This is a genomic window from Chitinophaga japonensis (assembly GCF_007830125.1).
Taxonomy (GTDB): domain Bacteria; phylum Bacteroidota; class Bacteroidia; order Chitinophagales; family Chitinophagaceae; genus Chitinophaga; species Chitinophaga japonensis.
Window position 1 is genome coordinate 654,496 of record NZ_VLLG01000003.1, and the last position, 115,343, is coordinate 769,838.

General features: G+C 54.6%; 92 protein-coding genes (2 of these 92 only partly in view). 77 read left to right on the forward strand and 15 right to left on the reverse strand.

What is annotated here, in order from left to right:
• On the forward strand, positions 1-2,137 hold the 3' portion of the coding sequence (locus LX66_RS11730) for a glycoside hydrolase family 2 TIM barrel-domain containing protein (RefSeq protein ID WP_145713398.1). The gene continues 245 nt to the left of window position 1, outside the view; only the last 2,137 of its 2,382 coding nucleotides appear in the window; the start codon falls outside the window, past its left edge; the stop codon is at positions 2,135-2,137.
• A 1-nt stretch (position 2,138) separates the two neighbouring features.
• Here LX66_RS11730 and LX66_RS11735 read toward each other — a convergent pair whose 3' ends face one another.
• Both LX66_RS11735 and LX66_RS11740 read right to left on the reverse strand, forming a co-directional pair.
• Positions 2,139-4,475 carry a DUF5703 domain-containing protein gene (locus LX66_RS11735; protein WP_244620377.1) on the reverse strand — a complete coding sequence of 779 codons (2,337 nt, stop codon included), beginning with the start codon at positions 4,473-4,475 and terminating at the stop codon, positions 2,139-2,141.
• A 15-nt stretch (positions 4,476-4,490) separates the two neighbouring features.
• Positions 4,491-7,484 carry a glycosyl hydrolase gene (locus LX66_RS11740; protein WP_145713400.1) on the reverse strand — a complete coding sequence of 998 codons (2,994 nt, stop codon included), beginning with the start codon at positions 7,482-7,484 and terminating at the stop codon, positions 4,491-4,493.
• Between the two features lie 267 nt (positions 7,485-7,751).
• Between LX66_RS11740 and LX66_RS11745 the strand changes: the two genes are divergently transcribed.
• From LX66_RS11745 to LX66_RS11795, 11 genes are all read left to right on the forward strand, one after another.
• Positions 7,752-8,747 carry a pectinesterase family protein gene (locus LX66_RS11745; RefSeq protein WP_145713402.1) on the forward strand — a complete coding sequence of 332 codons (996 nt, stop codon included), beginning with the start codon at positions 7,752-7,754 and terminating at the stop codon, positions 8,745-8,747.
• A 59-nt stretch (positions 8,748-8,806) separates the two neighbouring features.
• Positions 8,807-10,798 (forward strand): acetylxylan esterase, encoded by a 1,992-nt coding sequence (locus tag LX66_RS11750; protein WP_158642611.1) that lies wholly within the window; start codon positions 8,807-8,809, stop codon positions 10,796-10,798.
• Between the two features lie 113 nt (positions 10,799-10,911).
• Positions 10,912-12,693: a family 16 glycoside hydrolase gene (locus tag LX66_RS11755; protein WP_158642612.1), complete on the forward strand. Its 1,782-nt coding sequence runs from the start codon at positions 10,912-10,914 to the stop codon at positions 12,691-12,693.
• A gap of 50 nt (positions 12,694-12,743) precedes the next feature.
• Positions 12,744-14,687 carry a plastocyanin/azurin family copper-binding protein gene (locus LX66_RS11760; protein WP_211366186.1) on the forward strand — a complete coding sequence of 648 codons (1,944 nt, stop codon included), beginning with the start codon at positions 12,744-12,746 and terminating at the stop codon, positions 14,685-14,687.
• A 64-nt stretch (positions 14,688-14,751) separates the two neighbouring features.
• Complete coding sequence (locus LX66_RS28470; protein ID WP_145713412.1) at positions 14,752-18,585, forward strand: glycosyl hydrolase family 95 catalytic domain-containing protein; 3,834 nt, start codon at positions 14,752-14,754, stop codon at positions 18,583-18,585.
• 10 nt (positions 18,586-18,595) lie between these two features.
• A complete protein-coding gene (locus LX66_RS11770; protein ID WP_145713415.1) occupies positions 18,596-19,339 on the forward strand; it encodes a 3-keto-disaccharide hydrolase in 744 nt (247 codons plus the stop codon).
• 65 nt (positions 19,340-19,404) lie between these two features.
• Positions 19,405-19,953 (forward strand): RNA polymerase sigma factor, encoded by a 549-nt coding sequence (locus LX66_RS11775; protein WP_158642613.1) that lies wholly within the window; start codon positions 19,405-19,407, stop codon positions 19,951-19,953.
• Positions 19,954-20,049: 96 nt separating this feature from the next.
• On the forward strand, positions 20,050-21,183 hold the full coding sequence (locus LX66_RS11780; RefSeq protein WP_158642614.1) for a FecR family protein: 1,134 nt from the start codon (positions 20,050-20,052) through the stop codon (positions 21,181-21,183).
• Between the two features lie 130 nt (positions 21,184-21,313).
• A complete protein-coding gene (locus LX66_RS11785; RefSeq protein WP_145713422.1) occupies positions 21,314-24,682 on the forward strand; it encodes a SusC/RagA family TonB-linked outer membrane protein in 3,369 nt (1,122 codons plus the stop codon).
• 103 nt (positions 24,683-24,785) lie between these two features.
• The gene (locus tag LX66_RS11790; RefSeq protein ID WP_145713425.1) at positions 24,786-26,267 is read left to right on the forward strand and encodes a RagB/SusD family nutrient uptake outer membrane protein; all 1,482 of its coding nucleotides are present in this window, start codon (positions 24,786-24,788) and stop codon (positions 26,265-26,267) included.
• A 61-nt stretch (positions 26,268-26,328) separates the two neighbouring features.
• Positions 26,329-29,187, forward strand: a complete 2,859-nt coding sequence (locus tag LX66_RS11795) for a glycosyl hydrolase (protein WP_145713427.1) — start codon at positions 26,329-26,331, stop codon at positions 29,185-29,187.
• On the opposite strand, the gene LX66_RS11800 is transcribed toward LX66_RS11795, so the two are convergent.
• From LX66_RS11800 to LX66_RS11820, 5 genes are all read right to left on the reverse strand, one after another.
• A complete protein-coding gene (locus LX66_RS11800) occupies positions 29,184-29,726 on the reverse strand; it encodes an RNA polymerase sigma factor (RefSeq protein ID WP_145713430.1) in 543 nt (180 codons plus the stop codon). The genes LX66_RS11795 and LX66_RS11800 overlap by 4 nt on opposite strands.
• A 192-nt stretch (positions 29,727-29,918) precedes the next feature.
• Complete coding sequence (locus LX66_RS11805; protein ID WP_145713433.1) at positions 29,919-30,404, reverse strand: SRPBCC domain-containing protein; 486 nt, start codon at positions 30,402-30,404, stop codon at positions 29,919-29,921.
• A gap of 20 nt (positions 30,405-30,424) precedes the next feature.
• Positions 30,425-30,760, reverse strand: coding sequence for an ArsR/SmtB family transcription factor (locus tag LX66_RS11810; protein ID WP_145713436.1), 336 nt, complete (start codon positions 30,758-30,760; stop codon positions 30,425-30,427).
• Between the two features lie 132 nt (positions 30,761-30,892).
• Positions 30,893-32,077: a FecR family protein gene (locus LX66_RS11815; protein WP_145713439.1), complete on the reverse strand. Its 1,185-nt coding sequence runs from the start codon at positions 32,075-32,077 to the stop codon at positions 30,893-30,895.
• Between the two features lie 94 nt (positions 32,078-32,171).
• On the reverse strand, positions 32,172-32,471 hold the full coding sequence (locus tag LX66_RS11820; RefSeq protein ID WP_145713442.1) for a hypothetical protein: 300 nt from the start codon (positions 32,469-32,471) through the stop codon (positions 32,172-32,174).
• Between the two features lie 403 nt (positions 32,472-32,874).
• Here LX66_RS11820 and LX66_RS11825 point away from each other — a divergent pair, with 403 nt between their 5' ends.
• The 25 genes from LX66_RS11825 to LX66_RS28530 all read left to right on the forward strand — a co-directional run bounded on the left by LX66_RS11825 (position 32,875) and on the right by LX66_RS28530 (position 65,270).
• Complete coding sequence (locus tag LX66_RS11825; protein ID WP_145713445.1) at positions 32,875-35,961, forward strand: SusC/RagA family TonB-linked outer membrane protein; 3,087 nt, start codon at positions 32,875-32,877, stop codon at positions 35,959-35,961.
• A 20-nt stretch (positions 35,962-35,981) separates the two neighbouring features.
• A complete protein-coding gene (locus LX66_RS11830; RefSeq protein ID WP_145713448.1) occupies positions 35,982-37,511 on the forward strand; it encodes a RagB/SusD family nutrient uptake outer membrane protein in 1,530 nt (509 codons plus the stop codon).
• A 25-nt stretch (positions 37,512-37,536) separates the two neighbouring features.
• Positions 37,537-39,615 carry a glycoside hydrolase family 2 TIM barrel-domain containing protein gene (locus tag LX66_RS11835; protein ID WP_145713451.1) on the forward strand — a complete coding sequence of 693 codons (2,079 nt, stop codon included), beginning with the start codon at positions 37,537-37,539 and terminating at the stop codon, positions 39,613-39,615.
• 143 nt (positions 39,616-39,758) lie between these two features.
• Positions 39,759-42,164 carry a TonB-dependent receptor gene (locus LX66_RS11840; RefSeq protein WP_145713454.1) on the forward strand — a complete coding sequence of 802 codons (2,406 nt, stop codon included), beginning with the start codon at positions 39,759-39,761 and terminating at the stop codon, positions 42,162-42,164.
• A 39-nt stretch (positions 42,165-42,203) separates the two neighbouring features.
• A complete protein-coding gene (locus LX66_RS11845) occupies positions 42,204-43,370 on the forward strand; it encodes a PepSY-associated TM helix domain-containing protein (protein WP_145713457.1) in 1,167 nt (388 codons plus the stop codon).
• A gap of 145 nt (positions 43,371-43,515) precedes the next feature.
• Positions 43,516-45,789, forward strand: coding sequence for a beta-glucosidase BglX (bglX, locus tag LX66_RS11850; protein ID WP_145713459.1), 2,274 nt, complete (start codon positions 43,516-43,518; stop codon positions 45,787-45,789).
• Positions 45,790-45,988: 199 nt separating this feature from the next.
• The gene (hisG, locus tag LX66_RS11855; RefSeq protein WP_145713462.1) at positions 45,989-46,843 is read left to right on the forward strand and encodes an ATP phosphoribosyltransferase; all 855 of its coding nucleotides are present in this window, start codon (positions 45,989-45,991) and stop codon (positions 46,841-46,843) included.
• Between the two features lie 65 nt (positions 46,844-46,908).
• The gene (gene hisD / locus LX66_RS11860; RefSeq protein WP_145713465.1) at positions 46,909-48,192 is read left to right on the forward strand and encodes a histidinol dehydrogenase; all 1,284 of its coding nucleotides are present in this window, start codon (positions 46,909-46,911) and stop codon (positions 48,190-48,192) included.
• Positions 48,193-48,285: 93 nt separating this feature from the next.
• Positions 48,286-49,344, forward strand: coding sequence for a histidinol-phosphate transaminase (gene hisC / locus LX66_RS11865; RefSeq protein WP_145713468.1), 1,059 nt, complete (start codon positions 48,286-48,288; stop codon positions 49,342-49,344).
• Entirely contained in the window at positions 49,344-50,480 is a 1,137-nt protein-coding gene (gene hisB / locus LX66_RS11870) for a bifunctional histidinol-phosphatase/imidazoleglycerol-phosphate dehydratase HisB (RefSeq protein ID WP_145713471.1), read from the forward strand. Before hisC ends, hisB begins: the two co-directional genes overlap by 1 nt.
• Before the next feature lie 319 nt (positions 50,481-50,799).
• A complete protein-coding gene (locus LX66_RS11875) occupies positions 50,800-52,209 on the forward strand; it encodes an anthranilate synthase component I family protein (protein WP_145713474.1) in 1,410 nt (469 codons plus the stop codon).
• Between the two features lie 2 nt (positions 52,210-52,211).
• Positions 52,212-52,784 (forward strand): anthranilate synthase component II, encoded by a 573-nt coding sequence (locus LX66_RS11880; RefSeq protein ID WP_145713477.1) that lies wholly within the window; start codon positions 52,212-52,214, stop codon positions 52,782-52,784.
• A 44-nt stretch (positions 52,785-52,828) separates the two neighbouring features.
• Positions 52,829-53,827 (forward strand): anthranilate phosphoribosyltransferase, encoded by a 999-nt coding sequence (gene trpD, locus LX66_RS11885; protein WP_145713481.1) that lies wholly within the window; start codon positions 52,829-52,831, stop codon positions 53,825-53,827.
• Between the two features lie 42 nt (positions 53,828-53,869).
• Positions 53,870-54,673: an indole-3-glycerol phosphate synthase TrpC gene (trpC, locus tag LX66_RS11890; RefSeq protein ID WP_145713483.1), complete on the forward strand. Its 804-nt coding sequence runs from the start codon at positions 53,870-53,872 to the stop codon at positions 54,671-54,673.
• A 134-nt stretch (positions 54,674-54,807) separates the two neighbouring features.
• On the forward strand, positions 54,808-55,437 hold the full coding sequence (locus LX66_RS11895; RefSeq protein ID WP_145713485.1) for a phosphoribosylanthranilate isomerase: 630 nt from the start codon (positions 54,808-54,810) through the stop codon (positions 55,435-55,437).
• Between the two features lie 26 nt (positions 55,438-55,463).
• Positions 55,464-56,684, forward strand: a complete 1,221-nt coding sequence (gene trpB / locus LX66_RS11900; protein ID WP_145713488.1) for a tryptophan synthase subunit beta — start codon at positions 55,464-55,466, stop codon at positions 56,682-56,684.
• An 18-nt stretch (positions 56,685-56,702) separates the two neighbouring features.
• Entirely contained in the window at positions 56,703-57,470 is a 768-nt protein-coding gene (gene trpA / locus LX66_RS11905) for a tryptophan synthase subunit alpha (RefSeq protein ID WP_145713491.1), read from the forward strand.
• Between the two features lie 23 nt (positions 57,471-57,493).
• Positions 57,494-58,087, forward strand: coding sequence for an imidazole glycerol phosphate synthase subunit HisH (gene hisH, locus LX66_RS11910; RefSeq protein WP_145713494.1), 594 nt, complete (start codon positions 57,494-57,496; stop codon positions 58,085-58,087).
• A gap of 2 nt (positions 58,088-58,089) precedes the next feature.
• Positions 58,090-59,247, forward strand: a complete 1,158-nt coding sequence (gene hisA / locus LX66_RS11915; protein WP_145713497.1) for a 1-(5-phosphoribosyl)-5-[(5-phosphoribosylamino)methylideneamino]imidazole-4-carboxamide isomerase — start codon at positions 58,090-58,092, stop codon at positions 59,245-59,247.
• 103 nt (positions 59,248-59,350) lie between these two features.
• Positions 59,351-60,106, forward strand: coding sequence for an imidazole glycerol phosphate synthase subunit HisF (gene hisF / locus LX66_RS11920; protein WP_145713500.1), 756 nt, complete (start codon positions 59,351-59,353; stop codon positions 60,104-60,106).
• A gap of 40 nt (positions 60,107-60,146) precedes the next feature.
• Positions 60,147-60,740, forward strand: a complete 594-nt coding sequence (gene hisIE / locus LX66_RS11925; protein ID WP_145713503.1) for a bifunctional phosphoribosyl-AMP cyclohydrolase/phosphoribosyl-ATP diphosphatase HisIE — start codon at positions 60,147-60,149, stop codon at positions 60,738-60,740.
• 22 nt (positions 60,741-60,762) lie between these two features.
• Positions 60,763-61,848 (forward strand): TlpA disulfide reductase family protein, encoded by a 1,086-nt coding sequence (locus LX66_RS11930; protein WP_145713506.1) that lies wholly within the window; start codon positions 60,763-60,765, stop codon positions 61,846-61,848.
• Positions 61,849-61,954: 106 nt separating this feature from the next.
• Positions 61,955-63,082, forward strand: a complete 1,128-nt coding sequence (locus LX66_RS11935) for a TlpA disulfide reductase family protein (RefSeq protein ID WP_145713509.1) — start codon at positions 61,955-61,957, stop codon at positions 63,080-63,082.
• 129 nt (positions 63,083-63,211) lie between these two features.
• Positions 63,212-63,574, forward strand: coding sequence for a BlaI/MecI/CopY family transcriptional regulator (locus tag LX66_RS11940; RefSeq protein WP_145713512.1), 363 nt, complete (start codon positions 63,212-63,214; stop codon positions 63,572-63,574).
• A gap of 1 nt (position 63,575) precedes the next feature.
• Entirely contained in the window at positions 63,576-65,270 is a 1,695-nt protein-coding gene (locus LX66_RS28530) for a M56 family metallopeptidase (protein ID WP_145713515.1), read from the forward strand.
• A 7-nt stretch (positions 65,271-65,277) separates the two neighbouring features.
• Here the strand turns inward: LX66_RS28530 and LX66_RS11950 are convergent, their stop codons facing one another.
• The gene (locus tag LX66_RS11950) at positions 65,278-66,333 is read right to left on the reverse strand and encodes a formylglycine-generating enzyme family protein (protein ID WP_145713518.1); all 1,056 of its coding nucleotides are present in this window, start codon (positions 66,331-66,333) and stop codon (positions 65,278-65,280) included.
• A gap of 125 nt (positions 66,334-66,458) precedes the next feature.
• Between LX66_RS11950 and LX66_RS11955 the strand changes: the two genes are divergently transcribed.
• A complete protein-coding gene (locus LX66_RS11955; protein WP_145715674.1) occupies positions 66,459-67,811 on the forward strand; it encodes a GH1 family beta-glucosidase in 1,353 nt (450 codons plus the stop codon).
• Positions 67,812-67,832: 21 nt separating this feature from the next.
• On the opposite strand, the gene LX66_RS11960 is transcribed toward LX66_RS11955, so the two are convergent.
• Both LX66_RS11960 and LX66_RS11965 read right to left on the reverse strand, forming a co-directional pair.
• Positions 67,833-69,068 carry a hypothetical protein gene (locus LX66_RS11960; RefSeq protein WP_145713521.1) on the reverse strand — a complete coding sequence of 412 codons (1,236 nt, stop codon included), beginning with the start codon at positions 69,066-69,068 and terminating at the stop codon, positions 67,833-67,835.
• Between the two features lie 40 nt (positions 69,069-69,108).
• The gene (locus tag LX66_RS11965) at positions 69,109-70,452 is read right to left on the reverse strand and encodes a DUF4270 family protein (RefSeq protein WP_145713524.1); all 1,344 of its coding nucleotides are present in this window, start codon (positions 70,450-70,452) and stop codon (positions 69,109-69,111) included.
• 250 nt (positions 70,453-70,702) lie between these two features.
• Between LX66_RS11965 and LX66_RS11970 the strand changes: the two genes are divergently transcribed.
• From LX66_RS11970 to LX66_RS11985, 4 genes are all read left to right on the forward strand, one after another.
• The gene (locus LX66_RS11970; RefSeq protein ID WP_158642615.1) at positions 70,703-71,719 is read left to right on the forward strand and encodes a Kelch repeat-containing protein; all 1,017 of its coding nucleotides are present in this window, start codon (positions 70,703-70,705) and stop codon (positions 71,717-71,719) included.
• Positions 71,712-72,071 (forward strand): DUF4907 domain-containing protein, encoded by a 360-nt coding sequence (locus LX66_RS11975; protein ID WP_158642616.1) that lies wholly within the window; start codon positions 71,712-71,714, stop codon positions 72,069-72,071. Before LX66_RS11970 ends, LX66_RS11975 begins: the two co-directional genes overlap by 8 nt.
• Before the next feature lie 74 nt (positions 72,072-72,145).
• Positions 72,146-73,462 carry a sensor histidine kinase gene (locus LX66_RS11980; protein ID WP_145713532.1) on the forward strand — a complete coding sequence of 439 codons (1,317 nt, stop codon included), beginning with the start codon at positions 72,146-72,148 and terminating at the stop codon, positions 73,460-73,462.
• A complete protein-coding gene (locus tag LX66_RS11985; RefSeq protein ID WP_145713535.1) occupies positions 73,455-74,159 on the forward strand; it encodes a LytR/AlgR family response regulator transcription factor in 705 nt (234 codons plus the stop codon). Before LX66_RS11980 ends, LX66_RS11985 begins: the two co-directional genes overlap by 8 nt.
• Here the strand turns inward: LX66_RS11985 and LX66_RS11990 are convergent, their stop codons facing one another.
• The 4 genes from LX66_RS11990 to glmM all read right to left on the reverse strand — a co-directional run bounded on the left by LX66_RS11990 (position 74,160) and on the right by glmM (position 79,284).
• Positions 74,160-75,224 carry an SO2930 family diheme c-type cytochrome gene (locus LX66_RS11990; protein WP_145713538.1) on the reverse strand — a complete coding sequence of 355 codons (1,065 nt, stop codon included), beginning with the start codon at positions 75,222-75,224 and terminating at the stop codon, positions 74,160-74,162.
• Between the two features lie 14 nt (positions 75,225-75,238).
• Complete coding sequence (locus LX66_RS11995; protein ID WP_145713541.1) at positions 75,239-76,447, reverse strand: parallel beta-helix domain-containing protein; 1,209 nt, start codon at positions 76,445-76,447, stop codon at positions 75,239-75,241.
• Between the two features lie 130 nt (positions 76,448-76,577).
• Positions 76,578-77,705: a cysteine desulfurase family protein gene (locus tag LX66_RS12000; RefSeq protein WP_145713544.1), complete on the reverse strand. Its 1,128-nt coding sequence runs from the start codon at positions 77,703-77,705 to the stop codon at positions 76,578-76,580.
• A 193-nt stretch (positions 77,706-77,898) separates the two neighbouring features.
• Complete coding sequence (gene glmM / locus LX66_RS12005; protein WP_145713547.1) at positions 77,899-79,284, reverse strand: phosphoglucosamine mutase; 1,386 nt, start codon at positions 79,282-79,284, stop codon at positions 77,899-77,901.
• Positions 79,285-79,516: 232 nt separating this feature from the next.
• On the opposite strand from glmM, the gene LX66_RS12010 reads away from it, so the two are divergent.
• The 32 genes from LX66_RS12010 to LX66_RS28625 all read left to right on the forward strand — a co-directional run bounded on the left by LX66_RS12010 (position 79,517) and on the right by LX66_RS28625 (position 111,474).
• Positions 79,517-81,529 (forward strand): LTA synthase family protein, encoded by a 2,013-nt coding sequence (locus LX66_RS12010; protein ID WP_145713550.1) that lies wholly within the window; start codon positions 79,517-79,519, stop codon positions 81,527-81,529.
• A gap of 43 nt (positions 81,530-81,572) precedes the next feature.
• Positions 81,573-82,325, forward strand: coding sequence for a class I SAM-dependent methyltransferase (locus LX66_RS12015; RefSeq protein WP_145713553.1), 753 nt, complete (start codon positions 81,573-81,575; stop codon positions 82,323-82,325).
• Between the two features lie 7 nt (positions 82,326-82,332).
• Positions 82,333-82,911, forward strand: a complete 579-nt coding sequence (locus LX66_RS12020) for a phosphatase PAP2 family protein (RefSeq protein ID WP_145713556.1) — start codon at positions 82,333-82,335, stop codon at positions 82,909-82,911.
• Positions 82,908-83,645, forward strand: coding sequence for a ZIP family metal transporter (locus LX66_RS12025; RefSeq protein WP_145713558.1), 738 nt, complete (start codon positions 82,908-82,910; stop codon positions 83,643-83,645). Before LX66_RS12020 ends, LX66_RS12025 begins: the two co-directional genes overlap by 4 nt.
• Before the next feature lie 24 nt (positions 83,646-83,669).
• On the forward strand, positions 83,670-84,965 hold the full coding sequence (locus tag LX66_RS12030) for a hemolysin family protein (RefSeq protein WP_145713561.1): 1,296 nt from the start codon (positions 83,670-83,672) through the stop codon (positions 84,963-84,965).
• A gap of 83 nt (positions 84,966-85,048) precedes the next feature.
• Entirely contained in the window at positions 85,049-86,584 is a 1,536-nt protein-coding gene (locus LX66_RS12035) for an HAL/PAL/TAL family ammonia-lyase (RefSeq protein WP_145713564.1), read from the forward strand.
• Positions 86,585-86,665: 81 nt separating this feature from the next.
• The gene (fabG, locus tag LX66_RS12040) at positions 86,666-87,394 is read left to right on the forward strand and encodes a 3-oxoacyl-ACP reductase FabG (RefSeq protein ID WP_145713567.1); all 729 of its coding nucleotides are present in this window, start codon (positions 86,666-86,668) and stop codon (positions 87,392-87,394) included.
• Positions 87,395-87,415: 21 nt separating this feature from the next.
• Entirely contained in the window at positions 87,416-88,642 is a 1,227-nt protein-coding gene (locus LX66_RS12045; protein WP_145713569.1) for a beta-ketoacyl-[acyl-carrier-protein] synthase family protein, read from the forward strand.
• 195 nt (positions 88,643-88,837) lie between these two features.
• Positions 88,838-89,095 (forward strand): acyl carrier protein, encoded by a 258-nt coding sequence (locus LX66_RS12050; RefSeq protein ID WP_145713571.1) that lies wholly within the window; start codon positions 88,838-88,840, stop codon positions 89,093-89,095.
• A 209-nt stretch (positions 89,096-89,304) separates the two neighbouring features.
• A complete protein-coding gene (locus LX66_RS12055; protein ID WP_244620380.1) occupies positions 89,305-89,970 on the forward strand; it encodes an LpxL/LpxP family acyltransferase in 666 nt (221 codons plus the stop codon).
• 1 nt (position 89,971) lies between these two features.
• Positions 89,972-90,391: a 3-hydroxyacyl-ACP dehydratase gene (locus LX66_RS12060; RefSeq protein WP_145713576.1), complete on the forward strand. Its 420-nt coding sequence runs from the start codon at positions 89,972-89,974 to the stop codon at positions 90,389-90,391.
• 12 nt (positions 90,392-90,403) lie between these two features.
• Positions 90,404-91,048: a hypothetical protein gene (locus tag LX66_RS12065; protein ID WP_145713579.1), complete on the forward strand. Its 645-nt coding sequence runs from the start codon at positions 90,404-90,406 to the stop codon at positions 91,046-91,048.
• Positions 91,048-91,467 (forward strand): acyl-CoA thioesterase, encoded by a 420-nt coding sequence (locus tag LX66_RS12070; RefSeq protein ID WP_145713582.1) that lies wholly within the window; start codon positions 91,048-91,050, stop codon positions 91,465-91,467. The genes LX66_RS12065 and LX66_RS12070 overlap by 1 nt, the downstream gene beginning before the upstream one ends.
• 90 nt (positions 91,468-91,557) lie before the next feature.
• The gene (locus tag LX66_RS12075; protein WP_145713584.1) at positions 91,558-92,703 is read left to right on the forward strand and encodes a beta-ketoacyl-[acyl-carrier-protein] synthase family protein; all 1,146 of its coding nucleotides are present in this window, start codon (positions 91,558-91,560) and stop codon (positions 92,701-92,703) included.
• A 24-nt stretch (positions 92,704-92,727) separates the two neighbouring features.
• Positions 92,728-93,795 (forward strand): class I SAM-dependent methyltransferase, encoded by a 1,068-nt coding sequence (locus tag LX66_RS12080; protein WP_145713586.1) that lies wholly within the window; start codon positions 92,728-92,730, stop codon positions 93,793-93,795.
• Positions 93,796-93,879: 84 nt separating this feature from the next.
• Complete coding sequence (locus LX66_RS12085; RefSeq protein ID WP_145713589.1) at positions 93,880-95,127, forward strand: NAD(P)/FAD-dependent oxidoreductase; 1,248 nt, start codon at positions 93,880-93,882, stop codon at positions 95,125-95,127.
• A complete protein-coding gene (locus LX66_RS12090; protein ID WP_145713592.1) occupies positions 95,124-95,753 on the forward strand; it encodes a hypothetical protein in 630 nt (209 codons plus the stop codon). Before LX66_RS12085 ends, LX66_RS12090 begins: the two co-directional genes overlap by 4 nt.
• A gap of 44 nt (positions 95,754-95,797) precedes the next feature.
• The gene (locus tag LX66_RS12095) at positions 95,798-96,061 is read left to right on the forward strand and encodes a phosphopantetheine-binding protein (RefSeq protein WP_145713595.1); all 264 of its coding nucleotides are present in this window, start codon (positions 95,798-95,800) and stop codon (positions 96,059-96,061) included.
• Positions 96,058-97,260 (forward strand): beta-ketoacyl-[acyl-carrier-protein] synthase family protein, encoded by a 1,203-nt coding sequence (locus tag LX66_RS12100; protein ID WP_145713598.1) that lies wholly within the window; start codon positions 96,058-96,060, stop codon positions 97,258-97,260. The genes LX66_RS12095 and LX66_RS12100 overlap by 4 nt, the downstream gene beginning before the upstream one ends.
• Positions 97,261-97,384: 124 nt before the next feature.
• Positions 97,385-98,449 carry a beta-ketoacyl synthase chain length factor gene (locus LX66_RS12105; protein WP_244620381.1) on the forward strand — a complete coding sequence of 355 codons (1,065 nt, stop codon included), beginning with the start codon at positions 97,385-97,387 and terminating at the stop codon, positions 98,447-98,449.
• Positions 98,446-99,219: a polysaccharide deacetylase family protein gene (locus tag LX66_RS12110; protein ID WP_145713601.1), complete on the forward strand. Its 774-nt coding sequence runs from the start codon at positions 98,446-98,448 to the stop codon at positions 99,217-99,219. Before LX66_RS12105 ends, LX66_RS12110 begins: the two co-directional genes overlap by 4 nt.
• Positions 99,212-99,844, forward strand: coding sequence for an outer membrane lipoprotein carrier protein LolA (locus LX66_RS12115; RefSeq protein WP_145713603.1), 633 nt, complete (start codon positions 99,212-99,214; stop codon positions 99,842-99,844). Before LX66_RS12110 ends, LX66_RS12115 begins: the two co-directional genes overlap by 8 nt.
• Before the next feature lie 19 nt (positions 99,845-99,863).
• Positions 99,864-100,454, forward strand: coding sequence for a hypothetical protein (locus tag LX66_RS12120; RefSeq protein WP_145713605.1), 591 nt, complete (start codon positions 99,864-99,866; stop codon positions 100,452-100,454).
• Positions 100,451-100,825, forward strand: coding sequence for a hotdog family protein (locus LX66_RS12125; protein ID WP_145713608.1), 375 nt, complete (start codon positions 100,451-100,453; stop codon positions 100,823-100,825). Before LX66_RS12120 ends, LX66_RS12125 begins: the two co-directional genes overlap by 4 nt.
• A gap of 27 nt (positions 100,826-100,852) precedes the next feature.
• Positions 100,853-102,022, forward strand: a complete 1,170-nt coding sequence (locus tag LX66_RS12130) for a DUF2062 domain-containing protein (RefSeq protein WP_145713611.1) — start codon at positions 100,853-100,855, stop codon at positions 102,020-102,022.
• Positions 102,015-105,881 (forward strand): trifunctional MMPL family transporter/lysophospholipid acyltransferase/class I SAM-dependent methyltransferase, encoded by a 3,867-nt coding sequence (locus tag LX66_RS12135; RefSeq protein WP_145713614.1) that lies wholly within the window; start codon positions 102,015-102,017, stop codon positions 105,879-105,881. Before LX66_RS12130 ends, LX66_RS12135 begins: the two co-directional genes overlap by 8 nt.
• A gap of 73 nt (positions 105,882-105,954) precedes the next feature.
• Positions 105,955-107,460, forward strand: a complete 1,506-nt coding sequence (locus LX66_RS12140) for a phytoene desaturase family protein (protein ID WP_145713617.1) — start codon at positions 105,955-105,957, stop codon at positions 107,458-107,460.
• Positions 107,461-107,551: 91 nt separating this feature from the next.
• Complete coding sequence (locus LX66_RS12145; protein ID WP_244620382.1) at positions 107,552-109,219, forward strand: C45 family peptidase; 1,668 nt, start codon at positions 107,552-107,554, stop codon at positions 109,217-109,219.
• The gene (gene acpS / locus LX66_RS12150) at positions 109,204-109,593 is read left to right on the forward strand and encodes a holo-ACP synthase (protein WP_244620383.1); all 390 of its coding nucleotides are present in this window, start codon (positions 109,204-109,206) and stop codon (positions 109,591-109,593) included. Before LX66_RS12145 ends, acpS begins: the two co-directional genes overlap by 16 nt.
• A 7-nt stretch (positions 109,594-109,600) precedes the next feature.
• Entirely contained in the window at positions 109,601-110,905 is a 1,305-nt protein-coding gene (locus tag LX66_RS12155; RefSeq protein WP_145713621.1) for a phenylacetate--CoA ligase family protein, read from the forward strand.
• Positions 110,906-110,978: 73 nt separating this feature from the next.
• Positions 110,979-111,161: a hypothetical protein gene (locus LX66_RS12160; protein WP_145713624.1), complete on the forward strand. Its 183-nt coding sequence runs from the start codon at positions 110,979-110,981 to the stop codon at positions 111,159-111,161.
• Positions 111,162-111,273: 112 nt separating this feature from the next.
• Complete coding sequence (locus LX66_RS28625; protein ID WP_407643595.1) at positions 111,274-111,474, forward strand: type II toxin-antitoxin system RelE/ParE family toxin; 201 nt, start codon at positions 111,274-111,276, stop codon at positions 111,472-111,474.
• 3 nt (positions 111,475-111,477) lie between these two features.
• Here LX66_RS28625 and LX66_RS12170 read toward each other — a convergent pair whose 3' ends face one another.
• A complete protein-coding gene (locus LX66_RS12170) occupies positions 111,478-111,969 on the reverse strand; it encodes a DUF6702 family protein (protein WP_145713627.1) in 492 nt (163 codons plus the stop codon).
• A gap of 68 nt (positions 111,970-112,037) precedes the next feature.
• Here LX66_RS12170 and LX66_RS12175 point away from each other — a divergent pair, with 68 nt between their 5' ends.
• The 3 genes from LX66_RS12175 to LX66_RS12185 all read left to right on the forward strand — a co-directional run.
• The gene (locus LX66_RS12175; protein ID WP_145713630.1) at positions 112,038-112,631 is read left to right on the forward strand and encodes a HupE/UreJ family protein; all 594 of its coding nucleotides are present in this window, start codon (positions 112,038-112,040) and stop codon (positions 112,629-112,631) included.
• Positions 112,632-112,686: 55 nt separating this feature from the next.
• The gene (locus tag LX66_RS12180; RefSeq protein ID WP_145713633.1) at positions 112,687-115,026 is read left to right on the forward strand and encodes a M1 family metallopeptidase; all 2,340 of its coding nucleotides are present in this window, start codon (positions 112,687-112,689) and stop codon (positions 115,024-115,026) included.
• 128 nt (positions 115,027-115,154) lie between these two features.
• Positions 115,155-115,343: the beginning of an alpha/beta hydrolase gene (locus LX66_RS12185; RefSeq protein WP_145713636.1), read on the forward strand. Its footprint extends 660 nt past the window's final position; only the first 189 of its 849 coding nucleotides appear in the window; the start codon lies at positions 115,155-115,157; its stop codon lies off the right edge, out of view.

Below are 115,343 nucleotides of genomic sequence, written 5' to 3' on the forward strand. Positions count from 1 at the left end.
TTTTACCACCGGCGGCACCGGCTGGTACCGCAAAACCTTTACCATACCGGCTGCAGACAAAGGAAAGCGCATACAGGTGCAGTTTGACGGCGTGTATATGAATGCCGAAGTGTACATCAACGGCAAGCGCATGGGCAAGCACCCCTACGGTTACACGTCTTTCTGGTATGATATCACCGACCGCATCAGGTTCGGGGAGAAAAATGTGCTGGCCGTAAAGGTCCGGAATGAAGGAGAGAACAGCCGCTGGTACGCCGGCTCCGGCATCTACCGTCATGTGTGGCTCAAGGTCCTGCACCCGCTGCATGTAGCGCAATGGGGCACGTTTGTCACTACCCCTGTTGTAAGCAAAGCCGCTGCAAAGGTGCAGGTGCAGGCAAAAATAAAGAACGAAACGCGCGACGCGGCTACAGTAAAAGTAGTGACCCGCATCGTGGATGCCGCAGGCAAGGCAGTAGCGGCTACCGAAACCACGCAGAAGATGGATTCCCTGGCTACCGGCCAATGGAACCAGGATATGACCGTGCGGGATCCTGCATTATGGTCAGTAGATGCACCGGTGTTGTACACCGTCATCACCGAAGTATACCAGGGCGCGCAGTTGACGGATAAAATGAGCACACCCTTTGGCATACGTACCATCAGCGCGGATGCGGTAAACGGCTTCCGCCTGAATGGGCAGCCACTGGAGCTGAAAGGCGGCTGCGTGCATCACGATAACGGGCCGCTGGGCGCAAAAGCCTTTGACAGGGCTGAGGAGCGCCGTGTGGCCCTGCTGAAAGCCAGCGGCTACAATGCCATCCGCTGCTCGCACAACCCGCCTTCTCCCGCTTTCCTGGATGCCTGCGACCGGCTGGGCATGCTGGTGATAGACGAGGCGTTTGATATCTGGGGCGATGGTAAAAACCCGGATGACTATCACCGTTACTTTAATGAATGGTGGCAGCGCGACCTGGAAAGTATGTTATACCGCGACCGCAACCATCCCTCCGTCATTATGTGGAGCACCGGTAACGAGATCCCCCACCGCGAAAAGCCGGAAGTAGCCCGCGTGGCCAAAATGCTCAGCGACTTTATCCGTACCGTAGATACCACCCGCTTTATTACCTGCGGCGTGAACGGTATTGCGCCGGATAAAGACGCGTTCCTGTCCACGCTGGATATAGCGGGCTACAACTACGCCCGCGACAAGTATGTAGTGAGTCATGAGCGTAAGCCTGAGCGCGTAATCATCGCTACCGAATCCTTCCCGCTGGAAGCCTTTGAATACTGGACCGCCGTGGAGGATCACCCCTGGGTGGTGGGCGATTTTGTATGGACCGCTTTCGATTACATTGGAGAGGCCAGCATCGGCTGGCTGGGCTACTGGCAGGCGCAGTGGTTCTATCCCTGGAACCTGGCTTACTGCGGTGATATAGATATTTGCGGATGGAAGCGCCCGCAATCTTATTACCGCGATGCCCTCTGGAAAGAGGATCAGCTAGCCGTTTTTGTGAAACCGCCGCAACCTTCCTTCCCCATCAATCACGATAAGGTGGACTGGAGCCACTGGGAATGGCACGATGTAGTGGCGGACTGGAACTGGCCCGGACATGAAAACAAACCCCTGGAGGTGAATGTATATTCTTCCTGCGAGCAGGTGGAGCTTTTCCTGGACGGCCGCTCCCTGGGAAAGAAAGCCACCAGCCGCTCCAATAAATTTACCGCCGTATGGCAGGTGCCTTATAAGGCCGGCACTTTAAAAGCCATTGGCTACACCCGTGGCAGGGAAGTCAATAATGCCGTGTTACGCACGGCCGCTTCACCGGTGCAGTTGGAACTCAATGCCGACCGTACCACTATTCATGCAGACGGGCAGGACCTGAGCTACATTACCGTAACGCTGCAGGATGCAGACGGCGTGCGCCATCCCAAAGCGGAAGACGAGATACAGTTTACAATAACCGGCCCGGGTACTATTGCAGGCGTAGGCAATGCCAATCCCCGCAGCGTGGAAAGTTACCAGCGCCCACAGCGCAAAGCCTGGCAGGGCCGCTGCCTGGTGATTGTCAGGTCCACCGGGCAGGCAGGAGAGATCGTGGTGAAAGCTGCTGCGGATGGGTTAAAAGCAGGGGAGGTGAGGATAAAGGCGGAGTAAGCTACTGCAGCATTACCTGCACATCCTTCCTTCTTTCCGCCGGTGTTACCTGCAGCATGGTTACTTTCCCATCCTGCAGCACGCCCTCCACTGTGGTGTTATAAGGCGCATGTAGTTTGAAGCGCACATTCCAGGTAGCCGGCCAGGCGGGGAAGAGATAAATATGCCGGTCGTCCGTTTGCATCAGCATTTCCTGCAGCCCGATCATGCCCGCGCCGCCCTGGTTATGATCCGGTGTCCAGTCAAAGCCGGGGCCCCAGAAAGCCGGGAAACGGGGCCGGGCATCCTTCAGTTTTTCCAGCGTATACCGGGCAGCCGTATCCGTTAGTCCCAGGCGGGCGCAGAAGATGTTATCCTGTTTCCAGCCCACGTAACCGCGATGCTGAACAGCCGTCGTATCATACAGCCAGGTATTTACTGCCGTGTCCAGGCCGGCCTTTCCGATACCGAACATCCCGTAAGGGAATACCGGGTATAGCTGCGGCGTTTCTACATTATTGATCCGCTCCCAGGATTGGGCCGGCGCAATGGTAGTATGCCCCTGCATGTTACGGAATGAGAGCGGCGGTATGCGTTGCAGCAGGGCCTGCAGCTTTTGGCGTCGGGCAGCGGAAAGATATTTGTCCGGCAGCGCCAGCATGCGGCTGGTAACGGTGTGCAGCCCGGCAATAGTGGTGGTGGAATTGTACGTCATTTTGTACGTTTCGCAGGCAGAGCCGGGGTACAGCACCAGGTGGCCGTTACCGTCCAGCGCCTGCGCCCCGCGGCGCCTGGCCAGGTACTGGTAATGTTCGTCAAAGAAAGTAAGGCAGCTTTCTACCAGCGGCAGGTAACGGGAAATATCCTGCCCGGTAAAGCGCTGCATGTCCAGTATCATCAGGCAGAATTCCAGCGCCGTATCCCATTCATATTCCAGCCAGCGGTTGTACTCCACACCGGCATCAAAATAAGCGGGCCGTTTCCAGCCATACTCGCTTGCTGCGGGCAGTCCGAAGGTCTCCATTTGTTCCGTAAAGCAGGCCCCTGCATGGTTCCAGTAAAACCGGGTCCTGGCTTCCGCGTTGTGCAACGCACGCAGGTAGAAATCAAACTGCGCCTTCATCATATCAAAGTCGCCGTTCTTCAGCATGGGCCAGTATACCAGGCGCTGGTTCTGCGCGGTAAAGGTGCCGCCGCCCCAGTTGCGGTGATCCGGTGTGAAAGGGTATTTTTCATTCACAAAAACAGGATCGTAGGTAAACAGGCCGCCATTGAACTTGGTGGGATAGGCGCCATAGGCGTTACAGCCCAGCATATAGCGGAACAACTGGTAGTTCCTGCCGGCCTGCCATTCCGTGGAAGCGGTATCATTGTTAATGAAGATATAGCTGCGCTGCCAGTACTGCCGCCACCAGTTCCGGGTTTCCCGGGAAGCAGTTTTATCCGCAACTTTCACTTTTTTTATTTGTTGCTGCAGCCCTTTGTACCAGTCTGCATACGCCGGCGCCTGTGCTGCGTGCAGCAGTACATGGATGCGGTGCGACCGGGCAGGCTTTGTGCTGTGCAGTTGCCAGGCGGTATAAGGAGTATTCACGTATTGCCCGCTGTCAATGCCCGCGGGTTCCATGCGCGCGCCCCACATCAGGCCGCCGAAGGTCAGCCCCTGCAGGGGATTCCAGAGCTGTTGCTGTATGCCGGCCAGTCCTTGTTGCCGTACGGTGAGGTTAAATATCGAAGCACTGTCGCGGTTGCGGTGATAGAACAGCACGGCATTATGGTCAAAGTCCACTTCATCATGCCTGGCGGTCACCGTTCCTTTGTAGCCCTTGTAGCCGGCGCAGGCCAGCAGCTCGCCTTTCGCCAGCGTGCGGTCCTGTGTTCTCCAGTTCTCGTAGCGCGCAGTAGCGGTGACAGGTGTATTGCTGTTGACCTCCACATGCACCACCGGGCGGAATACGTCTACCCATACACGGATGTTGGCGGTATGCCTGCCTTTACCGCCGCTGATATCAATGCGCCCTTCCTGCAGTTGGAGTGTTTGCCGGAAACTGGTGCCGTTCTCAAAGGGATTGGGTGTAAGCTTTATCCTGATCCGGCCTGCTTTCAGCAGGGTGTTGTTTTCATCAAACCAGCCGCTTTGCGAGAGGTAGCACAGCAGCTCGCCATTTTCTACCCATACATTGAGGCCGATATCGCCGCCGCCGCAGGGCATGGATTCGCCCGCATGCCGGCTCTGCGTGCGCCAGGTGATATTGTAATCATCCAGTAACGGATGCTGTGCAAATGCAGCAGGCGTGCAGATCAGTACCGTGTATAGAAAGAAAATGAATTTTTTGTAAGACATATGTATCGCTTCCATCCGTGAGGGAGAAAATTAATCATTCCCGCGCGTTTCTTCAACAGTGATCTTTACAGGTCCCAGCAGGCCGGATGGCAGCAAGGCGGCGTCTTTCTTTAAAACGATGTTGGTATGCGTGAGCCGTTCGCCGGCGGGCAGGGTAGCGTCATGGATCAAACGGTTGGGCCAGAGGTTGATCACTTCCACTTCCAGCAGGTTGTTTTTCCCGCGGGCCGCTTTGGTAATATTCACCCGCCAGGGAGCTGTCCATACAATGCCCAGGTCCTGCCCGTTCAGTTTTACGGAGGCGATGTTCTTTACTATGCCCAGGTCCAGGAATACGGTGGCGTCGGCACCGGGCATGGTATCCATATCAAACTGTTTAATGTAATGCGCCGCGCCGGAATAATACCGGATGCCTGCTTCCGGCCGCTGCGTCCAGTCGGTCAGCGTGGGAAATACAACGGAAGCAGGGCCGCCCCATGCAGGGTCAAAGCGCAGTTCCCAACTGCCGCTGATCTCCTGCAGGTCACTCACTGCCGGAAAATTTACGCCTGTACGCTTTTGTAAAGCGCCGGAGAAAATAATGAACATGGACTGGAAAGGTGCGAATGACAGCGAAACAGCAGTGCCGCCATTGGCAGCCGCGCCCGCTGCCAGCAGTCTTTTTTCACCGCTCACCGGGTCCCACAGCTCCGGTTGTTTGTTCCTCACCCGGAAAACGGCCTCCACTTTTTCCGGGCGGTTGTTCCGGTTGGCTACAAAATAAATATCCGTATCGCCATCGCGGCGGTGAATAAAATCAATGAACGCATCCGGGCTGTCATACACGAAGTCCGGCTGTACGCCCTGCTGCTGCAGTACTTCGCGGATGCTCCGCTTAGTGTGCACCCGTTTGCTGCGCCATACGGCTGCTGCAATTTGCCGTACCTCCGCATCGCAGTGCGGGTAGTTATGCAATCCCGGGTCCTGTTCGGGCTGCGGGCCAATAACGGTGGCGCCTGCTTTTACCAGTTCGCTTATTTTCCGTATAACGGGAACCGGCATACGTTTGTCGTCCGGCAGTACCAGCACGCGGTAGCTCATACCATCCGGCAGCACAATGCGCCCGTTCTTTACAGACAGCCGGGTGAGCAGTATTTCCTCGTTGCATACATCATAATCGTATCCTTTGCCCAGGGCGGGATCGGTATGTTTGGGCGCCACGATGTTGGGCGCTACATCGCCGTTGTAGTACAGCACATCCGCCACAAAAAGCCCCTGCTGCAACAGGTACTGGCAGCGCCCCAGGTAGGCCAGGAAAGGGCCGCACTGGCTCCACCAGGTTACATTCGGGTTGAAGTGGGTGCCGGCGCCGTACTCATAGCCGGGTTTCCCGTCTTCCGGGCGGGTGCAGGTAGTGGAGTGGATCAGGAAATGATTGATGCCTTCACAGAAAGCGCGGTCCGCGGCCTGTTTCATATTGCCGGGATAATCCAGCCAGTGGCGGAAAGAGGTAAAGGCTTCCGCAGAAGCGGTTTGCTTTCCATACAGGTGCGCTGCGGAAGCCACCATCTTGGTGACCTTGTTCTGCCCGCCTTCCAGCCGGGTAATGCCATAGGATTGCTTTTCATCCAGCCCGCCCGGTTCATCGTGGCGCAGGCCCAGCCAGAATTCGCCGGTAGGGCGGTCGCTGCGGCCCAGGTTCTTCAGCCCGTCCATGCACATGGTGCCGGAGCGGCTGGGGCCTGCAGATTCGTTGCGTACCTGTAGTCCCTGTTCATGGCAGCGTTTCGCAAAATGGCCGTAATGCTCATCCGCCATGCAGTCCGCCACGGTTTTGCGGTAATCATGCAGGAAACGGTCTGACAGGGCGGCGCTGCCCGCTATGTAACCATGCAGCACTGGCAGGTAGGGGCGGGGATCGTACCGGCGGTAATGTTCAAAATGTTCCAGGATGCGCTGCGTCCAGTTAGGGAAGCCGTCCTCGAAGCTGTCATCGCCCAGGTACTGCAGGGTAGTGCCTTTCAGGGGACCGGCGTCCCCGATGATGTATTTCCCGAGATGCGCAAACTGCAGGTCCACCGCCTGGCTGCTCAGCCAGTCTACGGACAGGCCGTTGGCTTCCGGCTGCGCGATCATCAGTTTGGAGCCGGTCATGCGATGCCCCGTGCGCAGGATGATCCAGTGGCCGGCCGGTACTTCCCATTCCAGGTAGCCATCAGCATTCACTTTACCTGTAAGGTCAATCACGTCCTCCACCGCAATGGGCTGGTCGCCTGCCTGTGGCTGCCAGGGCTCCAGCACAGGCCCCATCACATCTTTTGATTTTATAAAATTGCTGGCGTCCTTGCGGTTGGTTTTGGCGGGCAGCAGCTTTTTCCGTGCATCATCCAGGCGGGCGCTTTCTTCATCGGCTACACGAAAAGCTACAATGGCGCTATCACGGTAATCCAGTTGTTCCAGCGGCAGGTCAATGTATGATTTGAAGCCCGGCGGGTTGAACACGTGATCATAGCCATCACGGTTGCCGGGCAGCGGCAGTTGGCCGGAGAACCGCTGCGGGCCGGTAAGCGCCAGTTTGGACTGCAGGAACCAGCGCCCCGCATGCTCCGGCGTGATCCAGGGGCCGCCCATGCACCAGCCGGATGAAAAGTTAACGCCTACGGTAATGCCTAACCGCGCAGCTTCCTGCAGGGCATGCCGGTATAATGCCCGCCATTCATCAGAAAGGAATGGGGCGCCCTGCGGCATCTGTGCGCCGCCCAATCCTCCCGCGGTGTTAATGAGCAGCACTTCGCCCATTCCCTTTTCCCGGAATGCTTCCAGGTCGCGGGTAATGCCTTCCCTGCTTACCAGCCCGTTAAACCACCACCAGAAACACCCGGGCTGGTAAGGCTGTGCAGGAGACAGGAAGTTGCGGTAGTGCTGCGCCGCATGTAGGGGAGCTGTATCCCTGGCAAACCCTGTTTTACGGGCCAGCGCCAGCAGCCCGATGTTGGCTGCAGATAAGGTGGACAGTTGGATAAATCTTCTTCGGTTGACGGGCATAAGATCGTGGAATGAATCATGAAAATAAAAGAAAATTAAACAAAATTAAATGTTTTTAAAGTTCGGTGATCCGGGGCAAACGGGTATCCTGCACTGTCTGTTCATGCATTTGCAACGTGAAACACCGGTAACGTTTGCGTAAAAAATTGCTGTTTTCCATAGATATTTCTGTAGTTTGACCGCCAGACTGCGCATGATACATTCCTCTCACACAAGGACATGTTAATGCGAGGTTCCATGAGACCGCTAACAAAAAATTATCCACGAATGAAAATACTGGTCCTGAGTTTTCTGACGATATTATATGCCATGCAGGTGCGCCCCTTACAGGCGCGGGATCAACCATACGATATCCTGGTGGCACAGGACGGCAGCGGCGATTTTACCACCATACAGGCAGCAGTGAACAGTGTGCGCGATTTTTCACAGGCGCCTGTCAGGATATTCATTAAAAAAGGCATATACCGTGAAAAGCTGGTCATTCCTTCCTGGAAGACCATGATATCCCTCAGCGGCGAAAGCAGGGACAGCACTATTATCACCAATGCGGACTATACTGGTAAAGCCTATCCCGGCCAATACCTGAACGGGAATGCCAGGCACCGGACGTTCACCACCTACACCGTGCTGGTAGCCGGCGATGATTTTACGGCAGACAACCTTACGATTGAGAATGCCGCCGGCCCGGTAGGACAGGCCGTGGCGCTGCACGTGGAGGGCGACCGCTGTATCGTTCGCAACTGCCGCCTGCTGGGCAACCAGGATACCCTGTATGCCGGCCGGGAAGGCAGCCGCCAGTATTACACGGACTGTTACATAGAAGGCACCACTGATTTTATATTCGGCGCTTCCACCGTTATTTTCAACAACTGCACTATTCACAGTAAAAAGGATTCCTATGTGACCGCTGCTTCCACTACGCGGTACCAGCCCTATGGCTTCGTGTTCCTGCATTGCAGGCTCACGGCAGATACCGGCGTAAGCAAGGTGTACCTGGGCAGGCCCTGGCGCCCATACGGCGCCACTATATTTGCGGACTGCTGGCTGGGCAGCCACATACTGCCGCAGGGTTGGCACAACTGGAGCAAGCCGGCCAATGAACAAACAGCCCGCTATGCGGAATACCACAACACCGGTCCCGGCGCCGGCACGGCGCAAAGGGTGGCATGGGCGCGCCAGCTAAGCGCGGCCGCTGCAAAGGAGCTGACCCCGGCGCATGTTTTTAATGGCTGGGTTCCGTTGGAAAAAGGAAATAAGAAGTAGGAAATAAGAAGAATGAAGGATAAGATATGAAGCCTGTTTTTTCAGAAAATAAGTGTTATGTGTACAATTATTTGTTGGCCATGGCAGCAGGGCTGGTCCTGCTGCTTGGTCCGCAAATGGCGCATGCCCAGTCCTCGGATGTGATTGAATGGAGCGGGCATGAAATGCTCAATACCTATTTAATGCAGCAATTGCATCAGCAGTATGATATCCGCAGGCAACGGCTGCAGCAGGCCATGCAGTCGCCGCAGGGCCTGCGCGCCTACCAGGATGAGCTGCGCAGGGATTACCGGCAGTTACTGGGCCTGCTGCCGGAAAAAGTGCCCCTGGAGGCGAAGGTAACGGGCACACTGCAGCAGGATGGCTACCGTATTGAAAAGGTATTGTACCAGAGCTTTCCCGGGCATCATGTTACGGCCAGCCTGTATGTGCCGCGGGGCCATGGCCCTTTTCCCGGTGCGCTGCTGTTCTGCGGCCATGAGCCAACGGCAAAGGCTACGCCCTCTTACCAGCAAACCGCCATCCTGCTGGCGCGCCATGGCTTTGTAGTGCTGATGATCGATCCCATCTCGCAGGGGGAGCGGCACCAGTTGACAGACAATGCCGGCAAGCCTTTAACACGCGGTGGCACCACGGAGCATACCTTGCTGAACGCTGCCGCCGCCCTGGTAGGTTCCAGCGCGGCGGCGTACGAGCTGTGGGACAATGAGCGCGGGCTGGATTACCTGTTGTCCCGCAAGGAAGTAGACACGGCGCGCATCGGCTGCCTGGGCAATTCCGGGGGCGGTACGCAGGCGGCCTACTTCATGGCCTTTGAGCCGCGTATAAAGGTGGCCGCGGTATGCAGCTATATCACTACCCGCGAAAGGACCTTTGAGCTGGCCGGCCCGCTGGACGGCTGTGTACAGCTCCCCAATGAAGGGAAGCTGGGCCTGGAGATAGCGGACTATATGCACATGCTGGCGCCAAAGCCTTTGCTGGTGCTGGCCGGGCGCTATGATTTCGTGGACTATACCGGCGCCGAGCTGGCTTATGAAGAAGCAAAAAAATGCTATGCTGTTTTGGGGGCGCCCCGGCGCCTCAGCATGGTAACAATAGACGACGGGCATGGCATATCGCAACCCAAGCGGGAAGCAGCGGTGCAATGGTTCCGGAGATGGTTGTACGGGGATGACCGCCGCATAAAAGAAACACCGGCCAAAGTTTTGTCCCCGGAAATGCTCTTCTGCACCACCACCGGTGAAGTGAATAACAGCATACCGGGAGAAGTAACTGTGCAGCAGCACCTGTTGCAAACCGCCGATGCATTGGCAGCAAAGCGCCGGCAATTCCGGCAGCAGGCGAGGGGAACGGCTTTTGCCGATACACTGCGGCAGTTGCTGGGTGTTCACCCGCAACGGGCTCCCGTGCAGGTAGCGCATATAGATACGATACAGTATGCGGGATATACCTGGGAAAAGTGCTTGCTGCGTAGCCCGCAGGAGCCGCCGCTGCCCTTCCTGCTCATCCGGCCGGAGGGCCGCACCGCGGTGCAGGACGTATGGATATGCCTGCGCGATGAAGGGAAGCGTGCCTGGCTGGACAGCACGGCCTTCATCCAATCCTGCCTCCGGAAAGGGCAGGCGGTGTTGCTGCCGGACCTGCGCGGCACCGGCGAAACGGCAGACCTGCCGGCTTTCAATCATCCGAAATTCTACAACCGGGAATACCGTAACGCTGTCTCCTCCCTGCACATGGGCCGGCCCTTGCCGGGGCAGCGGGTAACAGACCTGTTGCTGCTGCTGGATTACCTGCAGTCGGATGCTGCCTTTCAACGCGCCGCTATCCGGGTGAAAGCATCCGGCATGATGGCGCTGACAGCGCTGCATGCTGCCGTAATAGATGAACGGATCAGCCAGTTGCAGGCAGACCGCTACGTATCATCCTTCACGGATATGATCCGGAACGTAATGGACAAAGACCATTACAGCGCCGTTATACCGCGCGCACTGCAGTACTATGATATACCGGACCTGGTCCGGATAGTTGATAAGCGGTTTGCATTTCCATAATGAAGCCGCTATGTTTGCAGGTAGTATACTATAGTATAGATAACGTTGTGATAAACTTTAATCTTTTTCGATAGCAATCAATGTCTCTCAGATCTTTTTTACTGCACGGTTCCATGGCGCTGGTTTTGGCAGCCTGCTCCACTGCTACGGAGCAACCGCTTTCCCGGCCGGAAGCCCTGCCTATGGAGGAATTAAGCCTGGACAACCTGGATGCCTTCACGGCCGCAGATCCCGGCTGGCGCGTTGCGGGCAATGTATATGCCAGCCGGCAGCAGCCGCATTACCTGGAGGCGGCGGAAGGTAAAGGCATACTGGTGTTTACCGGCGCCAAAAGCAACACGGCGCTGGGCACCACCTGGAAGCACCGGGATATGGACCTGGAGCTGGACTTTATGCTTTCCGCCGGCGCCAATGCCGCGATCCTTTTCCAGGGAAAATACCCCCTGCAATTAAAGGATAGCTGGCTGAAAGACAGCCTGGTGGCCGGCGATTGCGGCAGTGTGGCCGGGCAGCCGCCATTGCTCAACGCCTGCAAAGCGCCGGGCCTCTGGCAGCACCTGGAAGTGAAATTCAAAGCCGCCCGTTCCGGTCATCCGCAGGACAGCGCTACCGCCGCCGGTTTTGCCGAAGTGATATTGAACGGCCGCCCGCTGCACCTGGAACCGGCCCTGGCAGCCGCTGCGCAGGATATCGCGCTCCGGCAGGCGCCCGCTGCGGGCCCGCTGCAATTCCTGGTGCAGCAAGGGCCTGTGGCCTTCCGTAATATCCGCTACAAAACTTATGGCGATGCGCGCATACAACTGGCGGATATGCAATTCCGTGTATACGAAGGCGTATTTAAGAACCATGATACTTTAAAATTGCTCATGCCTGTCCGTACCGGCCGTACAGACTCACTGACCTACCGCGTAGGCGATAAGCGCGCGCACCTGGTGCTGGAAGGCAAGCTGCAGGTACCAGCTACCGGCGATTATATTTTCACCGTACAGAGCGGTGGCCCGGTGCGGTTGATGATCGACAGCAACCAGGTCGCCAATAATGGCGGCACACGCAATTTCCTGGATGTTTACTACGGCGATACCACCCTGCAGCAGGGGGAGCATTTCTTCCAGCTCAGCTATGCCAATTATGACGAAAGCCTGGTACTGCGCTATGAAGGCCCGCATATTCCATTTACGGCATTGACTACGCCTGCATCCGAAAGACCGGTAGAGCCGTCTCCTGCCATGGAGTACCCGGTAAAAGGCATGCCGGTGGTGCAGCGCGGCTTTATGCAGCACCAGGGCGAAGTGAATCCCTACAGCATTGCCGTAGGTATCCCGGGAAATATCAATTATGCCTACGGGCTGGTGAACTACAGCCCGCTGATGGCCTGGCACGGGCGCTTTATAGACGTAGCGGAAATGTGGCACGAGCGCGGTGAAAAGCAGTTGGCCAAACCCCTGGGCGCTACGCTGGAGCTGGCCGGTGTGCCCTGCATTGCGGAACTGTCATCTGCAGATGCGGCCTGGCCTGCTGCCATACGGGAAGACAGCAGCAGCTACACCAACCGTGGCTATAAGCTGCTGCCCGGCGGATTGCCCGTATTCTTTTACACCCTGCATCAATGGGCGGTGGAAGATTACCTGCATCCGCGGGAAGATGGCAAAGGGCTGGTAAGGGAGGTGACCATCACCAACCAGGAGCCGGGGAGCGGTAATGCCTGGTGGCTGCTAGGCAGCGGCGGCATCATTGAAAAGCTGCCCGACGGCAGCTATGCTATAGACGACAAGCGCTATTACATCGAAACAACGGCGGATGTGCAGATACAGCACAATAAGGACGAATACCGGCTGGTGCTGCCCCTGCAGCCCGGTAATAAAACGGTCAACATTCATTATTCCATTATCTGGTAAAGAATATGATAAGCAAGCAATACAGGCGCTTTTTGTTACTGCTGTGGGGAATGTCATTAACATACCTGGCAGCAGCGCAATCAGGCAGGAAGGGACCCGAAAGCAGGTATTATTCCATCACCAATGTGCCCATACCGGACAGCGTGGTGCTGGAGGTGGGGGGCCTTGCGTTCACCCCGGATGATCAACTGGGCGTGGCCACGCGGCATGGCGAGATATGGCTGATCAAAGATCCTTATCAACGGAAACCAGGAACACCGCAGTATACCCGTTTTGCCGCCGGTATGCACGAAACGCTGGGCCTGGCCTGGCATAACGGTTCCTTCTATACGACGCAGCGCTCCGAGCTGACCCGCGTAACGGATACGGACAAGGACGGCAAGGCCGATCTTTTCCAGACCGTAGCCTCCTGGCCTTTGTCCGGCAATTACCATGAATATTCTTACGGGCCACTGTTCATGCCCAACGGCGATATGATCGTTACGCTCAATCTTTCCTGGATAGGGCGGGGCGCCAGCCTGGCCAAATGGCGGGGCTGGATGATGCAGGTAAAACCCGACGGCACCATGCGTCCCTTTGCTACCGGCATGCGTTCTCCCGCAGGTTTCGGGCTGATGGAGAACGGCGATATCTTTTTTGCGGAGAACCAGGGAGACTGGATTGGTTCCGGCAGGATCACCCATATTGCCTATGGCGATTTTGCCGGGCATCCCGCCGGCTTGCGCTGGTCCGGGGAACCGGGATCGCCGGTATATTTAAAACCGGAACAGTTCCCGGACTCTATTGGCATACTGCATGATTTTGCGCGTAAGTTCTCCGCTTTTAAGGAGCCCAGTGTCTGGTTCCCGCATACCTTAATGGGTATTTCCACGGCGGATATCCTGGCCATCAATAATGATGCGTTCGGCCCCTTTAAAGGGCAGTTGCTGGTAGGCGACCAGGGACACAGCAAGGTAATGCGCGCCTTCCTGGAAAAGGTGAACGGTAAATACCAGGGCGCCTGCTTCCCTTTCCTGGAGGGGTTTTCCTCCGGTGTGCTGCGCATGGCATGGGGCAGCGATCATTCCCTGTTCGTGGGAATGACCAGCCGCGGCTGGGCTTCCACCGGCCCGGAATTGTACGGTTTGCAGCGGGTGCAGTTCAGGGGCAGCACGCCGTTTGAGATGAAAGCTATCCGTGCGCAGAGCAATGGCTTTGAGCTGGAATTTACCCTGCCCGTTAATAAAAAGCAGGCGGCCGATATTAATAAATTTCGTGTGACCGGGTTTACGTACAGCTATCACCGCAAGTACGGCAGCCCCATTATCAACCAGCAGTCCTGCCCGGTGGTAAAAACAGAAGTATCGGATGACGGGCGGCGTGTAAGGATCTACGTGAATGGATTGCGCGAAGGCTACATTCATGAGGTGAACGTATCCGGGCTGCAGTCACAGGCGGGCGTACCGCTGCTGCACAATGCAGGATATTACAGCCTCAACGCCATTCCTGCCGGCAGCGCTGCGCCGGCATGCGCGGTAACGCCCAGGAGCCTGGCTGCAGCGGCCAGCAACAAAGCCGGCTGCGGCAGCGATCCTGCCAAGTGCGTGACCGAACAACCGGTGGGCTGGGACAAAGGCCCCGATGTGGAGCTGCAGATAGGTACCAAACCCGGTCTGAAGTACGACCAGGAAGTAATGGAAGTGCCGGCAGGCGCCCGGGTGAAGCTGGTGTTCAACAACAACGACGACATGCTGCACAACCTCGTGATCGTAAATCCCGGCAAGGGCAATGAAGTGGGCAAGGCCGCCATGGAAATGGGGCTGAACGGATCGCAGCTCGCCTATGTACCGGCGTCAAAGGAAGTGTTGTTCAATACCTGCCTGCTGGAGCCGGGCAAATCGCAAAGCATTTATTTCATTGCGCCCAAACAAGCGGGCGATTACACATACGTATGCACTTTTCCCGGGCACTATGCCGTGATGAAGGGAATCCTGAAAGTAAGAAGAAAGAAATAAGAGGTAGGAAGTAAGAGGTAGGGAGTCTTACATCCTACTTCCTACTTCAAAATCATTCATATTTATGAAACATTTATTGATAACAATCCATTTCCTTGCGTGTACGGTTCTATCGTCTATACGTGCACAGGATAAAGCCACCGTAATAAATACCGGCAAGCTGGAAAAATATGTGCAATTCTTCAATAGCCTGGATACCGGTGAGGTAAAGAACTATGTGCCCAACAGCCGCGCAGCCGCCTGGATGGAACAGAACGTGCCCCTGTTTGAATGCCCGGACAGTGTGATGGAACAAACCTACTATTACCGCTGGTGGAGCTTTCGCAAGCACCTGAAGCAAACGCCGGATGGTTTTATATTCACGGAATTCATCCTCCCGGTAAAGCATGCCGGCAGGTATAACGCCTTGAGCTGCGCGCTGGGTCACCACATCTACGAAGGCCGCTGGCTGCGCGATACGCAGTACGTAAACCAGTATATCCGCTACTGGCTGGAAAAGGACAAGCAGCAGCAACGCCCCCGTTTTCACCAGTTCAGTAGCTGGGCGGCAGACGCGATCTATCACCGTTACCTGGTAACGGCCGACCGCAGCTTTGCGACCAGCCTGCTGGATTCGCTGGATATGGATTACCGTTTGTGGGAGCAGGAGCGGGGACTGTCCAATGGACTGTTCTGGCAGCATGACGTGAAGGACGGCATGGAGGAATCCATCAGTGGTTCCCGCCGGGATAAGAATATCCGTCCTACCATCAACAGCTATATGTACGGTAATGCCAAAGCCCTGGCGGCACTGGCGGCGCTGGCCGGCCGCGATAGCCTGCAGCAGCGCTATGCGCAACTGGCGGCGCAGTTGAAAAGCCTCGTACAACAAACGCTCTGGGACGATACGGCCGTTTTCTTCAAGGTAAGGCTGGCAAAAGGCCCGCTGTCCAATGCCCGCGAGGAGATCGGTTTCATTCCCTGGTACTTTAACCTGCCGGATGACAAGGCCGCTTATGCCAAAGCCTGGCAGCAGCTTACCGATCCTGCCGGCTTTAAAGCGCCCTGGGGGCTGACCACAGCGGAGCAGCGCCACCCGGATTTTCGTTCCCGCGGCACCGGTGGCTGTGAATGGGATGGCGCTATCTGGCCTTTTGCCACCACGCAGACATTGAAAGGACTGGCCAATCTGTTGACGGATTATCGCCATCATGACGGCATAACGCCCCAGGTATACCTGCAGGTGCTGCACACCTATGCGCGCGCCCATCAGAAGAACGGCGCGCCTTACATTGGCGAGTACCAGGATGAAAAGACCGGCTACTGGCTGAAAGGAGACAACCCGCGCAGCCGCTTTTACAACCACTCCGGTTTTTGCGACCTCGTGATCAATGACCTGGTGGGGCTGAAGCCCCGGGAGGACGACCAGGTGGAAATATACCCCCTGCTGCCGCCCGGAACCTGGGACTGGTTCTGCCTGGACCAGGTGCCGTACCACGGCCGCCTGCTCACCATTCTCTGGGACCGTACCGGGAATAAATACAACAAGGGAAAGGGCTTCCGCGTGTTTGCGGACGGCACGGAAATATACAGTGCCCCTGCATTGGGTCACATCATAGCGCCATTGCCGGCCAAAAAACAGGCGCTTACGCTGTGGTATGACCGCCCTGCGGATAAATGGACCAGCGCGCTGCCCATTGGCAACGGGCGCCTGGGCGCCATGATATTTGCCGGCGTGAACGCGGAGCATTTACAGTTCAACGAATCCACCCTGTGGACCGATGGTCCCCGGGAGCATGCGCACCCCGGCGCCGTGCAATACCTGCAGCAGATACGCGACCTGTTGGCCGCCGGCAAACAGGACGAAGCGGAGCAACTGGCGGAAGAGCACTTCATGGGCCTGAAAAGCCCGCCCCCCGCTTCCCACTACGAAGCAGACTACCAGCCTTTCGGGGACCTGTGGCTGCATTTCAGGGACACTGCAGCAACGGTTACGGACTACCGGCGGGAGCTGGACCTCAACACCGCCATTGCACGCACTACCTATACCGCCGGTGGCGTACGGTACACCCGGGAATACCTGGCCTCCACACCGCAACACGCCATCGTGGTGCACCTTGGGGCTGACAAGCCGGGCAGCATCAGCTTTACCGCTTCCCTGAAAACACCACAACCGGTATATGCGTTCCGAAAAATAAACGACAGCACGCTAGCGCTTTCCCTGAAAGTGCGCGATGGCGTGCTGCAGGGGGAAAGCTGGCTGAAGGTAAGCGCGCAAGGCGGGCAGGTGACGCTGTCAGACAGCAGCATTACCGTTACTAACGCCAACGAAGCTACGCTGTACCTCACCGCAGCTACCAGCTACAAAAATTATAAAGATGTTTCCGGTAAGCCCGCGGAGCAGTGTGCACAGGTAATGCGTGCACTGGCCGCGCCGTCATACCACCATATCCGTGCCGCGCACATCCGTGACTATCAGCAGTTTTTCAATACCTTCTCTATTGACCTCGGTAAGGGGCAAACGCAGTTGCCAACAGATCAGCGCATCCGGCAATTTACGGCTGCTACTGATCCCGCGCTGGCCGCCCTGTACGTGCAGTACGCCCGCTACCTGATGATATCCGGCTCCCGGCCCGGCTCCCAGCCCCTGAACCTCCAGGGCATCTGGAACGACCAGTTGACGCCGCCCTGGGGCAGCAAGTATACCACCAATATTAACCTGGAAATGAATTACTGGCCGGCAGAGGTATTGCATCTCGCTGATTGTGCGCAGCCCCTGTTCATGCTTACAAAGGAAGTGTCGGAAGCGGGGCGGGCCGTGGCAAAGGAGCACTATGGGGCAGATGGCTGGGTGCTGCACCACAATACGGACCTGTGGCGGGGCGCCGCGCCTATCAACGCATCCAACCACGGCATATGGGTGACCGGCGGCGCCTGGCTGTGCCATCACCTGTGGGAGCATTACCTCTATACAAAGGATAAAGCATTCCTGAAACAAAACGCCTATCCCGTGATGAAAGCGGCCGCCCGCTTCTTCGTGGATTTCCTGGTAAAAGATCCGGCTACCGGCTGGCTGATCAGCACACCGTCCAACTCGCCGGAGCAGGGCGGACTGGTGGCCGGCCCTACCATGGATCACCAACTGATCCGCGACCTGTTCAAAAACTGCATTGCCGCATCTGAAATACTGAAAACAGATGCCTCCTTCCGCAAAACCCTGCAAGAAATGTATCCGCAGATAGCGCCGAACCAGGTTGGCAGGCACGGGCAACTGCAGGAATGGATGCAGGATGTGGACGATCCCAACAACCGCCACCGGCATGTGTCCCATTTATGGGGCGTATTCCCCGGCTCGGATATTACCTGGGACCAGTCGCCGGACCTGATGAAAGCCGCGCGCCAGTCGCTGCTGTACAGGGGCGATGGCGGCACCGGCTGGAGCCTGGCCTGGAAGATCAACCTGTGGGCCCGTTTCAAAGATGGCAATCATGCCCTGCTCATGATCAACAAACTGCTGGCGCCCGCGGAAGAACCTTCCGGCAAGGTGCACGGCGGTTCCTACACCAACCTGTTTGACGCACACCCGCCTTTCCAGATAGACGGCAATTTTGGCGGCGCCTCCGGTATTGCGGAAGCGCTGCTGCAGAGTCATATGGGATACATTGACCTGCTGCCCGCCCTGCCGGACGCCTGGGCTACCGGCGAGGTAAAAGGCATCTGCGCCCGGGGCGGCTTTGTGCTGGACCTGGATTGGCAGGAGGGTAAGCTGCAGCAGGTAACTGTCAGGTCTGCTACCGGCGGCAATTGTGAGCTGCGCTACGGGCAGGAGAAGTTGCGGTTCATCGCGCAAAAAGGGAAAACCTACCAGGTAAACGCCGTGAACGGGAAGTTGCACCTGCAGCCTCACGTTGTACGCTAAACGATTATAAATGAAGTCAGCCAATTGCTTTTTTATCCTGCTCCTGCTGCTGGCTGCCCCGGCTATGGCGCAGGAAATAAAACCATCAGCTACTGAAGACTGGTCTTACAAGCCGCCGCTGGTTACGCCCGGTAAAAAAGGCCAGCCGCCTTCAGACGCCATTATATTGTTTACAGGGAAAAAAGACCTTGCTAAATGGGAGCACCCGGACAGCAGCGCGGTTACCTGGAAGGTAAAGGGCCGCCGGCTGACGGTAGTGCCTAAAGCAAAGGACATCCGCACCAAACAGGCTTTTGGCAGCATGCAACTGCACATTGAATGGAAAACTCCTGATCCGCAGGAAGATCATGGCAACAGTATGGGCAACAGCGGCGTGCTGTTCATGGGCCTGTACGAGCTGCAGATATATGAAAGCTACCAGTATGCCCGGCGTATCTATTACAACGGGCAGGCCGGCAGTATCTACAAGCAATATGCGCCGCTGGTGAATGCCTGCCTGCCGCCAAAGACCTGGCAAACTTATGACGTGGTGTTTGAAGCCCCGGTGTTCAACCCGGACCGCTCCCTGAAAACACCGGCCTATATTACCGTTTTCCATAACGGCGTGCTGATACAAAACCATGTGCCCATCAAGGGCCCCATGGTGTATGCCGGTTACCCCGAATATCAATACCATGCAGACAAGCTGCCGCTGGTGCTGCAGGAGCACAACAGCCGGGTAAGCTTTCGCAACATCTGGGCCCGGGAATTATGACAGTATAGGACAGTTGGCTGCGCTCCATTGATTAAATTCCACTATTCCCACATAATGCTACGCCCGTGGAAGATCAACTTTGGAGCGCCATAAGGAACAATGACCAGGCAGCTTTTACCGCCGTGTACAAGGCCTGCTACCAGTTGCTGTTTGCAGACGGGTTCCGCCGCTGTGCCGATAAAGATCTGGTAAAGGACTGTATCCATGAGCTGTTCCTGGAGATATGGCATAGCCGTCAGCAACTGCCGCCGGTGGAGCATGTGGCCGCCTACCTCAAAACCCGCCTCAAAAGAAAAATATGGAAGGAAGCGGAAAAGCTGCAGCGGCACCCTACCGTAGCTGACCCGGAAACCCGGGTAAAGGAAATGGAATATCCTTACGAGGAATTGCTGATCCGCCTGCAGTCAAAACAGGAGATAGCGGAAAAGGTGCGACGGGCCATGCAGCAGCTTACGCAGCGCCAGGTAGAGATCATCCGCATGAAATTTTTTGAGAACCGCAGCTACGAAGAAATATCCAGGCTCACCACTACTACCACCCGTACCGTTTATAACCAGGTGTATGACTCCCTGAAGATCCTGCGTAAATACCTGAAGCTGCTCTTTATCATTTAATTACCAGTTAATTAAGCATAACTCCAAAATTTTTATAAGTATTTCATAGTAAAAATGGGCATTACGGCGGCACTTAGTATTATACAACGGCGCTGTATGGACTACTCATTATATGAACCGGAAGATTTTGCGGCCAATGAATCCTACCTGCGGTACTACTTTAAGCTGGACCCGGTAGACGTGTTCTTCTGGCAGAACTGGATCCGCAATCATCCTGAAAAGCTGGATGTGATCATCAGCGCGGATCAACTGATCAGTTTTGCTGCCCTGCAGTTGCCGGAAGAGGAGTTTCAGCAGGAAATGGAGCGCCTGCAGCAGGCCTTGTCAGCCGGGGAGGAACAGGAAGCCGTTGCGCCCGTGCGCACCACGCAAAGCCGCCTCACACGGCTGTTTGCCGCAGCCGGTATCCTGCTGGGCGTACTGCTCGCAACAGGGCTGTTCTTTCATAGCCGGTATTACCTTTCAAAGCAGGGGCCGGCAAAACTGGCCGCCGCAGATGCACTGCAGGAAAAGGAGAACAGGGGTACCGCTCCGCTGAAGATACAATTGGCGGACAATAGCATCGTTACCCTGCAGCAGGGCGCGCGGCTGTTATATCCCCGCCGGTTTACGCCCGGTAAAAGAGAGGTTTACCTGCAGGGGGAAGCCTTCTTTGAGGTCAGCCACGATCCCGACCGTCCTTTTTATGTGTACTATAATAACCTGGTCACGCATGTGCTGGGCACCAGCTTTAATATCCGCGCAGACCAACGGAAAAAGCAGGTGGAAGTAACGGTGCGCAGCGGCAAAGTGGAGGTGTATGAGCAGGCGCCCGCCGGCAACCGGCAGCACGGCGCAGCCGGCAGCAATGGCGTGATACTTACGCCCAACCAGAAAGTGCTGTATTCCGAGGACAGCCGGCAGTTTGAAGCCCTGCTGGTAGAGCATCCCCTGCCCCTGGCAACAGCCCCGGCGCCTGATACGGCGCTTGTAAAAGATGCACCCGCAGCCGTTGCGGAGCGCTTTGTGTTCAACACGGCGCCGCTGCCAGAAGTGCTGCAGGCCTTTGAGCAGGTGTATGGGATAGAGATAGAAGTAGAGAATGAGCGCATCAATAATTGTCATTTTTCGGGGGACATTTCCAATATGGATTTCAACGCAAGAATGGAGGTGATCTGCCAGGTATTGCATGCCACCTATGAGATCAGGGGAACAAAAATATTGATCCGGGGCAACGGATGCTCCGTATAAGCAAGAAAATAAATTCCGTGTTATGAATAGATAGTTGATTACAACCAATTCCACCGGTGTGGCTATACGCCGGCAGCGATGCGCACGCTGCCCACAGTATCCTTTTACTTAACGAACAAACTTTCATGTTATGAAACTGCTGATCAGGATCACAGTGATACTATCCACATTGGTCATGTTTTTTGCCTGTTCCGTATATGCCGGGAGGGCAGCCACGCAGGACCTGCTGGATAAAAGGGTCACCATTACCGTACAATCAGCCGAAATATCCGCCATTATCACCATGCTGCAGCGGCAAACGGGCATCCGTTTCCTGTACAGCCCGGAAGTGATACGCACCGACCGGAAAATGGCGCTTTCGGCCAATAACGAAAAGCTGGGCGTATTGCTGGACAAAATGCTGAAGCCCATGGCCATTGGCTTTAAGGTGATAGAGGACCGCATACTGCTGTATGCGCTGGACACTGCCGCGCGCAGCCTCTCCCTCTTCCAGGAAAAGGTGGTCACCGGCACGGTGAGGGACGAACAGGGCAACCCCGTGCCGGGTGTAACAGTGGTGGTAAAAGGCAATGCCGCCAACGGCACGGTCACAAGCCCGGAAGGGAGATTCCGCTTGCAGGTGGCCGATAGCGCCGCCGTGCTGGTAGTGAGCTTTATCGGGTATGAAACACAGGAGCTACCGGTATCCGGCAGAACGGCCATGGATATACGCTTAAAGACGGCCTCCCAATCCCTGCAGGACGTGATCGTGGTAGGCTATGGCAAGCAGACCCGGCGTAACGTGACCGGGGCCGTGTCCACTATCAAGGCGGAAGCCATCAAAGACCTGCCGGTAACCAGCGTGGACCAGAAGTTGACCGGGCAGGTGGCCGGCGTGCAGGTAATGCAGGTAACGGGCACGCCCGGCGGCAGCCCGGTGGTGCGCATCCGCGGCGCCGGCTCCATTGGCGCGGGCGATGATCCGCTGTATGTGATAGACGGCTTTCCCATCACGACCAATTACAATAGGTACTCCAACCCGCTCAGCCTGTTCAGTCCCAATGACATTGAATCCATTACGGTGCTGAAGGATGCCGCGGCTGCAGCCATCTACGGTTCCAGGGGCGCCAACGGCGTGATACTGATCACCACCAAAAAAGCAAAGGCCGGAGCCTCCCGCCTGGAAGTGGACGTATACACCGGCATACAGCAGGAGTACAAGCGGAACCGCGTAAAGATGATGACCGCCGCGGAATATGCGCAATGGCGCACCGAGCACCGGCAGGACATGGCGGCCTTTACCGGCCAGCCCTTTGACCCTGCATCCGTGCCGGCGGAATACCGCAACCCCGATTCCCTGGGCGCCGGCACCAACTGGTACGACGCCATGACACGGGCTGCGCCTATACAGAGCTACAACCTTACCTGGAGCAAAGGCACGGAAGACCTGCGCGTACTGCTGTCCGGCGGTTATTTTAACCAGCAGGGTATCGTACGCAACACCGCTTTCCAGCGCTATTCCTTCCGCGCCAACATTGAGGGGAACGTAAGGAAGAACATCCTGGTGGGATTGAACTTTTCGCCTACCTACAACATCCGCAACCTGGGCGAAACAGAAGGTCACTTTAACAGCGCCATTCTCACGCAGGCGTTGCTCAACAGCCCCCTGCCGCCGGTAAGGCAGCCGGACGGCTCCTTTACGCCCACGGTATCTTCGCCGGATGCCTTTGCCAACGCCAACCCGGTGAACATGCTGGAGAACACCACCAACAAGGTGAACAGCGTGCGTGCGCTCACCAACGTATATGCGGACTGGGAGATCATTCCCGGCCTGCATTTCAAATCCAGCCTCAATATTGACTACAGCAACGACAAGCAGAATATTTTTGTGCCTTCCTATGTGGGCGGCTTCCGCAGTCCGCCGCCGCAGCCCGCTACCGGCGCGTATAATACCACCAACCTGCTCAACCTGTTGAACGAGAATACGCTGACCTGGGACAAGCAATGGGGCGCGCACAACTTCTCCCTGCTGCTGGGATATACCGCCCAGCAGGAGAGAGCGGAGTACGGCAATTTCAACGGCTCCCAGTACCCGGACGATAATGTACGCACCCTGAATGCCGCCGCCGTTATTACCGGGCAAACCACCGTGCAGGAATGGCGGCAACTGTCCTACCTGGGCCGCATCAATTACGAATTCAAGGACCGCTACCTGGCCAGCCTGGTGTTCCGCCGCGACGGATCCTCCCGTTTTGGCGCCAACAACCGCTGGGGCAATTTTCCTTCCGCATCGCTTGGATGGCGTATTTCGGAAGAACCGTTCTTCCCGGCCACCGGCCTTATCGACGATCTGAAACTAAGGGGCAGCTATGGCCTGGCCGGTAACAACAATATCGGCAACTACACCTACCTGCCCGGGGTGGTGATAGACAACGGCGGCAATTTTCTCAATAACACCAACTATGTATTCGGCAGCGGGCTGGCCAGCGGCATCCGGGTGAATGCGCTTGCCAACCCGGACCTGGGCTGGGAATCATCCCGGCAGATGGACATCGGCATTGACCTCTCGCTGTTAAAAGGCCGTATCTATTTTATAGGGGAGTATTATGTACGCGATACCCGGGACATGCTGCAGACCATTGATGTGCCCAGCGTATCGGGCTTCCAGAGCGGTATTGCCAATATTGGCGAAGTACGTAACCATGGCTGGGAGTTTTCGCTCAGCACGCACAACTTCACCAAAGCGTTCCGCTGGAGCACCGATCTGAATATTTCGTTTAACCGGAACCGTATACAGAACCTGGGCAACAAGGCGCAGATCATATCCGGCAGCGAAAGCACCAATATTTCCGTAGTAGGTCAGCCCATGGGCCTGTTCTACGGCTACATCTTTGAAGGTATTTTCCAGTCGCAGGAGGAAGTGGAGCGGTCGCCGCACCAGGCCGGCCAGGTAGCCGGCACCGTAAAGTACCGCGATGTGAATGGCGACGGCAATATTACCAGCGCGGACAAGACCATCATGGGGAATCCTTACCCGGACTTTACCTGGGGCCTGACCAACCGCTTTAATTACCGCAACTTCGACCTGTCCATATTGATCAATGGCTCACAGGGCGCCAAGGTGCTGGACCTGTACAAAAGGTTCACCACCAACCTGGACGGTGTGTTCAATGTGGAAGCCGATGTAAAGCACCGCTGGCGCTCGCCGGAGCAGCCGGGCAACGGGCTGCTGCCCACCACGGTGGCCAGTACGCCGCTGGCGCGGGAGATCAACTCCCTTTGGGTAAAGGACGCCTCCTACGTGGCGATCCGCAATGTGACACTGGGCTACAGTTTCAAACTGAAGGCGGTGAACAATGTAAGAGTGTATTTCAGCGCGCAGAACGCCTGGATATTTTCTTCCTACCGCGGTAACCCGGAGGTGAATGTGAATGGCAGCAACTCCCTGGCGCCCGGCGTGAACTACACCGGCTACCCGGTGCCCGCCACTTTTACGCTGGGAGCCAACCTGCAATTATAACTACCAAAAAGTACGCAGATGCAACCGGCTACAGGCAACATTTATTTCACAAAAACCTGTTCCGGCCGGTTCCATCCGACCTTAAAAAATAAAAATTATTCGGATGAAACAGTTCAGATACATATGGCCCATATGCCTGCTGCTCGCCGCCTGTGGCAAGAGCTTCCTGGATATTTCCCCGGAACATTTCCAGAATGAGGGCGACTATTTCAAAACGGCCGAGCAGTTTGAGCAGGCAGTGAACGGCGCCTACGGGCCCCTGCAGGGACTGTACACCGGCAGCCACTGGGCGCTGACGGAAATGCGCTCGGACAATACTTCCTACCAGAAGAACACCGGCGACGCTTCCGGTTTCCCGAAAGAAGAGCTGGACGAGTTCCGCGAACAGGATGATAATAGCTATGTATACACGTATTTTAACTATTGCTATAACGGCATTTCCCGCTGCAATACCGTGCTGGACCACCTGGAGGGCGCCGCGATCGACGCGCAGGTGAAGCAGCAGGTGACGGGGCAGGCTGCTTTTTTGCGCGCTTTTTACTATTTTAACCTGGTGCGCTGCTTTGGGGACATTCCCCTGGTAACGCACGAAGTGACCTCCACTACCGGCGCTTTCAGCATTGCAGAACGCCGGCCGGCAGCGGATATCTATACACAGATCATGACAGACGTGCAGACAGCCATTGATAACCTGCCGGATACCTGGACCGATGCAGCAGACAAAGGGAGAGCAGTAAAGGCCGCCGCACAGACCCTGCTGGCGGACGTGCACCTGACGCTGAAACAGTATGACCAGGCCATACCCCTGTTGCGGGCCGTGATGCAGTCCCCTGCCGGGTATGACCTGCTGCCGGACTATGCCGCTTTGTATACATTGGCCAACAAGAACAGCAGGGAATCTGTTTTCGAGATCCAGTACATGGAAGGCTCCTCGAATGAATACAGCGATTTTATCTACCAGTTTGCGCCGTACAATGCCGGTACTGCTGTTACCGGTTTTGGACTGTATGCCGGCTCCGGTTCCGGCTGGAATATTCCCACGCAGGACATGCTGGACGCCTACGAAGCAGGCGATGAGCGGCAGGCGGCCTCCATCAGCCTGTCATTCACCGATCCCAATACGGGCCAGGTGGTGCCCTATGTGATCAAGTACAATACGCCGCATGCCCTGCGTTACCAGACTGCCAGCAACTTCCCGGTATACCGCTTTGCAGATGTGCTGCTGATGCTGGCCGAGTGCCTGAATGAGGCCGGTTTCGCAGCCAACGGGGAAGCTTACACGCTACTGAACCGGGTGCGGCAGCGGGCCGGGCTGCAGCCTAAAACGGCCGGTAACCCGGACCCTGCGCTGGACCTCAGCACACAGGAGGCATTCCGGCAGGCGGTATGGCAGGAGCGCAGGGTGGAGCTGGCCTTTGAGAACCATCGCTGGTTTGACCTGCTGCGCACCGGCCGGGCGGAAACCCTGATGCAGGCGCACGCAACAGAGGAGAAAAGTTTAAAGAGCTACCTGGTGCCCGCTGCCTACAGCAGCATCCGGCTCACTTACCAGTACCCGAGAAGGGAAGTGCAATTGACTAATTAAGACAGCAACAATAAGCATGGTATTGACACACTTCAAAAGATTTTTCTGTGGCCTGGTTTTAATGGCGCAACCTTTTTTACTGTCCGCCGCCGGCCGGCAGCAACCTGCAGACACCAGCGGGCTTTCCGAAGCCGTTTTCCGGCAGCCGCCGGCTGCCTATGGCATCCGCTGCTGGTGGTGGTGGCTCAACGGGAATGTTACCAAACAATCCATTACCCGCGACCTGGAAGCCATGAAGGCAAAAGGCTTCAGCGGCGCCTGTATTTTTGATGCCGGCGGGCAGGACCAGCGGGGTAATGGCTCCGTGCCGGAAGGGCCGATGTTTGGCACCCCGGCCTGGCAGGAGCTGTTCCGTTACGCCGTGAAGGAAGCCCGCCGCCTGGGGCTGGTGCTAAGCCTCAATATACAGAGCGGCTGGAACCTGGGTGCGCCGGACGTACAGCCGCAGGAGGCCGCCAAGCGCCTTACCTGGTCGGAGCAGATCATCACAGGTGGTGGTAACGGCGCGCAAACATTGCCGCTGCCGCCTGCCCTGCAGCATTTTTACCGGGACATCGCGGTGCTGGCCTTTCCTTACCGGGATACCGCGGGCATTCAGCCCATAGCGCACCTCCGGCAGAAGGCGGCCTTTGATGAAGTGGGTGGCTCCGCTACGGATACCCGCTACCTGCTGAACGGCGATACTACGGATAACGGCCATGTACACACGCAGCACAGCAATGTGCAGGACATTACCCGCTACATGGATAGCAGCGGTACCCTGCGCTGGAAGGCGCCGCCGGGCAAATGGGTGGTAATGCGCTTTGGCTATACCCTGAACGGCTCCGCTATTTCCACCTCCAGCGGGCAGTGGCAGGGACTGGTGATCGACTATATGAGCCGTGCGCACTTTACCCGCTACTGGAACACGCATGTAAAACCCCTGCTTGAAAGCATAGGACCGGATGCAGGCACCACGTTGCGGTACCTGCAAACGGATAGCTGGGAGTTGGGCGGCATTAACTGGACGGAAGATTTCCGCCGGGAGTTCCGTAGCAGGAGAGGCTATGACCTGCTGCCCTACCTGCCTGTAGTGGCCGGCAAGGTGGTGGACAGCAGGGATGCCTGCAACCGCTTCCTGGCAGACCTGCGCAAGACCATTAGCGATTGTATTGCAGACAATCACTATAAAGTGTTCCGCGAAAAAGCGGCCGCTTACGGCATGGGCATACAGCCGGAATCCGCCGGCCCGCATGCCGGCCCCTTTGACGGGTTGAAGAACCTGGGCTTCAGTGAGATCATGATGGGCGAGTTCTGGTCGCCTTCCCCGCACCGGCCGCGGCCGGAGAACCGTTTTTTTGTAAAGCAGGCCGCCAGCGCCGCGCACATTTATAATAAAAAGCTGGTGGGCGCAGAAGCCTTTACCACCATTGGCCGGCACTGGAATGATGTGATCTGGGAGCATATGAAGCCCAGCTTTGACCATGAGCTGTGCGCCGGGCTGAATCTCACCCTGCTGCATACCTTTACCAGTTCCCCTGCAGCCATGGGCATACCGGGGCAGGAGTATTTTGCCGGCACGCACCTCAATCCCAACATCACCTGGTGGAAATATGCGGATGCTTTCTTCCGCTATATGGCCCGCTGCCAGTACATGATGCAGGAAGGACGTTTTGTGGCGGATGTGTTATACTACTATGGCGATCATGTGCCCAACATTGTACGGCTGAAAGAGGACGACCCGGCCGGCGCCTTACCTGGCTTTGATTATGACGTGATTAACGAAGAGCGCCTGATGGCCCTGCAGGTGCAGCAGGGGGGGATCACGTTGCCGCATGGCATGCGTTACCGGGTGCTGGTGCTGCCGGACCATGCTGTTATGTCGCTGGCCGCATTGAAGAAAGTACATCAACTGGTGAACGATGGCGCAACGGTAATCGGGCCGCGCACACAGCGCTCCGTAAGCCTGGAGCAATACCCCGCAGCGGGAAAGGAGCTGCAGCAACTGGCCGTCGCCCTGTGGGGAGCAGCCGGGCCGGCAAACGCGTCATCCCGTGGCAGCCGGCCGGTGGGGAAGGGGCAGGTAGCCTGGGGATATACGGCAGCGGAATGGCTGGCTGCAAAGGGCATATCCCCGGATTGCCGTTTTGATGCCGCAGATACCCTGTCATTTGGATATATCCATCACCGTTGGAACCAGGAGGATTATTACTTTATCAGCAGCCGGCAGCCGCAGGCCTGTACGGCCAATGTAAGCTTCCGCGTAAGCGGGCGCCAGCCGGAATTCTGGGACCCTGTTACGGGCCACACCCGCCCGGCCGTGGCCTACACCCAGGCCAATGGCATTACTACGGTGCCGGTGTCGTTTACGCCTTACGGCTCCTGGTTCATTGTGTTCCGCAAGCCTGCACCGGTTGCGCAGCAGGGAACAGCGCAAAGTAATTTCCCCGGGTTCCGCACGATAGATACCCTGCAGGGCCCCTGGCAACTGCATTTTGACGAGCGCTGGGGCGGCCCCGCCTCCGTGCAATTCCCGTCACTGGTGAGCTGGACGGAAAGGCCGGAGCCGGGTATCCGCTATTACTCCGGCAGCGTGGTGTACCACAAGGAGTTTACCACGGAAGCAGCCGGCGCTAAGCGGCCATTGTACCTCAACCTGGGTGCTGTCAGCGATGTAGGCATTGCCCGGGTAACGCTCAACGGTAAGGACCTGGGCGTAGTATGGGCGCCACCCTACCGTATACCCGTGAGCGGTATACTGCGCGAGGGCGCCAACGTGCTGGAGGTAGAGGTCATTAATAGCTGGCGCAACCGCCTGGTAGGCGACAGGGAACTGCCCGCAGAAAAGCGGTTCACTAAAACCAATATCGCCATCCGGCCGGATTGGTCCCTGCTGGAATCAGGTTTGCTGGGCCCTGTAGTGGTGGAAACAGCGCGTTAGCAGGATAGCTGCGCCGGTTCCAGCAGGCCGCGGATGATCCTGAGCGAGCGCGCCAGTTGATGCTTCACCGTAGAAGGGCTGATGCCCAGTTGCGCCGCCACTTCCTTACGGTTCATGCCGGATTCGTAAGTAAGCCGGAACACCTTGGCGGACATGGGCGGCACTTTATGGATCACCATCATCAGGTGCTCCCAGAGCTCGCTTTTTTCCATGTCGTGCCCGGGCAATGTTTCCTCCCCGGGCAGCAGCTTCTGCAGCTTTCTTTTCCGGAGCGCCTCGTTCCTGAGCTTGTTGAGGCAGCGGTTACGGATGGCGCAGTGAAGGAAGCTTTTTAAAGAAACGTTTACCTTGGTAAACAGCTTCCGCTCCCAGCAATCCATGAAGAAATCCTGTACCGTGTCATGGGCTTCCGTTTCATCTTCAAGCACGGTTAATGCTACGTACACCAGCCATCTGCGGTATAGCCGGAACAGTTGGGCAAATGCGCTGTCATCGCCGGACTGTAGCCTGTCTAGTAATAGTTGGTCATTTGCATTCATGTGGTAGAAATGATTGGGTTATTTGACGAACAGTATGTAAGCCGTATCACAGGTCACGTGATGGTTGGGGAAAGAGAGCGGAAAAATAAATCACGGCAGATAATAGGATATACGGGAGAAACAAATAGCCGGTTTTGGAAAAACAGGAAATTCGTTTTCCATTAACTTGGGGTTAACGCCGGCGGGCGGTCTTTAGTTTTCATATCCTTCCGGGAACCTCGCCTCTACTGCTTTGATGCGCCAGCCGTGCTCCAGGTATGCTTTCATGGAAACGAGCACCAGTACCCAGCCCTCCGTTTGCCCGGCGATGTGCTGCACCAGGTTGGGATCATCGGCCTTCCATCCTTTTTCATCCACGCTTACGAAGGTAACGTCTGCGCTTTTGGATGTAAAGGTGATATAAACCGTTGTTTCTAGATCACCGGCCACCCAACGGAAAGTAATGGACTGGTTGGGTATAATTTCGACAGGGGTTACCGTTGTACTGACGTGGTAGGCTTCCCAGGTCCACTCTACCGGCCGGCCCGTATCCAGCCGCCCGCTGCTCTTGCTGAACCAGAACATGGAAGTAATGTCCGGGTTTACCAGCGCTTCAAATACTTCTTCCACGGGTTTATAGATCAGCATGCCGGAGGAAGCTACAGGCTCTTCAGCGGGTGTTCTTTTTTGATCCGTCATAACAAAAAGTTTTAAGTGAATTATTTTTTCTTTTTGTGTGTTGCTGCTTTAGGCTCCTTTGCCAGGAAATCCTCCAGGGCGTCCAGCTTTTGGGTCCAGAAAGAACGGTATTGCTCCGTCCATTCCGCCACTTCCTTCAGTTTGCCCAGCTCTGCACGACAGTATCTTTCCCGTCCTTGTTGTTTGATCACTACCAGCCCGCACTCCGTTAGTATCCTGATGTGCTTGGATACCGCCGGCCTGCTGATGTCGAAATTTTCCGCAACGGCGTTCAGGTTCAGTGGCTGCCGTGCCAGCAGGTGAATGATCTCCCGTCTTGTCGGATCTGCTATCGCCTGAAAAACATCCCTTCTCATTGATGAAATCTTGATTTGAATAAGGAAAAATCCCGGTACAAAAGTAATGAAACCTTTTGGTTACAAAAAACAGGGAGAAGGAGCCACCTGCACAAGCAGGACGGAAATACAGGTAAGTGGAGGCGGCCGGGATTACCGGAAGTGCAGCACGCCCTGCTGATCAAAATAGTAGTCAATGCCGGTGGTGTTCTTCACATCCTCCATAAATTCCCGGACAGGTTTGTGCTTGTCTATCATCCCGCTGAAGTGCCGGGTACTGGCTGAGGAGCCGCTGTCTATCACGGCGGCAATGCCCAGCATGCGCGTAAGGATGGTGCATATTTCCGGCATGGGCGTGTGTTCGAAGAAGTGTTTGCCCGTTCTCCAACCCAGTGCTTCCCGGGCATCAAAGGGTTGTGCGTATAATCCCTTTTCAGGGGTGCATACCGCTTCCATGCCTGGCTTTACCACCAGGTTGGCCGCTCCTGACTGCACTCTTACGGCGCCCTTTACCAGGGCCAGCTTCACCACACCGGGGTCATAGGCATTGATGTTGAATTCCGTGCCCAGTACCTGTACCGTGCTGTGAGGGGTGTGTATAATAAAAGGCTGGGAAGCATTGGCGGCTACTTTTACATAAGCTTCGCCGCTCAGCAGGGTTATTTCCCGGCTGTTGCCATTGAAGCGGAAGGGGAACTGCAGGCGGGATGCTGCGTTGAGCCATATTTCCGTACTGTCGGCCAGCGTTACTTTATAATTCCTGGCATTGGGCACGCTGAGAATATGCTGCCCGCCATGAACGGCGGCATTTTCCTGCACGCTAAAGGTTAAGGCCTGCTCCGTGTGATACAATTGCACCTTGCCTATGGTGGTCTGCTGCTGCCCGGAAAGGGCAATGCTGCGGTTGTCTGCCAGTTGCAGTGTAACGGCTTGGGCCGCAGGCAGGCTGGCGTCAGCGGGAGTTGCCGGCGGTGGCGCATTCCGTTGGGAGAAATAATAATAACCGGCGCTGCTCACCAGCAGTCCGGCTATCATGGCGGCGATGGCAGGTTTTTCGAAACGGGTGCGCGCCAGGAAGGGGGTGCGGGTGGCCGGGTGAGGCTTTATTACGCCCAGCAGGTCTCCCCAGTCTTCGTCATGCTGCAGCCGTTCCAGGTCCATGTTTTCTTCTTCACTGAGCGCATATTGCAGCGCATTGAAGGCCTCCCGCATGTCCTCGTCCCTGCTAAGCTGCGCCTCCAGGTACCGCAGGTCTTTGGGACGGATAATACCGGCAATTTTTTCGTACATCAATTGCCAGATGTATTCCTTCTGTTGTTGTGTGAGCTGTGTTTTCACGACTACAATAGTGTTTCTTTGATAGTCAGATGATATGGCAGCCGTATAATATAGTGCTACCGTTTATAATGATGGTGTTGCAGTATGGATCATTTCAGGAAACAAACGGTGCGGCTGCCCGTTGCTTTTTGCAACGCTCTGCAAAAGACGCGAACAGGAAGGTCCTTAACGGAACATTTACGTTGTTGAATAAATTATGGTTCCAGCAATCAATAAAGAATTGTTCTACGGCTGCCTTGGCTGCCGCCGGGCCTATATCGGGCATGGAAGTAGCCGCCACTAACAGCAGCCAGGTACGGTACTGTTTGTATACATCATTCAGTGCATCTGCGTCTCCCGCTTTAAGTCTGCGTAATAACTGTTTGTCATTCTGTGGCACGACCTTTCGTTTCATGCTTCCTTTATTTGTGATATATGGTTTTTCATTTACGTCTCAATAGCCGCTTCCGGGCAGTTCGTTGGGGGATGAGCATCTAACTTTCAGGGCAGAAGCGTTAGTGGCTATGTAACAAGCAATTGTGCCGCTCTACTAACTAAAAGTACGGAAAATATTATTCTAGGAATGTTAATCCGCGTATTTTTTTTGTTAATCACATATGCTGCCTTTTAATAAGATAGTCCATTTTTAACATAAGATTCCCTATTCCCTTTCGCGTCCATTACTCCTATTTTTGATCGTGTACTGTTGACAGTTTATTAATGCGTTATGAAGACGAACCGCATGCCCCTGCGTAGCTTGCCTGGAGGCATGTTAGTACTATATTCCATCTGAACCGAAAAAATTAAATGTTTCACGGATGAAAAACAAATTCCACCCGCTGCTTTGCTGCAATTATACCGCAGCATGTGTACGTTTCTGCCTGCTGTTGCTATGCTTATGGCCTGTGCTGCGGCTGCACGCGCAGGAGCGTACCGTTACCGGACAGGTGCAGGATATGGCCGGCAGGTCGCTGCCGGGGGTAACCGTATCCCTTAAAGGCACGTCCAAAGGCGCTGTCACAGACGCTGCCGGGCGTTTTACGCTTGCCGTTGATCAAAGCCCGGCTACCCTCGTATTTTCTTTTATGGGCTATGAAACAAAAGAGGTGCCGCTGGAGGGCAACGCCAGCGTTACCGTAAAGCTGCAGGAAGACGTGAAAAAGCTGGGAGAGCTGGTAGTGGTAGGCTATGGTACTATTAAAAGATCGGACCTTACAGGCGCGGTTGCCTCCGTGAAGGCGGAGGACCTGACCACGGCCGGCTCCAGCACGGTGCAGCGCGCCCTGCAGGGCAAGGTAGCCGGTGTGCAGATAGAATCTGCCGGCGGTAACCCCGGCGCCGGGGCCCGGGTAATGATCCGCGGTGTGGGCACCCTCAACAACAACACGCCTTTGTATATAGTGGACGGGGTGCAGGTAACCGGCATCGATAACCTGGCGCCCAACGACATTGCTTCTATAGAAGTGTTGAAGGATGCTTCTGCCGCGGCTATCTACGGCTCCCGTGCCGCCAATGGCGTAGTGCTGGTCACCACCAAATCCGGTACGCCCGGCAGGACCACCATCCGGCTCAATGCATACTACGGCGTACAGCAGTTGGCCAAAAAGCTGGACGTGCTGAACGCTGCCGAATGGGCGCGCGTAAGCAATGCCGCGCATGATGCGGCCGGGCAGGCCAGGTTGCAGATTGCCCGCAACCCCGACTCACTGGGCGCTGGCACCGACTGGCAGGATGAGATCTACCGCACCGCTCCTATACAGAGCTATGAGCTGTCCATTGGCGGCGGCAGGGAAGGCAGCGTGTACAGCGTGTCCGGCGGCTATTTTAACCAGGACGGCATCGTGCAGGTGACCGGCTACAACCGGGTAAACCTGCGCGTAAAATCCGAAACCACCAAAGGCCGCTTTACATTCGGGGAGACCGCCATACTGACCCGGGAGCGCTGGACAGATATGCCGGGTGGCTGGGGCGGACAGGGGGGCAACCCGGTAGGTTCCGCCGCCAAGATGATCCCCGTGTTTGATGTATATGACCCTACCGCCATCGGCGGCTTTGCCGGCGCTTACGGCCCGGTGGTGAACGTGGCCAACCCGATGGCGCAACTGCACCTGGAGAGTATCAAGCGCGATTCCAATAAAGTGATCACGAATGTATACGCCCAGGCTGAGCTGATCAAGGGCCTTACTTACAAGATCAACCTCGGCTATACGTACAACGGCGGCTATGGCTACGACTACCAGCGCCGTTACCAGGTGGGCACCCTCTTTACACAAAAAACGAACAACCTTACTGAAACGCGGAATGAGGCGCATTTCCTGATGCTGGAAAATACGCTGAATTACAGCAACGCCTTCGGCAAGCATAGCATCCAGGCCCTGGCCGGGTATGCCTGGCAGCAGAACCGGTATAAATATACCTACGCTTCCGCACAGGACCTGCCCGATGGCATCGACCAGATGGATGCCGCCGCCGGCACCCGCAACAGCGGCGGCAATATGACGGAGAGCCGCCTCATATCGCTGCTGGGCCGCGTCGTATATTCATACGATAACCGTTACCTGCTCACGGCCAGTTTCCGCCGCGACGGTTCTTCCCGCTTTGCCCCGGCCAACCGCTTTGGTAATTTCCCTTCCATCGCATTGGGATGGAACATTGCCAACGAAGCGTTCTTTGCACCGCTGGCCTCCACCATCAACCAGTTGAAACTGCGCGCCAGCTACGGCGTGCTGGGCAACCAGGAGATAGGGGACTACCGCTACCAGCAGTCCATTGCTACCGGCTTAAGCTATGTAACCGGCATCGATCAGCATAAATGGTTTGGCGCCATACAGCAGTCTTTTGTAGATCCCAACATCAAGTGGGAGAACACCAGCACTTTTAACATAGGTACGGACCTTGGCCTGTGGCAAAGCAAGCTGACCCTTAGTGCAGACTATTACCGCAAGCGCACTACAGACATCCTGCTGGAAGTGCCCATACCCGGTTCTGCCGGCGCTATTGGCAACCCGGTGGTCAATGCGGGCATTATCCGCAACAGCGGTTTTGAAGCCGGTCTGAGCTACAACGGCCAGGGAAATAACTTTACCTGGCAGGCTACCGCCACCATTGCCACGGCATCCAATAAAGTAGAGCAGTTGGGCACCGGCGGGCAGATCATTACCGGCGGGCAACCCAGCCACCACGGCTCCGCCACCACTACCACCAAGGTGGGCGGGGAGGTAGGCGCTTTCTACCTGGTGAAAACAGACGGCATCTTTAATTCTGCAGAAGAGGTACAGGCGCATGTAGATAAGGATGGCAACCTGATACAGCCCAATGCCCAGCCGGGTGACATTCGTTTTGTGGATGCCAACGGCGACGGGCAGATATCCGATGCGGATAAAGTGTATTGCGGCAGCCCCTTTCCTGACTTTACCTACGGGCTGGGCCTGAACGGGCAATGGAAGAACCTGGACTTTACCATTTTCTTCCAGGGCACTTATGGCAACAAAATATACAATGGCCTGCGCATGGACCTGGATGGCATGAACCTGGAATTTAACTACTCCAAGGCCACCCTCAACGCCTGGACGCCGGAAAATCATACCGACTTTCCCCGCGCCGTGATCAATGACCCGAACTATAATACCCGCGTATCCGACCGCTTCCTGGAAAACGGCTCCTACCTGCGCCTCCGGTCCCTGCAGGTAGGTTACACCATCCCGGGCGCAGTGATGCAAAAGCTCAGCCTCAGCTCTTTCCGCGCTTATGTAAGCTTTGACAACCTGTTTACCATTACCGGCTACAAAGGCTACAACCCTGACCTGGGCAGGACCGGCAACATACTGGACCGCGGCGTGGACTACGGGCATGTAGGATACCCCCTGGCCAGAACAGCCACCGTAGGTATACAGTTAGGTTTCTGATAACAATAAAAAGTACTGCGATGAACAATATCAAGATAAAGCTGGTGCAGTTGTTACTGGTATGCATCCTGCTCAGTTGCTCAAAAAACAACCTGGACCTGAACAATCCCAACCAGGTGCCGAAAGAAACTTTCTGGCAAACAGAGAATGATGTGCTCTCCGCCCTGGGCGCTACGTATAACCTGCTCCGTAATGTAAACTCCGGCTACTGGGGCGTGCGCGGTGTGGAAATGAGCAACGGCCGCGGGGATGATTTTTTTATACGGAATGATGTAAAGGCCCTGTACCAGTTCTCCACCTTCACCAACTCGCCGGACAACGGTACGGTAAGCACTTTCTGGAATGGCTGCTACCAGTCCATCTACCGGGCTAACCAGATCATTGAGAATGTGGGAGACGTGGAGATGGATGCCGCCAAAAAGTCCGCCTACACGGCGGAAGCGCGTTTCCTGCGGGGGCTGAATTATTTCCTGCTGGTGATCAATTTCGGGGAGGTGCCCTTGCATACCATAGTGCCGCCTGACAGGGAAGGGTACTATCTTCCCAAATCACCGGAGGAAGCCGTATGGCAGCAGGTCTTTGCAGACTTCAGCGCCGCTGCGGACAGCCTGCCGGTGTCCTACCCGGAAGCCTGGATGGGCCGGGCCACCAGAGGGGCCGCCCTGGGATACCTGGGCAAGGCCCACCTTTACCACAAGGACTGGGCGGAGGCGGAGGCCGCTTTTGCGCAACTGATGACGGCGCCTTTTGCCTATGACCTCATGCCCAACTTCGGGGACAATTTTACGGCGGAGTTTGAGAACAACCGGGAGTCCGTGTTCGAGATACAGGTAGAGGATGTGGGGGGGCCCAATCCCTGGACCTCCGGCGCCAATGAGTCCCTGGGCGTTACTACGGCGCAGGAGTTTGCGCCTGCTGAAGTGGCCGGCTGGTTTGAAGCCTATCCTACAGACAAGGTGCTGAACGAGTTCAAAAAAGAAAGAACAGTAGCCGATGACTGGGACCCGCGCATGTACGCCACCCTGGTATGGGAGGGGCAGGAAGGTACTTTTTACAACCGGCCCATTGCGGATTTCTTTCCCACCGAGTTCGGGTTTAAATCCAGGTTCAAGAAGTACCAGAATTACAACCAGAATGACGAAACCAAGGGCAAGAACGGCGCCAACTACAGCTCCAGCATCAACGAGCGCGCCCTGCGCTTTGCCGATATTCTGCTGATGTACGCAGAGGCTGTGACCATGCAGGCCCGCCCGGCAGAAGCATATCCTGCCGTGAACCGCATCCGCCAGCGGGCGCACCTGGCCGCATTGCCGGCCGGCTACACGCAGGACCAGATGATGGCGGAAATACGGCACCAGCGCATGATCGAATTCTGTCGCGAAGGGCTGCGCTTCTATGATCTGCGCCGCTGGGGATTGCTGGAGCAGGAAATAAAGAACAGCGATAAAGTGGGCAGGGAATTTTTCGTGTTAAGAAAGCACGAGCTGTTCCCCATTCCGCAGGCAGAAATGGACGCCAATCCTAAAATGGAACAAAACCCGAATTGGTAATATATTGTATAACCGATAGCATATTATGCTCAGCAGAAGAAACTTCCTAAAGCACACCGGCGCTACCGGTGCACTGGGCCTGTTGCCCGCCGCGTCCTTTGCGGTCAATAACAGTAATGACGATACGAAAATAGCGGCCGCGCCCGGCTGGCAGCAATCCCTGGATGGGGTCTGGCAGTTCTCAACGGACAAACAGCACTGGCAGGCGGTAACGGTGCCGCACACCTGGCAGATCATGCCGGAGCACGTGGAGCATTTTGGTAAGGCCTGGTACAAAAGGGAATGCTTTATTCCCGCCGGGTGGAAAGGGCGCGTGGTGCGCGCGGAGTTTGAGGCCGTATACCACTCCGCCCGGGTGTATGTAAACGGCGTGCTGGCAGGGGAGCACCTGCGCAAAGGCTATACCGCTTTCTTTATAGACCTTACCCCGCACCTGCAATACGACCGTAACAATACCCTGGAGGTGGAAGTGGATAACGCCTTTGACGATAATATGCTGCCACGCAACCGCTCCTATGACTGGGCGGCCGATGGCGGCATTACACGTCCCGTAACCCTGCATGTAACGCCCGTCACTTACCTGGAAAACATATGGGTGGCCGCTCTGCCGGATGCCGGCTTTCAGCAGGCCCGCCTGAAAATAAAAGCCCGCCTGGCCAACAAAGGCAAAGCAGGTACCTGCCACCTTCGCTACGAGGTAACCGAAGAGGATACAGGCCGGCAGGCGCTGGCAGGCAGCTTTGCCACGCCGCTGCAGCTAACGGCGGGGGAAGTAAGGACCGTGGAGCCGGAAGCGCTGCTGCTGCCGGATCCGCGTCTCTGGCATTTTGATGCGCCCCGCCTGTATCGCCTTACCCTGCACCTGTACCAGGACGGGGACCTGCTGCACAGCTATTGCAGCACCTTTGGCGTGCGCAGCATAGCAGTGAAGGATACCGGCTTTTACCTCAACGGGGAGCGCGTATGGCTGATGGGCGTAGAGCGCATGGGCGGCAGCAATCCCCTGTACGGCATGGCCGAACCCGGCGAATGGATACGGCATGACCATGATGACATGAAAAAGCTGAACTGCATATTTACCCGCGTGCACTGGCAGCAGGACAAACGGGTGCTGGATTACTGTGACCGCCACGGTATACTGATACAATTGGAAGTGCCTACCTGGGGCGGCGCTACTTTTGAGGGAATGAAGGACCAGCCCTCCGCGCCCATTATGCAGAACGGGCTGGAACAACTGGAAGAGCTGATAGAGCGGGAATACAATCATCCCTGCGTATTCTCCTGGGGCCTGTGCAATGAAATAGGCGGGCAAAACCCGCCGGCCTACAATTTTGCCGCCAATATGCTGAAAGCCGCCAAAAAGCTGGACCCCTACCGCCTTTGCTCCTATGCCTCCAACTCCCTGCAGCAAACACCGGGAAAGGACGTGTCCGGCCTGATGGACTTCGTGGAATGGAATGAATACTATGGTAGCTGGTACAAAGGCACGGTGGAAGATATGGAGCGCAACCTGGAAGCCATTCACCAGGCTTTCCCGGATAAGCCTATCGTCATTTCCGAATACGGTTGGTGCCGCTGCAAGCCCGAGCGCAAAGAAGGCGATACCCGGCTGATCAGCATCCTGCGCTCGAATAATGAAGTGTTCCGCCGGCATGATTACGTAAGCGGCCTTATCTTTTTCAGCTATAATGACTACCGCACGCATATCGGTGACAAAGGCATCGGCGTGCTGAAGCAGCGCGTGCACGGGGTGGTGGACCTGTACGGTGCACCCAGGCCCTCCTGGGAGGTGCTGCGCGCGGAATCCAGCCCGCTGAGCACCCTTAGCGCCGGCCTGGAGGGGCAGCAACTGGCCGTAAAACTGGCCACCCGCAAAACCATCCCGGCATATACCCTGCGTAAGTACATCCTGCGCTGGATAGCCTATGGCGACCAGGAAGTGCCGCTGGAAACCGGGGAAATAGTACTGCCGGACCTGGCGCCGGGCCAGGCATTTGAGCATACTTTCCGCCTCACCGAGGGCCTGCCCCTGGAGAGGATCGTAGTGGATGTGGTTAGGGGAACGGGTTTCAGCGCCCTTTCTGTGCAGATACCGGCCTCCTGACGGAGGTTTTTCGCATTGCGTAAATATTTTTCCCGATTACATAAACCGGGTGTCCATCCGGTTCGCAATTTTGCGCCCGTAAACTAAACTGATTTATGGGAGCTGAGCTATACCAGGCAAGGAAAGTATTTTTATTTTTTGTCATGTTTTTAGGCATAACGCTTAATGCCTTTGCCAACGAAGAAGAAGATCAATTTTCACAGATCAAAGGAAAAGTAACTACCACGGAAGGCCGCCCGGCGCCCTATGTGACCGTACAGGTAAAGGGCCTGAACAAAGGCGCCGTAACGGATGAGCGTGGCGAGTTTGCCATCCGCCGCCTGCCTGCCGGTACCTATACCCTGCACATCACGCTGGTAGGGTTTGCCACGATAGAAAAAGAAGTGACCACCGAAACAGGCAAGACCACTACGGTAGCCTTTACCCTGGAGCTGAACGACAAGCAGTTGCAGGAAGTGGTAATATCCGGCCGCCGGAACACGCTGGTGCGCTCTTCCAGTGATTATGTAAATAAAATGCCCCTGAAGAACCTGGAGAATCCCCAGGTATATACCACCATTAACAAGGAATTACTGACGGAACAGGTAGTGCTGACCGTGGACGATGCCATGCGCAATGTGCCCGGTCTTACTAAAATGTGGGACGCCACCGGCCGTAGCGGCGATGGCGGCAGTTACTATAACCTGCGCGGGTTTATTGTACAGAGCCAGCTCCGGAACGGCGTGGCCGGCAATGTGTCCGCCACTATAGACGCTGCCAACCTGGAAAGGATAGAAGTGATCAAAGGCCCTTCCGCCACCCTGTTCGGGAACGTGTTCACTTCCTACGGCGGCCTGATCAACCGGGTGACCAAAAAACCGTATACCTCCCTGGGCGGAGAGGTGAGCTATACCGCCGGCAGCTATGGCCTGAACCGCATCAGCGCGGATGTAAACACCCCGCTGAACGCGGACAAGAGCTTGCTGTTTCGCGTGAACACAGCTTACTCCTACGAAGGCAGCTTCCAGGACAATGGCTGGAGCCGCAGCTTTGTGATGGCGCCTAGCCTGGCGTACAACATCAATGACAGGCTCTCCCTGTCCTTTGATGCGGAGTTCTACCAGGGCAGCAACACCGGCCTGCGGGTATACTTTTTCCCCTGGGGGCAGACTATCGGCGCATTGGGCGCAGACCGTGCGGACGAGCTGAACATCGATTACAAGCGTGCATACGTAAACGAGGACCTGTACCAGACCTCCCGGAACGCCAATTTCTTTGGGCAGATGACCTACAAGCTGTCGGATAAATGGACCTCCCAGACCAATTTTACGGTGACCAACAGTTTCTCCGACGGGCCTTCTCCCTACTTTTACCTGATTGCAGATTCCATGGTGACGCATGATCCCAATGACATCGGCAACCGCTTCATTTCCAGGAACGACCAGTATACCGATAACAGCAAGGACCAGTTCATAGAAATACAACAGAACTTTATCGGCGATTTCCAGCTAGGCAGCATGCGGAACCGGTTGGTAGCCGGGCTGGACTTTGTTTACCACAATACCGACCAGTTCTTTGGTGGCAATACCTACGATACCATTGATGTAACGCAGGAAACCATTGCCAACTACCGGGACTTTAACCGGACCAATATGGACAAAGTATACCAGGAAAAAGGCGATGCATTCGTGTACCCGGTAATATACACCTCCAACACCTACAGCGCCTATGTGTCCGATGTGCTGAGCATTACAGACAACCTGATGGCGCTGGCCGCCCTGCGCGTGGACCACTTTGTGCACAATGGCACCTACGATGAAACCACCGGCAAAAAATCAGGCGCCTATAACCAAACGAAGCTGTCGCCCAAATTCGGCATTGTGTACCAGCCCATCCGGGATAATGTGGCTTTGTTCGCCAACTACCAGAATGGTTTTGTGAACAAGGCCCCCGATGCCCTGGGGCAGACCTTCAAGCCGGAGCAGGCCAACCAGGTGGAAGGCGGCGTAAAGCTGGATATGTTTAACGGGAAGCTGAGCAGCACCATCAGCTATTACGATATTCGGGTAAAAGATGTAGTGCGTCCTACCAACGTTCCGAACGTATCTGTACAGGATGGCACCCAGTACAGCAAAGGCATAGAAGCCGAAGTGATTGCCATGCCCTTCCGTGGTATGCACGTAGTAGCGGGCTTCTCCTATAATGATTCCAAATACGAGAAAGCGGCCGACAAGAACGTGGAAGGCCGCCGTCCGGGTACCGCCGGCGCGCCTTATTCCGCTAACCTGTGGCTGAGCTACCGCCTGCCCCAGGGCCGCCTGAAAGGGCTGGGTGTGGGTTTTGGCGGCAACTACGCCAGCGACAACAAGATCATTAACGATGCTGCTATCGGCGTATTTACCCTGCCCGCCTACACCGTGCTGAACGCTTCTGTTTTCTATGATCATCCCAGGTTCAGGGTATCTGCCAAGCTGGATAACCTTGCCAATAAAAGATACTGGATCGGCTATACGACGGTAAATCCACAAAAATTAAGGAGCTTTGCGGGCAGCATTGCATTTAAATTCTAAAAAACGGGCCACCGCGCATAGCGGTGGTCTGTATATAATATGAGGAAGCATCGAAACTTAAAATACTGGATCGGCAGGGTCCACCTGTGGCTCGGACTGGGTTCCGGGCTATTGGTTTTATTCCTGGGTATTACCGGCTGCATACTCGCTTTTCAAAGGGAGATAGAGAATGCCACCCAGCAATACCGTTATATTGATAACGAAAATAAACCGCTGTTAAAGCCCTCTGACCTGAAGGTGATAGCAGAAAAGGCGTTGCCGGGCAAAAAGGCGCACAGCGCTACTTACTATAAAAATGGCCGTGCCGCTGAAGTGGCTTTCTTCAGCCTGGAACCTGCTTACTATTACACGGTATACATCAATCCCTACAGCGGGCAGGTGCAAAAAGTGAAGGACATGGACGCCGACTTTTTCCGCGTGATCCTGATGGGGCATTTCTACCTTTGGTTGCCGCCCACCATTGGCCAGCCCATTGTAGCCACCGGCACCCTGGTCTTCCTGGTGATGCTGATCACCGGCCTGGTATTGTGGTGGCCGCGGAACAAGGCCGCCCGCAAGCAGCGTTTCAGCATTAAATGGAACGCCCGCTGGAAAAGGGTCAACTATGACCTGCACAATGTGCTGGGTTTCTACATTACCTGGGTCATTATCTTCATTATGCTTACCGGCCTGGTATGGGGTTTCCAGTGGTTTGCCAAAAGCATGTACTGGATCACTTCCGGCGGAAAGGACCTGGTGGCCTATTACGAGCCCTTCTCTGACAAGGCCGGCAAGGCGCTGCCTGCCACAGCCCCTGTGGAAGACCGCGTGTGGCAAAAGATGCAGGCGGAATATCCGAATACCCAGATGATAGAAGTGCATTATCCTGAAAATGATACGGCCTCTGTAGCAGGCGTGTCCAACCCGGACATTGATACCTACTGGAAGATGGATATCCGCTACTTTGATCAGTACACGTTGAAGGAGATACCCGTGAATCATGCCTACGGCCGCTTCGCCGAAGCTTCTACCGCCGACAGGATCGCCCGCCTGAACTATGACATCCATGTAGGCGCCATACTGGGCCTGCCGGGCAAGATCATGGCCTTTTGCGCCAGCCTGGTAGCAGCCAGCCTGCCGGTAACCGGGTTTTACATCTGGTGGGGCCGGCGGCATAAAAAGAAAAAAGGCCAGGTGGTAGAGAAGAAAGAGGCGGTGTTGGTGTAGGGGGCGCTTATCCAATGTAAAGCGATCTCCGTACCTTTATCCCTCCAAAAAAACACACGTCATGAAACCGAGCATGATTGACCTTTCTCATACAAGGGCATGTTAATGCGAGGTTCCATCTGGTAAATAAAAAAAATATTAACAGATGAAACGGACCGGCTGGCTACTACTCACCGCTGCTTTACTTATTGCCACTGCCTTACGGGCGCAACAGCAGCAAACACAGAAAGAACAGTTCATCAACAAGCTCCTGCAACGGATGACGCTGCAGGAAAAAATAGGACAGCTCAACCTGCTGACCAGTGATATGGATGTGACCGGGCCTTTTATGAAGCCGGGATACAAGAAGGATATTGAAACCGGTGCCTGCGGCGCCATCTTTAATGCTTATACTCCGCAGTACACCCGGCAGTTGCAGGAAATGGCCCTGAAAACAAGATTAAAGATCCCCCTTTTATTCGGCTACGATGTGATACACGGGCATAAGACCATTTTTCCCATTCCCCTGGGCGAAGCCTGTACCTGGGACATGGCACTGATGCAAAAAAGCGCCCGTATTGCCGCGGTGGAAGCCAGCGCAGACGGCCTGCACTGGACCTATTCCCCGATGGTGGACATTGCCCGCGATCCGCGCTGGGGCCGTGTGGCCGAAGGGGTAGGGGAAGATACCTGGTATGGCATGCAGGTAGCCAAAGCCAAAGTAAAGGGCTACCAGGGCACGGACCTGTCGGCGGACAGTACCGTGCTGGCCTGTGTAAAGCACTTTGCCCTGTACGGCGCCATAGAAGCGGGTCGTGACTACAATACGGTGGATATGAGCCGCCGCCGCATGTACCAGGAATACCTGCCTCCATATAAAGCCGCGGTAGACGCCGGTGTAGCTACGGTAATGACCTCCTTTAACGAAATTGACGGCATACCCGCTACCGGCAATAAATGGCTGCTTACAGATTTGCTGCGCGAGCAATGGGGCTTTAATGGATTTGTAGTAACGGATTATACGGCCATTAATGAAATGATAGCGCACGGCGTAGCCGAAGATGAGTTGGAAGCAGGTGCACTGGCCATGAATGCCGGCGTGGATATGGATATGCAGGGCGGCGTATATGCCGGGCAATTGAAGAAGCTGGTGGAACAAAAGAAGGTCACCATGCAGCAGATCGATACAGCGGTATACCGCGTGCTGGCTGCCAAGTACGACCTGGGCCTGTTCAGCGACCCGTTCCGTTATTGCGACCCTGCGCGTGCGCAGCGGGAGATCATGCGCCCGGCTCACCTGCAGGCCGCCCGTGAGATAGCGAAACGCTCCATCGTACTGCTGAAAAATGAAAAGCAGTTGCTGCCGCTCCGGAAGCAGGGCACCATTGCCGTGATCGGTCCCCTGGCCAACAGCCAGCGTGATATGATCGGTAACTGGTCCGCCGCCGGCGACGCCTCCAAAGCGGTGACCCTGCTGCAGGGCATTAAGAACAAGCTGGGCAGCGGTGTAAAAATATTATACGAACAGGGGGCCTACATTACCGGTGACACCGGCATGCTGAAAAAGGCGCTGCAAAAGCCCCGGCTGGAAACGGCAGATACCGCTAACGCCGCACAGATGCTGAACGATGCCGTATCCCTGGCGCAGCAGGCCGATGTGGTGATCATGGCGCTGGGCGAGTCCCAGGGCATGAGCGGGGAAGCCGCCAGCCGCTCCGGTATCGGTATCCCGGACAACCAGCAACAACTGCTCAAAGCTGTATACGCCACCGGCAAGCCCGTCGTGCTGGTGCTCATGAACGGCCGCCCCCTGACGCTGGAGTGGGAGGATGCGCATATATCCGCCATCCTGGAAACCTGGTTCCTGGGTACGGAGGCCGGCAATGCCATTGCCGACGTGCTGTTCGGGGATTACAACCCCGCCGGTAAGATCACCATGACCTTTCCGCGGAATACCGGCCAGATTCCCATCTACTATAACCACCGGAGTACCGGCCGCCCGCTGAACCCGGACAACAAGTACACTTCCAAGTACTTGGACGTAAGCAACGATCCCCTGTATCCGTTTGGATACGGGCTTAGCTATACGAAATTTACCTACGGACCGCTGCAGTTGAGCAGCCGGCAGATGAGCCGGGGCGGGCAGCTCCGGGCCAGCATCCAGGTAAGCAATACCGGCGGCTACGACGGAGAAGAGGTAGTGCAGCTCTACATCCGCGACAAGGTAGGCAGCGTAACCCGCCCGGTAAAGGAGCTGAAAGGCTTTAAAAAGATCTTCCTGGAAAAAGGGCAAAGCACTACGGTGACCTTTATCATCCACTTGGAAGACCTGGAGTTTTACGATAAGGACATGCAGTGGACTGCTGAACCGGGCGAATTCACCGTTTTTGTGGGAACCAACAGCCGGGATGTGCAGGCGGCGGACTTTACGCTGAATTAACCGGTAATTAATTTTGAATTTCCGCTTTTCTTGCTATTTTTGCCCCGTCATTATGAACATAAACGTACATATCCATCATCACCATCATTCTTACCATGCAGGTAGGCTGGGATGATATTATGTAATACAAGCATATTAAATATCAAAGGCTTACCGGAATGGTAAGCCTTTGTTGTTTCAGGGGAACAAATAATAACAGATGAAATTAAAAATTGCCATCCAGAAATCGGGCCGACTGCACGAAGATTCCATCAAGCTGCTGAAGGAATGCGGTATAGACATCAACAATGGTGTCAACAAGCTCAAGACAGAAGCCAGCAATTTCCCGCTGGAAGTATTTTTCCTGCGCGACGATGATATTCCGCAGTACGTAGAAGACGGGGTGGCCGATATCGGCATGGTAGGCGAGAACGTAGTGCTGGAAAAGAACCGGCAGGTACAGGAAGTGGAAAAGCTGGGCTTCGGCAAATGCCGCCTGTCCGTAGCCGTGTCCAAAACCGTGGAGTACACCGGCGTACAGGACCTGGCCGGCCTGCGCATTGCTACCAGCTACCCGGTGATAGTGGAACAGTTCCTGCAAAAGAACAATGTGCAGGCCGAGATACATGAGATCAGCGGCTCCGTGGAAATAGCCCCCGGCATTGGCCTCGCAGACGCTATCTGCGACCTGGTGAGCAGCGGCTCCACCCTGTTCATGAACGGCCTGAAGGAGGCGGAAGTGATATTGAAATCCCAGGCGGTGCTGATCGCCAATAAAGGACTGGACGCAGCGCAGCAACAGGTGCTGAACAAGCTGCTGTTCCGCATACAGGCCGTGAAAAAAGCCCGGAACAATAAGTACATCCTGCTGAACGCGCCGAATAATAAGCTGGACGAGATCATCCGCCTGCTGCCCGGCATGAAAAGCCCCACGGTGCTGCCGCTGGCAGAAGAAGGATGGAGCTCCGTACATTCCGTGCTGAATGAAAATGATTTCTGGGATATCATTGAAAGCCTGAAAGCCGCCGGCGCACAGGGTATATTAGTGGTGCCGATAGAGAAGATGATCATCTGATATGCAAATGTGCAGATGATGCATCCGCAACTGTTAATTCTTAATTATTAATTGTTAATTGGTTCATGCAGATATACGAATATCCTGACAAGGCCGCCTGGCCGGCATTGCTGCAACGGCCGGTAATGGACACCACGGCGCTGGAAAGCAGCGTGGGCGCCATCCTGCAGCACATCAGGCAGGACGGCGATGCGGCGGTACGCAAATATGCCCTGCAGTTTGACAAGGTGCAATTGGATGGGCTCCAGGTAACAGAAGCGGAATTTGCCCATGCCACCGCGGCGCTGGACCCCGCGCTGAAACAGGCTATCCTGCAGGCAAAGCAGAACATTGAAACCTTTCACCGCGCGCAGCAGGAAGCCGGGAAGATCATAGAGACCATGCCCGGCGTGCAGTGCTGGCGCAGGTCCGTAGCTATTGAGCGGGTAGGCCTGTACATCCCCGGCGGCTCCGCGCCCCTGTTCTCTACCATCCTGATGCTGGGCATTCCTGCCAGGATAGCGGGATGCCGCGAGGTGGTGCTGTGCACGCCCTCCGATGCGGCAGGACAGGTGCACCCGGCCATTCTCTTTGCCGCCCGGCAGGTAGGCATAGACCAGGTGTTCAAGATAGGCGGGGTGCAGGCCATTGGCGCCATGGCCTATGGTACGGGCACCGTGCCGAAAGTGTACAAGATATTCGGCCCCGGCAACCAGTATGTAACCTGCGCCAAGCAACTGGTGAATAAGGATGGCGTAGCCATCGATATGCCGGCCGGCCCTTCCGAAGTGGCGGTGCTGGCAGACGAAAGCTGTGTGCCCGCATTCGTGGCAGCCGACCTGTTATCGCAGGCGGAGCACGGGCCGGACAGCCAGGTGCTGCTGGTCACTACCGCCCGCGAAGTGATCAGCGCCGTACAGCAGGAAGTGCGCGTACAGTTGGAGCGCCTGCCCCGCCGCGATATTGCCGCCCGCGCGCTGGAGCATAGCCGCCTGGTGCTGATGCCGGACATGCAGGCCGCCATGGACCTGCTGAACGCTTACGCACCGGAGCACCTGATCATCGCCTGCAAGGATGATATTACCCTGGCGGACAGCGTGATCAATGCCGGCTCCGTATTCCTGGGCAACTATTCCCCGGAAAGCGCCGGTGACTATGCTTCCGGCACCAATCATACCCTGCCCACCAACGGGCATGCCAGGGCCTACAGCGGCGTATCGCTGGACAGCTTCGTAAAGAAGATCACCTTCCAGCGGCTCAGCCGGGAAGGCCTGCAGCAGATAGGCCCCGCCATTGAGGCCATGGCCGCCGCCGAAGGGCTGGAGGCGCACCGCAGGGCGGTTTCGCTTAGAATAATTAACAATGAATAATTAATAATTAATAATATTCGCAGCACAATTGTTTCAATGAGGCACCTATGTAACGGCGATTATTAATTACTAATGCTTAATTATTAGTTTAAAATGTTCGATCTCAATAAATTATTACGCAACAATATCCGGCAGTTGGTGCCTTATTCCTCCGCCCGGGATGAGTTCAAGGGCGAGGCCCGCATCTTCCTGGATGCGAACGAGAACAGTTTCGGCTCCCCGCTGCCCGTGGCGTACAACCGCTACCCGGACCCCATGCAATGGAAGCTCAAGTACAAGCTGGCAGACATTAAGGGCGTGCCGCCGCAGCACATCTTCCTGGGCAACGGCAGCGATGAAGTGATAGATGTGTTGTACCGTGCCGTATGCAATCCCGGGGTGGACAATGTAATACTGTGTCCGCCTACTTACGGCATGTATGAGGTAAGCGCGCATATCAACGATGTGGTGATCCGCAACGTAACGCTGACGGAGGACTTCCAGTTGGACATGCCGGCGCTGCAGCAGGCCATAGACGAGCACACCAAGCTGATATTCATTTGCTCTCCCAACAATCCTACCGGCAACTCTATTAACCGGGAGGATATTGAGCTGCTGTTGAATAATTTCGATGGGATTGTGGTGGTAGATGAAGCCTATATCAATTTTGCCCGGCAGAAGACCTTTATCCAGGAGCTGACGGAGTATCCCAACCTGGTAGTGATGCAAACGCTCTCCAAAGCCTGGGGACTGGCCGCTTTACGGGTAGGGATGGCCTTTGCCGGCGAAGCGATCATCGAGGTGATGAACCGCATCAAGCCGCCATACAACATTAGCCAGGCCGCCCAGGAGCTGACCCTGCAGGCGCTCGAAAATGTAACGCAGGTGAACGAATGGATCCGGGAAACCGTGATAGAAAGGGATAAGCTCAGCGCCGCCCTGGAGCAGTTGCCCCTGGTCACCAAAGTATATCCCAGCGACGCCAACTTTGTGCTGGCCCGTACTAGGGATGCAAAAGGCATTTACCAGTCCCTGGTAGCGCAGGGCATCGTGGTGCGCGACCGCTCCCGCGTGGAGCTTTGCGCCGGCTGCCTCCGTATTACCGTAGGCACGCCGGAGGAAAATATGACGCTCATAAATGCACTGGTTCAATTATTTCAAACTTCTTATTAATGAAGCGAGTTTTATTCATAGATCGTGATGGCACATTGATCAAAGAGGTGCCGCCCACTTACCAGGTGGACAGCCTGGAGAAAATAGAATATTATCCCCGGGTATTTTCTTACCTGTCAAGGATAGCGGCAGAGCTGGACTACGAGCTGGTAATGGTCACCAACCAGGACGGGCTGGGCACCAAAGTATTCCCCGAAGCGGCTTTCTGGCTGGTGCAGAACCAGGTGGTGCGCGCTTTTGAGAATGAGGGGGTGAGCTTTGCCGCCGTACACATCGACCGGACCTTCCCGCATGAAAATGCCCCTACCCGCAAGCCCGGTACCGGCATGCTCAAGCAGTATTTTTCAGAGGAATATGACCTGGCCAACTCTTTTGTGATAGGCGACCGCATTACCGACGTGCAACTGGCAAAGAACCTGGGGGCCAAAGCCATCTGGATGAATGAAGGCACCGGCCTGGGCAACGCAGAGATCAGCGATGCGGTGGAAGCGCTGCAGCCGGTGATAGCCCTGGAGTCTACCGACTGGGCAAAGATCTATGAATTCCTGAAGCTGGGATTAAGAACGGTGACGCATACACGTACCACCAAGGAAACGGATATCTCCGTTACCCTGAACCTGGACGGTAAAGGACAGGCGCAGATCTCCACGGGGCTGGGCTTCTTTGACCACATGCTGGAGCAGATCGCCAGGCATGGCAACATAGACTTGTCCATCAGCGCCAAAGGCGACCTGCACATAGACGAGCATCATACTATTGAGGACACCGGCATCGCCCTGGGCGAAGCCATGGCCCAGGCCCTGGCAGACAAGCGGGGCATGGAGCGCTATGGTTTCTGCCTGCCGATGGACGATTGCCTGGCGCAGGCGGCCATCGATTTTGGTGGCCGCAGTTGGATCGTATGGGATGCTGTATTTACCCGGGAGAAAATAGGGGAGATGCCTACCGAAATGTTCTTCCACTTCTTCAAGTCCTTTTCAGACGCCGCCAAATGCAACCTGAACATCAAGGCTGAAGGGCAGAACGAGCATCATAAGATAGAAGCCATCTTCAAGGCTTTTGCCAAAGCCATAAAAATGGCTGTCAGGCGGGACCCGGCCAACCTGCAGTTGCCCAGCACAAAGGGAGTTTTATAAAGCCTAAAAAAAATTTGCATTATTTGAAAAAACAACCCATATTTGCTGCTGCAATGAACAAGAACATGACATACAAGCATTGGTGGTGGCACAAAATCAAATCCTGATTGCTGTGTTACAGTGCCATGTTTCGTAATGAAATAAATTATACCTGGAAGGCTCGCTGTTACACAGCGGGCCTTCTGGTTTTTGTAGTAGGAAATATGAAGTAAGAGATATGACGTATGATGAAAGACGCGATACAGGACCTTTCATCCTGCTTCATACGTCCCGCTTCTTTCGTCATACTTCCTACCTCTTACTTCAAACTTCAAACTTCATGCGTACCATTCAAGTAAAAACGAGGTCAAAACAAATGCTGGCGGATGTGTACACGCCGGTGGGCATCTACCTCCGCCTGCGCGATAAATTCCCGGGCACGGTGTTGCTGGAAAGTACCGACTACCGCGCCAGTGAGAACAGCTTTTCCTTCATTTGCGTAAAGCCCATCGCCGGCATTGAAGTGACCTCCACCAGCAATTTTGAGTTCAAATACCCGAACCTGCCGGTGGAACGGAAGCAGCTAAAAAGCAAGGAAAGCGTGCTGGACGAGCTGCAGCAGTTCCTGAACCATTTCAGCTTTTCCGGTCAGGCTCCCTTGCCGGTGGTACGCAGCCTGTTCGGTTACACAACCTATGATGCCGTACAGTTCTTTGAGACCATCGAGTTCAACAGGCAGAAGCCTAATGGCAGCGCCATCCCGTTGATGCGTTACCGTTTCTACCAGTATGTGATCGCCATTAACCACTTCAAGGATGAGCTATACCTGTGCGAGCACCAGGTAGACGGGTTGGACAGCGAGTTTGAGCTGATAGAGTCCCTGATCCGGCACAAAGACGTGCCCACCTACAGCTTTGGCACCGTAGGCGAGGAGGAGAGCAACATGACCGATGCCGCGTACATGCAGATGGTGGAGCAGGGCAAGCAGCACTGTTTCCGGGGAGATGTGTTCCAGGTGGTGCTGTCGCGCGCTTTCCGGCAGCAGTATAAAGGAGATGAGTTCAATGTATACCGCGCGCTCCGTTCCATCAATCCTTCCCCTTATCTTTTCTACTTTGATTATGGCGATTACAAGCTGATGGGGTCTTCCCCGGAGGCGCAACTGGTGATAAAGGACCACAAGGCCACCATTCACCCGATAGCCGGCACTTTCCGCCGCACCGGCGATGATGTGCAGGACCGGCAGTTAGCGGAAAAGCTGCTGCAGGACCCGAAGGAGAATGCGGAGCATGTGATGCTGGTAGACCTGGCCCGTAATGACCTGAGCCGTCATGCAGCGGAGGTGGAGGTGGAATCTTATCGCAAGATACAGTACTACTCGCATGTGATACACCTGGTCAGCGAAGTGACAGGCCGCATACAGCCGGACATGAATCCATTTTCCCTGCTGGCCGCTACCTTCCCGGCCGGCACCCTGAGCGGGGCGCCCAAGTACCGGGCCATGCAGATCATTGACCAGTACGAGCCCACGGCCCGTGGTTTTTACGGTGGCTGCATCGGCGCGGTAGGGTTTAACGGCGACTTTAACCATGCCATCATGATCCGCTCCATGCTCAGCAAATCCAATACCCTGTATTACCAGGCCGGCGCCGGCGTAGTGGCCAAGTCCGTAGCCGTTTCGGAGCTGGAAGAGGTGAACAATAAACTCAATGCATTAAAACAGGCCATACTCCTGGCTCAAAAGATCTGATAATGACAAATATTCTGGTGTTCGATAACTACGACTCTTTTACCTATAACCTGGTGCACCTGGTAGAGAAGATCATTAACGGGAAGGTGACCGTGTACCGCAACGATGAGATACCGCTGGAACAGATCGGGAAGTACGACAAGATCATCCTCTCGCCCGGTCCCGGTATACCGGAGGAAGCCGGCCTGTTGCTGCCGCTGATCAGGGAATACGCTCCTTCCAGATCCATATTCGGCGTGTGCCTGGGACAGCAGGCCATCGGCCAGGCTTTTGGTGCAGGGCTGATCAACCTGAAAGAGGTATACCATGGTATTGCTACACCGGTGGACATCGTGTCCCGCGAAGGCCGCCTCTTTAACGGCCTGCCGGACCGGCTGGAAGTAGGGCGCTATCACTCCTGGGTGGTGGATGAGCAGGGGCTGCCGGCCGACCTGGCTATTACTGCCCGCGATGAGCACGGCTACATTATGGGATTGCAGCATACGCAATATGACGTAAGCGGCGTGCAGTTCCACCCGGAAAGCGTGCTTACACCCCACGGTGAAAAGATATTGAGGAACTGGCTGGAGCAGTAAGCAACCGCATACACAAGTACACGTAAACGCTTTATCAGTAGCATATGAAGAAAATATTAAACTACCTGTTTGAGCATAAAACTTTCAGCCGCGAAGCGGCCAAAGAAATATTGATCGGTATTTCCAAGGGGATGTACAACGAAAGCGAGCTGGCCGCTTTTATGACCGTATATCTCATGCGCAGCATTACCATCAATGAGCTGCTGGGTTTCCGTGACGCGCTGCTGGAGCTGTGCATACCGGTCAACCTGGACGGTTATGATGTGCTGGATATTGTGGGCACCGGCGGCGATGCCAAGAATACGTTCAACATTTCCACGCTGTCCTGCTTTATTGTAGCGGGGACCGGCGCCAAGGTGGCCAAGCATGGCAACTACGGTGTGTCCTCCATCAGCGGCGCATCCAACCTGATGGAGGCGGCCGGTTACAAGTTCAAGAACGATGAGGCGAAGCTGCGACAGGAGGTGGAGGAAGCAGGCGTTTGTTTCCTGCATGCGCCCCTGTTCCACCCGGCGCTTAAGCATGTAGCGGGCATCCGGCGACAATTGGGCGTGCGCACTTTCTTTAACATGCTGGGTCCCCTGGTAAATCCCGCCTTTGCCAGGTACCAGCTCATAGGCGTGTACAGCCTGGAAATGGCCCGGGTATACAACTACCTGTTCCAGCAAACGGACAAGCAGTTTGCGATCGTGCACAGCCTGGACGGCTACGATGAAATATCCCTGACCAGCGATGCCCGCATTATCACCAACTGCGGCGAGCAGGACTGGACGCCGGAGCAACTGGGCAGGCGCAAGGTGCACCCGGAAGATATTTATGGCGGCAATTCCGTGGAGGAAGCTGCGCGCATCTTTATGAAGATATTGAAAGGGGAGGGCTCCTGGGCGCAGCATTCCGTGGTGCTGGCCAATGCCGCCATGGGACTGTATTGTATGGGCAAATACCCCAGCTACGATGACTGTTTCCAGGCAGCAGTGACCTCGCTGGAATCCGGCGCGGCCTACGCAGCGTTTAAAAAGCTGATCAGCCTGCAGGAGCAGTAGGAGGTATGATGCAGGAACTAGGAAGTAAGAAAATATGAACGAATGAACAATATTTTAACGGAAATAGTAGCGCACAAGCAAACAGAGGTGGCGGCCCGCAAACAGTTACGCAGCGCGGCGGACCTGGAACAGGCGCCCTGGTTTAAACGCACGCCCCTGTCTTTAAGCAGCTTTTTGCAAAGCCCGGACAAGACCGGTATCATCGCGGAGTTCAAACGCCGTTCTCCTTCCAAAGGAGTGATCAACGGCAAGGCGACCGTGCAGGAAGTAACCACGGCGTACACACGCTATGGCGCCTCCGGCCTGTCGGTGCTGACGGATGAAAAATATTTCGGCGGCTCTGCAGATGATCTGCAGCAGGCCCGCACCCTGAACAACATTCCCATTCTCCGGAAGGATTTCGTGATAGATGAGTACCAGGTACTGGAAGCAAAGGCCATTGGCGCAGATGTGATACTGCTGATAGCGGAATGCCTTAGCGCTGCAGAAGTAGCGTACCTGGCCCGGTTTGCACATAACCTGGGCCTGGAAGTGCTGCTGGAAGTGCACAGCGAAGGGCAACTGGAGAAGGTGACGGAGCATGTACACCTGGTAGGCGTAAACAACCGCGACCTCACCACCTTCAAGGTGGACTTTAACCGCTCCTGCGAGCTGGCGCCCAAAATACCGGCCGGGAAATGCAAGGTGGCGGAAAGCGGCATCAGCGACCCGGCGGCAATTGTAACGCTGCAGCAGGCCGGTTTCCAGGGCTTCCTGATCGGGGAGCACTTCATGAAGCAGGAAGATCCGCCCCGGGCTTTTGAGCATTTTGTAACGGAATTGCGGGCAGCAAGGGAGAAAATTTAAAATGCTAAATGTAAAATTTCAAATGTAAAAGTTGGGGAATATGCTTTAATGTGGTTTTATGGGCTTAGTAATACTTCTTCACCAACTTTTACATTTTACATTTGAAATTTTTCATTTTACATTCTTAATATAACATGAACCTTAAGATAAAAGTATGCGGCATTACGCAGGCGCAGGACCTGCAGGCCCTGGTACAATATGGAGTGAATTACGCGGGTTTCATTTTTTATGAGCGCTCGCCCCGCTTTGCAGGCAACAAGCTGGATGCCCGGACCGTGAGGGAAACGGAAGGCATTCAGAAAGTGGGCGTTTTTGTAGATGCGGACCTGCCATTGGTGAAGCGCACGATTGCGGATTATAACCTGGATATGGTGCAACTGCACGGCAACGAAACGCCGGAGTACTGCGCCGCCCTGCAGCAATTGGTGCCGGTGATCAAAGCTTTTCGTATAGGGCAGGACGTGAACTGGCAGGAGCTGGCCCCCTGGTTGCCCGTCAGCAGTTATTTTTTGTTTGACACGGCTGCTGCGCATGCCTATGGAGGCACCGGCCTGCAGTTTGACTGGCTGCTGCTGGAAAGCTATCCCTTTGACCAGCCCTTTTTCCTGAGCGGGGGCATAGGGCCGGAGCATGCCGCCATCATAGCGCAGTTGCAGTTGCCCGCATTGTACGCGGTGGATGTGAACAGCCGTTTTGAAACAAAACCGGGCATCAAGGCCCTGCAAAAAGTACAACAGTTTGTAGAGGAGATCAGGCATATTTAAACAGCTTATTTAAAATAAATAGAATAATGGACATCGCGGTAAATACAAGTGGTTCCAGGTACCATGTGGACAAGAACGGTTACTACGGCCGCTTTGGCGGCGCCTACATACCGGAAATGCTGTATCCCAACGTGGAGGAGCTGCGGCAAAACTACATGCAGATCTTGTCCGATACCGGTTTTCAGCAACAGTTCGCGCATCTGCTCAGCGATTATGTAGGACGGCCTTCGCCCCTGTACCTGGCGCAGCGCCTGTCCGAAAAGTACCAGGCGAACATTTACCTGAAACGGGAAGACCTGAACCATACCGGCGCGCATAAGATCAATAACACCATCGGGCAGATATTGCTGGCGCAGCGCCTGGGCAAAAAACGCATCATTGCGGAAACCGGCGCCGGGCAGCATGGGGTAGCTACGGCCACCGTATGCGCGCTGATGGGTATGGAATGCGTGGTGTACATGGGCAGCGTGGACATAGAGCGGCAGGCGCCCAACGTGGCCCGCATGAAAATGCTGGGCGCCACGGTAATGCCTGCCACCAGCGGCAGCCGCACCCTGAAGGACGCTACCAATGAAGCGATCCGCGACTGGATCAATAACCCGGTGGACACACACTATATCATCGGCTCCGTAGTAGGACCACATCCTTACCCGGATATGGTAGCCCGCTTCCAGTCCGTGATCAGCGAGGAAATAATGCGGCAGTTACTGGAAAAGACCGGCCGCGCCTATCCTGACTATGTAATGGCCTGTGTAGGCGGGGGCAGCAATGCGGCAGGCGCTTTCTTTCATTTCCTGGATCATGAAAAAGTGCAGTTGATACCGGTGGAAGCCGCCGGTAAAGGCGTGAACAGCGGCTTCTCCGCTGCTACCTCCCAGTTGGGCCGTCCGGGTGTGATACATGCCAGCAAAACCCTGCTGATGCAAACTGAGGACGGGCAGATCGTGGAGCCGCACTCCATTTCTGCAGGGCTGGATTACCCGGGCGTAGGCCCCCTGCATGCGCACCTGTTTGAGACCGGGCGCGCCCGTTTCCTGCATGCAACGGATGATGAGGCGCTGGCTGCCGCCTTTGAGCTGACCCGCCTGGAAGGCATCATCCCGGCGCTGGAATCGTCTCACGCATTGGCAAGGCTTGGCGACCTGGCGCTGCAACCGGACGATGTGGTGGTAGTATGCCTGTCCGGCCGCGGCGACAAGGACATGGCTACTTACATCCGGCACCTGGAGCAATTCACTAAAAGCTAACCGCCAACCGCTAATAATATGAACCGCATAGATCAACTTTTCGCAAGCAAACAGGAAAGAATACTGAACATATACTGCACGGCCGGCTTTCCCGGTCCGGACGATACCCTGCCGGTAATGACCGCCCTGCAGGCGCATGGCGCGGACATGATAGAGCTGGGCATGCCCTTCTCCGATCCGCTGGCCGATGGACCGGTGATCCAGGACAGCAGCACCCGGGCCCTGCAGAATGGGATGAGCCTGAAGAAGCTGTTCGGGCAATTGGAGGGATTCCGGGATCGTATACACCTGCCCGTTATATTGATGGGTTACCTGAACCCCATACTGCAATTCGGTGTGGAAGCATTCCTGGAAAAATGTGCCGCCGTAGGGGTGGATGGTCTTATCCTGCCCGACCTGCCCATGGCGGAATATGAGCAGGAGTACAAGCCGCTGTTTGAAAAGTACGGCCTGCACCTTATCTTGCTGGTCACACCGGAAACCAGCGATGAGCGCGTGCGGCAGATAGACGCGCTGAGCAGGGGATTTGTATACGCGGTATCTTCCTCTTCCACCACCGGTAAGGACAAGGATATGAGCGCCCAGCAGGCTTATTTTGAGCGCCTGAAGGGGTTGCAGCTCAAAAACCCGGTGCTGATCGGCTTTGGCATCCGGGACAAACGTACCTTTGATACAGCCTGCGCATACAGCAACGGCGCCATTATCGGCACCGCTTTTATCAGGGCGATGGAGCACAGTAAAGATATAGACGCCACCGTGCAACAGTTCATTCAAACGATACGCTAACAAGTGAGCAGACAAAATCAAGCATGAAAACAGCCATCATAAAATATAACGCCGGCAATATCCGCTCAGTGCTCTTTGCACTGGAACGGCTGGGCGTGAGCGGAACGGTAACGGATGATCCCGAAGAGATCCGCAGCGCGGACAAGGTGATCTTTCCCGGCGTGGGGGAGGCCAGCACCGCTATGCAGTACCTGCGGCAAAAGGGACTGGACAAGCTGATCGTCAGCCTGCAGCAGCCCGTGCTGGGCATCTGCCTGGGCCTGCAGTTGCTGTGCAGGCATTCTGAAGAAAATGACACGACCTGCCTGGGCGTGTTTGACGTGGAGGTGAAACGCTTCCAGTCGCCGGTGCCCAACCTGCTGAAAATACCGCAGATAGGCTGGAACAATATAGCAGGCCTGCACAGCACCCTGTTTGAGCATGTACCGGAGAACAGCTACATGTATTTTGTGCACAGTTACTACGCCGCCCTGTCACCGGACACGGTGGCCATTACCAATTACGTGATCAATTACAGCGCCGCTTTGCAGAAGGATAATTTTTATGCCGTACAGTTCCACCCGGAAAAGTCGGCTGATGCCGGCGCCCGGCTGCTGGAGAGCTTCTTGAAGTTGTAACGATGGGAACAGGCATTACTATAGAACAGATCACTGCTGAAGATACGCTGCCCCTGCGCAGGGACCTGCTCTACCCCGGCCAGCCGCTGGCTGCGGTAAGGCTGGAGCGGGACCAGGACGGCATCCACTTTGGCGTGCTGGAAGCAGGCCGGCTGGTAAGCGTGGGCTCACTGTTCCCGGACGGGCGGGAGGCGCAGTTCCGCAAGCTGGCCACCCTGCAGGAAGCGCAGGGCAGGGGCTACGGCTCCATGCTCATAAAGCACATGCAGCAGCATTGCCGGGAAGCCGGCATTCCCCTGCTATGGTGCAATGCCCGGCAAACAGCCGAAGGCTTTTATACCCGGCTGGGATTTAAACGGGCCGGGGAATATTTTGTAAAGAGCAATATCACTTATACAAGGATGGAACAGACCCTGCATGGCAAAAAGAATTTAACGGTCATACCGGCCATCGACATTATAGATGGCAAATGCGTGCGGCTTACCCAGGGCGACTACGCGCAGCAGAAAGTATACAACGAGCATCCCCTGGAGGTGGCCAAAACATTCGAGGACATCGGTGTGAAGCGCCTGCACCTGGTAGACCTGGACGGGGCCAGGAAAGGAGCCGTGGTGAACTGGAAAGTGCTGGACGCCATTGCCGGGAAAACTTCCCTGGTAGTGGATTTTGGGGGCGGCATTAAAACCGGTGAAGACCTGCGCATCGTATTTGAGAATGGCGCCGCGCTGGCTACCATCGGCAGCATAGCCGTAAAGGACCCGGAGCTGTTCTTTGGCTGGGTGCGGCAATACGGTCCGGATAAAATATTCCTGGGCGCAGATGTGAAAGAGGAGAAGATTGCCGTAGGCGGCTGGCTGGAAACTACGGACCTGTCCGTATTTGATTTCCTGGAGCAGCATACCAGCCATGGCATACGCCATATTTTCTGTACGGATATTGCAAAGGATGGCTTGCTGCAGGGGCCTTCCATTGCGTTGTATAAAAAGATACTGGAACGCTTCCCGGACATCGATTTTGTGGCCAGCGGCGGCGTAAGCAATATACAGGATGTAACGGACCTGCAGGAAGCAGGATGCAGCGGCGTCATTATCGGGAAAGCGATCTATGAAGGCCGTATAACAATGGAAGCGCTGAAAGAATTAATAATTAAGAATGAATAATTAATAATCATAACGCAGTGTAGCGCTTAAATATAGTTGTACAGTGCCTCCATTATTATTAATTATTCATTCTTAATTATTAATTAACGAAAAAACCAAACATATGTTAACTAAAAGAATCATCCCCTGCCTGGACATCAAGGACGGGCGCACCGTAAAAGGGGTGAACTTTGAGAATATACGCGATGCCGGCGATCCCATAGAACTGGGCGCTTTATACGCACAGCAGGGCGCAGATGAGCTGGTGTTCCTGGATATAACGGCTACGAACGAACGAAGAAAAACGCTTGCGGAGCTGGTCACCAATATTGCCCGGCATGTAAACATTCCCTTCACCGTAGGCGGCGGTATTGCCGCAGTAGAGGATGTGAGCGTGCTCCTGCAGTCCGGCGCAGACAAGATATCCGTCAATACCTCCGCTTTCAAAAGGCCGGAGCTGGTGGACGAGCTGGCCCGCGAATTCGGCAGCCAGTGCATTGTGCTGGCTATTGATACCCGCTTTGAGGACGGCGACTGGTACGTGTACCTGAATGGCGGCCGGGTAAAGACCGATGTGAAGGCCTATGACTGGGCAAGAGAAGCCGTGAGCCGCGGCGCCGGCGAGATATTGCTGACCTCCATGAATAACGACGGCACCAAGCAGGGCTTTGCCCTGGACATTACAGGGCTGCTGTCCCAAAACCTGAACGTGCCGGTGATCGCATCCGGCGGGGCAGGCACTATGGAGCATTTTGTGGACGTATTTGAAACGGCGCAGGCAGATGCCGCACTGGCAGCCAGCATTTTCCATTACAAGGAAATAGAGATACCCGCGCTGAAACAGTATTTGTATAAAAAAGGCGTAAACATAAGATTCTAAAGCTATCAGCTAAGCACTAATAGCTAAAAGCTACTTCAACATGGACATCAATTTTCAGAAATCGCCGGACGGCCTGGTACCGGCCATTGTACAGGATGCAGCCACCTTCCGGGTGCTGATGCTGGGCTATATGAACCAGGAAGCGCTGGACAAGACGCTGCAGGAAAAGAAGGTCACCTTCTTCAGCCGGTCCAAACAACGTTTGTGGACCAAAGGGGAGGAGAGCGGCCATTTTTTACTGCTGCAGGACCTGCAGGTGGACTGCGACAATGATACCCTGCTGATAAAGGCCAACCCGGTAGGGCCGGTGTGCCATACCGGCGCAGATACCTGCTGGAACGAGCCGAACCTGAGCAACGATTTCCTGGCGCGCCTGGAAAGCGTGATCGCAGACCGGAAAAACAATCCTTCCGACAGCTCCTATACCTCCCGCCTGTTTGCCAAAGGCATTAACAAGATAGCGCAGAAAGTGGGCGAAGAAGCGGTGGAGATCGTGATCGAGGCCAAGGACAATAACAAGGACCTGTTCCTCAACGAAGCCGCCGACCTGCTGTTCCACTACCTGGTGCTGCTGAGCGCCAAGGGGCACCAACTGTCTGATGTACTGGCAGTGCTGAAGGAACGGCACAAGTGATATTTTTTTATATATTTATAGTATGAAGCAGTTATTTTTAGCGGTCTGCTGTTTAGCAGGCGCCACTATTGCCAACGCCCAGCAGGTAATTACGGGGACCATTAGCGGCGCAGATGGGAAGAAACTTTACCTGTTTGATGATACGGACAATAACCCGGACGATTCTACTGTCCTGAAGAACGGGCAGTTCAGCTTTACCATAAAGGAACAAAAAGAGCCCTCCGTGCATGCCTTGATCCTGGAAGGCGTGGATTATCCCATGCTGTTTGTACCCGGACCGGCCCCGCAGCAGGTAACCGCCACCGCGACCGGTTTTCCTGTTGCCAGCGCCGTAAAGGGCAATGACAATACCAAGGCGCTGCAGGAATACCAGCAGCTTTTTTCACCGCTGATACAAAGGGCGCAGGCCCTTAACAGCGAGGCCTCCGGCATAGCAGGCGACGATGAGGCGGCCAAGGACGCTTTCCGGAAGAAAGCTGCCGCCTTCAGCCAGGATGTAGTAAAAACCGGTAAAACCTTCATACAGCAACATCCCAAAGCGCTGGCCAGCCTCTGGATGCTGATCAATGAGCTGCGGCCCCGCCTGCAGCCGGAAGAGTTTGCACAGTTGTTCGAAGGGCTGGATAAGTCATTGCAGGACAGCAAGTACGGCAAAAGCGTCAGCCAGTACATCAAAAGCGTAAAGCTGAGCGGTGTAGGCGTAGTGGCGGAGGATTTTGCGCAGAACGACGTGCAAGGCAAGCCGGTGAAGCTTTCCTCTTTCCGGGGCAAATACGTGCTGGTGGATTTCTGGGCCAGTTGGTGCGGGCCCTGCCGCCAGGAGAACCCGAACGTGGTGAAAGCTTATAACAAATTCAAGAACAGGAACTTCACAATACTTGGGGTATCCCTGGACCAGGACAAAACCCGCTGGGTAAGGGCCATCAGCCAGGACGGCCTGGCCTGGACCCACGTATCCGACCTGCAGGGCTGGAACAATGAAGTAGCCGTACAGTACGGCATCCGCTCCATTCCCGCCAATTTCCTGATAGACCCGCAGGGGCGTATCATTGCCCGTAACCTGCGCGGTGAGGACCTGGAAGCGAAACTGGAGGAAATACTGAAATGAGGTGCACATCTGCACATCTCTCCCTCCGTTTATCACAATCAGTTTGACTTTGCCTGCGCATTTCGCCAATTTTGTTATGCTAAAGTAAATGGAGTAATAATTTATTATGAAGAGAGCTATGCTGACCGCTGCGCTATTGATGCCGGCGGTCTTGTTTGCGCAGGGTGAAAAGCCTTTTACTATTGAAGGAACAGTGGCAGCGGTGCAGGCGCCGGCAAAAGTTTACCTGAAGATCCGCAAGGTCGATGATACCGTACTGGACAGCGCCAGCATAAAGGACGGGAAATTCTTTTTTAAAGGAACCCTCAAAGAACCAGCCATGGCCAGCATCATGATGGTGGCGGCAGGCCCGCAGCCGGATATGCCCGGCCCTGTAAAGCGGGATATATTACCCCTGTTCCTGGACAAAGGCACCATTACCGTTACGGCAAAGGATTCCATTAATAATGCAGAAGTGAAGGGCTCTGCCGCCAACGACGCATTTGAAGCGCTGAACGGCCTGCTGGCAGACGTGACCACCCGTATAAAAGACTTACAGAAAGAATACCGGCAGCTTTACATGTCGAAGGATGAGGAAGGCATGAAAAAGCTGGAGCCGAAATTTGACGAGCTGCAGGGAAAGGAAAAAGCCATTATGCTTAACTACCTGAACGAGCATCCGGGCTCTCCCATTGCCATGTATGTGCTGAACCAGTATGCCGGTTATGATATCAATCCCGCAGAAGTAGAGCCGGTGTTCATGAAGCTGCACCGGAAGATCCGGAAATCAGCATCCGGTAAGGCCTTTGTGCAGCGGCTGGAAGCAGTGCGCAGAACGGCCGTGGGCCAGCCTGCCATTGATTTTTCCCAGGCCGGTACCGATGGTAAAATGGTAAGCCTCCGCTCTTTCCGGGGCAAATATGTGCTGGTGGATTTCTGGGCCAGTTGGTGCGGACCCTGCCGCGCCGAAAATCCGAACGTGGTAAGGGCCTACAGCCGCTACAAGGATAAGGGCTTTGATATCCTGGGCGTGTCCCTGGACAGTAAAAGGGAAAAATGGCTGGCTGCTATCCAGGCCGATAACCTTTCCTGGACGCAGGTGTCCGACCTGAAAGGCTGGGAGAACGCTGCCGCCGAATTGTACAGCATCCGGGCCATTCCCCAGAATTTCCTGATAGACCCCCAGGGCAAGATCATTGCCAGGAACCTCCGCGGTGAAGCGCTGGAAACGAAACTGAGAGAAGTAATACAGTAAGTGATAATTTAAGGCAAAAAGCCAAAAAGCAATAAAAACCGCTGGTTTTGTTGCTTTTTTTATTTGTTTATTTACGAAATGTTCGTAGATTTACGAAAGAATCGTAATTTGTATTATAAAACGGATCACATGGAAAAGCTTACACAGCCCGAAGAAGCTGCCATGCAGGCGGTATGGCAAACGGGAAAAGGCATTGTAAAGGATTTCCTGGAAGCGCACGCAACGCCGGCGCCGCCCTATACCACCCTGGCTTCTACCATCAAGAACCTGGAAAAGAAAGGATACCTGCAAAGCCGGAAAACGGGCAACGTGTATGAGTATACGCCCCTCATAGGGGAGGAGGAGTACAAGAAGAAGTTCATGAACGGCTTTGTGCAAAGCTATTTCGCCAACTCCTATAAAGACCTGGTGACCTTTTTTGCCCGGGAAAAGCAGATCAGCCCGGAAGAGCTGAAGGAGATCATTTCATTGATTGAGAATAACAAGCAATAACATGCCGGCATTACTGATATACCTGATAAAGGCCAATATAGCGCTCACGCTTTTCTACCTGGCTTACCGCTGGGGCCTGAGAAGGCTGACCTTTTATACACTGAACCGTTTCTTTTTGCTGACGGGGATCGCGTGCGCTTCCGTTTTCCCGCTGATAGACGTGAATGCATTGCTGCAGCGTCACCGGGAGATCGGTACGGTGGTGGAATATGTACCGGACCTGCGCCTGCTGCAGGCACAGCCGGCTGCGGAGTTTTCCGTCTGGCATTTACTGGTATACGTGTTCTGGGCCGGCGTGGCAGTGATGGGTATCCGCTTTGCAGTGCAGTTGCTGTCCCTGTGGCGCCTGCACCGGCAGTCACATGCAGCGGTGATACGGCGGCTGCCCGTTAAGGTGCTGGACCGGCCCCTGAACCCCTTCTCTTTTTTTTCCAACATTTATGTTAATCCTTCCCTGCACCAGCCCGCAGAACTGGACGCCATCCTGCAGCACGAACAGGTGCATGTAAGGCAGTGGCATACCATAGACGTGCTGGCGGCGGAGCTGAATAACATCTTCTACTGGTTCAACCCCGGCGCCTGGCTGATGCGCACGGCTGTGCGGGAGAACCTGGAGTTTATCACAGACCGCCGGATGCTGCAGCAGGGCGTAGATCCGAAGACCTATCAATACAACCTGATAAAAGTTAGTGGAATTCCATATGCGACGGCCATCGCGAACAATTTCAATTTTTCACACCTGAAAAACAGAATTAAAATGATGAACAGTAAACGTTCCGCAAAATATAACGTACTGCGATACGTCGTCCTTGGCAGCATCGTGGCCGTGGCCCTGCTGTCGCTTAATTTCAGCCGGGCGGCCTTTCATGGCAAAGACAGCGCGCCGGCGGCAGACACCATACCGCCACCTTCGCCAGCCAGCCTGGTGACGCCTGCGGCCCCGGCTCCCCCGCCGGCCATGACAGATTCCATGCCGCCAGCGCCTCCGGCTCCGACTGTTGTACGTGTCTCTCCTTCCGCCCCGGCTGTACCGGCATCGCCTGTTGCCAGCCTGCCTGTGCTGCCGCCTGAGCCAACTGTTATCCCGGTTGCTCCTCCCCGCCCGGCCGCACCTCCCGCTCCCGCGGCGCCGCCCTTACCGGATACAGTGCCTGCCGGTTTGCTGATGCAGAAAAGCGATGCCCCACCATTGTTTATTGTGGACGGTATAAAAAAGGGTCGTGCTGCACCTGCCGGCCTGAAAGGCGAAGATATAGCCAACATCAATGTCTGGAAAGGCGAAAGCGCACAGGCCATATATGGAGAAGAGGGCCGCGATGGCGTTATTGTGATCACTACCAAACAGCAGGTAGCTTTGGAGCCGCGGGTGGTGGTGGGGAACAAGATAAAGGTAAAGCTGACGGATTCGGTGAAAGTAAGAACCGTTATCAGCAAGCGCCTGGATCCTGAAGTAAATGTTACGGATGCCTCCCACCATCCTAAGGTGGTGACCCTGAGAAACCTGGATAGTACGAAAAATCCTGTTATAGTGATCAATGGCAAGGTGAAAAGCCTTAAAGCCCTGCAAGCTATCCCGAAGGATCAGATACAGACCATTAACGTCTATAAAGGAGAACCGGGCACCTTCAAATATGGTAAAAAAGCGGAGGGTGGTGTGGTAGAAGTACACACCAAAGATACTTTCAACTACAAATAAGCCGTCCCTACCGGTCCTTCACACACCGGAAACCTAAATTGGACAGGCCGGAAGTAGGTGTGGTTTTCATCCGCGCCGTTACCCGGTACCCGCTGCAATATTCGTCGCTGCACATAAAGGAACCGCCCCTTATTACCCGTTTGGCCTCTGCAGGGTCAGCAGGATCGAATCCCTTTGCCGGTCCTTCCGGGTTGTGTGCAGCGGCGGGTACTTGCGCATAGTAGTTGGCGTCATACCAGTCTGCGCACCACTCCCACACGTTGCCCGCCATGTCGTACAGCCCATAACCGTTAGGAGCATACGACTTTACCGGGCCTGTACCGTAAAAACCGTCTCTTTTCGTATTGTCATAAGGGAAACGCCCGTTCCAGGTATTAGCTTTAGGTTGCCCGGCATCAATGGCCTCGGTGCCCCAGGTAAAGGGCTGGCCCACCAGGGCGCCGCGGGCGGCATATTCCCATTCTGCTTCTGTAGGCAGCCGCTTGCCCGCCCAGCGGGCATATGCCTGCGCATCTTCCCAGGAAACATGCACTACCGGGTATTGCTCCCTGCCGGTAATGTTGCTGCCCGGTCCCTCCGGGTGCTGCCAACTGGCGCCGGTCACAAAGGCCCACCACTGTGAAACGTCGTTCAGCGGCACCGGGTGGTTGGGGGGCGAGAACACCAGGGAGCCCGCCTGCAGCAGGCTGCTGTCCGGCTCGGGTGAGCCGGGGGGCAGGGCATTCATCATCTCTTCCATGGTGATCGGCTTTTCCGCCGTGGTCACATACCCGGTAGCTGCTACAAAGGCGGCAAACTCCGCGTTGGTCACTTCATGCGCATCCATCAGGAAGCTGTCTACCTGCACGGAGTGCACCGGTTGCTCATCTGGCCGGGCCTGCGCATCGCCGGCGCCCATCTCAAATGTGCCACCCGGCACCAGTACCATACCCGTGCTGTCTGCTGCCGCCGCAGCCGTTTGACCGGTGCTGTCGGCCGTGGCGCCGGGCCGGCCGGCATTGTTTCCGCAGGCGGCCAGCAGCGTTGTTCCCAGTAGCCAATAGTAAATGTTTTGTGCTCGCATGGGGTAAAAATAGCGCAGAATGCCGAATGATAAAAGCCGGAAGCCCGTATATGGCGGGCGCTTGTTAACAATTAAATAATGATTATTTTAAATAAACTATTGTTAAACTGCATCGTATTGTGCTTATGCAACCAATTACCGTACCCTTTAACCGTCATGATTTCGGGAGTGATTTTTTATGGGGCGTTACTATCTCCGCTTTTCAGAATGAGGGCGCCCATGATAAAGACGGCAGGGGAAGATCCATCTGGGATGTTTTTACCCAACGCAAAGGCAAGATCAAGGATGGCAGCCATGCCCGCATTGCCTGCGATTTTTACCACCGTTATTATGAAGACCTGTTACTGGCAAAGCAGTTGGGCTTTACCGTTTTTCGCTTCTCCATATCCTGGTCCCGCATACTGCCGGAGGGTACCGGGGCTGTAAACGATGCAGGCATTGCATTTTATCACCGGCTGATAGACGCCTGCCTGGAGCTGGGCCTGGTGCCGTATGTAACCCTCTACCACTGGGACCTGCCGCAGGCGCTGGAGGCCAGGGGCGGTTGGTGCCACCGGGGCGTGATATTCGCCTTCGAGGAGTATGTGCGTATATGCGTGCGTGAATATGGCGATAAGGTGAAGCACTGGATCATTTTAAATGAGCCTTTTGGATTTACCTCGCTGGGCTATATGCTGGGGGTGCATGCGCCCGGCAAGTTCGGGCTTTCCTATTTCCTGCCGGCCGTGCATCACGTGGCGCTGGCGCATGCCGCCGGCGGTCGTGTAGTGCGGGATGAAGTGAAGGACGCCTGCATCGGCACCGCCTATTCCTGCTCGCATATCATTCCCTACACGCAGAACGAGCAGGACCTGCAGGCGGCGCGCAAGGCAGATGCCCTGTTCAACCGCCTGTTCCTGGAACCGGCCCTGGGCATGGGATACCCGGTGGAGGACATGCCCCTGCTGAAAAAAATAGAGCGCCGCTATGCCCTGTGGCGCGACTGGGACAAGCTGGCGTTTGATTTTGATTTTATCGGTGTCCAGCATTACTTCCCGCTGGTAGTGCGCTATAATGCCTTTATGCCGGTTGTGGGTATTTCAGAAGTGAAGCCGCGTTATCGTAAGGTGCCCGTTACCGCCCTGGGATGGGAGATCAGCGCCGGCGGCATGTACGCGGTGCTGAAGCAGTTTGCCGCTTACAAGGGCGTGCGCAGGATCATTGTTACGGAAGGCGGGGCGGCCTTTAATGACCAGCCGGAAGGGAACTGCGTGAAGGATGCAGCGCGCACACAATATTTCCAGGACTACCTGGGCGCCGTGCTGCAAGCTAAAAAGGAAGGGGTGCCCGTAGAGGGATATTTTGCCTGGACCCTTACCGATAATTTTGAATGGGCGGAAGGCTACCGCGCCCGCTTCGGACTGGTGTATGTGGATTTTGAGACGCAGCAGCGCATCGTGAAGGATTCGGGGAAGTGGTTCCGGGAAATGTTGAAGTAGGAAATTACTTCCTACTTCTTATTATTCATAGATCCTGCGGATGAACCAGATGTCTTTGAAGGAGAAATGGAGCACGAAGTTCACATAATTCTCCCGGATCAGGTCATTGGCAAGCGTGCCCCGTTGCCCCACTTCCACGCCCAGGTAATAACGTAAAGCGCCGTTGCGGTTGGGAATAGACACGCCCGCTGTGCCGGAGATGTCTTTTATCTGGTTGCCCTGCAGGCTGAGGTAGGATTTGTTATAGGCAAAGCCGGCCTGCAGCACCAGGTGCTCTGCAACACCGTTATAGTAATGTTTGCGGAAAGCATATTCCAGTCCGCCTGCGTACCTTTCGGCATCCACCAGCCGGTAGTTGTTCTCGCCCGGGTTCAGGCCGCTCCATAGCTGTTTTTTGTAGTCCGCTACCAGGGTGATATTGCCTTTTCCCAGGGAGAGGCCAATGCCGTACTGTTCCGGCAGGGTATATTTCAGCTTATCCAGCTCTTCGGAATACAGCACCTGTTCGGAGCTGTTGATCACTTCTATATTATGCTGGAACCGCATATCCGTTTTAAAGCGGTAGGTGGCGCCCAGGCCCACCTGCCAGTCTTTTATTTTGCCCTGGTATTGGATGCCGGTAGTAAAGTTCAGGTTATAGGCGTAGCGCTTGTCTACAGTAGAAACGGTGTCGCCGCCCAGGTTTTCCGTGGTATTTACCGGTCCGAACAAAAAGGCGGAAGACACCCCTGCGGAAAAGTTGTCGGTCAGCCGTACTCCATTGGACAGATACACCCGGTTAATGCCCCCGGTACCTTCCGTAGTGGAGGAGATGGGCACGCCGCTTCCTTCGATGTACCGCTGGTTCAGGAACTTGTAATCCACGGAGCTGTAGGGCGTTAATCCTGCAGCAATGCCCCAGCGCTTGTTTGCCTTGAAGCCAACCGCCAGCCTTTTTAAGTTGCCGTCCAGCGCGTTCTGGTTCAGCCCGTCCCCGGTATAGGTTACGCTTCTGCCCTGCAGCGCCACGTCGAACATGAAGTTCTGCTGCGGAATGGCGGAATAGGAGGCCGGGTTCAGCTCATTCAGGTAAAAAAGGGAAGGGCGTGCAATACCTGCGCTGCCCAGGCCGAAGTTGCGGCTGTAGTCACGTTCTTCCAGGTCGCCGATCGCAAAAGCGGAGTACAGGGAATTCACGCCTTTGTTGCTTTGCGCCTTTGCCTGTACGCACAGCAACAGCAGCATTCCACATATACCGGTATATATATATAATTTCATTTTGATCATTTACACAGATTTAAAGGCGTGCTTTACGCTGCTAGTTATACAACAGGTAATATACCTGTATACTGATCTTGTTCTGCCTGTTCTTGCTATCCCCGATCACCGCCCTGTTAAAGCTGCTCATGTAAGCGCCGCGTGTAGGTATCAGCAGCAGGCCGCGGGAATTGACATCCGTGCTGTTGATCTCGTTAATGCAGTACTGCGTGATATCATAAGTGTAGCGCGTATTTTCATGCAGCACATTGTCCACTATCAGGTTGCCGTACTGGTAGCTGCCATAACTGTCTATCAGCGTATCCGTCACCTTGTTCTGCTTGTCCACTTCACAAAGGGTCATCGCCGGTGGCAGTGTATAGTAATCATTGTAGGTGCCGGCAATGGGCTCTACGGTCAGTGTAGCCCGCATTACCTTGAAAAATTTACCTACCGAAGCCAGCCCTTTAATGTAAGGCATGTCAATACGCGTAACAATGCCGGATAGCGGCTGTATAAACGTCATGTTGCCCGTTTGCGTGCTGCTTAAAGCATTGTTGGAGGCGCTTAATGCTGCCAGTGGCGTGCCCGTTCTGTCTGTGGATACCTGGTTGAACTGCAGGCTCTGGTCGTACAGGTTCAGGTCTATGTGCCGTTCTTCCGTGATCGCTTCATTAATATGGTAATGCAGGCGCAGGATCACGGAGGTATCGCCGGCCAGGAGGCTGATGATATTACCGGCGTTGCTGCCCGGCTTCAGCGCCAGCCCTTTATAGTACTCCAGGAAGATGGTTTGGGTAGATACCTCGTTGGCCTTGTTCTTGAACAACTGGAACAGGGGAGCGCCGTAGCTGGCAGGCAACTTTATGCGCAGGATGGTGTCTTCGCTGGGGCGTACTACCTGTTGCAGGCTGCCCAGCGGCTGGGAGGCCGTCTGGAAATCGTTATGACTGTACAGGTAGTAGTCGTCATCCCCACTTTCAATGGTTTGCAGCACTTCGTATACCTGGATGTCCTGCATGCGGGTGGTGTCTCCGTATATGGTGCGGTTGGTTTTCAGTTGCAGCTCCACGGAGTCGAACGTGGCGGATTCCTCCAGCGTGGGATTGCCGCCGGACGGCAGTTGCAACTTGAAGAAAGTACCGGCTGTTATACTGCCGAAATACGGGTCCTGTTGCCGGCCGCACAGCAGAATGCCGGTGCCGGAGGTAGGCACCGAATCCAGCAGCAGGGTCTGCATGTTCATGGTCACGGTATCTGCAACAATATAACTGGACTGCTGATCTGATACATCATAGCTGAACCCTTCTTTGTCACAAGCGCTGTAGGCGGTTGCCAATAAAATGACAACCAATATTTTAATGTAGGGACGAGCGCACCCAAGCCGGCAAAAAGTACTGTTCATGGAGCGCAATTTTAGACAGGAAGCCTGCTTTCCGCAGATTTAATATGCCAATGGCCGTTTTTTATCGATGAATCCGTATTAAGGCTCTCTATACAGCGGAGGAGGCCAAAAGGGAGGTAAAAGAGTAAACCGAGCGACTGGCAGATAAAATACGCCCTTTTATCCGCCAAAAGGGGAGATGTATCTATTTTATATTTATGCTAATACAAGGGCGGATAATTTTGGCAGCTATAAAAATCAGAAAATGTTTATGCGTTATTTAACAGGTTATTGTTTGCTGGTGTCTATGATGTTAATGACCGCCTGCTCAGATAGTAGTGACGATACTTCCGATGAAGGTAACTGGATACAGAAGGTGGATTTTAAAGGGGTAGCCCGCTATGAGGCGGTGAGCTTCACTATCAATGACACGGCTTTTGTGGGTAGCGGATACGATGGAGAAGACCGTTTGAAAGATTTCTATTCTTATGATGCAGAAAGAAATACCTGGACGCAAAGAGCTTCCCTGCCGGATGATGCGCCTGCCCGCAGCCATGCCGTTGCGTTTTCCATTAACGGGAAAGGGTACATGGGCACCGGGTATGATGGTGTCAATAAGCTGAACGACTTTTATGAGTATGACCCTGCTGCCAACGCATGGGCACCGAAGACTGCTTTCCCCGGCACCAAGCGTTACGGGGCGGTGGGTTTTTCCGTGAAGAATTATGGCTACATTGCCACCGGCTATGACGGCAACTGGCTGAACGATACCTGGCAGTACAATCCTGCTACGGATACCTGGTCGTCCAAAGCGGATGTGCCCAACACCAAAAGGACCGATGCCGTGGCTTTCGTGATTGCAGGCAAAGCGTACATCGCTACCGGCACCAGCAACCTGCAACTCACTAAGGAGCTGTCCATGTACGATGCAGATGCGGATCAATGGACGCTCAAGCGCGAGATCATCAACTCCAGCGATGATGACTATGATGATGACTATTCGTCCATACAGGGTACCAACTGCGCCGTGTTCGTGATGAACAACAAGGCTTACGTCTGCACCGGCTCTAAATCCAGCTCCGGTACTTCCTCTACTACCGTATGGGAATATGATGCGGTAAACGACCTGTGGGATGAAAAGCAGGCCTTTGAAGGAACAGCCCGTACCAGCGCGGTAGGCTTTGCCATCAAGAACAGGGGCTTTATTACCACCGGCGCCAGCGGCAGCACCCCGCTGAGCGATACCTGGGAATTTGATCCGCTGGCAGAATATGACAAAAATGATTAAGGGTAAGCACAAGATCGCAGTACTGCTGACCGGGAGCGTACTACTGCTGGTATTCATAGCGTTTACAACCGGCAGGCTGTCCCGGCAGCCGGCAAAGGCAACCGCAATGCAGGACAGCATTGCGGTTGTGCCTTTCCAAACCGCCGGAGGCTGGGGGTATGCCGTGAACGTAGGCGCCCATACCTACATTTACCAGGACATTATTCCGGCTGTGCCCGGCAAGAGCGCCTTCCGCACCCGGGAAGATGCGCTGCGCGTAGGCATGCTAGTGGCCGAAAAGCTGCGGAACCAGCAGGTACCCACCATCAGCCGGGAAGAGCTGGCCGCCATGAGTGTGATAGACGGCCAATAGCTGCCGGCAGATTTTTAACATTTGCTTAAATGCTGTTAACAAACTTTAACAGAGACTTAACCCTATTGTAATGTATGTTTACCGCGCGTTTCAGCGGTATGATCAATTTTAAATATATCTACAGGAACAGGCTCTTTATCATTGGTTTGCATATTATCGCATGGACCTGTTTCCTGTTGCTTCCCTTTTTTATTTATCGCGTCCGGATACTGCACCCTTGGTTCTTTGCAAGGGAGCTGGTAGATAACCTGTTCCTGATAGGCGTGTTCTACCTGAACATTTATGTGCTGATACCACGCTTTTTTACGCTGAAGCGGATCGTGTACTATTTTGGCTCCGTGCTGTTGGTCATTATGTTCATTACCATACAGCAGGCTACCCTGGACCATTACTTTATGCGGTATATGGTTGCGCATCCCGAAGAAATAAAATTACCGCCCAATATCACAACAGACAGCACCGGGAAAGTAACTTTTACGCCCGCCCGCCCGTTTATGGGATATCGCGCGTTGAGCATCGCCACAAGGGGGAGACACCTGTATACCCTTACCAGGGGACAGGCGGGCGCGCCTGCAGGCAGGATACGGCATCACGGACCACACCTGCCCCTGGCGAATGACTCGGCGGCGGTAGCCCTGGCCATTCCTGCCATGCCGATGGGCCCGCCACCGTTCTGGCAACGGCTGTTGTTTCCGGAAGTGCTGCGCAAGTCGGTGCTGGCGGCTTTGCTCATGCTGCTGATGAGCGGGTTCATCAAAATAGCGCAGGAATGGTTTAAAAGCGAACAGCAGCGGGAAGCGCTGAAAGTGGAGAAGCTGCACGCGGAATTAAAATTTTTAAAGTCGCAGATTAATCCTCACTTCCTTTTTAACTGTCTAAATACCATCTATTCGCTGGCGCATAAACATTCCGCGCAAACCGAGCATGCCATTGTGAAGCTGTCTACCATTATGCGGTACATGATCTATGAGTCCAACGAGGAAATGGTGCAGTTGCAGCATGAATTGCAGTATCTGCGGGATTATATCGATATACAAAAACTGAGATTGCCTGCCGGCATACAGGTAGATTACACGGAAAGCGGGAATGCCGGCGGTTTGTGGATAGAGCCCATGCTGCTGATACCCTTTGTAGAGAACGCCTTCAAGCATGGTATCAGCTATACGGATCATTCTTTCATTAGTATAGTAGTAACGATAGAAGGACATACAGTACGGCTGGTGGTAAAGAACAGCTTGTTCCCGCAACGGGTGGCAGAGCAGGGCGGCATTGGCCTGCAGAACGTAATGAAGCGGCTGGAGCTGTTATATACCAACAAACATGAGATAACGGTCACGGAAAAAGAACACCAATTTATTGCTGATCTAAAAATAGTGTTGAAAAATGATTAAGTGTATCGCAGTGGACGATGAGCCCCTGGCACTGGAGATCATTACGGACTTTGCCCGCAAGGTGCCGTTCCTGTCCCTGGTGCAGACCTTTGAAAACGCCGCAGAAGCTATGCGGTTTCTGCAGGATGAAAGGGTAGACCTGGTATTCCTGGACATTAAAATGCCGGACATCAACGGCATCCAGTTCCTGAAATCCCTGAAATATCCGCCCCTGGTGATATTCACCACAGCTTACGGGGAATATGCCCTGGATGGCTACGACCTGGACGTAGTGGATTATCTCCTGAAGCCCGTTCCCTTTGAGCGTTTCCTGCGCGCCGCTTCCAAAGCACAGGAGTACCTGGCGGTATCCCAGCAGAAGAATGGCGACAATGGCTACGTGAACGACTATATTTTTATTAAAACAGAGTATAAGATCATTAAGATCAACCTGGAGGATATCCTTTTCATTGAAGCACTGAAAGATTATACGAAGATCTATACGCCTTACCAGCCCGTGCTTACACTGCGCAGCCTTAAATCCTTTGAAACACGCCTGCCCTCCGATAAATTCATCCGGGTGCACCGTTCTTATCTGGTGTCATTGAATAAGATCAACTCCGTGGAAAAGAATACCGTGATGATTGCCAACCAGTCCATTCCTATCAGTGACGGTTACCGGGAACGGTTCTATGACGTGATAACGAGAAACAGTTGATCATTTCATCTGCCTGATCCATTCCTTCACCAGCTCCAGCCCTTCTTTGTGCGTGAGCTTGCGGCTTAGTTCCGGCATCATGATGCCCGGGTCGGTAGATTCCATACGGTACACGAGAATGGATTTTTCCGGGTGGCCGGGCACAATGTCAAACTGCAGGTCGGCCGAGCCGCGGCCCGCCGCTACCGGCGTTTTCCGGATACCTATTTTTACAGGGTCTTTTTCGCTGGCCAGCAGGAAGAGGCCCGATGTGCTGGCCGGGCCGTTTTGCTTATGACAGTGCGCGCAGTTGATCTCCAGCCAGATGCGGGCCCTGTCCGCCAGGGTGCCGGTTTGCGGATCGTTCCATACCGGCGCCCTGGGCGCGTGCGATGCATCGTCCAGCCCGCGCAGCATACCGGCTTTTATCCAGTGCTGCAACTGGTTTTCAGGGCCGCTTGCATAATCGTAGTCCCCGTTCAGTTGCCGTGCGGTAGGCCCTATGGGGGTCATTACTTCGTTGGTGTTATGGCAGCCCTTGCACTGGTTCAGGTTGGGGATGCTGTAATCAAGGCTTACCGTATGCCCGTTGGCGTTAGTGAAGCTAACGGGCTTCCGGTCGCCGGCCACTTCCAGCCAGGCGTCCGTCTGCTCCTCGTTCCAGATATACACCAGCGCTTTCCAGCCGCCGGTTTCGTGCATCAGCAGCCGGGTTTCCAGGAGCCGGCGCCCTTTCTCCGGGTGGCGGAAATCCTGCGGGTACCAGAAGGTTTTAATGAGCGTGGTGCCGATGGGAAAGTGCAGCACGTCCACGGAATCATAGGTGATCGCGCTATCCGCCGGCAACTGTATGAAGCGGGACTTTTCCGCGTAGTCGGAAAACAGCGGCGTATTCAACTGGTAGGGCACAACGTCTTCAGCGGGGACCAGGTCAGCCATGTTGCCGGTAAAAAATCCGTATTCAGACAGCATCTCCCTGGGCGCAGCTCCGGGCGTTTCTGCAGCGGGCTGCAGGCCGGAAGCCAGCAGCACTGTGAGCAGGCCGGCGCCCAGGACACAAAAAACGATATGACGAACTGCTTGCATAGTGACATACGAAACTAATAGCTGACCGTAGTGGCTACCGGATTGCTGCAGTCATAAAGGTCCATATTGCGCGATACATTTTTGAACTTGTTGCCCGCATCCAGGTTGGCAAAGCTGGCATTGTTATTATCGCTGATGCAGATGCGGTATTCCGGTTTGTATCGCCCGTTGCCGTCCGTCCATTCCTGGTTGAGGATACCGTCGTAAATGATATGCGGCACGTTTTTCCCGAAACGCAGCTTGAACCGGAACATCATGCCCATGCGCCCTTTGCCCTGGAACCGTACCCGGTCGCGCAGGTAGTCATTATCATGCACGTATACATTGGAAGGATAAGGATCGTACAGCGAGTCATTGATCGGGTTCTCCGTCATGAAGTAGCTGATAATGGCGGTCCCTGCGCTGTTGTTGTAATGGATCTTGTTATTATACACTTCCACATGGCTGGTGGCCAGCACCATGACGCCGGTGCCGGCCGGCACCTTGGCTACGGTATTGCCTTTGGGCGCAAAATTGGGGAAATTGTTGTGGTGTATGTTGTTGTTGTATACTTTAACATAGCCGCCTTTTTTCTGTACCAGGTCCGGCAGGTCAAATACCAGTATGCCGCCGGTGTTCTCCAGTGCTTCGTTCTGGTACACTTCCGCATGCAGGGAGTTCTCTATCTCTATACCGGCCACGTTGTTCTTTGCAATGCAGTTCCGCACTACAATATCGCTGGACTGTCCTACATACAGCCCCGCATCGGAAGCGCCGATGGCAATGCAACTGTCTATCAGCACTTGCCGGCACTGCACCGGGTACAGGCCGTAGGCGCCATTCTCTTTGACCGGCGGCCCGGTCCACTCCACCTTTACCTGTTTGAAGGCGATGCCCTTCACCTGCATGGTTTTGATGCCGTCTCCCTTAGTGTCCTGCACGGTAAGGTCCCGTATGGTGATGTCTTCCGCGTTGGACACGCGCAGCCCTTCCGCGCCTTCCGTTTGCCCTTTGAAGCTGAGAATGGTCTTGTCCATTCCGGCGCCTTTGATCAGTATTTTTTTCTTGCCTTCCAGGGAGAGGGTAGAGGATAGCTGGAACTGCCCGGCCGGTAATTCTATCACGCTGCCGTCTTCGGCCATGATGAGCTGCCGCTGGATTTTTTTCTGCATGTCCTGTTGGGCATAAACGGGCTGTTGGCATATTACCAGTGCGCCCAGGGTTAAGATGGGGAGTAAGCGCATAATACGTGGTTTTTACAGGCTACTTAAATATACGGAAAAAAGCGGAGGGGATAGGGGAAGAGTTACAATAAAAAAAATCCCGTTTACCAGCCGGGTAAACGGGATTTTTATGCTTATTATGAATGATCCATCACACCAGCTCCTTCAGCTTCTCCACCACCGCATCCACTTCCTCTTTCGTATTATCCCTGGAGAAGGAAAAGCGCACGCTTACCCGGTTGGGATCGCTGCTAAGCGCGCGTATCACGTGCGAGCCTGCATCGGCGCCGGAAGTACAGGCGCTGCCGCCTGAGGCGCAGATGCCGTTGATATCCAGGTTAAAGAGCAGCATCTCGCTTTTCTCTGACTTGGGGAAAGATGCATTCAATACCGTATACAGGCTGCGCCCGTACAGGTCGCCGTTAAAAGCAACGCCGGGAATGTGCTGTTGCAGTTGTGCCGCCATGTACAGGCGCAGGTCGTTGATATACCTGCTGTGCTCCTCGTAATGTTCGGTGGCCAGCTCCAGCGCTTTGGCAAAACCTACAATGCCGTAGAGGTTCTCCGTGCCAGCCCGCATATTGCGCTCCTGCGCGCCGCCCTGTATGTAAGGTTTTATTTTTACGTTCTCGTTAATGTACAGTATTCCCACACCTTTGGGCCCGTGAAACTTATGCCCGGCGCCGTTAATGAAATGCACCGGCGTGTTGCGCAGGTCAAAAGGGTAGTGGCCCACCGTCTGCACGGTATCGGAATGGAAGATGGCGTCAAATTCCTTGCAAAGGTTGCCTACGGCATGCAGGTCCAGCAGGTTGCCTATTTCATTATTGGCATGCATCAGGGTGACCAGGCATCTTTTGGCGGAACCGGCCAGCAACTGGCGCAGGTGCTCCAGGTCCACATGCCCGTTGGGCAGCAGGTTTACTTCAGAGAGCTGTATGCCCTGGCTGCTGTGCAGTTGCTCCACCGTATGCAGGGTGGCATGGTGCTCAATAGCGGAGGTAATAATATGCCGGCAGCCCAGGTCCCGGATGGCGGCGGTGATGGCCGTGTTGCTGCTTTCCGTGCCGCCGGAGGTAAAGAATATTTCCCCCGGATGCGCATTCAATATGCGGGCTACGGATTTGCGGGCATTCTCAATGCCCAGTTTTGATTCCCGTCCGTAAGAATAGATAGCGGAAGGATTGCCGAACTTTTCCGTCATGTATGGTAGCATGGCATCCAGTACGGCCGGGTCCAGCGGAGTGGTGGCTGCATTGTCGAAGTAGATCCTTTTCAAAGCGGTTGGTGGTTTTTGATAAAAAAAATGGGCGCTTATAAAGCGCCCACAAAGGTCTGTAAAAATTCCAAAATCCGAACTCCAAATTCTAAAGTTTGCACATACCCCCTGAGCTATTGGCAGATTGTAATGTACCAGGACGTATCCCTCCGTTTGGAATTTGGGACTTGGGATTTGGAATTTGAAATTTTTGTTAGTGCATAAACTCCTTGATATCCTGCATGATCCTGCGGGCGATATTGTCTGCCGTGGTCTCAAACTGGCTTTCGGCATAAATGCGTATAATGGGCTCCGTATTGGAGGTACGCAGGTGCACCCAGTCCTTTTCAAATTCTATTTTCAGGCCATCCTCGGTATTGGTGGGCTGGTTCTTGTACTTGCCCCGTATCTTTTCAAAGATGGTCTTTACGTCCACGCCTTTGTCCAGCTCTATCTTGTTCTTGGAAATAAAGTAGTCCGGGTAGCTGTTGCGCAGGTTCTTCAGCTTTTTGCCGCTGTGCGCCACATGGCTGAGGAACAGGCCGATGCCTATCAGTGCATCCCGTCCGTAGTGCAGGTCGGGTACAATAATACCGCCGTTGCCTTCTCCGCCGATCACCGCATTTATTTCCTTCATTTTCTTCACTACATTCACTTCGCCTACCGCAGAAGGATGGTATTCGCCGCCGTGTTTCAGCGTAATGTCTTTCAGCGCCTGGGTAGAGGAGAGGTTGGAAACGGTATTGCCGCTCTTTTTGCCCAGCACATAGTCCGCCACGGCCACCAGGGTATATTCTTCGCCAAACATGCTGCCATCTTCACATACAAAGCAAAGGCGGTCCACGTCAGGGTCCACGGCAATGCCCAGGTCTGCGTTGGAGCGGTTCACCTCGTTGGAAAGCGCGGTCAGGTTTTCAGGCAGGGGCTCGGGATTGTGGCTAAAACGGCCGTTCACTTCGTCAAACAGCACTTCCACCTGCTCTACTCCCAGTGCTTTCAGCAGCGCGGGTACAAATATGGCGCCGGTGGAGTTTACGGCATCCACCACTATTTTAAAACCGCGTTCGCGGATAGCGGCTGCATCCACCAGCGGATGGTTCACTACCAGGTCGATATGTTTTTGCAGGTAAGTGTCGTTTTGCTCATAGCTGCCCAGCTTGTTCACATCTGCAAAGCTGAAGTCTTCCTGCGCAGCAATGTCCAGCATTGCAATACCGTCCTCCCCGGAAATGAACTCTCCATCGCTGTTCAGCAGTTTGAGGGCGTTCCATTCCTTGGGATTATGGCTGGCGGTAATAATAATGCCGCCGGCAGCCTGTTCCATTTTTACAGCAATCTCTACGGTAGGCGTGGTGGAGAGCCCCAGGTCTACTACATCCAGTCCCAGTGCATTCAGGGTGGATACCACCAGGTTCTTCACCAGTTCGCCGGAAATGCGGCCATCACGGCCAATCACTACCTTCCTGTTATCTGCTTGCTGATGGGTTAACCAGGTGCCGTATGCTGCGGTAAACTTTACTACATCTAATGGAGAGAGCCCTTCTCCGGGCCTGCCGCCAATGGTTCCTCTAATGCCGGATATCGATTTGATCAGTGCCACAAATTCAATTTTAAGGAAGGCAAAGATAAAAAAATCCGTGACCCGAAATCAGGATATTTCCGGAGCGGGAGTATTTATTACCTGCTAAACCATTGAAATCCAATGTCCGGGCGAGCTGGGCCATTCCCATGCCACCACGGCCCACTATGGTAGAAATGAACTATATTTGCATCCACGCTTTGAGATTTTTAATAATAAATAGAGTAATTAATAATAAACGCTTAGGCTTTACATGAAGTACTTTTGGAAGAATATACCCCGGTATATTCGGTTTGTGTTTGCGCAGACACTCTATCTCTATCTGCTGACGGTCCTTTTTCGCCTGATCTTCTATCTTTTCTTTTTTAAATCTTCCATTACCGATACCGGCATTATTGGCAAGGCCTGGTACCTGGGGCTGAAATTCGACCTGCGGCTTACCCTGCTGCTGATCATTCCGCTGGGCCTGCTGGTTGTTATTGCAAGGAACCGCTTCTTTACCTCGCGGGTGCTCAGGAGCATCAGCTTCGTATACCTGTTGCTGGTGTACCTGGGGTTAACGCTGCTGTACGTGCTGGACCTGGGGCATTACGCTTACCTGGGCCTGCGCCTGGATCCCTCGATTACCCGTTTTGTGGCATCCGGGGAGCGGGCGGATAATGCCCGGATGGTATGGCAGAGCTACCCCGTGCTGCGGGCCGTGATCGGCATTGCGTTGTTCCTGTTCCTGGTGTACCGGCTGCATGTATACACTTACCGCAAACTGGCGCAGCAGGAGCCGGTCACTACCCGGGGCTGGCGCTATGCCGGCTGGTTTGCCTCGCTGGTGATCCTGTTTGCAGCGGGCATTTATGGCAATTTCGCGTATTTCCCGCTCCGCTGGAGCCAGGCCATGTTTACCCGGGACAATGGCGTTACCAGCCTGGCCCTGAACCCGGTGCTGTATTTTGCGGACAACTTTTCCGTACAGTCAGATACTTATGACGTACAGAAAACCCGCACCTATTATCCTTATGTGGCCGAATACCTGCGGGTGGACAGCCCGGATGTGCAAAAGTTGTGCTATACCCGCTCTATACCGGGCGAGGACCGGCCCCGGCCCAACATCATACTGGTAATGCTGGAATCTACCGGCGCCGCCGTTACCAGCATGTTCAACAATCCCATGCAGGCCACGCCTCACATGCAAAAACTGGCGGACAGCGGCATTCTTTTCCGGAACTTCTATGTACCGGCCGTGAGCACGGCTAAAACCGTATATGGCGTTACCACCGGCCTGCCGGACATTACCCAGGTGAAAACCGCCAGCCGCCATCCGCAGATGGTGGATCAGCGCATTATCATGGACCAGTTCACCGGCTACGAGAAATATTACCTGCTGGGGGGCAATACCAACTGGGCCAATATCAGGGCGGTGTTCACAAGCAATGTAGAGGGCATCCGCATATTTGAGGAAGGTTATTACAAGGCGCCCAAGGCCGATGTATGGGGCGTTTCTGACTATGATCTTATTACGGAGGCGAACGAGATATTCAAAGATGCCCACCAGCGCAACAAGCCTTTTGTGGCGTTCCTGCAAACGGCGGACAACCATGCGCCCTACACCACCACGAGCGGCGCAGGCGACTTCAGGAAGCTGACGGAGCAGGATATTGACATGGAAAAGTTCAAAACTGCCGGCTTTGTGTCCATCGACCAGTTCAATGCATTGCGGTACCTGGACTATAACCTGGGCCACCTGGTAAAGCTGGCCAGGGAGGGCGGGTACCTGGATAACACCATCTTCGTGTTCTTCGGGGATCATAACTGCCATCTCAACCCTTACCATTTTATGCCGTTCCCGGAGTACGAGCTGGGCAGCGGGGGAGAGCATGTGCCCTGTATTATTTATGCCCCGGGGCGTATAACCCCGCAGGTGATCAACCGGCCCGGCAGCCTGCTGGACATTTATCCCACCGTGGCGCGGATGGCCGGCATACCGTATAAGAACTATACGCTGGGCACCGATCTGCTGGATACCTCCTACCAGGACCGCTATGCTTTTATTACCTACCAGAAGAATCTGCAATGGTATAAAGCTGTGATCGGAGAACGTTATCTTTACGAGATCAATAACAAGAACGGCCAGGCCGCCCTGTACGACCTGGAGGGAGATCCCCTCAAGGATGTACAGCAGGAGCATACGAAAATAGCCGAGGTGCTGGATAATTTAACGCAGGGATTTTACGAAAGCACCCGATATTTGATGTTCAACAATAAAAAATAGCAAGACCTGTCAGGTTTTTAAAACCTGACAGGTCTATAATCGTATGGAAGCGCAAAAGCAGTGGTTCAAAGACTGGTTCAACTCACCTTATTATCACCTGTTGTACAGCAACCGGGATGAGCGGGAAGCCGCGGCGTTCATAGACAAGCTGCTGGCTTACCTGCAGCCGTCGCCGGGCGCGCTGGTGCTGGATGCTGCATGCGGGAGGGGGCGCCATGCCCGTTACCTGGCGGAGAAAGGCTTTATGGTGACCGGTATCGATCTTTCCATCGAAAGCATCAAGGTGGCCAAAAAGCTGGAAAATGATCATCTCAGTTTTTTCCAGCATGACATGCGCCTGCCGTTCCGCATCAATTATTTTGACGTGGTGTTTAATTTTTTTACCAGCTTTGGCTATTTTGATACGCAGCGGGAAAATGACAATGCGCTCCGCACGCTGCATCATGCGCTGAAGCCCGGCGGCCGCCTGGTGCTGGACTACCTGAACAGCCCTTACGTAGCGGCGCACCTGGTGCCCAGCGAGGTAAAGGAAACAGACCAGGTAGTGTTCGACATCTCGCGCGAGGTGCAGGGCCGGCGTTTCCTGAAGCAGATCAACATACTGGACCGGAGCAAGCTGCAGCGCAGCTCCTTTACGGAATGCGTACAGGCTTTTACCCGTGCGGATTTTGAGGCCATGTTCTCCCGCCAGGGCCTCCGGGTACTGGATATTTTCGGCGATTATCATTTCAACGCCTATGATGAGGACCGCTCACCGAGAATGGTGATCATTGGAGAAAAACCGGTAATAAACTGATTGAATTATGTTAGAATGGCTGCTACGGCTGGATCTCAGAATGTTTTTCCGTATTAACAACCAATGGTCGAACGGCTGGCTGGATGCTGTCATGCCCTGGATCAGGGAGCCCTACATCTGGGCGCCCTTGTACCTGTTCCTGGCGTTGTTCGTTACCATTAACTATAAATGGCGGGGTTTTTTCTGGATCGTGTGCTTTATTGTGTGCTTTGGTATTGCCGATCAGACCGGTAGTTTCATCAAGGATGCCGTAGGGCGGATAAGGCCCTGCCGCGATCCCTTGCTGCAGCACTTTGTACGCTCACTGCTGCCTTACTGCCCCGGCAGCGGCAGCTTTACCTCCAACCATGCCGCCAATCACTTTGCGCTGGGAACCTTTTGTTTCTTAACTTTAAGAAAAGCATTCGGGGGCTATGCATGGCTCTTTTACTTTTGGGCGCTGATCATCGGGTACGCCCAGGTATATGTGGGGGTGCATTACCCGCTGGATATTGCAGGCGGGGCTTTACTGGGCATTATGATCGGATTATTGAGCGGCGGTTTTTTCCAGCGCCGCATCAGACTGGAAGCAGAATACACAACATGAACCTTAGCTATTTGATACTGATACTGGCGGCCACCATCGGGGGCGGGATCATACCCATGACCGTAAGGCGGCTGCATCCTAATTTGCCGATCTACCTCCTGGCTTTTACAGGGGCCTTTCTTTTTGGCATCACCATTATACACCTGCTGCCCGAAGTGTACCACGAACTGGGGCACACCGCCGGGATCTACATATTGCTGGGCTTTTTCCTGCAGGTGTTCCTGCAGCAGTTGTCACACGGTATGGAGCATGGCCATACCCACCTGCCGCCGGTCCAGGGGCAGCACCATCATGTTTCCATCACCCCTTTGCTGGCGGGCCTGTCCATCCATGCTTTTATGGAGGGCATTCCCCTGGGACTGCAGTTTACGGATCAATCGGCGCTGCCTTCGCTGGCGCTGGGCGTTACCGCCCACAAGATACCGGAGGCGCTTACCCTGATGACGGTGATGATACATGCGCAGCAGCCCAGGGCGGCTTTGTGGCGCATATTATTGCTGTTCTCGCTGGTAACGCCGCTGGCGGCCTTGCTGGCCGGGCAGTTGGGCCACCGGTCTGTGCTGGTTACGGAATCACTGGTATATCTCACGGCGCTGGTAATAGGCGCCTTTGTGCATATTTCCACTACTATTTTCTATGAAAGCGGTACCCGGCACCATGAATTGAGCGCCCGTAAGATATTGGCATTTGCAGCCGGCATTGTTTTGGCATTTCTTACCTTAATATTTGAATAATTTTTTATTTTTAGCCTTTGTATCATGGAAGTCGTCATTATCCTCATCCTGATTTTACTGAATGGCCTGTTCTCAATGTCGGAGATCGCCATGGTTTCCGCACGTAAAATACGCTTAGAGCACCAGGCCAACAAAGGCGATGAACGAGCAAAAGCGGCATTAAAGCTGGCAAATAACCCGGACAAATTCCTTTCCACCGTTCAGATAGGTATTACACTGATAGGCATCTTAACCGGTATCTATTCCGGGGAGAAGCTCAAAACGGACCTGGTAGAGTTCATCGGCCGGTCGGAGATGCTGCGTCCGTACAGCAGCGGGATTGCTACAGGCGTGATCGTTATTGTGATCACCTATTTCTCAATGGTACTGGGCGAGCTGGTGCCCAAGCGCCTGGGCCTGGCCCGGCCGGAGTCTATCGCCAAGACCATGGCCACGCCTATGACCCTGCTGTCGCGTATTACCTTTCCTTTCATCTGGCTGCTCAGCGTATCCACCAACCTCATCGTAAAAATATTCAAGCTCAAAGCCGGTGATCAACTGGTGACGGAAGAGGAGATCAAGGCCATCATCAACGAAGGCACTACTTCCGGCGCCATAGAGGAAACCGAGCAGGAGATCATAGAGCGGGTGTTTCACCTGGGAGACCGTAACATTACCTCCCTGATGACCCACCGGACGGATATTATCTGGCTGGACATCAACGAGCCGGCAGAGAGCTTCCGGCGCAAGATCAATAACAGCCTGCATTCCGTATACCCGGTGTGCGAAGGGCAGATAGACAGCATTAAGGGCATTATCTCCATCAAGGACCTGTATGCCGCTGCGGCCAGTAACAACTACGCGCTGCGGCCCATTATCCGTAAACCCCTGTTTGTACCGGAAAACAACAGCGCCTACCAGGTGCTGGAGAAGTTTAAGGAAACGCAGGTGCATGCAGCCTTCATTGTGGATGAATACGGCACTTTCCTGGGCATGATCACCCTGAACGACATCCTGGAAGCCATTGTAGGCGACATGCCGGAAACCGGGCAGCACGATGACTATGAAATGGTGAAACGGGACGACGGCTCCTACCTGGTAGACGCACAGATACCCTTCTACGACTTCCTCAGCGAGTTTGACAAAGAGGACTGGATGGCCGAATTTGAGCAGGAATTTGATACCCTGGCCGGTTTTATACTACACCACCTGGAACATATCCCCCAAACGGGCGAAAAAGTGGAATGGCGAGGATTTACCTTTGAAATAGTGGATATGGACGTGCACCGTATCGACAAAGTACTGGTGCAAACGCCGGAACCACGGGAGGAAGAAGAATAATTCGCCAACTTACCCGCTACATACTACCAACTTTTATTAATTTTGTCCGTTTTTACATATAGCAAATAATTTAATTTAAGATAATGATCTTATTAGGAAGTAAGGCGCTTTCCCTGGATGAAGTATACCGGGTATTGTTTGACCATGAGCCCCTGGAGCTGGAAGAAGCGGCTTTACAGCAGGTGGAGGAGAATTACCGCTTCCTGCAGCAATTCTCCGCCAAAAAGCTGATCTATGGTATCAATACCGGCTTTGGCCCCATGGCGCAGTACCGGATACCCGAGGCCGATACCCTGCAACTGCAGTACAACCTGATCCGCAGCCACAGCTCCGGCGCAGGCAAGTGCATGCCCCCGCTGCTTACCAAAGGGCTGATGCTGGCCCGCCTGAGCAGCTTTATGCAGGCGCATTCCGGCATACATCCCGAGGTGGTGAAGCTCCTTACCGCGTTGATCAACCAGCATGTATACCCCTGCATATTTGAGCACGGCGGCGTGGGCGCCAGCGGCGACCTGGTACAACTGGCGCACCTGGCCCTGGTGCTGATCGGTGAAGGAGAGGTGTATTACGAAGACAAGCGGCAGCCTGCGGCGGAGGTTTTTGCCCGGCTGGGCCTGCAGCCCATGCAGGTGCACATCCGCGAGGGCCTGGCCGTGATCAACGGCACCTCCGCCATGACCGGCGTAGGCCTGGTAAACCTCATAGAGGCGCGCAAGCTGCTGGGCTGGAGCTGCATCCTCTCCGCCATGATCAATGAAATAGTGGAGGCGTTTGACGATCATCTGTCCTACGAGCTGAACGCCGTGAAAAAGCACGCCGGCCAGCACCGCATTGCCGAAGTGATGCGGGAGATACTGCTGGACAGCAAAATGGTGCGGCACCGCCCGGACCACCTCTACAAGGAGCTGGAAGAAGAGATATTCAAGGACAAGGTGCAGGAGTATTACTCGCTGCGCTGCGTGCCGCAGATACTGGGCCCCGTGTACGATACCCTCCTGCACGCGGAAAAGGTGGTGCTGCAGGAGCTGAACTCCGTGAGCGACAATCCCGTGGTGGACCATCATCACGGGAACGTGTTCCACGGTGGTAATTTCCACGGCGATTACATTTCCCTGGAAATGGACAAGCTGAAAATAGCCGTTACCAGGCTGAGCATGCTGTCCGAAAGGCAACTGAACTACCTGATGAACGACAAGCTGAACCACAAGTTCCCGCCCTTTATGAACCTGGGCAAGCTGGGCTTCAATTTTGGCATGCAGGGCGTACAGTTCACCGCCACCTCTACTGTAGCGGAGAACCAGACGCTTTCTTTTCCCATGTATGTGCACAGCATACCCAATAACAACGATAACCAGGATATTGTGAGCATGGGCTGCAATGCCGCCCTGATGGCCAACCGTGTAATAGAGAACACTTTCGAGGTGCTGGCCATACAGGTAATGACCATGCTGCAGGCCGTGGATTACCTGCAATGCCAGGACCGGCTCTCCACCTTCTCACAGCGCATCTACCGGGAAGTAAGGGCTATTTTTCCTAAATTTATCGAAGACGCTCCCCGCTACCAGGATATCCGGAAAATAAAGGAATACCTGGTAGAGCAGGTGCCGGTAAAAGTATAATATGCAAATGTGCTGATATGGTGATGTACTGATGAATAAGCCAATTCATACTTCATATTTCATAAATCTTACTTCATACTAATGGTTTGTGCTTTAGTAACAGGCGGGTCAAGAGGAATAGGCAGGGCAATATGTCTGAAAATGGCCGGGCAGGGCTATTATGTCATTATTAACTACAAGGGCAATGCCGCCGCCGCGGAAGAAACCCTGGCAGCCGTGCGTGCAGCCGGTGGGGATGGGGAGCTGCTGCCCTTTGATGTGGGCAACGAGCAGGAAGTGCAAAGCGTGCTGGGCGCCTGGCTGGAAAATAACAAGGAGAAGCAGGTAGCAGTGCTGGTGAACAACGCCGGTATCCGGGAAGATAACCTGCTGTTCTGGATGAACAGTGAACAATGGCATAAAGTACTGGATATCAGCCTGAACGGATTTTTCTATGTGACCAAGCAGGTGCTTAACAGCATGTTGCTGAAGCGCTATGGGCGCATTATCAATATTGTGTCCCTTTCCGGTATAAAGGGCATGCCGGGCCAAACCAATTACTCCGCCGCCAAGGCCGGCGTAATAGGGGCTACCAAGGCGCTGGCCCAGGAAGTGGCCAAACGCGGCGTAACGGTGAATGCCGTGGCGCCGGGCTTTATCAAAACGGACATGACGGCGGAGCTGAATGAAAAGGAGCTGGCCGCGCAGGTGCCTATGAACCGCTTTGGCACGGCGGAAGAAGTGGCCGAGGCAGTAGGCTTTTTTGCATCAAAGGCCGCCGGTTATATCACCGGGGAGGTGCTGTCCGTAAATGGAGGATTGTATACTTAATATCGTGAAAGGTTATTGACTATGAACAGAGTAGTGATCACCGGGATGGGTATTTATTCCTGTTTGGGAAAGCACCTGGATGAAGTAAAGGACTCGCTGTACCAGGGAAGGTCCGGTATTATACTGGACCCGGAAAGGAAGGCCTTCGGCTACCGCTCCGCCCTTACCGGTTTTGTGGAAAGACCGGATCTGAAAGGGCTGCTGGACCGCCGTGCCCGGCTGATGATGCCGGAGCAGGCGGAGTTTGCGTTCATGAGCACCCGGGAAGCCCTGGCGCAGGCAGGTATTGACAAGGATTACATAGAGCGCACGGAAATAGGGCTGCTGTTTGGCAACGACAGTTCCGCCAAGCCTGTGATAGAGGCTACGGACATTATGCGGGAAAAGAAGGATACCATGCTGGTAGGCTCCGGTTCCGTGTTCCAGACCATGAACTCTACCGTGAATATGAACCTGGCCACTATTTTCCGGCTGCGGGGCATCAACTTCAGTGTGAGCGCAGCCTGCGCCAGCGGCTCGCATGCCATTGGCCTGGGTTATATGTTCATCAAGAATGGTATGCAGGATTGCGTGGTATGCGGCGGCGCGCAGGAGATCAATATCTACGCTATGGGCAATTTTGACGCCATTGCCGCTTTTTCCGTAAGAGAAAGCGATCCGGCAAGGGCCTCCCGCCCCTTTGACCGCGACCGGGACGGGCTGGTACCCAGCGGTGGCGCCGCCACGGTAATACTGGAAAGCCTGGAGTCTGCCCAACGCAGGGGCGCTACCATACTGGGCGAGGTGCTGGGCTACGGTTTTTCCTCCAACGGCGCCCATATTTCCAATCCCACCGTGGAAGGACCGGTAAGATCATTGCAGATAGCGTTGCAGGACGCCGGCCTGCAGCCGGGCGACATTGCCTATATCAATGCCCACGCCACCTCCACGCCTGCCGGCGACGCCAGCGAGGCCAGGGCCATTCATGAGGTGTTCGGCGGCTCAAAGCCCTATGTCAGCTCCACCAAGTCCATGACGGGACATGAGTGCTGGATGGCCGGTGCCAGCGAGATCGTTTACTCCATGCTCATGATGCAACACGGGTTCATAGCCCCCAATATCAACCTGGAGCACCCGGATGAGGATGCCGCCAAATTAAATATCGTGGATGCTACTATTAATAAAGATTTTAATATATTTTTGTCGAATTCCTTTGGGTTTGGGGGGACCAATTCATCCCTGATTGTTCGCAGATGGGAGGGCAAATAGTTGGGCGCCAGTAATTTAGGCCCCTTTTGATACGTTGTGTAGCGGTAAATTAACCCCCGGCCTTAGAAGGCTGTACTATAACTTATAATATATTATTAACTTTGAGGCCGGTTGACCGTTATAATTGGGTTAAAGTTCAGAACCGTTGTACACTTTATTTTTTAATCAACCTATACTGAAGGAGTTACACTAATTATGGACATTAAAGAGATCATACAGAGAACTAATGCGTTTTTGATGGAGGAGTTTGAAGCAGACCCCGCAAAAATTTCGCCTGAGGCTAACCTTAAATCCACCCTGGAACTGGACAGCCTGGACTATATAGATCTGGTAGTAGTGATCGAGAACAACTTCGGTTTTAAAGTGAACCCCGAAGATTTTCAGAGCATTGTGACCTTCCAGGATTTTTATGATTATGTAGCCCATCGTGTAAAACAAAAAGCATTGGTATAATGCCGTCCTGGCAGGGGAAGTCCAAAGGCAATAAGCTGGGATACCGTATTTTCATTGAAACATTGCGTTACGGGGGGGTAAGGCCGGCTTATTGGCTGTTAAGGTTTGTAGCAGGATACTATTTTTTGTTTTCCCACAGTTCCTCAAGGCCGATCTTCCGTTATTTTCACACAAAAATAGGGTATAGCCGGTGGCGTTCGCTGCGCAGCGTGTACCGTAACTATTACATATTCGGGCAAACGCTGATCGACAAGATCGTGGTAATGGCCGGCATCCCCAACAGGTTCACCTTCCAGTTTGAAGGGGAGCACCATCTCCGGCAGTTGGTGGCGGCCGGGCGCGGCGGCATCCTGCTCAGCGCTCACCTGGGCAACTGGGAAGTAGCCGGCCACCTGTTCACCCGGTTGCAGACCCGTATCAATATCGTGATGTTCGACGGGGAGCATGAGCGCATCAAGCAATACCTTTCCGGCGTTACCGGGGAACGGAATGTAAATGTTATTGTAATTAAGGACGATTTATCGCACATTTACGCTATTAATGACGCCCTGGGCAATAATGAGCTGGTATGCATGCATGCAGACCGGTTCATGGAAGGCAATAAGACCGTGGAGGCCCGTTTCCTGGGGGCGGAAGCCCGGTTCCCCGCAGGGCCGTTCCTGCTGGCCGCCACCTTCAGGGTGCCGGTTTCGCTGGTATTCGCTTTCAAGGAGTCTGCCAGCCATTATCACCTGTATGCCACCCCGCCGCGGGAATACCATGGGCGCCGGCAGCAGGGCGTACAGGAAGCGGCCGGCGATTTTGTAGCGGTCCTGGAGGAAAAAGTGCGGCAGTACCCGGAGCAATGGTTCAATTATTACGACTTTTGGGAATAATATGTTCATTCATTCAGATAATATCACCCAATACATTCCGCAGCGCACGCCTATCGTGATGATCAGCGGTATACTGGCGGCGGATGAGCAACGCACCCGCACCGGCTTCCACGTAAGCCCCGATAATATTTTTGTGCAGAACGGCGTGCTGACCCCGCCCGGTCTCATGGAGAACATTGCGCAAACCGCTGCGGCCGGCGCCGGCTATGAGGCGGTGCAGGGCCAGGTGCCGGTGCAGGTGGGCTACATCGGCGCGGTAAAGGACCTGGAGATATTTGAGCTGCCGCCTGCAGGCGCTTTTATTGAAACCACCACACAGATCACGCATAAGGTATTCAACGCCACCATGATCACCGGCCAGGTAATGCTGGACGGGAAACTGATAGCGCAATGTGAAATGAAAATATTCATAAACCCCTGAATAAGTAGTATCATGACACCATTTACCATGCACAAAAGAATGCGCTTATTACTGGCCGCCCTGCTGCTGGCCGTTAGCTCCCAGGCACAGACCCTGAAAGAATTTTTTACCGCCGGCGCGCCGCTGACCTACCTGGGCGTAGACTTTACACAGGCCAGGCTCCTGGGGGATGCGGATGCCGTTACCAATGATATCCGGGATCGGCATTTCCCGGCTATCAACAACGTAATTATCGCCGAGCCCAAGAAGTATGATATTGCCGGCGCCTTTCACAACCAGGTGACCACCGACCTGGCGGCCGTTACCAAACGCAATGCAGCCATTAACCCGGACAAGATCAAGTCCGATAACTCCGCGGATTTTAACCACCTCAAACCGGCGGACATCGACCAATTGGTGCAGGGATTTGATTTTGGCGGCAAAAAAGGCATCGGGCTGCTGCTGGTAATGGACGGCATGAGCAAGACCGAAAAAGCGGCCACCATGCACGTCACCCTGGTGGATATGGACAACAAAAAAGTGTTGCTCACGGAAGAGCTGGAAGGCAAGGCGCAGGGTTTCGGATTTCGTAACTACTGGGCTTATACCGTGCACAAGGTGCTGGAAGAGGTGGAGAAGCACCGGTATAAGCAGTGGAAAGCAAAATATGCAAACTGATGGAATTAACAGAGCGGGCAAACATATTAGTGAAGTTCAATGAAGCAGATCCGCTGGGCATTGTATGGCACGGGCATTACGTGCGTTACTTCGAGGACGGGCGCGAAGCCTTCGGTGAGAAGTACGGCCTGCGGTACCTGGACATTTTTCAGCAGGGCTATACCGTGCCCATCGTGAAAGTGGAATGCAATTATAAACGCTCGCTCCGTTATGGTGACCGCGTGATAGTGGAAACAAAATATGTGGATACAGCGGCAGCCAAGATAAAATTCCTGTACTCCCTGTACAATGCCGCTACCGGCGAGCTGGTGGCAGACGGCGCTTCCGTGCAGGTGTTCCTGGACACGGAATCTTCCACGCTGCAGCTTACGATCCCTCCCTTTTTTAAAGCCTGGAAAGAACAGTGGGGGCTTTTGTGAGCATAAAGTGCAAAGCATAAAGCATAAAGCTAATGCAGCAACTCGCGGGCTTTTTGCTTTCTGCTTTAAGCTTTCAGCTAAGGATTGAATATGAGCAATGTATATGTAATAGCGGACAATATTGTGGCGCCTCTGGGCCGTACGGCGGCAGAGAATTTTGCTGCCGTGCGCAGCGGCAGGAGCGGCATACAGCAGCACCGCGACCCGCTGCTGTCCCCCGCGCCCTTTTACGCCGCTATGATGCCCCCCGGCCAGTTGGAAGCCTACGCAGAGGGATATAACTTAAGTGAATATACGAAATTTGAGCAGCTCCTGATCCTGTCCGTGCAGGATGCGCTGGCGCAAACCGCGCTTGATATCACGGACGGGCGTACGGCCTTCATTGTGTCTACCACAAAAGGCAACATAGCATTGCTGGAGCAGCAGCCGGATGCACCGCCATACGGGCAGATGGAACTGTTTGGCGCGGCACGGAAAGTAGCCGCTTACTTCGGGTACCAGGCAGCGCCCATCGTGGTGAGCAATGCCTGTATATCCGGGCTGCTGGCCGTTTTGATAGGCCGGCGCCTGATCGCTTCCGGGCAGTATGACCATGCCGTAGTAACGGGTGCAGATGTAATGACGCAGTTTGTGCTGTCCGGCTTCCAGTCATTCCAGGCAGTGAGCCCGGAGCCCTGCCGACCCTTTGATGCGGAGCGCAAAGGCGTTACGCTGGGGGAAGGCGCCGGTACCGTGGTGCTCAGCAAGCGGCAGGAGCTGGCGCCTGCTGGCGCCGTGCTGGCCGGGGCCGGGTCTGTCAGCAATGATGCCAACCATATTTCCGGGCCTTCACGCACGGGGGCGGAGCTGGGCATGGCCATGCGGAACGCCATGCTGCACAGCGGGCTGACACCGGCCGATATTGGTTTTGTGTCCGCCCACGGCACCGCCACCCTGTACAACGATGAGATGGAGGCCAAGGCCCTGCACCTGGCCGGCCTGGAACAAACGCCGGTAAACAGTTTCAAGGGGTACTACGGGCACACCCTGGGCGCCGCCGGGTTGATAGAGGCCATTATTGGCATCCGCGCCCTGCAGCAGCAGGTGGTGCTGCCCACACAGGGCTTTTCGCAACCGGGCGTAAGCCTGCCGGTAAACGTGAGCCGTACGCTGGAGCAGCGGTCCATGCGGCACTACCTGAAAACAGTGTCCGGTTTTGGCGGCTGCAACGCCGCTATGGTGTTCTCGCTGGTGTAACAACGATCATTCGTAATAAAACATATGGAATTTTTCGCCAAAGAAACAAAAACAGCATTGCAGGCCAAGGAAGCCGCCCTGCAATTGGCTTTTGCGCCGGTAGCTTTCCAGGCTGCGCGGGCCCTGCGGGATTTCGGTATCCTGAAGCTGATCAGCAAAAGCGGGGCCGCTGGGATGACCATCGAGGAGATCATGCAGGAGGTATCCCTGTCCCGCTACGCCATCCGGGTACTGCTGGAAGCCGGGCTGGGCATGGAACTGTTGATCGTTAACAATAAAAGATATTCCCTTACCAAAACCGGTTACTTTATTGAGCATGATACGCTGACCCGCATCAACATGAACTTTGTACAGGATATCTGCTACAAGGGCATGTACCACCTGCAGGACAGTCTCCGCGAAGGCCGGCCCGCGGGCCTGCAGGAGCTGGGCCCCTGGGACACCATCTACCCGGGCCTGCCGCTGCTGCCGCCGGAAACAGGAAAAAGCTGGTTTGATTTTGACCACTATTATTCCGACCTGGCTTTTCCCCAGGCGCTGCCCATCGTATTTAAAGATAAGCCCCGCAGGCTGCTGGACATTGGCGGCAATACCGGTAAGTGGACCCTGGCCTGCACGGAATATGACAAGGAGGTACAGGTCACTATGTTTGACCTGCCCGGCGAAATAGCCCTGGCGCAGCAGCGGGTGCAGGAAGCCGGCGTGGCGGACAGGGTATCCTTCCATACGGCCAATATCCTGGATGAAAGCCTGCCTTTCCCGCAGGGCTTCGACGTGATCTGGATGAGCCAGTTCCTCGACTGCTTTTCCGAAGCGGAGATCGTTTCCATCCTCAAACGTTGCCGCGAGGCCTTAACGCCCGGGGGCGCCATTTTCATACTGGAGCCTTTCTGGAACCGGCAGGTATTCAAATCCGCTGCCTTCTGCCTGCAGCAGACCTCCCTGTATTTTACCGCCATGGCCAACGGTAACAGCCAGATGTATCATACGGACGAGTTTTTCCAGTGCATTGCCGATGCCGGCCTGCAGGTAGTGGAGGAAGATGACCGGATGGGATTGAGCTATACATTGTTGAAATGTGTAAAAGCATGATAAATAAAAATGTAAAATCTTAAATGAAAAATGTAAAATGTAAAAGTTTACATTTTACATTCTATCAGTAAAACATCAAAATAAATGAACACAGAACAGGTGGATGTATTGGTGATTGGCGCCGGCCCGGCCGGTACGGTAGCCGCATCCATTATTCATCAGGCCGGGTACAAGGTGAAGATCGTGGAAAAGCAAAAGTTCCCGCGCTTCGTGATCGGTGAAAGCTTGTTGCCCCGCAGCATGGAAGCCCTGCAGGAGGCCGGCTTCATTGAAGCCATTGACGCACAGGGTTTCCAGCGTAAGTACGGCGCCAAGTTCGTGAAGGATAAGGGCGTGTGCGATTTTACCTTTGAAGAGCAGTTTACAAAGGGCTGGACCTGGACCTGGCAGGTAACCCGTGCGGATTTCGACAAAACGCTGGCGGATACCTGCGAAAAGATGGGCATCGCTGTAGCATATGAAACAACAGTAACGGACATACGCTTTAACGGGCAGGAAAGTCTCACCACGGTAACCGATGCGCAGGGCAACCAGCAGCAGATACAGGCGCGCTTTATAGTGGATGGCAGCGGTTACGGCCGGGTGATACCCCGCCTCTTTAACCTGGAGAAGCCATCCAACCTGCAGCCCCGCAAGGCGCTGTTTGCGCATACCGTAGATGTGCGCCGCTCCATGGCGGACGAGCCTAACCGCATTACCGCGGTGGTGCACCGCCCGGGCGTGTGGATCTGGATCATTCCTTTCTCCAACGGGAATACCTCCGTGGGGTTTGTGGGCGATCCTTCTTTTTTTGCACAGTATGCCGGTACGCCGGAGCAGCAGTTCCGCGCCCTGCTGGAAGCGGAGCCCTATACCAGGGAACGTTTCCGGGATGTGGAGCTGGTATTTGAGCCGCGGGTGCTGGAGTCCTGGTCCGCTACCACGGACAGGTTCTACGGGGAAGGTTTTGTGCTGACGGGTAATGTAACGGAATTCCTGGACCCGATCTTTTCATCCGGCGTAACTTTGGCGTGTGTGTCCAGCCAGACAGCCGCCAGGCTGGTGATCCGCAAGTTGCAGGGCCAGGCGGTGGATTGGGAAAAAGAATACATGGAACCTGCCATGCAGGGCGTCAATACATTCCGCTCTTATGTTATGGCCTGGTACGAAGGTACCCTGGATACCATTTTCTTTAACCCTACGCCCAACCCGCTGGTAAAGCAGCAGATCTGCTCCGTGCTGGCGGGCTACGTATGGGATATGGACAATCCTTTCGTAAGCAATCACCAAACGGCGCTGAAGCGGCTGGCGCGCGCTATTGAACTGACAGAAAAAATAAAGGAAGGCAATTGAGCAACGGAACGGCATATATTACAGGTAGTTGCGTGATCCGGCAGCACCAGGTGTACAATAACGGCGTCCTGCGCTGGCAGGACACGCCGGGCACGGCGCTGCCCGAATTCCTGCGCAACGGCTACGATCACTTTTCCGGGCAATATCCCAAGTTCCATAAAATGGATCATCTCTCCAGGCTGGGATGGCTGGCCGCAGAAGTACTGCTGCAGGCAGCGGAAGTAGAGGATCATTTGCCCGGGCAGGTAGCGATCGTGCTGAGCAACCGCAGCACCAGCCTGGATACCGATGCCCGTTATTATAATACCGTAAAGGATATTCCCAGCCCGGCGCTGTTCGTATACACCCTGCCCAATATCGTGATAGGGGAAATATGCATCCGGCACGGCTTTAAAGGCGAGCATGCCTTTTTTACAACCGAAGGCTTTGATGCGGAGCTGGTAAGGTCCTATGCACAGTTGCTCCTGGATACCAATGCCGCCACCGCCTGCATCTGCGGCTGGGTGGAGGTGATGGACGGGGCGTATGAAGCGGCCCTGTATTTTGCCGAGAGGAGGGAAGTGAGCGGCGCGCCGCTCTTCACCGTTGAAAACGTAAAAAAAATATATGCAGGAAATATGAGGTGAGCATCATACATCATATTTCTTACTTCAAACATCATACATGATATATGGAAAAACTGATGGCCGATCTGAAATCGCAGATCATTGCGCAACTGAATTTGCAGGAGGTAAAACCGGAGGATATAGGAAATGATCAGCCTTTGTTCAAGGAAGGATTGGGCCTGGACTCTATTGACGCCCTGGAACTGATCGTATTGCTGCAGCAGCATTATAACATCCGGATCGCCAACCCGGAACAGGGCCCGGAGATATTCCACTCTGTGCGCTCCATGGCGGAATACATCACGGCGCACCAAAAGCAGCAGGGATGAGCGGGCAGGTATGGGTAGCCGGCGGCGGCGTGATCTGCGGCATAGGCGCTGACCTGCGGGCCTGCCTGGAGGCTTTTGCCCGTATGGAGCCCGGCATGCAGGATATGCAGCACCTGCGTTCCATACACCGCGGCGTACTGCCGGTGGCGGAAGTAAAGGCGGATAATGACGCCCTGGCCGCGCAGGCGGGCCTGCCGGCCAGTGTGAGCAGGACAGCGTTGCTGAGCAAGATAGCAGCAGAGCAGGCCTGGGCATCCACCGGCCTGGGCAGCCTTGCACCTTACCGTACAGGATTGGTGTCTGCCAATACCGTAGGCGGCATGGACAAAACAGAAGATTTCTTTGGCGCTTACCTGCAACATCCGCAGCAAGGTCGTTTGTGGCAGGTGTTGCATCATGAATGCGGCAGCGTAACGGAGCTGGTGGCCGATGCCATGGGCATCCGGCAGCAGGTGTCTACTATCAGCACGGCCTGCTCTTCCGGCGCCAATGCGCTGATGTACGGCGCCCGCCTGATCCGGCATAACATCGTGGATGTGGTGATAGCCGGCGGGGCGGATGCGCTGACCCGCTTTACCCTTAATGGATTCAATACCCTGATGATACTGGACCAGCAGCCCTGCAGGCCGTTTGACGATACCCGGGCAGGGCTGAACCTGGGAGAAGGGGCCGGCTACGTGGTGCTGGTAAGCGACGCCGTAGCGGCGCAACTGCCCAATGGGCCCTGGTGCCGGCTGAGCGGTTATGCCAATGCGAATGATGCTTACCATCAAACGGCCTCTTCGCCGGAAGGCACCGGTAATTACCTGGCCATGAAGGGCGCGCTGGAAATGAGCGGGCTGCAGCCTGCGGACATTGCTTATATTAACCTGCACGGCACCGGCACGCAGAACAATGACGAGTCTGAAGGCAAGGCCATACAACGTTTGTTTGCGCCGTACTACCCGGCTATGAGCTCTACCAAGTCATTTACCGGGCATACGCTGGGCGCCAGCGGCGGCATAGAAGCAGTATTTTCCGCACTGGCGGTGCAGCAGGGCGTTATATACCCGAATGCGCATTTTGCCGTTCCCATGAAGGAATATCCGTTCACTCCGGCTACTTCCTTTTCAAAGGGCAACCGGCTGACGCATGTAATGTCCAATTCTTTCGGATTCGGAGGCAATTGCTCGAGTCTTATCTTCTCAGGGTTCAATTGATAACGCAATGAATTAATAATTAAGCATTAATAATGAATAATACAAGCAGCATATGTGTTACACTTCATTGCCAATGTACATCGCCCTACGATTCTTAATTATTAATTATTAATTCAGTAAAGGCATGAACATTTATATCCAGGGAACCGGTTGCGTATCACCGCAAGATACTACGGTAGTGGAGCCTTTCCTGGCAGGTATCAGGGAATACGAGGGCGACCGCCTGAAAGCTGTGGAGCCGGATTACAGGCAGTGGATAGACCTGAAGCTGATCCGCCGCATGGGGCGCGTGGTAAAAATGGGCATCGCCGCGGCGAAGCTAAGCCTGCAGGAAGCGGGTATCGATATGCCGGACGCTATTGTGACCGGCACCGCCTATGGCTGCCTGGAAGATACCGGCATTTTCCTGTCCAGGATGGTGGCCCAACAGGAGGAAATGCTGACGCCTACGGCGTTTATCCAGTCCACCCACAATACGGTAGGCGGGCAGATCGCGCTGCTGCTGGGCTGCCATGCCTATAACAATACGTTTGTGCACCGCGCGTTCTCTTTCGAAAGCGCATTGCTGGACAGCATGATGCTGCTGCAGGAGCAGGCCGCCCGGCAGGTATTGGTGGGCGGTGTGGACGAGATCACGGATCACAGCCACCGCATCCTGTCGCGCTTTGGGCTGTACAAGCAGGCGCCGGTACGCAATACTGCATTGCTGCAAAGCCATACCGGCGGTACCATTGGGGGGGAAGGCGCAGCCTATTTCATGCTGGGCACGGAAAGAAATGTGCGTACCGTAGCCAGGATCACCGGCCTGGCCACCATCTATAAACCTGCGGACGAACAGGAAATGGATGCGGCTGTGGAGGCTTTCCTGGCGGCGCATCATTGCAGCAGCGGGGATATAGACCTGCTGATCAGCGGGCGCAACGGTCATGCGGGGGAGAACAGGCATTTCACGCGCCTGGAACAAAAGTTGTTCCAGGGCTGCGCCGTAGCAGGCTTCAAGCATTTGTGCGGGGAATATCCTACCGCATCGGCCTTTGCCACCTGGCTGGGGGCACGGATATTGCATGGACAGCAGTTGCCGCAGGGACTTTTGTTTAGTGGCGCAGCACCGCGGCAACTGGACAGGATATTGATCTATAATTGTTACCAGGGTACCCATCACTCCCTGATCTTATTAGACAGAACATGACCTACCGCCTCACAAATATCATCACCTTTGCGCTGCTGGCAGTTCTGCTGGCGCTGCATAATTTCTGGCAGCCCCTGTCATGGTGGATATTTGTGTTGTTGCTGATACTGTATGTGGCGGTACTGGCCTGGGGATCGGTGAACATTGCTGCAGGCTTTTACATGCCGGTTACCTGCCAGGTGCGCACGCAGGAAAAGGTAGTAGCGCTTACTTTTGACGATGGTCCGCTGCCGGCTTTTACGCCGCAGTTGCTGGACATCCTGCAGGAGCGCCAGGCGCCGGCCGCTTTTTTCTGTATCGGCCATCATGTAGCGCAGCAGGAGGCCCTGCTGCAGCGCGTGCATGCGGAGGGTCACCTGGTAGGCAATCACAGCTATTCCCATCATTTCTGGTTCGATCTTTTCGGGGCGGACCGTATGCTGGAGGAGCTGCGCCGTACGGATGCCTGCATAGCGCAGGTGACGGGGCAGCGGCCGCATTTCTTTCGCCCGCCTTACGGGGTTACCAATCCCAACCTGCGCAGGGCCGTAATGCGGGGCGGCTATTTCCCGCTGGGCTGGAGCATCCGCTCGCTGGACACCGTGGCTGCGGGAGAGGAGCAACTGCTGCACCGCATCACCACGCACCTGCATCCCGGCGCCATTATCCTGCTGCACGACAGCCGGGAGATCACCGTAAAGATACTGCCGGCGCTGATCGATCATATTCGCAGCAGCGGGTACCGGATAGAAAGAATTGATAAAATGTTAAACATACCTGCTTATGCGTAGATGGATGTTTTTGTTATGTTGCTGCTGTGTGATGCAGGCATATGCGCAAACCGGCGGATTTAAACCGGTGGCCAACCTGGAAGCGTTCAAACAGCAGTTTGCCAAAGCAGCGCAAAATACACAGTCCATACAGGCCGATTTTGTGCAGGAGAAACACCTGAGCATGCTGTCGGACAAGATCGTTTCCAAAGGAAAATTCTGGTTCAGGAAAGAGAACAAGGTGCGCATGGAATACCAGCAGCCCTCCTATTACCTGATGATCATGAATGGTAAGAATATCATTACCAGGGACGGGCAGCGGCAGAACCGGGTGAATACCGCGGGCAACAAGCTGTTTGAGCAGATCAACCGCATTACCGTGGATTGTGTGCGCGGTAACGTGCTGAACAATCCTGACTTTAAAGCTGCCGTGCTGGAGAACGCGCAGCACTACCGCCTGGACCTGACGCCGGTGTCCAAAGCGCTGCAGCAGTATTTTAAAACGATACAGTTGCTGGTGGACAAGCAGGATTATTCCGTATCCCGGATCATTATGCTGGAACCTGGCGGCGATCATACCACTATCAGCTTTTTACACAAACAAATGAATGTGGATATTCCTGATGCGGTATTTACGGCCAAATAAATACAGTTGGCTTGTATGCATGGGCTGCCTGCTGGCCGGCTGTTCCTCCGCTTACCGCGGGTTGCAGCGCAGCGCCGGCGATGTGGCCTGCATACGGCAGTTCCGGCCGCAGTTCAGCAACACGCTGTACAGCACCCAGGTGGATGTGCTGCAACATCACCTGAGCGGGCTGCTGTTCTTCAAGCAGATGCCGGACAGCAGCCTCCGGGTAGTATTTGCGAACGAGATGGGATTCAAGTTCTTCGATTTTGAGTTTACCAGGGACGGCGGTTTTGTAAAGCATTACATGCTGCCCAAAATGGATAAAAAAGCAGTGGTGAAGACCCTGCGCAATGATTTTGAGCTGGTGTTGCTGCGGCCATCGCTGCAGCAGGCGTATGTGCTGGAGGACGGCAGCCACCGGTATATCACCGTGCCCACGGCCAAAGGCAATAACTATTACGTGACAGACACGGCCTGCGCCCGGCTGGAGCGGATAGAAAAGGCATCCAAACGGAAGCCGGTGGTAAAGGTGTGGATGCGTCATTACCGGGAAGGAGTGCCGGATACCATCCGCATACAGCATCAGAACTTTAAGTTTAATATTTCACTACAACGTGTAGCACAATGATGTTGGCAGGAAATTTTTATACCATTGTAGCATCGGAGCAAACGCCGGAAACGTTTACCGTATCGCTGGCGTTGAATGCCGCGCATCCCATTTTTGAAGGGCACTTCCCCGGGCAGCCGGTAGTGCCGGGCGTTTGCATGATGCAAACCATACAGGAGCTGCTGGAACAGTGCCTGCAGCGCAGGCTGCTGCTGCAGAAAGCCGCCAATATGAAGTTCATGACCATGATAAACCCGGTGGCGCAGCCGCAGGTGAGCGTAACGCTGCAATACGCGCTGCAGGATGGCGGCCTGGTAAAGACCAGCGCCGTGATCAGAAGCGGGCAAACGGTATTCATGAAATTCCAGGGCACCTTCAGGATCAGTGGTTAGTTGTTACCCGCCGGCACCACAACATATATGGCAAACGAAATACGCAACATAGCAGTACTGGTTCCTACCTACAACAACGCCGCTACACTGGGGCAGGTGTTGCAGGACGTGCTGTCTCATACACAGCATGTCATTGTGGTCAATGACGGCAGTACGGACCATACTGCGGAGGTGCTGGACCAATATCCCACCGTGCAGCGCGTGGAGTATGCGCCCAACCGGGGCAAAGGCATAGCGCTGCGCCGCGGCTTTGCCTATGCGCTGCAGCAGGGCTACACGCATGTGATCACCATGGATGCGGACGGGCAGCATTTTGCCGCGGACCTGCCCGCTTTCCTGGACCGGCTGGAGGAGGGTGGGGACGCCATCATTATCGGTGCGCGTAACCTGCAGCAGGAGAACATGCCGGGCAAGAATACCTTCGCCAACCGCTTTTCCAATTTCTGGTTCTATGTAGAAACCGGCCTGAAGGCCCCGGATACCCAGTCCGGCTACCGCCTGTACCCGCTGCTGCTCATGGAGCGTATCCGCTTCTGGTGCACCCGCTACGAGTTTGAGGTGGAAGTGCTGGTGCGCAGCGCCTGGAAGGGGATCAGGATAGACTGGGTGCCGGTGCAGGTATATTATCCTCCGGCGGAGGAAAGGGTATCGCATTTCCGCCCCTTCCGGGATTTTTCCCGCATCAGCGTACTGAATACGGTGCTGGTGCTGATCACCTTCCTGTACATCAAGCCGCGCGACTTCATCCGTTTTATCCTGAAAAGGGAAACCTGGATATGGTTGTGGAAGGAAGTGCTGCTGAACCCCCGGGAGTCCAACGGGAAAAAGGCCCTGTCCGTAGGCTTCGGCGTGTTCATGGGCATTGTGCCCATCTGGGGTTTCCAGATGCTGGTAGCATTGCTGCTGGCCAGCCTGATGCGGCTGAACAAGGCCCTGGTGCTGATTGCCGCCAACATCAGCATACCGCCCATGATCCCGCTGATCATCTTCGGCAGCTTTTTGATGGGCCGGGTATGGATGGGCACAGACGCCACTTTCCTGGTGTTCAGCAAGGATATTACGCAGGAAGCGGTGCAGCGTAATGTGCTGCAGTACCTCTACGGCAGTGTGACGCTGGCGGTAATAGCAGGGCTCACAGCGCTGCTGGTGACCTATATATTGTTAATGATATTCAGAAAGCCAAGAATTAATGGGTAATTTCTTCGTAAGCATTTACAATTTCTTTGCCGCGCGCAAAGCCTGGCTGTGGACCTGCGCCATTGCCTGCTTTGCGCTGGCGGCGGTGCTGGCTGCGCGCATACAGCTCGAAGAAGATATTACCCGTATACTGCCCCGGGACAAAACGCTGGACAAGCTGCAGCAGGTGTTCAGCGATTCCCGCTTTGCGGACAAGCTGGTGCTGATCATTGCACAGGAAGATACCACTGCTGCGGCACAGCCGGACAGCCTTACCCGGTTTGCCGCTGAACTGGGGCTTACCCTGGCGGAAAATGAATCGCTGTCGCCCTACATCAAAGCGGTGCAGGAAAAAGTGCAGGACAGCATGATGATGCACCTGGTGCAAACTGTGCAGAATCACCTGCCCCTGTTCCTGGAAGAAGAAGATTACAAGACCATTGATTCCCTGGTAGCGCCGCAACGCCTGCGGCAAACGCTGGAAAATAATTATCATACGCTGATCTCCCCGGCAGGACTGGTGCTGAAGAAAATGATACAGGCAGACCCGGTGGGGATGTCGTGGATAGGCGTTCAGCAACTGCAGCAGCTACAACTGGATGAGCAGTACGAGCTGTACGACGGGTACATTATGACCAGGGACCACCGCCATTTGCTCATGTTCGTTACCCCGGCTTATCCGCCGAACGCCACCGGTAAGAATGCCCGTTTCCTGGAGCTGTTACAGGCATCGCTGGACAGCCTGCAGCAACATCATCCTGCTACGGAGGCCTTTTATTTCGGCGCTACGGCCGTATCTGTGGGCAATGCGCAGCAATTGCGGCAGGATACACTGTTTACGCAGGGCATTACCGTGGTGCTGCTGATCGTGCTGATCGCGGTTTTCTTCCGGAAGAAACGCGCGCCCCTGCTGGTGATGCTGCCGGTGGTATTTGGCGCGCTGTTCTCGCTGGCCTGCATATACGTGATCAAGGGCCGCATTTCGGTGATTGCGCTGGGTGCAGGCGCGGTGGTGCTGGGCATTGCAGTGAATTATTCCCTGCACGTATTCAACCACTACCGCCACCTGGGCAATATCCGTGAGACCATCCGCGAGCTGGCCACGCCCATGACCATTGGCAGCTTTACCACGGTGGGCGGTTTCCTGTGCCTGCAGTTTGTGCAGTCGCCCATGCTGAAGGATGTGGGCCTGTTTGCCGCCCTCAGCCTGGTAGGCGCTGCCCTGTTCTCCCTTATATTTTTACCGCACTGGATCACATCCGCGCAGCCGCATATCCACACGTCCGTGCACCGGCGCACCTGGCTGGACAAGCTGGCCGCTTACCGCCCGGAGAAGAATAAATACCTGGTGATCGGCATCCTGCTGCTGACCGTATTGTTCTGCTTCACTGCCGGGAAGGTGGGTTTCGAGAGTGATATGATGCGGCTGAATTTCATGCGCCCGGAACTGAAAGCGGCGGAATCCCGGCTCAATCACCTCAACGCTTATACGGCGCAGTCCGTATACGTGGTAACGGAGGGCCGTACCCTGGAAGACGCGCTGCGGGAAAACGAGCGCATGCTGCCGGTATTGCAGCAACTGGAGCAGCAGGGCATTGTGAAGCGGCATGCCGGCGTAGGGGGACTGGTGTTGTCCGAACAGGCGCAGCGGGCCCGTATCGCGCGCTGGAACCGGTACTGGACAGCAGAGAAGAAACAGCAGCTTATCGCCACCCTGCAGCAGCAGGGGCCGCAGTCAGGCTTCAGCGCCTCCGCGTTCACGCCCTTTGCGGAATGGCTGCAGCAGGATTTTACCGTAATGCCCGCCGCCGTGCAGCAGCAACTGCTGGCGGGCGCTCCCGGCGATTACATCACCCGGAAGCAGGACCAGGTATCACTGGTAACCCTGCTGAAAGTGGGCGAAGGGCAAAAGCAGGCCGTGTATGACGCGCTGGCCTCCCGGCCGCATACCACCGTACTGGACAAGCAATATGCCGCTAACCGCCTGGCCGTGGTGATACGCAATGAATTCAACAGCATTGCCTGGATGACCTCCCTGCTGGTGTTCTTTGCCCTGCTGCTGTCCTACGGCCGTATAGAGCTGGCGCTGATCACCTTTATTCCCATGCTCATCAGTTGGATATGGATACTGGGCATCATGGGCATGTTTGGCATCCGGTTCAATATCGTGAACATCATTCTCAGCACTTTTATTTTCGGGCTGGGCGATGATTACAGCATCTTTACGATGGACGGCCTGCTGCAGCAGTACCGCTCCGGCAAAGCGCAACTGCCTTCTTTCCGCTCTTCCATCTTTTTCTCCGCCATTACCACCATGCTGGGCCTGGGCGTGCTGATATTTGCAAAGCATCCCTCCCTGCGTTCCATTGCGCTGATCTCCATTATTGGCATAGGCTGCGTGGTAGTGATATCGCAGGTGCTGATACCCTGGCTGTTCAACTGGCTGATCACGAACCGGGTGCGCAAAGGCTACGCGCCCTGGACGGCCAGCGGCTGGACGCTGTCCGTGATCGCCTTTACCTATTTTACCCTGGGCAGCTTTTTACTGACGGCCGTGGGCTTTGTATTGATCCGGCTGAACCCTTTCAACAAGCAAAAAGGAAAATACCTGTACCATGTGTGCCTGTCCTGGTTTACCTGGTCGCAGTTGCACATCATGGGCAATATTAAAAAACGGGTGGTCAATCCCCTGAAGGAAACACTGGAGAAGCCTGCTGTCATTATCAGCAACCACCAGTCCTTCCTGGACATCCTCATCTCCGTTTCCCTGAACCCTAAAGTTATTTTACTGACCAATGAATGGGTGTGGCGCTCGCCGGTATTCGGCGCAGTGGTGCGGCTGGCGGAGTACTACCCGGTGGCGGAAGGCGTGGAAGCCAGTGTAGACAAACTGCGCGGTATGGTGGAGCAGGGCTATTCCATCGTGATCTACCCCGAAGGCACCCGCTCTCCCGACCCGGTGATCAAACGCTTTCATAAAGGCGCTTTTTACCTGGCGGAGCAACTGGGGCTGGACATACTGCCGGTGCTCATCCACGGCACGGCCTACAATATGAGCAAGGGCGATTTTCTGCTGAAGAACGGCACCATCACGGCTAAATACCTGCCCCGCATACACCCGCAGGATGCGGATTGGGGAGAGGGCTATGCAGCCCGCACCAAAAAGATCAGCCGTTATTTCAGGCAGCAGTATGAAGCGCTGCGGCAGGAGCTGGAAACACCGGCCTATTTCCGCGAGCAACTGATCTACAATTACATTTATAAAGGACCGGTACTGGAGTGGTACATGCGCATTAAAACCCGCCTGGAGAAAAACTATGCGCTGTTTCACTGCCTCTTGCCGGAAAAGGGGCGGATCATGGATATTGGCTGCGGTTACGGCTTTATGTCCTACATGCTGCACTTCCTGGCTGTGGAACGTATTATCACGGGCGTGGATTATGACGAGGACAAGATCGCTGCCGCGCAGCATTGTTACCTGAAGAATGACAAGCTGGATTTTGTGCATGCGGACATTGTCAACTATACTTTCGGAAAGCAGGATGCCTTTATCATCAGCGATGTGCTACATTACCTGCAGCCGGAAGAGCAGGCGCAACTGCTGCAGCGCTGCCTGGACCAGTTGGAGCCCGGCGGCGTGATCGTGGTGCGCGACGGGGATGCCGGGCTGGATAAAAGGCACCAGGGCACGCGTCTTACGGAATTTTTCAGCACCCGGGTGCTGGGCTTCAACAAAACCAAACAGCAATTGTCCTTCTTCTCCGCTGCCCGGTTGCGGCAGTTGGTAACGGACATGGGCGCCAGCCTGGAGGAGATTGATCAGACGAAGTATACATCGAATGTAGTATATGTGATCAGTAAGAGCAAAGTGGAAGTATGAGGTAGGATATCAAAAGCAAGACTCTTCCTACTTCATACATCGTACATCTTACTTCCTGCTTCAAATACACATTATGAATTACGACATCGCCATAATAGGAAGCGGCCTCGGCGGTCTTGTTTGCGGCGCTATGTTGAGCCGCAACGGGTACCGTGTAGCCATATTCGAAAAGAATAAGCAGATCGGCGGCAGCCTGCAGACCTACGCGCGCAATAAGGCCATTATCGACTCCGGCGTGCACTACATTGGCGGCCTGGGAGAAGGGCGTACCCTGAACAGGATATTCCGTTACCTGGGCATTATCGACAAGCTCAAGCTGCAGCGCCTGGATATGGACGGTTTTGACCATATTGCTTTTGCCGGTCATGAAAAAGTGTACCGCCTGGCCCAGGGCTACGATAATTTTATCGGGCAGTTGCTGAAGGAGTTCCCGGGGGAGCGCAGCGCGCTGGAAGCCTATTGCCATACCATGAAGGATGTGTGCAGCCGCTTTCCCCTGTACAACCTGCGCACCGGCAGCTACGCGGAAAAGCAGGAAGTGCTGAACATCAATGCCAGCGGATTTTTCAGGCAGCTTACCAGTGATGAGCGCCTGCAACAGGTGCTGGCCGGCAATAACCTTTTGTACGCCGGCGTGCCGGACAAAACCCCGTTTTACGTGCATGCGCTGGTGGTGAACAGCTACATAGAAGATGCCTGGAAATGCGTGGACGGCGGCTCCCAGATCGGCAAATGGCTGGCCCGCGGCATTATGGAAAAAGGTGGCGTGATCTTCCGGAATACGGCCGTACGGCAGATCATAGGGGAAGGCAACCGGGTAGACCATATTGTGCTGGACAACGGGCAACAGGTAAGGGCTACGCATTATATTTCCAACCTGCATCCCACCCAGACCATGGATATGACGGAGAGTGAGCTGATACGCAGCGCTTACCGCAGCCGCATCAGTACCCTGGAAAATGCGATTGCGCCTTTTGTGCTCAATATCGTATTGAAACCGGGCACTTTTCCCTACCTGAACTATAACTACTACTACCACCAGACGGATGATGCCTGGGCGGGCACCAGTTACCGGGAGGACAACTGGCCGCTGACCTATGGCCTGTTCGCCTCCGCCAGCTCCCGCCACATGCCGTATACGGATAGCCTTTCCGTGCTAACCTACATGCATTACCGGGAGGTAGGGCCCTGGCAGCATACCTTCAATACCACCTCGCTGGAGCAGCCGCGAGGAGCGGACTACGATGCCTTTAAGCGGCGCAAGGCGGAACGCCTGCTGGATGTGGTGGAGCAGCGGTTTCCCGGCCTGCGCAATTGTATAGATACCTGTTACACCGCTACACCGCTCTCTTTCCGTGATTACCTGGGCACGGCGGATGGCAGCATGTACGGCGTGCAAAAGGACTATAAGGATGCGTTAAAGACCATGATCACGCACCGTACTAAACTGTCCAATTTGTATCTTACCGGGCAAAACCTGAACTTGCATGGCATATTGGGCGTTACCATCAGCGCTGTGATGACCTGCGGGGAAATACTGGGACTGGACTGGCTGGTGGAGGAAATAAATAAAAAGTAAAAAATAAAAAGTAAAAAAGAAAGAAGCGAAATCTTTGACGTGCTGCTTTTTAATTTTTGCTTTTTTACTTTTAATTTTTAATTTTTTTAGTTTGAAACGAGGCTTAAAGAAATTAGGGCGGGTACTATTATGGATAACGGGTATCCTGCTGTTGCTGATACTGGCATTGATCATTTACGTCGTAAGCGTTTCGCATATCGATCCGCCGGAGATCGCGGATAAAAGCGCCCTGCAACTGCAGCGCACGCAGTTGGATACGGCCTGCTATACCATTGGCAACAACTGGTTCCGCAAAAGCAACAGCGGCCTGTATGAGCTGTACGTGGAAGGTGCGCCCTTTGAGCGGGGCGTGATCTACGGCAAGCTCACGGAGGAGCTGGTGCAAAGGCAGGAGGATATTTTCGTGGACCAGATCCGTGAAATGATCCCTTCCCGCTTCTACCTGCACTTTCTCAAATATTTTGTAGGCTGGTTCAACCGGCACCTGGCCGACAACATAGCGGAAGAGAACAAGGAGGAGATCTACGGCATTTCATTCGCCGCGGCCAAAGGCCGCTATGATTTTATCGGCAGCAATTACGAACGTATTCTCAACTATCACGCCGCGCACGATATTGGCCACGCCCTGCAGAACATGATGCTGGTGGGCTGTACTTCTTTTGCTACCTGGGCGGACCGCTCGGCAGACAGCAGCCTGATCATAGGCCGTAATTTTGATTTTTACGTAGGAGATAAATTTGCGGAAGATAAGATAGTGGCCTTCTATCGCCCGGACAAAGGCCACCGTTTCATGATGGTAACCTGGGCCGCCTTTACCGGCGTAGTGTCCGGGATGAACGAGAAAGGGCTGACCGTTACCATCAATGCCGACAAAAGCGAGATACCTACCGGCTCCGCCACGCCGGTATCGCTGGTGGCCCGGGAGATACTGCAATACGCCGGTAACATACAGGAGGCCTGGATCATTGCGCAGCGACGGAAAATGTTCGTGTCGGAATCTTTCCTGATCGGTTCTGCAGCGGACAATCGGGCGGCCATCATTGAAAAAACGCCGGAAGGCATGGATATGTATGATCCGCAACGGCATTTCATAACCTGCACCAATCATTTCCAGGGGGATACGCTGGGCCGGCTGCCCTCCAACCTGGAGCAGGTAAAGGAAAGCGCCAGCGCATACCGTTATGAGCGCCTGTCGGAGCTGTTGCAGCAGAACGGTCCCAACACCGTGCAGAAAACCGTGCGCATTTTACGGGACCGTTATGGCCTGCATGGACGGAACATCGGCATGGGCAATGAAAAGGCTGTGAACCAGCTCATCGCCCACCACGGCATTGTGTTTGAGCCGGCCAGGCGGCTGGTATGGATATCTACCGCACCCTGGCAACTGGGGAAATTCGTGGCGTATGATCTCAACAAGATATTCAGCATGCATGGCCTGCAGGAGAACAGGGAGCTGTACGACAGCGCGCTGACCATACCGGCGGATACTTTCCTGCTGACGAAGGAATACCGTTCCTTTATGACCTTCCGCCACCTGAAAGAGCAGGTAAAAAAGGGAAAGGAAGTGAACCTGCAGGAGCTGATCGCCTCCAACCCGGAATTTTATCACACCTATGTGCTGGCGGGCGATTATGCTTTCCGGCACAAGCGCTACCAGGAGGCAAAGCAATACTACCAAACGGCGCTCACCAAGGAGATCGCCACCAAACAGGAGGAAATGCATATACGCCGGCAACTGGAGAAATGCGATCAACCATGATATACGGCATCGGTACAGACATAGCAGAAGTGGCCCGGGTAGAGGAGAAGATAAAGAAAGGGAAGGGGTTCCGGGAGCTGGTGTTCACACCGCATGAAATTGCTTATTGCGAACAGCAGGCCGCTCCCTACGAGCATTATGCCGCCCGCTTTGCCGCCAAGGAGGCCCTGCTGAAAGCGCTGGGCACGGGCTGGGGCAATGGCGGCGTGCATTTCAATGAAATAGAGGTGCGCAACAACGCCGCCGGAAAGCCGGAGCTGCAGTTGATAGGCAATGCGGCCGAGCGTTATACGCAACTGAACATTCAACAGATACTGGTATCGCTGTCGCATGTGAAAACAACCGCTGTAGCGATGGTGATCATAGAAATTTAGCGCCGATATGTACATACCAGACATAGAACTGCAATCCGCCGCCGCCATCCGGCAATTCCAGGAAAAGGAAGTGCTGCGCCTGATCGGCTACCTGCGGCAGTGCTCTCCCTTTTACCAGGACTGGTTTGCCCGGCACCAGGTGCAGCCGGATACAGTCCGTTCCCTCCACGACCTGGCAAAGATACCGCCGGTGTCCAAGGAAGACCTGCAGCAGCGCAACTGGGATTTCCTGTGCGTGGACCGGAGCCGGATAGCGGAGTACACCACCACTTCCGGCACACTGGGTAAGCCGGTGATCATTGCGCTCACCGCCAGGGACCTGGAGCGCCTGAGCTATAATGAATACATGTCCTTCTGCTGCGCAGACGGCGCAGATACGGATATTTACCAGCTCATGCTTACGCTGGACCGGCAGTTCATGGCCGGTATGGCTTATTATACCGGCATCCGCAAGCTGGGCGCCGGTGTGCTGCGGGTAGGGCCGGGCGCGCCTTCCCTGCAATGGGAGAACATACAGCGCATACAGCCTACCACCATCGTAGCCGTACCTTCCTTCATACTGAAGCTGATCGCTTTCGCCAAAGAACATCATATTGACCTCAATGCCGCTTCCGTGAAAAAGGCGGTATGTATAGGCGAGAATATCCGCCATACGGATTTTTCACTGAATGTGCTGGGCAGGAAGATCACGGAGCAATGGGACATCCGGCTGTATTCCACTTACGCCTCCACGGAAATGCAGACCGCCTTTACAGAATGCAGGGCCGGGCGCGGCGGGCACCATCATCCCGAGCTTTTGTACATGGAGCTGCTGGATGAGCAGGACCAGCCCGTAGGGCCTGGTGAAACAGGGGAGGTGACCATTACCACCCTGGGTGTGGAAGGCATGCCCCTGCTGCGCTACAAAACCGGTGATATCTGCCGTTATGAGGCGAACCCCTGCAGTTGCGGGCGTAATACCATCCGGCTTTCCCCGGTGATCGGCCGTAAGAAGCAGATGATCAAGTACAAGGGCACCACCCTGTACCCGCCTGCCCTGTTTGACCTGCTGAATGAAATGGAAGAAGTAAAGGAGTTTGTGGTGGAAGTGTTTTCCAATGAAATAGGTACGGACGAGATACTGCTGCACCTGTGGCCCGTTTCCGAATCGGAGGATACGGACCGCAGGATACGCTCCTACCTGCAGGCCCGGCTGCGCGTAATTCCCCAGTTGCGTTACTGCAGCCAGTCGGAAATATTGAAAATGCAATTGCCGGAAGGGGGGAGAAAGGCGGTGAAGTTTGTGGATAATAGGCAGGGGAGCGGTTTGTAATAGTAATAAGGTTTTTCAAAGGAAAATCGGTAATTTTAGTTTTGTGAATTATTGATTTTAAAGGAGTAATGTTATGCTTACAAAAAAACAGGTTTTATCAGCAATAAAGGATATGCCTGATACATTTGAAACCACTCAATTATTTGACAGGCTTTTGCTTATCAACAAAATTGAAGAGGGCCGGCAGCAGATAAAGGCCGGGCTGACCTATTCTACAGACGAAGCCAGAAAGAAATTGAAAAAATGGCTGAAATAGTCTGGAGCAAAAGGGCTATAAAAGATATTGATGAAATAGCAACGTTTATCTCCAAAGATTCCCTCAGTATGCCGAAGCGCAGGTAAGGCTGTTTTTTGAGAAGGTTGATATCCTGGCGCAACACCCCTTGATCGGCAGGATCGTTCCCGAATTAAAAATAAGTACCGTCCGTCAGCTCCTCTGTGGTCACTACAGGATCATTTATGAGATTATCAGCGAAGAGCAGGTAGGCATTATAACGGTACATCATGCCGCACGGTTGCTGAAAAATAACAGGGGCGTCAAAAAGCTGCTCAGGAGAAACCGCAAATAATGTCTAAAACCTGAACTCCGCTTCCTGCTCCGGGTTATCCAGCTTGGTGCTCTTGCGTTCATCCTGCACAATCACATGCATCATATTGATCTGGTTCGGATGCTCCGCGTAGAGAATGTTATTGCTTACCTGCAGGCGCTTTACCGCCGCTACCTGCTTTACTTCGAGGAAGCACCAGGTGGCGTCTTCGGCTATCTGGTAACCCAGGTATTGCAGGTGCAGCGGCTTGCCGTCTGCCGTTATACGCAGGTGTTTGGTGATGTAATCTGACAGGAAGCTGTCCACTGTTTTGCGGTTGGCGGGGCGGATAATATCCAGGGAAGGGGACTTATACTGCGTTTTCAGGGCCTGCTCCAGGTCGTCGGAAAAAATGCGGCAACTGATCTCCAGCTCCTGTTTGGCTGCATTATGTCTTATTTCCGTTACGCTTACATAGAAGGGATGAACGAACACATACCACACCGGCACCAGCCATTTACATAATATTAAGCCCACTTGACTAAAAAATTTTAATTTTAAACGCAGAGTTCATATAATTACCAAAATTAGGCAAAATATAGGCAATGAGCGAATTCGCCATGTATTTCCAGTTAGGTTGGCAGCATATAGTAGCGTGGGACGGGTATGATCATATTTTGTTTATCGCGGCCCTGAGCGCGGTTTATTTACTGAGTGACTGGAAACGGGTATTGATATTGGTTACAGCATTTACGATCGGGCATTCTATCACCCTGGCGCTGAGCGTTTTGGACCTGGTAAGAGTGCCTACGCGCCTGGTCGAGTTCCTTATACCGGTGACGATCTTCATTACAGCGCTGTTCAACATTATACGCCGCCCGGCCGTAGACCAACCGAAAGCCGTACAGTTGAACTATTTCTTTGCATTGTTCTTCGGGCTGATACATGGTATGGGCTTTTCCAATTACCTGAAAAGCCTGCTCGGGACAACCGCCAATGTGGTGACACCTCTGCTGGCATTTAACCTGGGACTGGAATTCGGCCAGGTGCTGGTAGTGGCCATTGTGCTGCTCATGGCCGGCATTACTGTAAATGTGACCGGGGTAAAGCGGCGGGACTGGGTGATGTTCCTCTCCTCCGCCATATTCGGCGTCGCATTTATGATGGCCATAGACCGTTTTAAAGCATTGATCATATAATTAATATCGAACAGCAGTCAGCAATTGACTACTAACCATTAATTAACACTGTTTCATGAGAAATAAGCACTTTCTATTGCCGCTGTTATGTTGCGGCTTTGCGAATCTATTGATGGCACAGGCGCCCAACCCGAACGGGTCCAATCATGGTACCCGTTTTGAGCAACTGGGCAGCATGCTGCGGGACCCGAGCATGTACCGCTCCGCTTCCGGCGTACCCGGGCCCAAATACTGGCAGCAGCGGGCGGACTACGATATCACCGCCACCCTGGACGATGAAAAGCAGAAGCTGACCGGTTCGGAAACAATCACCTACTACAATAACTCCCCGGACCCGCTGACCTACCTGTGGCTGCAACTGGACGAGAACGAACATGATCTCCGGAGTGATAACCAGAGCTTTGACGGCAGCAAGATGGACGATAAAATGTCCATGTGGAGCGTTAACCGGGTATTGAAGGAGGATAAGGACCTGGGCGTGAAGATCGTGAAGGTGGCCGATGCCGGCGGCAATACGCTGCCCTACACCATTAACCAGACCATGATGCGCGTGGACCTGCCCAAAACGCTGATGCCGGGAGAACAGGTACGCCTGAAAATAGACTGGTGGTACAATATCTCCAACCGCATGAGCGAAGGCGGCCGCGGTGGCTATGAATATTTTTCAGAAGACGGTAACTACCTGTACACCATGGCGCAATGGTATCCGCGCATGGCGGTGTACTCCGACTTCCAGGGCTGGCAGAACAAACAGTTCACCGGCCGCGGGGAGTTTGCCCTTACCTTCGGTAATTTCCGTGTAAAGATGACCGTGCCGGCAGACCACGTAGTAGGCGCTACCGGCGAATGCCAGAATTATAAGGAGATGCTGAGCAGCACCCAGTACCAGCGCTGGCAGCAGGCGCAGAACAGCAAGGAGCCGCTGGAGATCATTACGCTGGACGAAGCGAAGCAAAACCTGGAAAGCAGGTCCACTGCCAGCAAAACCTGGATATACGAAGCCCGCAATGTGCGGGACTTTGCCTGGGTAAGCTCCCGCCGCCTGGTGTGGGATGCCATGGCTACCAACGTGGAAGGCAAAAAGGTGATGGCCATGTCCTACTACGGGCCGGAGGCTTATCCCTTATACCGCCGTTACTCCACCAAGGTGGTGGCGCATACTTTGAAAGTATATTCCAAGCATACCATTCCTTACCCTTATCCCGTGGCTATTTCCGTGGAAGCCGCCAATGGCATGGAATATCCCATGATCTGCTTTAACTACGGCCGCGCTGAAAAGGACGGCACCTACTCCGAAGCCACCAAGAATGGCATGATCGGCGTGATCACGCATGAGGTGGGACATAACTTCTTCCCCATGATCGTGAACTCCGACGAGCGCCAGTGGACCTGGATGGATGAGGGCCTGAACACCTTCTGCCAGTTCCTGACAGAACAGGAATGGGATAATAATTTCCCTTCCAGGCGCGGACCTGCCTACAAGATCGTGGACTACATGAAAATGTCCAAAGACCAGTTGGAGCCGGTAATGACCAACTCCGAGAACATTGTGCAGTTTGGCCCGAATGCCTACGCCAAGCCTGCCACGGCGCTGAACATTCTGCGGGAAACCGTGATGGGCCGCGAGTTGTTTGACTTTTCTTTCCGCGAATATGCCCGCCGCTGGGCCTTCAAGCATCCTACCCCGGCAGATTTCTTCCGCACCATGGAAGATGCCAGCGCAGTAGACCTGGACTGGTTCTGGCGCGGATGGTTCTATGGTATTGAGCCGGTGGACATCGCCATCGACAGTGTAAAATGGTACCGGCTGGATACACAGGAACCCGGTGCCGTAAGCCGCGATAAAAAAGCGGAGTATGACCGGGATGCGGACCACATCAGCCGTGCCCGCAACCGCGCAGCCGGCGTAAAGTTTGCCGTGGACCAGGATACCAGCCTGCAGGACTTCTACAGCAAATGGGACCGCTTTGCGGTGAGTGACAAGGACAAGGCGCGCTATAATGAAATGTACGCTTCCCTGTCGCCGGAGGAAAAACGCCTGTATGACAGCAAAAAGAACTTCTATGAAGTATCTTTCTCCAATGTAGGCGGCCTGGTAATGCCCCTGATCATTGAATGGACCTTTGCGGATGGCACGAAGGAAACGGACCGTATTTCCGCCTATATCTGGCGCAAGGATGAGTACCATGTTACCAAGGTGTTTGCCAAGGATAAGGAGGTGGTAGCCATTAAGCTGGACCCCCAGCGCGAAACCGCCGATATTGATGAGGAGAATAACAGTTGGCCCAGGGTATCCGTGCCTTCCAAATTTGAGCTGTTCCAGCAGCAGCGGGGCCCCAGGGGCGCCAGCAGGGGCCGGAACCCGATGCAGGCGGCCAGGGAAGGCAGCAATTGATAAATAGCCGGCAGGCATGCCTATACGTTAAAAGCAGGAGTAAAGTGTTTTATAGACACTTTTACTCCTGCTTTTATATTTAGCATTTTTTGTTTTATATTTTGCGCTTACTATAAAATGTCCACTGTATGAACAATCGTTTCCTCCGGATCGCCTGCCTGTTTGTGTTGATGTCCGCTACAGCGCATGCCGCCCGGGTAGATACTATCAGCATATTCAGCAAGGCGATGCATAAAAGCTATAAATGCGTGGTGATAACGCCGGATACCTATCATACAAAAAACGGCGAACGTTTTCCGGTGGTATACCTGCTGCAC

Excerpts from the sequence above, each read along its gene's own strand:
- LX66_RS11735 (WP_244620377.1), bottom strand. The coding sequence starts at position 4,475 with ATGGAAGCGATACATATGTCTTACAAAAAATTCATTTTCTTTCTATAC.
- LX66_RS11740 (WP_145713400.1), bottom strand. The coding sequence starts at position 7,484 with ATGCCCGTCAACCGAAGAAGATTTATCCAACTGTCCACCTTATCTGCA.
- LX66_RS11745 (WP_145713402.1), top strand. The coding sequence starts at position 7,752 with ATGAAAATACTGGTCCTGAGTTTTCTGACGATATTATATGCCATGCAG.
- LX66_RS11755 (WP_158642612.1), top strand. The coding sequence starts at position 10,912 with ATGGCGCTGGTTTTGGCAGCCTGCTCCACTGCTACGGAGCAACCGCTT.
- LX66_RS11760 (WP_211366186.1), top strand. The coding sequence starts at position 12,744 with ATGTCATTAACATACCTGGCAGCAGCGCAATCAGGCAGGAAGGGACCC.
- LX66_RS28470 (WP_145713412.1), top strand. The coding sequence starts at position 14,752 with ATGAAACATTTATTGATAACAATCCATTTCCTTGCGTGTACGGTTCTA.
- LX66_RS11770 (WP_145713415.1), top strand. The coding sequence starts at position 18,596 with ATGAAGTCAGCCAATTGCTTTTTTATCCTGCTCCTGCTGCTGGCTGCC.
- LX66_RS11780 (WP_158642614.1), top strand. The coding sequence starts at position 20,050 with ATGGACTACTCATTATATGAACCGGAAGATTTTGCGGCCAATGAATCC.
- LX66_RS11785 (WP_145713422.1), top strand. The coding sequence starts at position 21,314 with ATGAAACTGCTGATCAGGATCACAGTGATACTATCCACATTGGTCATG.
- LX66_RS11790 (WP_145713425.1), top strand. The coding sequence starts at position 24,786 with ATGAAACAGTTCAGATACATATGGCCCATATGCCTGCTGCTCGCCGCC.
- LX66_RS11795 (WP_145713427.1), top strand. The coding sequence starts at position 26,329 with ATGGCGCAACCTTTTTTACTGTCCGCCGCCGGCCGGCAGCAACCTGCA.
- LX66_RS11800 (WP_145713430.1), bottom strand. The coding sequence starts at position 29,726 with ATGAATGCAAATGACCAACTATTACTAGACAGGCTACAGTCCGGCGAT.
- LX66_RS11805 (WP_145713433.1), bottom strand. The coding sequence starts at position 30,404 with ATGACGGATCAAAAAAGAACACCCGCTGAAGAGCCTGTAGCTTCCTCC.
- LX66_RS11810 (WP_145713436.1), bottom strand. The coding sequence starts at position 30,760 with ATGAGAAGGGATGTTTTTCAGGCGATAGCAGATCCGACAAGACGGGAG.
- LX66_RS11820 (WP_145713442.1), bottom strand. The coding sequence starts at position 32,471 with ATGAAACGAAAGGTCGTGCCACAGAATGACAAACAGTTATTACGCAGA.
- LX66_RS11825 (WP_145713445.1), top strand. The coding sequence starts at position 32,875 with ATGAAAAACAAATTCCACCCGCTGCTTTGCTGCAATTATACCGCAGCA.
- LX66_RS11830 (WP_145713448.1), top strand. The coding sequence starts at position 35,982 with ATGAACAATATCAAGATAAAGCTGGTGCAGTTGTTACTGGTATGCATC.
- LX66_RS11835 (WP_145713451.1), top strand. The coding sequence starts at position 37,537 with ATGCTCAGCAGAAGAAACTTCCTAAAGCACACCGGCGCTACCGGTGCA.
- LX66_RS11840 (WP_145713454.1), top strand. The coding sequence starts at position 39,759 with ATGTTTTTAGGCATAACGCTTAATGCCTTTGCCAACGAAGAAGAAGAT.
- LX66_RS11845 (WP_145713457.1), top strand. The coding sequence starts at position 42,204 with ATGAGGAAGCATCGAAACTTAAAATACTGGATCGGCAGGGTCCACCTG.
- bglX (WP_145713459.1), top strand. The coding sequence starts at position 43,516 with ATGAAACGGACCGGCTGGCTACTACTCACCGCTGCTTTACTTATTGCC.
- hisG (WP_145713462.1), top strand. The coding sequence starts at position 45,989 with ATGAAATTAAAAATTGCCATCCAGAAATCGGGCCGACTGCACGAAGAT.
- hisD (WP_145713465.1), top strand. The coding sequence starts at position 46,909 with ATGCAGATATACGAATATCCTGACAAGGCCGCCTGGCCGGCATTGCTG.
- hisC (WP_145713468.1), top strand. The coding sequence starts at position 48,286 with ATGTTCGATCTCAATAAATTATTACGCAACAATATCCGGCAGTTGGTG.
- hisB (WP_145713471.1), top strand. The coding sequence starts at position 49,344 with ATGAAGCGAGTTTTATTCATAGATCGTGATGGCACATTGATCAAAGAG.
- LX66_RS11875 (WP_145713474.1), top strand. The coding sequence starts at position 50,800 with ATGCGTACCATTCAAGTAAAAACGAGGTCAAAACAAATGCTGGCGGAT.
- LX66_RS11880 (WP_145713477.1), top strand. The coding sequence starts at position 52,212 with ATGACAAATATTCTGGTGTTCGATAACTACGACTCTTTTACCTATAAC.
- trpD (WP_145713481.1), top strand. The coding sequence starts at position 52,829 with ATGAAGAAAATATTAAACTACCTGTTTGAGCATAAAACTTTCAGCCGC.
- trpC (WP_145713483.1), top strand. The coding sequence starts at position 53,870 with ATGAACAATATTTTAACGGAAATAGTAGCGCACAAGCAAACAGAGGTG.
- LX66_RS11895 (WP_145713485.1), top strand. The coding sequence starts at position 54,808 with ATGAACCTTAAGATAAAAGTATGCGGCATTACGCAGGCGCAGGACCTG.
- trpB (WP_145713488.1), top strand. The coding sequence starts at position 55,464 with ATGGACATCGCGGTAAATACAAGTGGTTCCAGGTACCATGTGGACAAG.
- trpA (WP_145713491.1), top strand. The coding sequence starts at position 56,703 with ATGAACCGCATAGATCAACTTTTCGCAAGCAAACAGGAAAGAATACTG.
- hisH (WP_145713494.1), top strand. The coding sequence starts at position 57,494 with ATGAAAACAGCCATCATAAAATATAACGCCGGCAATATCCGCTCAGTG.
- hisA (WP_145713497.1), top strand. The coding sequence starts at position 58,090 with ATGGGAACAGGCATTACTATAGAACAGATCACTGCTGAAGATACGCTG.
- hisF (WP_145713500.1), top strand. The coding sequence starts at position 59,351 with ATGTTAACTAAAAGAATCATCCCCTGCCTGGACATCAAGGACGGGCGC.
- hisIE (WP_145713503.1), top strand. The coding sequence starts at position 60,147 with ATGGACATCAATTTTCAGAAATCGCCGGACGGCCTGGTACCGGCCATT.
- LX66_RS11930 (WP_145713506.1), top strand. The coding sequence starts at position 60,763 with ATGAAGCAGTTATTTTTAGCGGTCTGCTGTTTAGCAGGCGCCACTATT.
- LX66_RS11935 (WP_145713509.1), top strand. The coding sequence starts at position 61,955 with ATGAAGAGAGCTATGCTGACCGCTGCGCTATTGATGCCGGCGGTCTTG.
- LX66_RS11940 (WP_145713512.1), top strand. The coding sequence starts at position 63,212 with ATGGAAAAGCTTACACAGCCCGAAGAAGCTGCCATGCAGGCGGTATGG.
- LX66_RS28530 (WP_145713515.1), top strand. The coding sequence starts at position 63,576 with ATGCCGGCATTACTGATATACCTGATAAAGGCCAATATAGCGCTCACG.
- LX66_RS11950 (WP_145713518.1), bottom strand. The coding sequence starts at position 66,333 with ATGCGAGCACAAAACATTTACTATTGGCTACTGGGAACAACGCTGCTG.
- LX66_RS11955 (WP_145715674.1), top strand. The coding sequence starts at position 66,459 with ATGCAACCAATTACCGTACCCTTTAACCGTCATGATTTCGGGAGTGAT.
- LX66_RS11960 (WP_145713521.1), bottom strand. The coding sequence starts at position 69,068 with ATGAAATTATATATATATACCGGTATATGTGGAATGCTGCTGTTGCTG.
- LX66_RS11965 (WP_145713524.1), bottom strand. The coding sequence starts at position 70,452 with ATGAACAGTACTTTTTGCCGGCTTGGGTGCGCTCGTCCCTACATTAAA.
- LX66_RS11970 (WP_158642615.1), top strand. The coding sequence starts at position 70,703 with ATGCGTTATTTAACAGGTTATTGTTTGCTGGTGTCTATGATGTTAATG.
- LX66_RS11975 (WP_158642616.1), top strand. The coding sequence starts at position 71,712 with ATGATTAAGGGTAAGCACAAGATCGCAGTACTGCTGACCGGGAGCGTA.
- LX66_RS11980 (WP_145713532.1), top strand. The coding sequence starts at position 72,146 with ATGTTTACCGCGCGTTTCAGCGGTATGATCAATTTTAAATATATCTAC.
- LX66_RS11985 (WP_145713535.1), top strand. The coding sequence starts at position 73,455 with ATGATTAAGTGTATCGCAGTGGACGATGAGCCCCTGGCACTGGAGATC.
- LX66_RS11990 (WP_145713538.1), bottom strand. The coding sequence starts at position 75,224 with ATGCAAGCAGTTCGTCATATCGTTTTTTGTGTCCTGGGCGCCGGCCTG.
- LX66_RS11995 (WP_145713541.1), bottom strand. The coding sequence starts at position 76,447 with ATGCGCTTACTCCCCATCTTAACCCTGGGCGCACTGGTAATATGCCAA.
- LX66_RS12010 (WP_145713550.1), top strand. The coding sequence starts at position 79,517 with ATGAAGTACTTTTGGAAGAATATACCCCGGTATATTCGGTTTGTGTTT.
- LX66_RS12015 (WP_145713553.1), top strand. The coding sequence starts at position 81,573 with ATGGAAGCGCAAAAGCAGTGGTTCAAAGACTGGTTCAACTCACCTTAT.
- LX66_RS12020 (WP_145713556.1), top strand. The coding sequence starts at position 82,333 with ATGTTAGAATGGCTGCTACGGCTGGATCTCAGAATGTTTTTCCGTATT.
- LX66_RS12025 (WP_145713558.1), top strand. The coding sequence starts at position 82,908 with ATGAACCTTAGCTATTTGATACTGATACTGGCGGCCACCATCGGGGGC.
- LX66_RS12030 (WP_145713561.1), top strand. The coding sequence starts at position 83,670 with ATGGAAGTCGTCATTATCCTCATCCTGATTTTACTGAATGGCCTGTTC.
- LX66_RS12035 (WP_145713564.1), top strand. The coding sequence starts at position 85,049 with ATGATCTTATTAGGAAGTAAGGCGCTTTCCCTGGATGAAGTATACCGG.
- fabG (WP_145713567.1), top strand. The coding sequence starts at position 86,666 with ATGGTTTGTGCTTTAGTAACAGGCGGGTCAAGAGGAATAGGCAGGGCA.
- LX66_RS12045 (WP_145713569.1), top strand. The coding sequence starts at position 87,416 with ATGAACAGAGTAGTGATCACCGGGATGGGTATTTATTCCTGTTTGGGA.
- LX66_RS12050 (WP_145713571.1), top strand. The coding sequence starts at position 88,838 with ATGGACATTAAAGAGATCATACAGAGAACTAATGCGTTTTTGATGGAG.
- LX66_RS12060 (WP_145713576.1), top strand. The coding sequence starts at position 89,972 with ATGTTCATTCATTCAGATAATATCACCCAATACATTCCGCAGCGCACG.
- LX66_RS12065 (WP_145713579.1), top strand. The coding sequence starts at position 90,404 with ATGACACCATTTACCATGCACAAAAGAATGCGCTTATTACTGGCCGCC.
- LX66_RS12070 (WP_145713582.1), top strand. The coding sequence starts at position 91,048 with ATGGAATTAACAGAGCGGGCAAACATATTAGTGAAGTTCAATGAAGCA.
- LX66_RS12075 (WP_145713584.1), top strand. The coding sequence starts at position 91,558 with ATGAGCAATGTATATGTAATAGCGGACAATATTGTGGCGCCTCTGGGC.
- LX66_RS12080 (WP_145713586.1), top strand. The coding sequence starts at position 92,728 with ATGGAATTTTTCGCCAAAGAAACAAAAACAGCATTGCAGGCCAAGGAA.
- LX66_RS12085 (WP_145713589.1), top strand. The coding sequence starts at position 93,880 with ATGAACACAGAACAGGTGGATGTATTGGTGATTGGCGCCGGCCCGGCC.
- LX66_RS12095 (WP_145713595.1), top strand. The coding sequence starts at position 95,798 with ATGGAAAAACTGATGGCCGATCTGAAATCGCAGATCATTGCGCAACTG.
- LX66_RS12100 (WP_145713598.1), top strand. The coding sequence starts at position 96,058 with ATGAGCGGGCAGGTATGGGTAGCCGGCGGCGGCGTGATCTGCGGCATA.
- LX66_RS12105 (WP_244620381.1), top strand. The coding sequence starts at position 97,385 with ATGAACATTTATATCCAGGGAACCGGTTGCGTATCACCGCAAGATACT.
- LX66_RS12110 (WP_145713601.1), top strand. The coding sequence starts at position 98,446 with ATGACCTACCGCCTCACAAATATCATCACCTTTGCGCTGCTGGCAGTT.
- LX66_RS12115 (WP_145713603.1), top strand. The coding sequence starts at position 99,212 with ATGCGTAGATGGATGTTTTTGTTATGTTGCTGCTGTGTGATGCAGGCA.
- LX66_RS12120 (WP_145713605.1), top strand. The coding sequence starts at position 99,864 with ATGGGCTGCCTGCTGGCCGGCTGTTCCTCCGCTTACCGCGGGTTGCAG.
- LX66_RS12125 (WP_145713608.1), top strand. The coding sequence starts at position 100,451 with ATGATGTTGGCAGGAAATTTTTATACCATTGTAGCATCGGAGCAAACG.
- LX66_RS12130 (WP_145713611.1), top strand. The coding sequence starts at position 100,853 with ATGGCAAACGAAATACGCAACATAGCAGTACTGGTTCCTACCTACAAC.
- LX66_RS12135 (WP_145713614.1), top strand. The coding sequence starts at position 102,015 with ATGGGTAATTTCTTCGTAAGCATTTACAATTTCTTTGCCGCGCGCAAA.
- LX66_RS12140 (WP_145713617.1), top strand. The coding sequence starts at position 105,955 with ATGAATTACGACATCGCCATAATAGGAAGCGGCCTCGGCGGTCTTGTT.
- acpS (WP_244620383.1), top strand. The coding sequence starts at position 109,204 with ATGCGATCAACCATGATATACGGCATCGGTACAGACATAGCAGAAGTG.
- LX66_RS12155 (WP_145713621.1), top strand. The coding sequence starts at position 109,601 with ATGTACATACCAGACATAGAACTGCAATCCGCCGCCGCCATCCGGCAA.
- LX66_RS12160 (WP_145713624.1), top strand. The coding sequence starts at position 110,979 with ATGCTTACAAAAAAACAGGTTTTATCAGCAATAAAGGATATGCCTGAT.
- LX66_RS12175 (WP_145713630.1), top strand. The coding sequence starts at position 112,038 with ATGAGCGAATTCGCCATGTATTTCCAGTTAGGTTGGCAGCATATAGTA.
- LX66_RS12180 (WP_145713633.1), top strand. The coding sequence starts at position 112,687 with ATGAGAAATAAGCACTTTCTATTGCCGCTGTTATGTTGCGGCTTTGCG.